110 protein-coding genes, 2 pseudogenes, 1 CRISPR repeat array and 2 riboswitches (1 of these 115 only partly in view) are annotated in these 113,775 nt (G+C 55.2%); of the genes and pseudogenes, 57 read left to right on the top strand and 55 right to left on the bottom strand.

Annotation, left to right across the window (positions count from 1 at the left end; translation table 11 throughout):
• Both FKN99_RS11115 and FKN99_RS11105 read left to right on the top strand, forming a co-directional pair.
• Positions 1 to 326 carry the 3' end of an ABC transporter substrate-binding protein gene (locus FKN99_RS11115; RefSeq protein WP_172117903.1) on the top strand. 523 nt of this gene lie to the left of the window's left edge, so the window shows 326 of its 849 coding nt (coding positions 524–849); the start codon falls outside the window, past its left edge; it ends in the stop codon at positions 324 to 326.
• 336 nt (positions 327 to 662) lie between these two features.
• Positions 663 to 828, top strand: a riboswitch (FMN riboswitch).
• 109 nt (positions 829 to 937) lie between these two features.
• Positions 938 to 1,435, top strand: coding sequence for a 6,7-dimethyl-8-ribityllumazine synthase (locus FKN99_RS11105; RefSeq protein WP_087110995.1), 498 nt, complete (start codon positions 938 to 940; stop codon positions 1,433 to 1,435).
• Positions 1,436 to 1,514: 79 nt separating this feature from the next.
• Here the strand turns inward: FKN99_RS11105 and FKN99_RS11100 are convergent, their stop codons facing one another.
• Positions 1,515 to 1,970, bottom strand: a complete 456-nt coding sequence (locus FKN99_RS11100) for a GNAT family N-acetyltransferase (protein ID WP_172117902.1) — start codon at positions 1,968 to 1,970, stop codon at positions 1,515 to 1,517.
• A gap of 93 nt (positions 1,971 to 2,063) precedes the next feature.
• On the opposite strand from FKN99_RS11100, the gene pdxR reads away from it, so the two are divergent.
• The 5 genes from pdxR (at position 2,064) to FKN99_RS11075 (ending at position 6,262) form a co-directional block, all read left to right on the top strand.
• On the top strand, positions 2,064 to 3,542 hold the full coding sequence (pdxR, locus tag FKN99_RS11095) for a MocR-like pyridoxine biosynthesis transcription factor PdxR (RefSeq protein WP_172117901.1): 1,479 nt from the start codon (positions 2,064 to 2,066) through the stop codon (positions 3,540 to 3,542).
• Between the two features lie 37 nt (positions 3,543 to 3,579).
• A complete protein-coding gene (locus tag FKN99_RS11090) occupies positions 3,580 to 4,188 on the top strand; it encodes a DNA-3-methyladenine glycosylase I (protein WP_172117900.1) in 609 nt (202 codons plus the stop codon).
• A gap of 181 nt (positions 4,189 to 4,369) precedes the next feature.
• Positions 4,370 to 5,095: a phosphatidylcholine synthase gene (gene pcsA / locus FKN99_RS11085; RefSeq protein ID WP_319941279.1), complete on the top strand. Its 726-nt coding sequence runs from the start codon at positions 4,370 to 4,372 to the stop codon at positions 5,093 to 5,095.
• Positions 5,096 to 5,126: 31 nt separating this feature from the next.
• A complete protein-coding gene (locus FKN99_RS11080) occupies positions 5,127 to 5,819 on the top strand; it encodes a uracil-DNA glycosylase family protein (RefSeq protein ID WP_172117899.1) in 693 nt (230 codons plus the stop codon).
• Between the two features lie 38 nt (positions 5,820 to 5,857).
• Positions 5,858 to 6,262: a VOC family protein gene (locus FKN99_RS11075; RefSeq protein WP_172117898.1), complete on the top strand. Its 405-nt coding sequence runs from the start codon at positions 5,858 to 5,860 to the stop codon at positions 6,260 to 6,262.
• 110 nt (positions 6,263 to 6,372) lie between these two features.
• Here the strand turns inward: FKN99_RS11075 and FKN99_RS11070 are convergent, their stop codons facing one another.
• The 3 genes from FKN99_RS11070 to FKN99_RS11060 form a co-directional block, all read right to left on the bottom strand.
• Positions 6,373 to 7,560, bottom strand: a complete 1,188-nt coding sequence (locus FKN99_RS11070; protein WP_172117897.1) for an amidohydrolase — start codon at positions 7,558 to 7,560, stop codon at positions 6,373 to 6,375.
• 91 nt (positions 7,561 to 7,651) lie between these two features.
• The gene (locus FKN99_RS11065) at positions 7,652 to 7,828 is read right to left on the bottom strand and encodes a tRNA-specific adenosine deaminase (RefSeq protein WP_172117896.1); all 177 of its coding nucleotides are present in this window, start codon (positions 7,826 to 7,828) and stop codon (positions 7,652 to 7,654) included.
• Positions 7,825 to 8,457: an ankyrin repeat domain-containing protein gene (locus FKN99_RS11060; protein WP_172117895.1), complete on the bottom strand. Its 633-nt coding sequence runs from the start codon at positions 8,455 to 8,457 to the stop codon at positions 7,825 to 7,827. The genes FKN99_RS11065 and FKN99_RS11060 overlap by 4 nt, the downstream gene beginning before the upstream one ends.
• 135 nt (positions 8,458 to 8,592) lie before the next feature.
• Between FKN99_RS11060 and FKN99_RS11055 the strand changes: the two genes are divergently transcribed.
• On the top strand, positions 8,593 to 9,453 hold the full coding sequence (locus FKN99_RS11055; protein WP_087110977.1) for a LysR family transcriptional regulator: 861 nt from the start codon (positions 8,593 to 8,595) through the stop codon (positions 9,451 to 9,453).
• Positions 9,454 to 9,542: 89 nt separating this feature from the next.
• Here the strand turns inward: FKN99_RS11055 and FKN99_RS11050 are convergent.
• Both FKN99_RS11050 and relB read right to left on the bottom strand, forming a co-directional pair.
• A pseudogene (locus tag FKN99_RS11050) lies at positions 9,543 to 9,791 on the bottom strand (IS3 family transposase); the annotation flags it as partial.
• Between the two features lie 103 nt (positions 9,792 to 9,894).
• Positions 9,895 to 10,119: a type II toxin-antitoxin system RelB family antitoxin gene (gene relB, locus FKN99_RS11045; protein ID WP_087110975.1), complete on the bottom strand. Its 225-nt coding sequence runs from the start codon at positions 10,117 to 10,119 to the stop codon at positions 9,895 to 9,897.
• Positions 10,120 to 10,289: 170 nt separating this feature from the next.
• Positions 10,290 to 10,563: a CRISPR direct-repeat array (repeat unit 29 nt; unit sequence CGGTTCATCCCCGCGCCTGCGGGGAACGG).
• Positions 10,564 to 10,818: 255 nt separating this feature from the next.
• Between relB and FKN99_RS18140 the strand changes: the two genes are divergently transcribed.
• Positions 10,819 to 10,983 (top strand): DUF1127 domain-containing protein, encoded by a 165-nt coding sequence (locus FKN99_RS18140; protein WP_172117894.1) that lies wholly within the window; start codon positions 10,819 to 10,821, stop codon positions 10,981 to 10,983.
• A 13-nt stretch (positions 10,984 to 10,996) separates the two neighbouring features.
• Positions 10,997 to 11,854: a PhzF family phenazine biosynthesis protein gene (locus FKN99_RS11035; protein WP_172117893.1), complete on the top strand. Its 858-nt coding sequence runs from the start codon at positions 10,997 to 10,999 to the stop codon at positions 11,852 to 11,854.
• Between the two features lie 122 nt (positions 11,855 to 11,976).
• Here the strand turns inward: FKN99_RS11035 and FKN99_RS11030 are convergent, their stop codons facing one another.
• From FKN99_RS11030 to frdA, 8 genes are all read right to left on the bottom strand, one after another.
• Positions 11,977 to 13,194 (bottom strand): MFS transporter, encoded by a 1,218-nt coding sequence (locus tag FKN99_RS11030; RefSeq protein WP_172117892.1) that lies wholly within the window; start codon positions 13,192 to 13,194, stop codon positions 11,977 to 11,979.
• Between the two features lie 91 nt (positions 13,195 to 13,285).
• Positions 13,286 to 14,689, bottom strand: a complete 1,404-nt coding sequence (gene menE, locus FKN99_RS11025) for an o-succinylbenzoate--CoA ligase (protein ID WP_172117996.1) — start codon at positions 14,687 to 14,689, stop codon at positions 13,286 to 13,288.
• Positions 14,690 to 14,707: 18 nt separating this feature from the next.
• Entirely contained in the window at positions 14,708 to 15,664 is a 957-nt protein-coding gene (gene menC / locus FKN99_RS11020) for an o-succinylbenzoate synthase (protein ID WP_172117891.1), read from the bottom strand.
• Positions 15,664 to 16,524 (bottom strand): 1,4-dihydroxy-2-naphthoyl-CoA synthase, encoded by an 861-nt coding sequence (gene menB / locus FKN99_RS11015; RefSeq protein WP_172117890.1) that lies wholly within the window; start codon positions 16,522 to 16,524, stop codon positions 15,664 to 15,666. Before menB ends, menC begins: the two co-directional genes overlap by 1 nt.
• A 41-nt stretch (positions 16,525 to 16,565) precedes the next feature.
• Positions 16,566 to 16,985, bottom strand: a complete 420-nt coding sequence (gene frdD, locus FKN99_RS11010) for a fumarate reductase subunit FrdD (RefSeq protein WP_172117889.1) — start codon at positions 16,983 to 16,985, stop codon at positions 16,566 to 16,568.
• Entirely contained in the window at positions 16,982 to 17,383 is a 402-nt protein-coding gene (locus tag FKN99_RS11005; protein WP_172117888.1) for a fumarate reductase subunit C, read from the bottom strand. Before FKN99_RS11005 ends, frdD begins: the two co-directional genes overlap by 4 nt.
• Positions 17,384 to 17,393: 10 nt before the next feature.
• The gene (locus tag FKN99_RS11000) at positions 17,394 to 18,146 is read right to left on the bottom strand and encodes a succinate dehydrogenase/fumarate reductase iron-sulfur subunit (protein ID WP_172117887.1); all 753 of its coding nucleotides are present in this window, start codon (positions 18,144 to 18,146) and stop codon (positions 17,394 to 17,396) included.
• Entirely contained in the window at positions 18,143 to 19,930 is a 1,788-nt protein-coding gene (frdA, locus tag FKN99_RS10995) for a fumarate reductase (quinol) flavoprotein subunit (RefSeq protein ID WP_172117886.1), read from the bottom strand. The genes FKN99_RS11000 and frdA overlap by 4 nt, the downstream gene beginning before the upstream one ends.
• Before the next feature lie 347 nt (positions 19,931 to 20,277).
• Between frdA and FKN99_RS10990 the strand changes: the two genes are divergently transcribed.
• Complete coding sequence (locus FKN99_RS10990) at positions 20,278 to 21,747, top strand: anion permease (protein ID WP_172117885.1); 1,470 nt, start codon at positions 20,278 to 20,280, stop codon at positions 21,745 to 21,747.
• A 19-nt stretch (positions 21,748 to 21,766) separates the two neighbouring features.
• On the opposite strand, the gene menH is transcribed toward FKN99_RS10990, so the two are convergent.
• From menH to FKN99_RS10970, 4 genes are read right to left on the bottom strand one after another with little or no spacing between them, the layout of a single operon-like run.
• Positions 21,767 to 22,534, bottom strand: coding sequence for a 2-succinyl-6-hydroxy-2,4-cyclohexadiene-1-carboxylate synthase (gene menH / locus FKN99_RS10985; RefSeq protein ID WP_172117884.1), 768 nt, complete (start codon positions 22,532 to 22,534; stop codon positions 21,767 to 21,769).
• The gene (gene menD / locus FKN99_RS10980; protein WP_172117883.1) at positions 22,524 to 24,266 is read right to left on the bottom strand and encodes a 2-succinyl-5-enolpyruvyl-6-hydroxy-3-cyclohexene-1-carboxylic-acid synthase; all 1,743 of its coding nucleotides are present in this window, start codon (positions 24,264 to 24,266) and stop codon (positions 22,524 to 22,526) included. Before menD ends, menH begins: the two co-directional genes overlap by 11 nt.
• A gap of 5 nt (positions 24,267 to 24,271) precedes the next feature.
• Positions 24,272 to 25,666 carry an isochorismate synthase gene (locus FKN99_RS10975; protein WP_253927029.1) on the bottom strand — a complete coding sequence of 465 codons (1,395 nt, stop codon included), beginning with the start codon at positions 25,664 to 25,666 and terminating at the stop codon, positions 24,272 to 24,274.
• Between the two features lie 16 nt (positions 25,667 to 25,682).
• The gene (locus FKN99_RS10970; RefSeq protein ID WP_172117882.1) at positions 25,683 to 26,183 is read right to left on the bottom strand and encodes a DoxX family protein; all 501 of its coding nucleotides are present in this window, start codon (positions 26,181 to 26,183) and stop codon (positions 25,683 to 25,685) included.
• A 152-nt stretch (positions 26,184 to 26,335) separates the two neighbouring features.
• Between FKN99_RS10970 and FKN99_RS10965 the strand changes: the two genes are divergently transcribed.
• Positions 26,336 to 27,262: a 1,4-dihydroxy-2-naphthoate polyprenyltransferase gene (locus tag FKN99_RS10965; RefSeq protein WP_172117881.1), complete on the top strand. Its 927-nt coding sequence runs from the start codon at positions 26,336 to 26,338 to the stop codon at positions 27,260 to 27,262.
• 26 nt (positions 27,263 to 27,288) lie between these two features.
• Here FKN99_RS10965 and FKN99_RS10960 read toward each other — a convergent pair whose 3' ends face one another.
• The gene (locus FKN99_RS10960) at positions 27,289 to 27,591 is read right to left on the bottom strand and encodes an antibiotic biosynthesis monooxygenase family protein (protein WP_172117880.1); all 303 of its coding nucleotides are present in this window, start codon (positions 27,589 to 27,591) and stop codon (positions 27,289 to 27,291) included.
• A 436-nt stretch (positions 27,592 to 28,027) separates the two neighbouring features.
• On the opposite strand from FKN99_RS10960, the gene FKN99_RS10955 reads away from it, so the two are divergent.
• From FKN99_RS10955 to FKN99_RS10935, 5 genes are all read left to right on the top strand, one after another.
• Complete coding sequence (locus tag FKN99_RS10955) at positions 28,028 to 28,708, top strand: transglycosylase SLT domain-containing protein (protein WP_216658050.1); 681 nt, start codon at positions 28,028 to 28,030, stop codon at positions 28,706 to 28,708.
• Positions 28,709 to 28,719: 11 nt separating this feature from the next.
• Positions 28,720 to 29,460 (top strand): sulfite exporter TauE/SafE family protein, encoded by a 741-nt coding sequence (locus tag FKN99_RS10950; RefSeq protein WP_172117879.1) that lies wholly within the window; start codon positions 28,720 to 28,722, stop codon positions 29,458 to 29,460.
• Between the two features lie 144 nt (positions 29,461 to 29,604).
• Positions 29,605 to 29,976, top strand: coding sequence for a hypothetical protein (locus tag FKN99_RS10945; protein ID WP_172117878.1), 372 nt, complete (start codon positions 29,605 to 29,607; stop codon positions 29,974 to 29,976).
• 228 nt (positions 29,977 to 30,204) lie between these two features.
• The gene (locus FKN99_RS10940; RefSeq protein ID WP_172117877.1) at positions 30,205 to 31,323 is read left to right on the top strand and encodes an alkene reductase; all 1,119 of its coding nucleotides are present in this window, start codon (positions 30,205 to 30,207) and stop codon (positions 31,321 to 31,323) included.
• A 167-nt stretch (positions 31,324 to 31,490) separates the two neighbouring features.
• The gene (locus tag FKN99_RS10935; protein WP_172117876.1) at positions 31,491 to 32,096 is read left to right on the top strand and encodes a cell division protein ZipA C-terminal FtsZ-binding domain-containing protein; all 606 of its coding nucleotides are present in this window, start codon (positions 31,491 to 31,493) and stop codon (positions 32,094 to 32,096) included.
• Between the two features lie 42 nt (positions 32,097 to 32,138).
• On the opposite strand, the gene FKN99_RS10930 is transcribed toward FKN99_RS10935, so the two are convergent.
• A complete protein-coding gene (locus FKN99_RS10930; RefSeq protein WP_172117875.1) occupies positions 32,139 to 33,728 on the bottom strand; it encodes an ABC-F family ATPase in 1,590 nt (529 codons plus the stop codon).
• A gap of 83 nt (positions 33,729 to 33,811) precedes the next feature.
• Positions 33,812 to 34,675 carry a sirohydrochlorin chelatase gene (locus FKN99_RS10925; protein WP_172117874.1) on the bottom strand — a complete coding sequence of 288 codons (864 nt, stop codon included), beginning with the start codon at positions 34,673 to 34,675 and terminating at the stop codon, positions 33,812 to 33,814.
• Between the two features lie 64 nt (positions 34,676 to 34,739).
• Here FKN99_RS10925 and FKN99_RS10920 point away from each other — a divergent pair, with 64 nt between their 5' ends.
• Entirely contained in the window at positions 34,740 to 35,339 is a 600-nt protein-coding gene (locus FKN99_RS10920; protein WP_172117873.1) for a gamma-glutamylcyclotransferase, read from the top strand.
• A gap of 23 nt (positions 35,340 to 35,362) precedes the next feature.
• Here the strand turns inward: FKN99_RS10920 and FKN99_RS10915 are convergent, their stop codons facing one another.
• Positions 35,363 to 35,890 (bottom strand): HPP family protein, encoded by a 528-nt coding sequence (locus FKN99_RS10915; protein ID WP_172117872.1) that lies wholly within the window; start codon positions 35,888 to 35,890, stop codon positions 35,363 to 35,365.
• A 174-nt stretch (positions 35,891 to 36,064) separates the two neighbouring features.
• Positions 36,065 to 36,358: a hypothetical protein gene (locus FKN99_RS10910; protein ID WP_172117871.1), complete on the bottom strand. Its 294-nt coding sequence runs from the start codon at positions 36,356 to 36,358 to the stop codon at positions 36,065 to 36,067.
• Between the two features lie 244 nt (positions 36,359 to 36,602).
• Between FKN99_RS10910 and FKN99_RS10905 the strand changes: the two genes are divergently transcribed.
• The 5 genes from FKN99_RS10905 to madM all read left to right on the top strand — a co-directional run bounded on the left by FKN99_RS10905 (position 36,603) and on the right by madM (position 41,926).
• Positions 36,603 to 37,364, top strand: a complete 762-nt coding sequence (locus FKN99_RS10905; RefSeq protein ID WP_172117870.1) for an SDR family NAD(P)-dependent oxidoreductase — start codon at positions 36,603 to 36,605, stop codon at positions 37,362 to 37,364.
• A 316-nt stretch (positions 37,365 to 37,680) separates the two neighbouring features.
• Complete coding sequence (locus tag FKN99_RS10900) at positions 37,681 to 39,018, top strand: malonyl-CoA decarboxylase (protein ID WP_172117869.1); 1,338 nt, start codon at positions 37,681 to 37,683, stop codon at positions 39,016 to 39,018.
• Positions 39,019 to 39,053: 35 nt separating this feature from the next.
• Positions 39,054 to 40,589: a malonate--CoA ligase gene (locus FKN99_RS10895; RefSeq protein ID WP_172117868.1), complete on the top strand. Its 1,536-nt coding sequence runs from the start codon at positions 39,054 to 39,056 to the stop codon at positions 40,587 to 40,589.
• Between the two features lie 89 nt (positions 40,590 to 40,678).
• Positions 40,679 to 41,149, top strand: coding sequence for a malonate transporter subunit MadL (gene madL, locus FKN99_RS10890; RefSeq protein WP_172117867.1), 471 nt, complete (start codon positions 40,679 to 40,681; stop codon positions 41,147 to 41,149).
• A 15-nt stretch (positions 41,150 to 41,164) separates the two neighbouring features.
• Positions 41,165 to 41,926, top strand: coding sequence for a malonate transporter subunit MadM (madM, locus tag FKN99_RS10885; protein ID WP_172117866.1), 762 nt, complete (start codon positions 41,165 to 41,167; stop codon positions 41,924 to 41,926).
• Between the two features lie 8 nt (positions 41,927 to 41,934).
• On the opposite strand, the gene FKN99_RS10880 is transcribed toward madM, so the two are convergent.
• The 4 genes from FKN99_RS10880 to FKN99_RS10865 all read right to left on the bottom strand — a co-directional run bounded on the left by FKN99_RS10880 (position 41,935) and on the right by FKN99_RS10865 (position 46,698).
• Positions 41,935 to 43,632 carry an ABC transporter permease gene (locus FKN99_RS10880; protein WP_172117865.1) on the bottom strand — a complete coding sequence of 566 codons (1,698 nt, stop codon included), beginning with the start codon at positions 43,630 to 43,632 and terminating at the stop codon, positions 41,935 to 41,937.
• Positions 43,632 to 44,615 (bottom strand): ABC transporter substrate-binding protein, encoded by a 984-nt coding sequence (locus FKN99_RS10875; RefSeq protein ID WP_172117864.1) that lies wholly within the window; start codon positions 44,613 to 44,615, stop codon positions 43,632 to 43,634. The genes FKN99_RS10880 and FKN99_RS10875 overlap by 1 nt, the downstream gene beginning before the upstream one ends.
• Before the next feature lie 29 nt (positions 44,616 to 44,644).
• Positions 44,645 to 45,736, bottom strand: coding sequence for an ABC transporter ATP-binding protein (locus tag FKN99_RS10870; protein ID WP_172117863.1), 1,092 nt, complete (start codon positions 45,734 to 45,736; stop codon positions 44,645 to 44,647).
• A gap of 74 nt (positions 45,737 to 45,810) precedes the next feature.
• Entirely contained in the window at positions 45,811 to 46,698 is an 888-nt protein-coding gene (locus tag FKN99_RS10865) for a LysR family transcriptional regulator ArgP (RefSeq protein ID WP_172117862.1), read from the bottom strand.
• Positions 46,699 to 46,816: 118 nt separating this feature from the next.
• Between FKN99_RS10865 and FKN99_RS10860 the strand changes: the two genes are divergently transcribed.
• From FKN99_RS10860 to FKN99_RS10820, 10 genes are all read left to right on the top strand, one after another.
• Positions 46,817 to 47,419 carry a LysE/ArgO family amino acid transporter gene (locus FKN99_RS10860; protein WP_172117861.1) on the top strand — a complete coding sequence of 201 codons (603 nt, stop codon included), beginning with the start codon at positions 46,817 to 46,819 and terminating at the stop codon, positions 47,417 to 47,419.
• 202 nt (positions 47,420 to 47,621) lie between these two features.
• Positions 47,622 to 48,113 carry a YciE/YciF ferroxidase family protein gene (locus tag FKN99_RS10855; RefSeq protein ID WP_172117860.1) on the top strand — a complete coding sequence of 164 codons (492 nt, stop codon included), beginning with the start codon at positions 47,622 to 47,624 and terminating at the stop codon, positions 48,111 to 48,113.
• 304 nt (positions 48,114 to 48,417) lie between these two features.
• On the top strand, positions 48,418 to 48,573 hold the full coding sequence (hemP, locus tag FKN99_RS10850) for a hemin uptake protein HemP (RefSeq protein ID WP_253927028.1): 156 nt from the start codon (positions 48,418 to 48,420) through the stop codon (positions 48,571 to 48,573).
• A 121-nt stretch (positions 48,574 to 48,694) separates the two neighbouring features.
• The gene (locus FKN99_RS10845) at positions 48,695 to 50,689 is read left to right on the top strand and encodes a TonB-dependent receptor domain-containing protein (protein WP_172117858.1); all 1,995 of its coding nucleotides are present in this window, start codon (positions 48,695 to 48,697) and stop codon (positions 50,687 to 50,689) included.
• A 32-nt stretch (positions 50,690 to 50,721) separates the two neighbouring features.
• On the top strand, positions 50,722 to 51,393 hold the full coding sequence (locus FKN99_RS17920) for a ChuX/HutX family heme-like substrate-binding protein (RefSeq protein WP_253927027.1): 672 nt from the start codon (positions 50,722 to 50,724) through the stop codon (positions 51,391 to 51,393).
• Positions 51,321 to 51,785, top strand: coding sequence for a ChuX/HutX family heme-like substrate-binding protein (locus tag FKN99_RS17915; protein WP_253927026.1), 465 nt, complete (start codon positions 51,321 to 51,323; stop codon positions 51,783 to 51,785). Before FKN99_RS17920 ends, FKN99_RS17915 begins: the two co-directional genes overlap by 73 nt.
• Positions 51,782 to 52,651, top strand: a complete 870-nt coding sequence (locus tag FKN99_RS10835) for a heme/hemin ABC transporter substrate-binding protein (RefSeq protein ID WP_172117857.1) — start codon at positions 51,782 to 51,784, stop codon at positions 52,649 to 52,651. The genes FKN99_RS17915 and FKN99_RS10835 overlap by 4 nt, the downstream gene beginning before the upstream one ends.
• Before the next feature lie 41 nt (positions 52,652 to 52,692).
• Positions 52,693 to 53,685, top strand: a complete 993-nt coding sequence (locus FKN99_RS10830) for a FecCD family ABC transporter permease (RefSeq protein ID WP_172117856.1) — start codon at positions 52,693 to 52,695, stop codon at positions 53,683 to 53,685.
• Complete coding sequence (locus tag FKN99_RS10825) at positions 53,679 to 54,440, top strand: ATP-binding cassette domain-containing protein (protein ID WP_172117855.1); 762 nt, start codon at positions 53,679 to 53,681, stop codon at positions 54,438 to 54,440. Before FKN99_RS10830 ends, FKN99_RS10825 begins: the two co-directional genes overlap by 7 nt.
• Before the next feature lie 126 nt (positions 54,441 to 54,566).
• Positions 54,567 to 54,989 (top strand): YbaN family protein, encoded by a 423-nt coding sequence (locus FKN99_RS10820; protein WP_172117854.1) that lies wholly within the window; start codon positions 54,567 to 54,569, stop codon positions 54,987 to 54,989.
• Between the two features lie 104 nt (positions 54,990 to 55,093).
• Here FKN99_RS10820 and FKN99_RS10815 read toward each other — a convergent pair whose 3' ends face one another.
• From FKN99_RS10815 to iolE (FKN99_RS10795), 5 genes are all read right to left on the bottom strand, one after another.
• Entirely contained in the window at positions 55,094 to 56,815 is a 1,722-nt protein-coding gene (locus FKN99_RS10815) for a purine-cytosine permease family protein (protein ID WP_172117853.1), read from the bottom strand.
• A 127-nt stretch (positions 56,816 to 56,942) separates the two neighbouring features.
• The gene (locus FKN99_RS10810) at positions 56,943 to 57,941 is read right to left on the bottom strand and encodes a Gfo/Idh/MocA family protein (RefSeq protein WP_172117852.1); all 999 of its coding nucleotides are present in this window, start codon (positions 57,939 to 57,941) and stop codon (positions 56,943 to 56,945) included.
• 56 nt (positions 57,942 to 57,997) lie between these two features.
• Positions 57,998 to 59,155 carry a Gfo/Idh/MocA family protein gene (locus tag FKN99_RS10805; RefSeq protein ID WP_172117851.1) on the bottom strand — a complete coding sequence of 386 codons (1,158 nt, stop codon included), beginning with the start codon at positions 59,153 to 59,155 and terminating at the stop codon, positions 57,998 to 58,000.
• Between the two features lie 201 nt (positions 59,156 to 59,356).
• Entirely contained in the window at positions 59,357 to 60,520 is a 1,164-nt protein-coding gene (locus FKN99_RS10800; RefSeq protein ID WP_172117850.1) for a Gfo/Idh/MocA family protein, read from the bottom strand.
• A gap of 71 nt (positions 60,521 to 60,591) precedes the next feature.
• The gene (iolE, locus tag FKN99_RS10795; protein ID WP_172117849.1) at positions 60,592 to 61,512 is read right to left on the bottom strand and encodes a myo-inosose-2 dehydratase; all 921 of its coding nucleotides are present in this window, start codon (positions 61,510 to 61,512) and stop codon (positions 60,592 to 60,594) included.
• 76 nt (positions 61,513 to 61,588) lie between these two features.
• Here iolE (FKN99_RS10795) and FKN99_RS10790 point away from each other — a divergent pair, with 76 nt between their 5' ends.
• The gene (locus FKN99_RS10790; RefSeq protein ID WP_172117848.1) at positions 61,589 to 62,638 is read left to right on the top strand and encodes a LacI family DNA-binding transcriptional regulator; all 1,050 of its coding nucleotides are present in this window, start codon (positions 61,589 to 61,591) and stop codon (positions 62,636 to 62,638) included.
• 97 nt (positions 62,639 to 62,735) lie between these two features.
• On the opposite strand, the gene FKN99_RS10785 is transcribed toward FKN99_RS10790, so the two are convergent.
• From FKN99_RS10785 to FKN99_RS10740, 10 genes are all read right to left on the bottom strand, one after another.
• The gene (locus FKN99_RS10785; RefSeq protein WP_172117847.1) at positions 62,736 to 63,584 is read right to left on the bottom strand and encodes an AraC family transcriptional regulator; all 849 of its coding nucleotides are present in this window, start codon (positions 63,582 to 63,584) and stop codon (positions 62,736 to 62,738) included.
• 72 nt (positions 63,585 to 63,656) lie between these two features.
• The gene (locus FKN99_RS10780; RefSeq protein ID WP_172117846.1) at positions 63,657 to 64,829 is read right to left on the bottom strand and encodes a Gfo/Idh/MocA family protein; all 1,173 of its coding nucleotides are present in this window, start codon (positions 64,827 to 64,829) and stop codon (positions 63,657 to 63,659) included.
• A gap of 17 nt (positions 64,830 to 64,846) precedes the next feature.
• Positions 64,847 to 65,782: a TIM barrel protein gene (locus FKN99_RS10775; RefSeq protein WP_172117845.1), complete on the bottom strand. Its 936-nt coding sequence runs from the start codon at positions 65,780 to 65,782 to the stop codon at positions 64,847 to 64,849.
• A 431-nt stretch (positions 65,783 to 66,213) separates the two neighbouring features.
• The gene (locus tag FKN99_RS10770; protein ID WP_172117844.1) at positions 66,214 to 67,716 is read right to left on the bottom strand and encodes a CoA-acylating methylmalonate-semialdehyde dehydrogenase; all 1,503 of its coding nucleotides are present in this window, start codon (positions 67,714 to 67,716) and stop codon (positions 66,214 to 66,216) included.
• Between the two features lie 25 nt (positions 67,717 to 67,741).
• A complete protein-coding gene (gene iolE / locus FKN99_RS10765; RefSeq protein WP_172117843.1) occupies positions 67,742 to 68,641 on the bottom strand; it encodes a myo-inosose-2 dehydratase in 900 nt (299 codons plus the stop codon).
• A 46-nt stretch (positions 68,642 to 68,687) separates the two neighbouring features.
• Positions 68,688 to 70,538: a 3D-(3,5/4)-trihydroxycyclohexane-1,2-dione acylhydrolase (decyclizing) gene (gene iolD, locus FKN99_RS10760; RefSeq protein ID WP_172117842.1), complete on the bottom strand. Its 1,851-nt coding sequence runs from the start codon at positions 70,536 to 70,538 to the stop codon at positions 68,688 to 68,690.
• Positions 70,539 to 70,566: 28 nt separating this feature from the next.
• Positions 70,567 to 72,486 (bottom strand): bifunctional 5-dehydro-2-deoxygluconokinase/5-dehydro-2-deoxyphosphogluconate aldolase, encoded by a 1,920-nt coding sequence (locus FKN99_RS10755; protein WP_172117841.1) that lies wholly within the window; start codon positions 72,484 to 72,486, stop codon positions 70,567 to 70,569.
• 356 nt (positions 72,487 to 72,842) lie between these two features.
• Positions 72,843 to 73,853 (bottom strand): Gfo/Idh/MocA family protein, encoded by a 1,011-nt coding sequence (locus FKN99_RS10750; protein ID WP_172117840.1) that lies wholly within the window; start codon positions 73,851 to 73,853, stop codon positions 72,843 to 72,845.
• Positions 73,854 to 73,867: 14 nt separating this feature from the next.
• The gene (locus FKN99_RS10745) at positions 73,868 to 74,764 is read right to left on the bottom strand and encodes a sugar phosphate isomerase/epimerase family protein (protein ID WP_172117839.1); all 897 of its coding nucleotides are present in this window, start codon (positions 74,762 to 74,764) and stop codon (positions 73,868 to 73,870) included.
• Positions 74,765 to 74,803: 39 nt separating this feature from the next.
• Positions 74,804 to 75,628, bottom strand: a complete 825-nt coding sequence (locus tag FKN99_RS10740) for a TIM barrel protein (protein WP_172117838.1) — start codon at positions 75,626 to 75,628, stop codon at positions 74,804 to 74,806.
• Positions 75,629 to 76,048: 420 nt separating this feature from the next.
• On the opposite strand from FKN99_RS10740, the gene FKN99_RS10735 reads away from it, so the two are divergent.
• The 6 genes from FKN99_RS10735 (at position 76,049) to FKN99_RS10710 (ending at position 82,470) form a co-directional block, all read left to right on the top strand.
• Positions 76,049 to 76,897: a MurR/RpiR family transcriptional regulator gene (locus FKN99_RS10735; protein ID WP_172117837.1), complete on the top strand. Its 849-nt coding sequence runs from the start codon at positions 76,049 to 76,051 to the stop codon at positions 76,895 to 76,897.
• A gap of 276 nt (positions 76,898 to 77,173) precedes the next feature.
• Positions 77,174 to 78,091, top strand: a complete 918-nt coding sequence (locus FKN99_RS10730) for a sugar ABC transporter substrate-binding protein (protein WP_172117836.1) — start codon at positions 77,174 to 77,176, stop codon at positions 78,089 to 78,091.
• 54 nt (positions 78,092 to 78,145) lie between these two features.
• Entirely contained in the window at positions 78,146 to 79,675 is a 1,530-nt protein-coding gene (locus tag FKN99_RS10725) for a sugar ABC transporter ATP-binding protein (RefSeq protein WP_172117835.1), read from the top strand.
• A 57-nt stretch (positions 79,676 to 79,732) separates the two neighbouring features.
• A complete protein-coding gene (locus FKN99_RS10720) occupies positions 79,733 to 80,761 on the top strand; it encodes an ABC transporter permease (protein WP_172117834.1) in 1,029 nt (342 codons plus the stop codon).
• Positions 80,762 to 80,809: 48 nt separating this feature from the next.
• Positions 80,810 to 81,613: a 5-deoxy-glucuronate isomerase gene (iolB, locus tag FKN99_RS10715; RefSeq protein ID WP_172117833.1), complete on the top strand. Its 804-nt coding sequence runs from the start codon at positions 80,810 to 80,812 to the stop codon at positions 81,611 to 81,613.
• Positions 81,614 to 81,723: 110 nt separating this feature from the next.
• A complete protein-coding gene (locus tag FKN99_RS10710) occupies positions 81,724 to 82,470 on the top strand; it encodes a sulfite exporter TauE/SafE family protein (protein WP_172117832.1) in 747 nt (248 codons plus the stop codon).
• Between the two features lie 237 nt (positions 82,471 to 82,707).
• Here FKN99_RS10710 and FKN99_RS10705 read toward each other — a convergent pair whose 3' ends face one another.
• Complete coding sequence (locus FKN99_RS10705; RefSeq protein WP_253927025.1) at positions 82,708 to 83,208, bottom strand: HAD family hydrolase; 501 nt, start codon at positions 83,206 to 83,208, stop codon at positions 82,708 to 82,710.
• A 217-nt stretch (positions 83,209 to 83,425) separates the two neighbouring features.
• Between FKN99_RS10705 and FKN99_RS10700 the strand changes: the two genes are divergently transcribed.
• Complete coding sequence (locus FKN99_RS10700) at positions 83,426 to 84,514, top strand: HDOD domain-containing protein (protein ID WP_172117831.1); 1,089 nt, start codon at positions 83,426 to 83,428, stop codon at positions 84,512 to 84,514.
• A gap of 208 nt (positions 84,515 to 84,722) precedes the next feature.
• On the opposite strand, the gene FKN99_RS10695 is transcribed toward FKN99_RS10700, so the two are convergent.
• Positions 84,723 to 85,253, bottom strand: coding sequence for a winged helix DNA-binding protein (locus FKN99_RS10695; RefSeq protein WP_172117830.1), 531 nt, complete (start codon positions 85,251 to 85,253; stop codon positions 84,723 to 84,725).
• 220 nt (positions 85,254 to 85,473) lie between these two features.
• On the opposite strand from FKN99_RS10695, the gene FKN99_RS10690 reads away from it, so the two are divergent.
• The 8 genes from FKN99_RS10690 to FKN99_RS10655 are packed head-to-tail and all read left to right on the top strand — an operon-like array spanning position 85,474 to position 94,912.
• A complete protein-coding gene (locus FKN99_RS10690) occupies positions 85,474 to 87,327 on the top strand; it encodes an ABC transporter ATP-binding protein (RefSeq protein WP_172117829.1) in 1,854 nt (617 codons plus the stop codon).
• 48 nt (positions 87,328 to 87,375) lie between these two features.
• A complete protein-coding gene (locus FKN99_RS10685; RefSeq protein WP_172117828.1) occupies positions 87,376 to 88,896 on the top strand; it encodes an ABC transporter substrate-binding protein in 1,521 nt (506 codons plus the stop codon).
• 57 nt (positions 88,897 to 88,953) lie between these two features.
• A complete protein-coding gene (locus tag FKN99_RS10680) occupies positions 88,954 to 89,877 on the top strand; it encodes an ABC transporter permease (RefSeq protein WP_172117827.1) in 924 nt (307 codons plus the stop codon).
• Positions 89,878 to 89,885: 8 nt separating this feature from the next.
• Positions 89,886 to 90,734, top strand: a complete 849-nt coding sequence (locus FKN99_RS10675; protein ID WP_172117826.1) for an ABC transporter permease — start codon at positions 89,886 to 89,888, stop codon at positions 90,732 to 90,734.
• Positions 90,731 to 92,497, top strand: a complete 1,767-nt coding sequence (locus FKN99_RS10670; protein ID WP_172117825.1) for a M14 family metallopeptidase — start codon at positions 90,731 to 90,733, stop codon at positions 92,495 to 92,497. The genes FKN99_RS10675 and FKN99_RS10670 overlap by 4 nt, the downstream gene beginning before the upstream one ends.
• Positions 92,498 to 92,523: 26 nt before the next feature.
• Complete coding sequence (locus FKN99_RS10665; RefSeq protein WP_172117824.1) at positions 92,524 to 93,285, top strand: 5-oxoprolinase subunit PxpA; 762 nt, start codon at positions 92,524 to 92,526, stop codon at positions 93,283 to 93,285.
• A complete protein-coding gene (gene pxpB / locus FKN99_RS10660) occupies positions 93,282 to 93,986 on the top strand; it encodes a 5-oxoprolinase subunit PxpB (protein ID WP_172117823.1) in 705 nt (234 codons plus the stop codon). Before FKN99_RS10665 ends, pxpB begins: the two co-directional genes overlap by 4 nt.
• Positions 93,983 to 94,912, top strand: coding sequence for a 5-oxoprolinase subunit C family protein (locus FKN99_RS10655; RefSeq protein ID WP_172117822.1), 930 nt, complete (start codon positions 93,983 to 93,985; stop codon positions 94,910 to 94,912). Before pxpB ends, FKN99_RS10655 begins: the two co-directional genes overlap by 4 nt.
• A 9-nt stretch (positions 94,913 to 94,921) precedes the next feature.
• Here FKN99_RS10655 and FKN99_RS10650 read toward each other — a convergent pair whose 3' ends face one another.
• From FKN99_RS10650 to FKN99_RS10625, 6 genes are all read right to left on the bottom strand, one after another.
• Complete coding sequence (locus tag FKN99_RS10650) at positions 94,922 to 96,418, bottom strand: sodium:solute symporter family protein (protein WP_172117821.1); 1,497 nt, start codon at positions 96,416 to 96,418, stop codon at positions 94,922 to 94,924.
• Positions 96,411 to 96,599: a hypothetical protein gene (locus FKN99_RS10645; RefSeq protein ID WP_087110851.1), complete on the bottom strand. Its 189-nt coding sequence runs from the start codon at positions 96,597 to 96,599 to the stop codon at positions 96,411 to 96,413. Before FKN99_RS10645 ends, FKN99_RS10650 begins: the two co-directional genes overlap by 8 nt.
• 249 nt (positions 96,600 to 96,848) lie before the next feature.
• On the bottom strand, positions 96,849 to 98,999 hold the full coding sequence (gene katG, locus FKN99_RS10640; RefSeq protein WP_172117820.1) for a catalase/peroxidase HPI: 2,151 nt from the start codon (positions 98,997 to 98,999) through the stop codon (positions 96,849 to 96,851).
• Between the two features lie 298 nt (positions 99,000 to 99,297).
• A complete protein-coding gene (locus FKN99_RS10635; RefSeq protein WP_172117819.1) occupies positions 99,298 to 100,740 on the bottom strand; it encodes an NAD(P)(+) transhydrogenase (Re/Si-specific) subunit beta in 1,443 nt (480 codons plus the stop codon).
• 16 nt (positions 100,741 to 100,756) lie between these two features.
• Entirely contained in the window at positions 100,757 to 102,346 is a 1,590-nt protein-coding gene (locus tag FKN99_RS10630; RefSeq protein ID WP_172117818.1) for a Re/Si-specific NAD(P)(+) transhydrogenase subunit alpha, read from the bottom strand.
• 233 nt (positions 102,347 to 102,579) lie between these two features.
• Positions 102,580 to 102,852: a DUF2798 domain-containing protein gene (locus FKN99_RS10625; RefSeq protein WP_172117817.1), complete on the bottom strand. Its 273-nt coding sequence runs from the start codon at positions 102,850 to 102,852 to the stop codon at positions 102,580 to 102,582.
• 171 nt (positions 102,853 to 103,023) lie between these two features.
• Between FKN99_RS10625 and FKN99_RS10620 the strand changes: the two genes are divergently transcribed.
• Positions 103,024 to 103,395: a LysR substrate-binding domain-containing protein gene (locus tag FKN99_RS10620; RefSeq protein ID WP_253927024.1), complete on the top strand. Its 372-nt coding sequence runs from the start codon at positions 103,024 to 103,026 to the stop codon at positions 103,393 to 103,395.
• Here the strand turns inward: FKN99_RS10620 and FKN99_RS10615 are convergent.
• Positions 103,392 to 104,042, bottom strand: a complete 651-nt coding sequence (locus FKN99_RS10615) for a TetR/AcrR family transcriptional regulator (RefSeq protein WP_172117816.1) — start codon at positions 104,040 to 104,042, stop codon at positions 103,392 to 103,394. The two genes, FKN99_RS10620 and FKN99_RS10615, sit on opposite strands and share 4 nt — an antisense overlap.
• A gap of 128 nt (positions 104,043 to 104,170) precedes the next feature.
• Between FKN99_RS10615 and fabF the strand changes: the two genes are divergently transcribed.
• Complete coding sequence (gene fabF / locus FKN99_RS10610; RefSeq protein ID WP_172117815.1) at positions 104,171 to 105,436, top strand: beta-ketoacyl-ACP synthase II; 1,266 nt, start codon at positions 104,171 to 104,173, stop codon at positions 105,434 to 105,436.
• A 67-nt stretch (positions 105,437 to 105,503) separates the two neighbouring features.
• Positions 105,504 to 106,925 carry a GntR family transcriptional regulator MpaR gene (gene mapR, locus FKN99_RS10605; protein WP_172117814.1) on the top strand — a complete coding sequence of 474 codons (1,422 nt, stop codon included), beginning with the start codon at positions 105,504 to 105,506 and terminating at the stop codon, positions 106,923 to 106,925.
• Between the two features lie 52 nt (positions 106,926 to 106,977).
• Here mapR and FKN99_RS10600 read toward each other — a convergent pair whose 3' ends face one another.
• On the bottom strand, positions 106,978 to 107,628 hold the full coding sequence (locus FKN99_RS10600; protein ID WP_172117813.1) for a hypothetical protein: 651 nt from the start codon (positions 107,626 to 107,628) through the stop codon (positions 106,978 to 106,980).
• Positions 107,629 to 108,126: 498 nt separating this feature from the next.
• Between FKN99_RS10600 and FKN99_RS10595 the strand changes: the two genes are divergently transcribed.
• Positions 108,127 to 109,446 carry an NRAMP family divalent metal transporter gene (locus FKN99_RS10595; protein WP_172117812.1) on the top strand — a complete coding sequence of 440 codons (1,320 nt, stop codon included), beginning with the start codon at positions 108,127 to 108,129 and terminating at the stop codon, positions 109,444 to 109,446.
• 4 nt (positions 109,447 to 109,450) lie between these two features.
• Here FKN99_RS10595 and FKN99_RS10590 read toward each other — a convergent pair whose 3' ends face one another.
• On the bottom strand, positions 109,451 to 109,522 hold the full coding sequence (locus FKN99_RS10590) for a LysR family transcriptional regulator (RefSeq protein ID WP_253927032.1): 72 nt from the start codon (positions 109,520 to 109,522) through the stop codon (positions 109,451 to 109,453).
• Between the two features lie 18 nt (positions 109,523 to 109,540).
• On the opposite strand from FKN99_RS10590, the pseudogene FKN99_RS10585 reads away from it, so the two are divergent.
• Positions 109,541 to 109,744 (top strand): annotated as a pseudogene (locus FKN99_RS10585) (arginase family protein); the annotation flags it as partial.
• 37 nt (positions 109,745 to 109,781) lie between these two features.
• Here the strand turns inward: FKN99_RS10585 and FKN99_RS10580 are convergent.
• Both FKN99_RS10580 and FKN99_RS10575 read right to left on the bottom strand, forming a co-directional pair.
• Entirely contained in the window at positions 109,782 to 110,591 is an 810-nt protein-coding gene (locus FKN99_RS10580) for a cytochrome c oxidase assembly protein (RefSeq protein WP_172117811.1), read from the bottom strand.
• Between the two features lie 2 nt (positions 110,592 to 110,593).
• The gene (locus FKN99_RS10575; protein ID WP_087110788.1) at positions 110,594 to 111,058 is read right to left on the bottom strand and encodes a DUF2243 domain-containing protein; all 465 of its coding nucleotides are present in this window, start codon (positions 111,056 to 111,058) and stop codon (positions 110,594 to 110,596) included.
• A 112-nt stretch (positions 111,059 to 111,170) separates the two neighbouring features.
• Positions 111,171 to 111,363, top strand: a riboswitch (cobalamin riboswitch).
• Positions 111,364 to 111,436: 73 nt separating this feature from the next.
• Between FKN99_RS10575 and FKN99_RS10570 the strand changes: the two genes are divergently transcribed.
• The 3 genes from FKN99_RS10570 to FKN99_RS10560 form a co-directional block, all read left to right on the top strand.
• The gene (locus FKN99_RS10570; RefSeq protein WP_172117810.1) at positions 111,437 to 112,450 is read left to right on the top strand and encodes an ABC transporter substrate-binding protein; all 1,014 of its coding nucleotides are present in this window, start codon (positions 111,437 to 111,439) and stop codon (positions 112,448 to 112,450) included.
• 72 nt (positions 112,451 to 112,522) lie between these two features.
• Positions 112,523 to 112,957, top strand: coding sequence for a pseudoazurin (locus FKN99_RS10565; RefSeq protein ID WP_172117809.1), 435 nt, complete (start codon positions 112,523 to 112,525; stop codon positions 112,955 to 112,957).
• Positions 112,958 to 113,520: 563 nt separating this feature from the next.
• Positions 113,521 to 113,775, top strand: a 255-nt coding sequence (locus FKN99_RS10560) for a nitrate- and nitrite sensing domain-containing protein (RefSeq protein WP_172117808.1), incomplete at its 3' end; no start/stop codon positions are given.

Genomic DNA, 113,775 nt, shown 5'->3' with positions numbered 1-113,775 from the left:
CTCATCCGGTCGTCCATGACGTACTGGGTATCAACACATTAGAAATGCCGGATAGTGTTACCAGCATAACGCGCGGTAGCCGCACCTTTACGCCGCTGACGATGGATGCCATCGGTGAGATCCAACCCGACGTATTGCTGGTGGTTGACCGCAGCGCCGCCATTGGTAACGAGGCCGCTGATTCCGATGCGTTAACGCAAGCGCTAGCAGATGCGGGCACGCCGGATACACGCCTGGTCGTACTGACCCCGGCCCTTTGGTACTTATCCGGCGGCGGTCTGCAGAGCCTGAAACTGCAAGTTGATGAGGTCGTTGAAGCGCTATAAGCGTCTACCACGATGCATGATCAAGCCCCCGTGTCGCTAGACCGGGGGCTTTTCATTAGGTATCAATGCTTAACGTATAAAATGGAGCTCACCAGTCACCCGGGCGGCGTATGTCCATTTAGTTTGGCGACCAACGTGCCCATTTATTGTGATGAGTCGTTTTGACGTATAACGAAGCACTGCCCGCCGCAGGCGCCTCCAATAGTGCCTGTCCCAAACGGCTTACCGAACTGGTAAATGCCGATTGGGTCGATTAAGCAGCACGCTCGACAAGGTTTTACTTGGCCTCTAGCTGCGCATTCACAATCGGCGTAAGATAGGTAGGCTGCTATGCAGCAATGTTCTCAGGGCGGGGTGAAAGTCCCCACCGGCGGTGATGGTGCCTTTCCTAACGAAAGCGGCCTAAGCCCGCGAGCGCTCTCACAGGTCTGCCCGTGAGAGGTCAGCAGATTCGGTGAGAAACCGAAGCCGACGGTGATAGTCCGGATGAAAGAGAACGGCATCCATTCAACGGCGTTATTCCACGGAGAAAGCCCCCTGGAGGCGTACGTTATGCCTATGGCGGATGCCGAATGCCCTGATTCTGGTACCACTTATCCAAGAGAATGACCATGAATCAGACCTTTCCTTTAACACTCTCCTCACATACCACGTCCCAGCGCATTGCGTTTATCCAGGGCCATTGGCACAACGATATCGTCGGCCAGGCCTACCAGGCATTTATTGAGGAAGTGGAGCGCAACGGTTTATCTGCGGACCAGGTGGATACATTTACCGTTTCAGGCGCCTATGAAATTCCGCTGCAAGCCAAGGTACTGGCCGAAAGCGGCCGCTATGGCGCGATTGTCGGTGCTGGCTTTGTGGTAGATGGCGGCATCTACCGCCACGATTTCGTCGCCCACGCGGTCATCGACGGCATGATGCGCGTCCAGCTCGACACCCAAGTGCCGGTCATTTCGGTGGTGCTCACGCCGCACCATTTCCATGAGCACAGCACCCATCACGACTTTTATTTCCAGCACTTCCTCGCCAAAGGTAAGGAAGCCGCCAGTGCGTGCCTGAACACCATGGAGAATCTGCACCGCGCCCGCAAGCTTAGCGACGCGTAAGCACTATCCTGGCCCGGCGAACGCCGGGCCAAGAGCCCCATCAGCGAACATGATTCTCTGCTTGATTCTCCTGCTCTACTCACGCCTCATTCACATCCAGCAGATAGCTATAAAACGCCGTGTTGCGCTGCCAGCCAAGCGTTTCATACAGGTGCTGCGCGTGCTTGTTCTCCACCTGCGTCATCAATACCAGCCTTGCGACACCGTGGTCTTGGGCCAAATCGGCGGCGGCGCTCATTAGCGCCCTACCTACGCCTTGGCGGCGATACTCAGGCAGTACGTAAAGATCGTTCAACGTCCATCGTGCATTCATGCCTACCGTCGATAAGCCGGGAAAAAGCTGCCCAAAACCGCTGATTGTTCCCTGCGCCTCTTCACTCACCAGAATGAACGAGTCGCCCAACCCAAAGCGCTGATTTAAAAAGTAGCGGGCGCCCTTTAGGTCGCTTTGTTGCTGATAAAACTGGCGATAGTCATCCAGCAGCACGCTAAGCGCGTCCAAGTCATCAAGTACGGCAGCCCGAACATTATTCACAGTGGCGCTCCTTAAAAAGAGGTGGGAATAGGCAAGTCTCTCGTTATAGTGGCTCTTGGTGAAGAACCAGTTTATTAAATAGCGAGGGAACCAGTGAAGCAGCGAACGCCGTCGAGTGAATGGCTTATTGATGCCTTGGCGCTACAGATTGGCACCCAAGAAACAACCACGCTGGTACATCAGCTTTACAGCGCGTTGCGCCGTTGGATTCAACACGGCGAACTGGCCGCCGGGAGTCATTTGCCCTCTTCGCGGCACCTGGCGCGCGGCTTGGGTATCAGCCGTAATACCGTGCTGGCAGCAATGGACCGCCTGCTAGCCGAGGGGCTGGTGGTTTCTCGGCGGGGCGCGGGCATGTATGTGGCCAACTTGCCTACGCTACCGACTCATCCCAAGCCACTTTTGGAAACGGCGTTTAGCTACTCAACACGCGGGCAGGCGCTGATTGACCGCTGCGGTACGCTAAGCCAACACTATCAGGCGTTTGCGCCGGGGGTGCCGGGGCTGGATCTGTTCCCCCACGCTCAGTGGCAGCGCCTTTTAAGGCGCCACTATCGCCAGGCCGATACGGCATGGCTTTCCTATCAAACGCATGGCGGCTTGCCCGCGCTGAAAGAGGCATTGGGTGATTACCTGACGCTTTCCCGCGCAGTGCGCTGTCGCCCTGAGCAGATTGTGATCACGCAAGGCGCGCAGCAGGCGTTCGAGCTGGTGGCCCAGCTGCTGACCGATAGCGGCGACACAGTGTGGATGGAAGAACCCGGCTACGGCGGCGCGCAAACCTGCTTTTTGGCAGCGGGACTGAACATTATCCCTGTCCCGGTGGATGAAGAGGGACTAAATCCGTTGCTTTGCCCAGCTAATACGCCTTCGCCGCGATTGATCTACGTGACGCCCTCCCACCAATACCCGAGCGGCGTTACCATGCCGGTTCCACGACGCTTGGCATTACTCGAACACGCCGCCAGGCACGGCGCTTGGGTCGTTGAGGATGACTACGACAGCGAGTTTCGCTACGGCACGCCGCCCACCCCGTCGCTTCAAGGTTTATCGGAACAGGCATCGGTCATCTATATCGGCACGTTCAGCAAGGTGCTCTACCCGGGGCTTAGGCTGGGTTATATCGTGCTGCCCGAGGCGTTGGCCGATACGTTCCGGTTGGCTCACGCCCGCCTGCACCGCGAAGGCAACTATCCCATTCAGTCGGCGCTTGCTGAGTTCATTGCCAAAGGTGACTTTTCACGCCATATCGCCCGAATGCGCATGGGCTATCGTCAGCGCCAGGCCTGCCTGCGCCGTGCACTGGCCCCTGCTATTGACGCCGGGTTAAAGCTCTCCTCAGGCCATGCGGGGATGCACCTGGTCGCCGAGTTGAATACTTTAAATCAGGAAACGCGCCTGGTTGAACTGGCCCAACAGGCACACATTACGCTCTCCCCACTCTCCCGGTACTATCTGGGGAAACCTCAGCGTGCGGGGCTTGTGCTGGGCTATGCGGGTGCGACGGAGGATGAGCTACTACGTGCGGGCCGCTGGCTCAGCCACGCATGGCTAAATCTAACATCGTTATAAATCCTGACATTTTTATAACTAAAACAGGGGAATCACTATGGCGAACGCATTTATCGCCCCCGATGGGCACGCCCGCTGCTACTGGTGCGGCGGTGCACCGGAGTTTCTGCCCTACCACGATAACGAGTGGGGCTTTCCGGTTGATAACGATCAGCGCCTGTTTGAAAAGCTCTGCCTAGAGAGCTTTCAGTCCGGCTTGAGCTGGCGGACGATTCTCAACAAGCGCGAGAACTTTCGCGCGGCCTTTCATCGCTTCGATTTTCATCAGGTCGCGCGTTTTGATGAGCGTGATGTGCAGCGATTACTGCAAGACGCGGGCATTATCCGCCATCGTGGGAAAATTGAGGCAGCGATCAATAACGCGCAACGGGCACAGGAATTAGTCGTACAGGAAGGTTCGCTGGCGGCGTTCTTCTGGCGCTTCGAGCCAGCGCATGATGCGTTAAAAACGCCGCAAACCCAGACCGTCTCGCCTGAATCCATCGCGCTCTCCAAAGCGCTGAAAAAACGCGGCTGGAAATTTATAGGCCCCACTACGGCCTTTGCGTTGATGCAGGCGATGGGGCTGCTCAATGACCATTCGCTGACCTGCGTAACACGTGAACGCGTAGAGCAGGCACGCTTGCAGTTTCAGCGGCCCGTTTAGGGCTTCTACATACGTTAGGACGCCAACAATCGCCTGGCGGACGGCGTCAGAAACGGCCATGCTTAGAGCAGTTCAACGGCCTGCGTATTCTCGGTACGCCTTCTTGTAGTAGTGTATCGACTGACACGCTTATCTATACACCAAACAGCAGCAGAACATAACGTTCTCAACGGGGTTTAATGTGGCTCAACCGCTCTCTTCGCAAGCAGACTCTCACGCATCGCGATGCAAAGCATGGAGCGTACATGCTCTCACCGCTAGCGGCGTACTACTGGGCGTCATGGCGCTATTCGCTTTGATCGACGACAATCCGGTGGCTTGTCTGCTCTGGCTGGGGGCGGCGATGATGGTAGATGGCTTCGACGGCACGTTGGCGCGCAAGTATGAAGTGAAGACCATCCTGCCGCACTTCGATGGCTCAACACTGGATATGGTCATTGATTATCTTACCTGGGCGTTTATTCCCGCCCTGTTTATCTACTACTTTATTGATTTGCCAGCCGGTTTTTCACTGCTGGCGGTGTTTATTATCCTGCTCTCGTCGATGTTCTGTTTCTGCAACACCAATATGAAAAGCCAGGATAACTACTTTGTTGGCTTTCCGGCCGCCTGGAATATCGCTGCGGCCTATTTCTACATTCTCGACTTCCCGCCTTGGCTTACCTTTGCCGCCATCATCGTCCTGGCCATTCTCACCGTGACCCGCATGAAGTTCCTGCACCCCTTCCGGGTGCGCAAATTTATGCCGCTTAATATCGCCGTTACGTTGTTGTGGTGCCTCTGTGCAACGCTTCTTATTCTCCCAAGCACTGAGCATGCTGTTTGGGCACTATGGGGATGGGGCGTCGCCTCGGTCTACTTTTTTGGCATGTGCTTATGGCGGACAGCCCAGGAGTGGTTCGTCTGAACCCGACATTGGTTAACAAGGAGGTAGCACGATGTCGCTAACGCCGACTCAGGAGAAGAAATTCAGAGCCCTGGCAGCAGACATCGAAGGAATCGATGTCGAGGCCTACAAACGCTTTGAGCGCGATCCATTGGCGCCGATCATCGGCTTGGGCAAACCGAACCTGCGCATCGGCTTTTTTGGCCGCGACCCAGGTCGCGACGAGGTGCGTCACGGCGAGCCGTTTATCGGTGCTGGTGGCCAGTTGGCCAGAAAAGCGCTTTATGAGCAGCTCTACGGCGAGACGATGCCGGATTTTGAGGCATCAAAAGCCGTGGGCGAGCACTTTTTCTGGATCAATACCGTGCCCTACAAGCCCGTAGGCAACAAGGCGTGGTCGATGAAGGTTAAGCGTCACTTTCACAGTTTAATGAACGAAGTGCTGATCTCGCGCTGGGAAGGACGAACGCTGATTACGCTGGGCCGAGAAGCGTTCCTGTGGTTCGGTATCGGCCGCTCAAAAGAGGAGCGTGCGCGCCTGGAAGCCTTCTGGAAGCAAGAGGACCGCTTTGAAAGTAGCATTGAGGTGACGCTAGAGGGTGATCATGGAAAAGAGCAAACCTTTACGCTCTACCCGCTGCCGCACCCCTCGCCGCTCAATCAGACCTGGTATGCGCGTTTTCCGGGCCTCTTGAAACAGCGCCTGGAACAGCTGGACGTGCGCCAAGACAACCTCACCCTGTGACAGCGGCCTATTTAAAACAACATCTAAAGGGCACCGCTATGAAACCCAAGATTAGCTTGATTACTCTCGGTGTGCATGACCTGAAGCGTGCCATCCAATTTTACCGGGATGGCCTGGGACTGCCAGAACACGAGACAGACAGCGACGAGGTGGCCTTTTTCAAGATGGAAGGCGCCTGGCTATCGCTGTTCCCCAGAACGGCATTGGCTCAAGACATTGGTATTAGCGATAACTTAACAGGCGGTTTCAGCGGTATCACGCTGGCCCACAACGTCGCCAGCCAAGAGGCCGTTGATCAAGTGCTTCAACAAGCGGTTGCCGCAGGCGCCGAGCTAATCAAACCAGCAGAAGAAGTGTTCTGGGGCGGTTACTCCGGTTATTTTCGCGACCCGGAAGGCCACTACTGGGAAGTCGCCTACAACCCCTTTATGGATCTGACGTGAGTTACTAGCCCAGAGGTTCATCCCCCGCGCCTGCGGGGAGTGGATAAAAGATAAATTCAACATTATTGTCTTTATCTTGAGCTTTCGCACGGGCAAACTCGTGTGTCATTTCAAAACAATCGCGAGCGAATCGACGGGCGAGTTGGTTGAACAATTTTGCCGTGTTGGACCAGCAGTCGCTCCGAGGGCGGTGATGCTACAGCGGCTGCAGCATTGAGTGCGTCCACAATCACGAAACTCGCCTCGTCACCGATCGCGAACCCCGGTAGCGCACGACCAATCGCCCTTGCGGAGTCCACCGAGATCATGTCAAGAGCGACACCCAGTTGTTCGTCGGTATAAAGACCGGAGCGGTAGCCGATCAGCATCGCGCGTTCAAGCAAATCACCATTGCCGTAAGGCCACCACGCATCGCGAATATTATCATTGCCCGCGAATACATGAACGCCTTCCGCGCGAAGTACATCGATCGGTGGGAAGGGATGATCTCCCGGCGCATTGGTTAGTATAGACACGCCCGCTTCGGCGAGGATCGTCGACACACGACGTGCCTCATCACGGCTCACATCGCCAAGTGCGTAAGCATGGCTAATGGTGACGAGGCCCGACATACCGGCTGCTGCCGCTCGTGCGGCAATACGCTCAATCTGCTTGATACCGCCTGCGCCGTGCTCATGCAAGTGGATGTCGATTTTCGCACCGTGGCGCTCGGCCGTGCCAAACACCACATCAAGATGCGCATCTGCGTCACCGTCAAACTCGGTAGGATCAAGCCCGCCCACCACTGTCGCGCCTTCACGCATGGCGGCATCGAGCAGATCCGCTGTACCGGGACTAGACACAATGCCAGCCTGCGGAAAAGCAACAAGTTCTACGTCGACCCGGCCCTTCCACATCTCGCAGGCGGCTACGACTGCATTCAGATTATCGAGTCCGAGCACTGGGTCGATATCAACGTGACTGCGCATTGCTACCGTGCCAAAAGAGTGAGCCTGCGCGAGCAGTGCCTCAGCGCGTTCAACAACCGGCAATGCGCTGGATAGAAGGCACTTTTCAACGTCAAGCCGCTCACGAAGGGAGCCAACCGGACGATGAGGAAACCAACCGTCGCCAACAAAGCTCTTATCGAGATGAATATGGCCCTCCACAAAAACGGGAAGGACAGTCAGTCCATCAAGATCGATTTTTTTGGCGTCGGTTGAGACAGTATCGATAGGAACGAAGCACCCATCGCGCGTGGCGAGATCACTTTTGTTGCCATCAGGGGTCAAAGCGTTGGCGTAAATGCATTCATTCATATCAGTGTGTTTCCAATTCTGGTTTTGGAGTCATACGACTAAGCTCTGCTCAGGAGGAACTGCTCGTGCCTCCGATAGAATCAGGACAGTGCTATTTTCCTCGAAGAGGTAAATCAACGATCCAATCGATAAAATGCCAAGCGGCTGCGACAGCTCGGCTGATCACTTTGCCATCCGTGACCAGCACGGCACCGAATGGACGCCCTCCATTGGCAACATTCTTGTGGGCAAGATTGATCGCCTCGTCCAGATACGCCTTGTCATTCATTTCGCACCCGCCTGTTCTAGCAAACTAGCGATGTCAGCATATCCGCGTTGTCGCGCATGTTGCAGCGGCGTGATCCCTTCCCTATCAGCCAGGTTCACGTCCGCGTTGGCGTCGACCAGCAGCCCCACAATCTCTCCGTATCGCGGTCCGCCATCGCCGAGGATGATAGCCTCCAGCAACGCCGTCCAGCCGAGGTTGTTGACATGATCAATATCCGTGCCGGCCTCTATTAGGGTTCGAACAGTCTCCACATGCCCCCGTTCCGCCGCAGGAATCAGCGCCGTACCTCCATAGCGGTTGACACTCGCCAAATCAGCGCCATGGGATAGCGTCATCTGCAGTATTTCCAGATGTCCGCGTGCGCCCGCATAGAGGTAGGGGCTATCTTCGATGTCGTCTTTAGCATTCACATCAGCCCCGGCGCTAATAAGTAGACGAGCGGTCTCAACTCGGTTCGCATGGGTTGCAGCGAGTAATGCTGTCCGCCCACGACTATCCCGCGCGTCGAGCGGTATATCGCTGGCGATCATTTCTCGAACACCAGCGATATCATCGTTTTCAGCAGCGGAGATCAGCAAAGGATTAGCCTGAGCGACAGGGACTCCGCCAAAAGCAACGGAATCGATCATGGTTATACATCCTACGAGGAGAGTGAAGGCGAAAGTGGCCTGTAAACGGCTGCGCATAAAAGTCCCTTCTTGCTGATAAAAATCATAGACAAAAATATAGTGGACAAAAAAGTCATTTGGAAATTAAATATCTGAATGAAAACCAGTGATAAATCGAATAAGCCGTTCAACTCCGACCTGTTGCGCAGTTTCGTGGCGGTAGTCGACACGCGCAGCTTTACAGCCGCAGCACGGCAATTGAACTCAACTCAATCAACGGTCAGCCAGAAGATAATGAGGCTGGAAGAGGTGGCAGGCGGGCTTTTGATTGATCGCGGACGCAATAGCATCACACCCACCGAGGCGGGCGAGCGACTGCTGGGTTATGCACGTCGTATCCTGGCACTGAATGCGGAAGCTGCCGCCGTCGTGTCTGGAGTAGCGCGTCATATCACCCTTCGGCTCGGTCTGCCCGAGGATTTCGCTTCGGGCCGGGTGACACAAGTACTTGCGGCGCTTGTCCGGCAGCATCCGAACTTGAAGCTGGAAGTTACCAGTGGTCTGAGCCGCAATCTATACGGTGCCTATAATCGAGGGGAGCTGGATCTAGTTCTGGTCAAACAGCATCGCGGCGAGGCCCGCGGAGTAATGCATTGGCCCGAGCCGCTGTCCTGGTATCAAAGCAAAAATCATGCGCTGGCCGATTGCGACCCGCTGCCACTTGTTGCTTTTCCTTCGGATGGATTGTATCGCGCCCAAATGATTACTGCCCTCGATAACGTCAGGCGCGGATGGCATCTTGTTTACACGAGTTCCAGCCTCGCCGGCCTGCTGAGCGCGGTCAATGCCGGTCTCGGGATTAGTCTTCTTCCAAGGCGCGTGGTCAATTCTGGCATGCAAGAAGTTCCGACCTTGCCTGCTGTTGACGCCATGGAAATCGCAATCCACCAAGCGGACCAGGACAGTCCTTTCGTATCCGAGATCATTCAGATACTTGCGGATGAGGTTGAGCGATAGGCCTCTTAGGGATGGTGGTGCCATCGGTCGTCGACAATATAGAAGACTCATTCATCTGAACTGACCCCAAAAACCTGGACAGTAAAACACTAAGCGGACAAGGCCTGAATTCGGTACTGCACCGGGCTCAGGCCTTTTAGTTTGGACTTGATGCGCTCGTGGTTATAGTAATGGATGTAGTGTCGGATGCCCGCCTGTAATTGCTCAATCGTGTCAAAGCGGTTCAGGTAAAAATATTCTGACTTCAGCGTTCCAAAGAAGCTCTCCATCGCGGCATTATCTAGACAATTCCCCTTGCGTGACATGCTCTGGGTCACGCCCTGCTCGGCGAGCTGTCGCGGATCCTCAAGCGGCTGTACCCGCTCGCGCAGGTAGCCACGGATGCGCTTGGCCTCAACATGACCCAACTTCTTCAGCTGCTTGTGGGCGGCCCCCGTCAGCTCAATTTTCCAGCCCAAGATCACGCTCCACGTCATCCAGGGAGTGCGTGGTTTCCTCGCCACGACGCAGACGCTCCAGGGTCTGCTCGGCCAGGTAAACGTCCTCAAGGTCATCGAGGTGCTTGAGAATAGCTTCACGGGCGTAATAGGTCTTGGTGCGGCCGGAGGCCTTGGCCAAGGCCTCCAGGCGCGCTTCGATGTCGCTGGGCAGTCGTATTGCCAACATGATGGTCTCTCCTGGAGATTTGATATACAGGTATAGCATACGCCGCGATCAGCGTTTCAATCAGCATCAAAACCCATCATTTTCAGTGATTTCCGTCTTATCTTGAGTTTGGTTCATCCCCACGCCAGTGAGGAACGTATCTCCATGAGCCATTAGGACGTTCAGGACTTGAGTTCATCCCCGCGCCTGCGGGGAACGGCCCTCCATGCGGGCAGGCAGCACGATATTAGGCGGTTCATCCCCGCGCCTGCGGGGAACGGGACACTGCGGCCATCCAGAATGCTTTTAGCTACGGTTCATCCCCGCGCCTGCGGGGAACGGTCAGGCTGCCCATATGGATATCATTAGTTACGCGGTTCATCCCCGCGCCTGCGGGGAACGGGGCACGTAGAGCTACAGCAGGAGACATGCCGTGCGGTTCATCCCCACGCCTGTGGGGAACGGTCTAATTGTAGATGACTGTTCTGCAAGATAAAAATAGGCAGTAGAAAATCCACCAGCGATTTAGGTCAATTTTTGATCAGAAAGATATTCTTAAAGAACAGTAAAATCAGAACGTTGCAGGAATCTATAAAAATCGCACCAAGCCTCGGTCAAAGGTATAAGTATGCATCGTTTTTATGAAGAGCGACCTCTCTTATGGCATATACATTCGCCAACGGCGGGTTACTCGTAGAGGGCACTCGTTAGTAGTGCGTATTGGATGATTCATTGGCTCAGCTACGCTCTCAAATATGCGCCCACCGCGAACGTAGCCGCCGCCAGTTGCTGACACATGATGACCGGCTGCTAAGAGATATTGGCATCACCCGTGCCCAGGCACAAAAGGAGGGCCGTAAATCCTTTTGGAAGCACACATTATGAGAAGGAGAACAGTATGAAAACCGCTGAATATTACCTGCTGGACGTATTTACCGATCAGCCTTTTTCGGGCAATCAGCTAGCCGTCTTTTTAAATGCCGACGGGCTGCCGACAGCTACCATGCAGGCAATCGCCAATGAGCTTAATCTTGCCGAAACGGTCTTCTTAAGTGCGCCTATTGAGCCAAACCACTACCCGATGCGGATCTTTACGCCCACCCAGGAACTACCATTTGCCGGACACCCAACCGTCGGCACCGCGCAGCTTCTAGCCGAGCTTGGCTTGATTAGCCGTGAGCAAACGCTGGTGCTTCACCCGCCGGTAGGAGAGCTAACCGTTCGCTACTCGGGTGAGAACGCAGTGTTTACGACCGCAAGGCCCGCCAGCATGACGCCAAGCACGCTGGACCAGACAACGGCGGCGGCATTACTCGGCTTACAATCCCATCAGGTCATCAGCACGCCGGTTATCTCATCCTGCGGGCTGGCTTTTCATCTGATCGAGCTGAGTGACTTGGCAGCCCTAAAAAACATACACATTTCAGCAAACATATGGGCAGAGGCCGTTGCCCCGAGCGGTGCGGAGCAAATATATCTTTACGCAACAGAAACGGCTGACCGCTCAAAAGCCACGCTTCGTAGTCGCATGTTCTCCAGGGAACATGGCCTTTGCGAAGACCCCGCAACCGGCAGTGCCGCAGCGGCATTAACCGGGTATTTGGCAACCCTGAACGAAACGACGCACTGGACAATTCATCAAGGCGTTGAAATGGGCCGCGCCAGCGTTATTGAAACCACTATGGATAACGGTCTGGTTCAGGTAGGCGGCAGTGCTGTGCTGGTGGGCAAGGGGGAGCTTTACTTGAGAGATTAACAAGCGGCTTGAAAGCCAACTAATCGTGCATTGATTAATCCAGGCATCATCATCCTGCCCAACCGCTTTTCGGCCAACGGGCAATAACAGCGCGCAGTATAAGTTTGACACATCAGTACCGCTCAACGGCCAGCGTCGCGAGTAGCACGGCCAGGACGGTGTGGCTTCAATAGCAGCACCAACGCCACGCAGCACAGCAGCGCTACGATGAGATCAAACGTTAGCGCGGTGATTTGTTGACCGGCGACTATCCCCAGCAGGCCGATACCGACGACGGGCAGCGAGATCGCTACATACGCAACAACGAAAAAAGACGATACCGTTGCTGCCTTGTGCTGAGGGGAACTGGCCGCCGATATCGCACCCATGCCCGCCCGGAAGGTAATGCCCTGACCAATGCCCGCAACGATGGCGCCCAGTATGAAGCCCAGCAGTTGCTCGAAAGCAATCCCCCACGCAATGATGAGAACACCGACAAGCAGCACAGCGCACCCAATCGATAATCTTCCAGGTTCCGGCAGCCGCCCCTGACACATTTGCCCAACAGTCGAGGCGATAAACGGCAGCCCTGCCACACACCCTATCAACGCATGATTGGTGTAGCCCATTTGCTGACCCAGGAAGGCGGGGGTTGCCGCGGTATAAAAACCGAACACCATAAAGCCAGCAAACGCTGCGATAGCCGCGGGTATAAAAACGCTGCGCACCTCGGGAGGGATTTTAGGTGTTTGAACGCGAAGCTTGATATTTGTTGGGCGCGTAACCGTTTCAGGCGCTCGCCAGATACACACCACCGCTACCAGCGCTAACGCGAAGTGAATAGCAAACGGCAGCACCAGCGGTGCCGCAAACAGCACGGCCAGTGCCCCCGCAAGTATCGGCCCGACACCTAACCCGACCATATTGGCGGCGGTAGCAACCAACGTGCTGGAGCGCCCCCAGGAACGGGGTGCCAGCTCCATGACAGCCACGGTGGCAGTACCCGTAAAGATACCCGCTGAAAGCCCCGAAAGTACGCGGCCGGTAAGCAACATGCCTAACCCATCGGCTTGCCAAAATACGATATCGCTTACCGCTGACAGGAAAAGCCCGGCAAGCAGCAGCGGCTTGCGCCCTAGCTGATCGGACCATTGCCCGGTAATCAATAACGCTGAAATGACCCCCACCGCATACGCCGCAAAGATGACGGTAATCATCAGATCCGAAAAACCAAATTCATGCTGATAGATCGGATAAAGCGGCGTGGGCAGCGTGGTGCCCACCATGGTGATCATGAAAGCGAGCGCCGCCCCTAAAAATACGCCTGCGCGCCGCGTATCCGGCGCTTGAGAAGAGCTCATAAATGTCCTTATCGAAAATACAGAGATCCATCTTCTCAGAAGGCGAGTCGAGAATGGGAACTCACATAGCCAACGAACGTTAATGGATGTGTTATGTCGCGGCCAACTGCTCTTGGGCCAGTTTTGCAAAGTGTGTGCGTGAGGGCTTTAGCCCTTTCATCGAGGGCCACGCCAACCATGCATCGGGCACCATAAAGCCCGGCAGCGCCTCGCGCACCCAACGGGCCAGAGCCTGATCTTCGCTGCTTTGCGCATGCCAATCAATAAAGGCAACGGGGCGCTCACCCCACTCGGGGTGTGGCACAGCAACCACCAGCGCTTGGGCGACGCCAGGGTGATCCACCAACCGCTGTTCGATGCTTTCCGGCTGAATGTTCTCACCGCCGGAGATAAAGCCGTTATCTAGCCGCCCTTCAACCACCAGCTCCCCCGCAGAATTGAAATACCCCTTGTCCCGGGTGGCAAACCAGCCCTCGTCATTTAGGGCTGAGTCCAGCGCACCGTTACTTAAATAGCCGCTAAACAGGGTATCGCCCCGCACCTGTATTTCATTGTCGATGATCCGAACATCGCGTCCCGGAAGTGGCTTGCCGACAACACCTGGTGCCGTAGGAGTCCCCGTACAGACCTGGCTTGCCATTTCAGATAGCCCATAACTAACGTTTGGCGTCAGCCCCAGCGAGGTTATGTGCTCAACCAAGGGAGCGGGGATTGCCGCGCCGCCCAGCAGCAGTTCGCGCAGCTGTGTCCTGGCGGGGTCAAAACCTGCTTGTAACAAGCGCCAGAGCTGAGTGGGTACCAGTGAAAGATGCGTAATAGGCTGTTGTTCCAGACGTGCAGCCAGCGGCGCACTCCCATCATCCAGAATGACCCGGCCACCTGCGAGAAATACGCGAAAGGGAATCGCGTAGCCGCCAATATGAAACAGCGGTAGCGACAACAGCCAGCCGCTTTGTTGATCAACCGGAATTAAGGTCGCCGAGCCTCTGGCCGAGGCCAAATGATTCCCCAGCCGGTGCAGTACCGCTTTAGGCACACCGCTGGAACCCGAGGTAAAAATCGTGTTACAGCGCTGATCGGTATCCAGTTGCACCGCTTGTTCGCTACTTAATTCCTCAGAAAAACCGAGGGTGATTGGCACTGGAGCAGATGATGTTACCTGCGCGTCACCCTGCTCGCCTTCCGTATAACAAATGCGGCTGGCCTGCAGGCGCTGGGCAAGCGCGTGCTGCTGGGTGCCTGGAAAGGCGGGGTTAAGCGGGCAGAAAACCACCCCGACACGCAGACAAGCCCAGGCCAATAATAACGAGGCCAATGCGCCTTTGGCCGGGGCCATTAATTTGTCCCCAGGCTGAAACCCCTTTTGCGCCAGCTGTCGCGCCAACGCGGCGATACGCCTATCGAGCGTTCGATAAGTAAGCGTCACTGAGCCACTATGTAGCGCAATATGCTGCGGGGTTTCAGTGGCCCAATAGTTAATGGGGCAAGGTTGCATCACACGGCACGCTCCTGGTTATTCCTGCATACCTTGATAGAGACACGTCAAGCGCCCGGCAACGACGTCGCCTGCCGTGGTGGTTACCCGCTCAGCCAGCCAGTTCCCGGTATCCAGCCCCGGTGGTTCTGTGGGCGCCCATTGGCAGGCCAGCCGAGCCAGCAGGCCCAAGCCAAGGTCAGACTCGAAACTTGAGGAAATAACCACCCGCAGATTATCTTCCCGTGCCCGTTGCACAAGTGCCTCGCAGGCGCTTAGCGCGCCTATCAACGTAGGCTTAATGACCAGGGCAGCAATATGAGGATGGGAATACCAAGGCGCGTTACGTGACAACGTTTCATCCAGCGCAATCTTCACACCCGCTGCATCGGCCACGGCAATGGCGTCAGCAAACGTGGAGCAGGGCTCTTCCAGGTAGTCGATCTGTTCACGCGGTAGCTGTCGACAAAATCGCGTGGCCTCCTCACGCGTCCAGCCGCCGTTGGCATCCAGAATCAGTTGGGTAGCGGGCAGCTTTTCAGACAGCCTGGCGACCAGCGCTAGCTCGTCGCTCATTGCGTAACGCGCTACCTTGAGTTTGAGGCGCGAAGGTGGCGGCTGCCCGCCCTTGCGTATGTTGTCTAACGCGCTATCCAGCATCGCAGTCAGCGATACGGGCTCGCCTTGTAATAGTGGGTAAGGCGCTAACGCGGCGGAACAGTGTGGGGGCCAAACGTGCTGTGCACAGTCGAACCCGAACTGTACCGAGGGGAGCGTGGGCACTGCTTCTTCACCGCGCTTCAAGGCGGTTAGGCAGGCCCTGCTTTCGGTCTCGGCATCGGTTAAGGTTTCTGCTGAAAAACCAGGCAGTGGCGCAATGTCACCCCACTGCCCGTTAATCGACACCAGCAGCCCTTCTCGCTGCGTGATCCGCTGGCCGTTAAACAGCAGCGGCTGGCGAAGTGGCAGCGCGTAGCGGTAAAGCGCTAATGGCATTAAGGGTTACGCGGATAACGTGAGAAATCCGGGGGCCGCTTCTCATTAAACGCGTTACGCCCCTCCTGGCCTTCATCGGTCATGTAATAGAGCATAGTGGCGTTACCCGCTAGCTCCTGCAGCCCGGCCTGGCCATCGCAGTCGGCATTCAGTGCCGCTTTCAAACAGCGTAACGCCATGGGGCTGTGCTGCAGCATCTCCCGACACCAGCGCACGCTCTCTTTTTCAAGCTCATCCAGCGGCACCACGTGGTTGACCAGGCCCATCTCCAGCGCTTGCGCAGCGCTGTACTGGCGGCACAAAAACCAGATTTCGCGGGCTTTTTTCTGGCCCACGATGCGCGCCATATACGAGGCACCGTAGCCGCCGTCGAAAGAGCCCACCTTGGGGCCGGTCTGGCCAAAAACCGCGTTATCCGCCGCAATGGTCAGGTCGCACATAAGATGCAACACATGCCCACCGCCAATCGCGTAGCCTGCCACCATGGCGACAACCGGCTTGGGGCAGGTCCGAATATCACGCTGAAAATCCAGCACGTTCAGGTGATGAGTGCCCTGCTCATCCTGGTAGCCGCCATAGTCACCGCGAATGCGCTGATCACCGCCGGAGCAGAATGCTTTATCGCCTGCGCCGGTGAGCAAAATCGCGCCGACGCGACTATCGTGACGTGCGCGACCAAGCGCCTGAATCATTTCGCTAACCGTCAACGGGCGAAAGGCGTTACGCACCTCTGGGCGGTTGATGGTAATGCGTGCAATGCCCTCTTTGGAGATATGATACCGAATATCCTGGTAGTCGCCGGAGTGGTCCTGCCACTCAACCGGTTGATAAAGTTCCGCTTCTGTAAGTCCGTGGATCATTCAAAGTTCCCTGATTCATTAGGTATTGGCGTCTTTCGGGCTTAGCGCAACATACCTGCCACGACCAACCCTAGCGCCAGAAGGCTTAACAGCGCCGCAGCGCCATACATCAGCTTTTTATTAGTGGTGTCGCGGCCCAAAATAAGGTCAAACATTCCGTGGCGCAGGCGATGGGCGGCATGAAAAAGCGGCAAACAGACCGCCGCACCAACAAATAGAAAGCCTGGCACGCTGAATAGCAGTGCCGATGCACGCTCATGGCTGAGTGCGTTGGCAGGTAGCCAGCCCAAGGGAAGCAGCACGGCAAAAAACAGGATGGCAGAGGGCAGTAGCACAGCAAAACAGACGCCACCTGCACTGAATAGCCCCCACCACAGCGACTCATCGTAGGCTTGGCGGTGGGGAGGCTGGTTCGTGCGCTGACTGTCCGTGCCTGACGCATTCATGGTTGGTTTAGTCATACGGATGCCCTCCCAAACAGCCAGATGAACAGCAGCAGTACGGCCAGCACGCCCGCCCACTGTCCCGCCACAATCGCCTTATCCGGTAGTTGGTAGTTACCGATGCGAAGCGGCATAACGCGAGGAAACAGCACAAAAAAGGTCGCCGCGTGAAACAGGCTGGCGGCTAGCGCCAAAAGGTTAAGCAGCAAAACGATGGGAGATCCCATAAAAGCGATCCATCGTTGCCAACTCTCTAGGCCCTGGAGCAGCGCGACCATGCCCGCCAGTAGGCAGAGCAGGAAAAAAACCAGCGGTAGCACCGTCGCTTCACGCAGCATATAGAGTTTAAAAAAGCGGAGTTTTAGCCACCAGTTACGTTTTAACGGCACAAAGCGTTGCGATGTCGACTTATCCATACCCTTTCTCCTAGCCCTTAAACAACGCAATTAGCGTGTGCTTAGCGGACGCCACCTTGCTCTGATTGATAGCCGCCGCTGGGTCAACGTGTTTGGGACACACCTTTGAGCAAAAGCCTACAAAGGTGCAGCTCCACACGCCTTCATGGCGGTTCAATTCGGCCATTCGCTGCGTGCTGCCATGGTCCCGGCTATCCAGGTTATAGCGGTGCCCCAGCGCAATGGCTCCTGGGCCAATAAACTCAGGATTAAGCCCAAACTGCGGGCAAGCGGAGTAACAAAGCCCACAGTTGATACAGTTAGCGAACTGCTTGTAACGGGCAAGCTGCCGGGGCGACTGGCGATAGGTTTCTGGCGCCTTCGGGTCAAAGGGCTTTACCGGGTTGTCGTCTATCAGGTAGGGCTTAACGGCGGCCAGGTGATCGAGGAATATCTCCATATCAACCACCAGGTCGCGCTGTATGGGGAAGTGCGCCAACGGTTCAATGCGGATCTCATCGTCGAAGTCGCGCAGGAAGGTCTTACAGCCAAGCTTGGGGACGCCATTCACCATAACGCCACAGGAGCCACAGATCGCCATGCGACACGACCAGCGGTAGCTCAGAGTGCTGTCGAGCTGCTCTTTGATGTGATTCAACGCATCCAACAATGAGGTGCTGTCGTCGACTGGCAGCTCATACTCCTGCCAATAGGGCTCGGTAGAGTTGTCGGGTAAATAGCGTTTGACGCTGATGCGCCGGGTAGATACCTGCTGAGTACTCATGCCTTGCCTCCCTTGGACGCATCCCCATAGGTACGTTCTGCGGGCGCGGAAAAACGCACGTCTACCTCCTGCCATGCCAACCGAGCGTGTGCATCGCCTTGATAAAACACCTGGCTGTGCTTGAGGTAATTAACGTCATCGCGCGTTTGCATACCGTCATCCAAGCGCTGGTGAGCGCCACGGGACTCACGCCGCTCCAGTGCACCAAGGCAAGATGCCTCGGCAATATCCAGCCCGTAGCCAAGCTCAATGCACTCAAGCAACTCTGTGTTGAATATTTTGCTGGTGTCGTTGACACGAATCTTCTGATAGCGCGCCCGCAGTTCACGAATCGTCTCCAACGACTGCCGCATACCCTCTTCGGTACGATAAATACCACAGCCACTCTCCATGGCCTGCACCATGGCATGCTTAAGCGTCACCCAAGTCTCGCCGCTGCCCTCACCATCACAAAGATGCGCTAGTTTTGCCTGCTGATGGGCAGCCTGGGTTTCCAGAAGGTGCATGTCTGCCCACTCGGTTTGCGCCGCGCGCTGGCTTGCCTGCTCCCCCGCTAAACGACCAAACACCAGTAGCTCAGTGAGCGAGTTGGAACCCAAGCGATTAGCACCATGTAGCCCAACAGAGGCGCATTCACCCGCCGCATAAAGCCCGGCAACCGACGTTTCACAGTAGGGATTGGTTTCGATACCGCCCATGGTGTAGTGCACCGCCGGGCGGATAGGGATCGGCTCTTTGACCGGGTCAACGTTAATGTAGGATTTAGCCAGCTCGCAGATAAAGGGCAGGCGCTCAAGAAGGTAGGCTTCGCCCAAGTGGCGCAGGTCAAGATAGACCACATCGCTATCGCCAAAGGTGCCAGTGCGGCCCGCCTGCTGCTCCTGCCAAAAGGCCTGTGAGAGCTTATCGCGAGGGCCCAGCTCCATGTACTTGTTTTCCGGCTTGCCCAGTGGGGTTTCCGGGCCCAGCCCGTAATCCTGAAGGTAGCGGTAGCCATCCTTGTTGAGCAAAATACCGCCTTCGCCACGACACGCTTCGGTAATTAAAATGCCGGAGCCGGGAAGACCCGTGGGGTGATACTGAACAAACTCCATGTCCCTAAGCGCCACACCGTGGCGATAGGCCATCGCCATCCCGTCGCCAGTCACGATCCCTGCGTTGGTATTAAAGCGAAACAGGCGCCCGGCACCTCCTGTTGCCAATATCACGGCTTTGGCGCGCAGCAGAATAAGCTCTCCGGTGGCCACTTGAAGGGCAATGACGCCGATGACAGCCCCTTCGTGCACGGCAAGATCAAGGACAAAATACTCATCGAAGCGCTCAATTTGGGAATATTTGAGCGAGGTTTGAAACAGGGTATGCAGCATGTGAAAGCCGGTTTTATCGGCGGCAAACCAGGTACGTGCGGTTTTCATGCCGCCAAAGCGGCGTACCTGCACATTGCCATCTTCCTTGCGGCTCCAGGGGCAGCCCCAGCGCTCCATCTGCACCAGTTCCTGGTAGGCATGATGCACAAAATAGTCCACCACGCCTTGCTCAACCAGCCAGTCGCCACCCGACACAGTGTCGTCAAAATGCGCCTGATGCGTATCCTCCTCGCTGGTTACCGCCGCCGCACCGCCCTCAGCGGCAACGGTATGCGAGCGCATAGGATAGACCTTGGAAATCAGAGCGATGCTTTGAGAAATGCCCTGTGCCTTAGCGCTTTCTGCCGCGGCGATAGCGGCACGCAAGCCTGCGCCGCCTCCACCCACAATCACGATATCGAAATCTCGATGCTGCATGATGCTCCCTTTCTGTAGCCAGGCCAAAGGCGGTAGTGGCGACACGCTTCGATGCGGTGTCTTTTGGTTGAACTTATCACACTCCAGGTACGTGCTATCCCCGCATGCCAGGCTCTATTGACGCATATCAAGAAATACACCTTTAAGACAGGCGATGCTTTAACAAGAGTAGTTACGTTTAATTTCTCATTTATTAATTTTAATAAAGAATTCCAACTACAATTTTTAACTATTAGTCGCTATCGCCATTCTCTGCAACGTATGTAACCGCAAGCAGATGAAAATCAACCGCGATAGCAGTGAAGAGATTCGGCTGCTTTCGCAGCCCAAAAGAGGGGCAGCTTGATATGAACAGTAGTGTGCAATCGGCATTTGACTGGAAGTTGTTGGCGCCGCTTGTAGTGGCCATTATCGTTGCGTTGATACCCACGCCTGAGGGGGTTTCCCCTCACGCTTGGTACTTCTTCGCTATTTTTCTGGGCTGTGTGGTGGGGCTGATTTTTGAACCCTTGCCAGGCGCGGTCATTGGGTTAATCGGCGTGACTCTGGTGGCGCTGCTCTCCCGCTGGGTGCTGTTTTCACCCGAACAGCTAGCGACCGAAGGCTTTAATGCTGCCAACCAGGCCTTTTCATGGGCAGTTTCGGGCTTCACCAACTCGACTGTATGGCTGATTTTTGGTGCGTTTATGTTCGCGCTGGGGTATGAAAAAACCGGGCTAGGCAGGCGCATATCACTTTGGCTGGTCAAGGCCATGGGCAAGCGCACATTAACGTTGGGCTACGCGGTAATGATCGCCGATGCGGTGCTAGCGCCTTTTACACCTTCCAACACGGCGCGTAGCGGGGGCACCATTTATCCGGTCATTCGCAATCTGCCGCCGCTTTACGACTCCCAGCCCAATGACCCCAGCATGAAGCGCATGGGCAGTTTTCTGATGTGGACAGCGATCACCTCTACCTGTGTGACCAGCTCGCTGTTTCTAACCGCGCTTGCCCCCAACCTGTTGGCCATTGCTCTGACAGAAAGCGCTACCGGTATTCATATTAACTGGGGGCAGTGGTTTATCGCCGTAGCGCCCGCTGGCATTCTGCTGCTGTTGCTGGTCCCTCTGCTCTGTTACTGGCTCTGCGCGCCAGAAGTGAAAGCCGGTGAAGAAGTGTCCAACTGGGCGCGGGATGAGCTGAACAAACTGGGGGCGCTTACTCGCAACGAGATACTGCTGGTCATCATGGTCGTCTCTGCGCTACTGCTGTGGATTTTTGCGGGCGATGTTGTGTCCGCCTCCCTGGTAGGCCTGGTGGTGATTTGCTGCATGTTGCTGACCGGCATCGTGAGCTGGAACGATATCCTCGACAATCGAGCCGCCTGGAATACCTTTGTGTGGTTTGCAACGCTGGTGGCGCTGGCAGGCGGGCTAAGCCAGGTCGGATTCGTCAACTGGTTTGGTGGCGTGGTGGGTGAACAAATCAGCCACTTTAATCCCGTCATGGCGATGGTGGCGCTCACGGTGATCTTCTATCTCCTGCACTACCTGTTTGCCAGCGTCACGGCCCACGTTACCGCCCTGTTGCCGGTGATGCTGGCGGCGGCTTCCGGTATTGCAGGGCTGGATATGCAGATGTTTATCCTCCTGCTGCTCCCCACGCTGGGCTTTATGGGCATTATCACCCCCTACGGCACCGGCCCAAGCCCGGTTTACTATGGCAGCGGCTATCTGCCAAGCGCCCTTTATTGGCGGCTTGGGGCTATTTTTGGTCTGCTGTTCTTAGTGGCCTGGCTGGCTATCGGTTTGCCGTGGCTGCTGTTGATTAACTGACTCCAGGTGAGCGAGCCGTTTAGCCGAGGCGTTGATACCATCGGCTAATCGGTTCGGCGATGCTTTTTGCTTGCTCTGTATGCAGGTTGTGCCCGCCTTCCAGCGCGATAGGGTGCACGCGAGGGGCTATGTTAGCCAAGCGGGCGGCAAGTGTGTGAAATTTAGTATCCTGCCGACCTGAAAAGTAACCAATGGGAAGTGACGTTTCAGCCAGCCACGGCCACTGAGAGGACTGCCTGCCGAGCGACGTGCTTCGCAGCATTGTCGCCACGGACGGGCCATGATTGGCCAACCGCCGTTCAATCTGCCGCGCTCGCTGCGTATATGTAAGATCAGCAAAGACGGGTTGCCGATACCAGTCGGTAAGCACGCGTTCAAGAGGTTCCAGCGCAAAGCGTTGTGCCCAGCGTGCATCATGGGCCATACGCTCATCGCGCTCGCTTTCGGGCAAGCCTGGATGAGCGCTCTCCAGCCAAAGCGCCTCAAGCCCCGCAGGTTGGCGGCGGGCGTGATCAAGCGCCAAACGCCCTCCCAGCGAGTAGCCCAGCAAGCAGTAGCGGTGAATATCCTGCGCGGCCAACGTATCGGTTAGCCAGTGGTGAAAAGCGGAGAAAGAGTCGACCGCCACTTGGTCATTTTGGCCGTGGCCCGGTAAATCCAACGCCAGGCACGGCACATCTTTCAACGCAGCGATGACCTCCGCCCAATCGTGGCGATCACCTAACAAGCCGTGCAGCATAACCAGCGTTGGGCGTGGCTGGGCGTGCGCTTCATATTCAGCCTTCATGGTTATCGCGCCTACCTAGCGTTGCTGCCAGCGCCACAAGATCGTCTGCAACCTGCTGATGTGGCACGTTAAGCTCTATCAGTGTAACGCCTCCTTCCAAGGCACGGGCATAGGCCGCATCGAAGCTCTCCAGCGAGCCAGGTGCGGCATAGGCAAGCCCAAACATTTGCGCCGCGTACTCAAAACTCAAACCATGTGGCTGACGGAAATAACGCTCAAGTAGCGCACCTTCCTTGGGCACTGGCAGCATATGAAAGATGCTGCCGCCATCATTATTGAGGATAATCACCACCAGCGGCTGAACGGCCTGCTTCAGCAGCGCCAGGCTATTAAGGTCATGCAGCGCGCTGGTATCGCCCACGATCAGCGTGGTGGGCTGGTCGCTAGTAGCACTGGCGCCGTAGGCCGTGGCAATCAGCCCATCGATACCGGAAGCTCCGCGGTTGGTGAATACCCGCAAAGGCGCTGTGCGGTACGCGCCCAGCATGTTCATCAGCCTTGCGGGCATACTGTTACCCACAAACAGCTGCCCGTTTGCCTGCTGCAACAACCGATGACAAATGCCCAGCTCTGAAAAGGTATTACAGCGTTGATTCACGATATCGCTGATGCGCTGTTGGCACTGGTTAAGCCGGTGCCAAGGGGTGCGCTCGGTCTCACGTTCAAGCGCGGCCACCACTGCCTCGGGCGGGCAAATGAAGCGGCGCTTAACGCTGTAATCAGGGTCGAGCCGCTGGGGGCGCGAGTCCACCAGCCAAACATCCTGCCAGGAATGACGAGCAATAAACTGCGTCAGGCGCTTGGAGATAAGACGCCCGCCAAATTGCAGCAACACATCGGCCCGCTCCAACTCCTCGACAAAATGAGGATCGTGCAGCGCCAGGTCAAAATGGATCACGTTTTGGCGGTCAAAACGTACCTGGCTTTGTAGATCCGCCAACAGAGGCCAGCCTAATCGACGGGATAACGTCACCACCTGCTGCGCCTGGTGCGGGTCATCTATACATCCCGCCACGATAACGCCTCGCTGACACGAAAAATCCGCCCACTCGGTAGAAAACGCGGGCGCTTGCGTACTGGATACCCACTGGCTCCACGGCACTGAAGAGGTCAGCCAGCTTCCGAGAGGCGCCAGATAATCCGTGGCATCCTCTCTCTGGTCGCCAGGGTAAAGAGGCTCACGGTAGCGGCAGTTAAAATGCACAGGGCCTGGCGTACGCTGCTGTTGATCAATAGTTTGATCAACGGTGCTGAGTAGAAACGCGGCGCTCAGTTCAGGGCCAGGGGGCGGAAGATCGTGATGCATCACGGTATGACGAGCGAAGATGTCGCGCTGGTCGATGGCCTGGTTACTGCCGTTATCCAGTAATTCAATAGGGCGGTCGGCTGAGAGCACTACCAGCGGCACCCCCATTAGCTTGGCTTCTACGACGGCAGGATATAGATTGGCAACCGCCGTGCCCGAGGTGGTGATAACCGCTACCGGGCGGCCGCTTCCGCGCGCAAGACCCAGTGCCATAAAGGCCAGGCCACGCTCGTCAAAATGGCAGTGGCAGCGAAGCCCGGCATGCTCGCTGGCCGCCATGGTGAGCGGCGACGAGCGTGAGCCCGGCGCCAGCACAACGTCGCGCATGCCCAAGCGGTAAAGCTCCTCAAGCAGCAGTGCGGCCCACACATGGTTAAAGGTAGCGTGCTGAAGCGGAAAGCCGCGCGGCATGGCGTTCGCGGTCATTGGTATTACCCCATGTTGAGCAGCGACATAATGTCGGCAATTTTGTTGTCCAGCTCACGCCACTCTGCATCAGGCTGAGAGCCCGCGACAATGCCCGCACCGGCATAAAGGCGAATTTCATTAGCGCCGATATGAGCACACCGGATAGCCACCGCAAGCTCCGTACTGGCCAGGCTCACCCGGCCAAACACACCCGCATACCAGCCCCGCTGGTGGCGTTCATGCTGGCGGATAAACGCTAGCGCCGATGCGCGGGGAACACCACCTACCGCTGGGGTAGGCGGCAAACTGGCAAGCAGCGCCTGGTCCGTCACCGTGTGATGCAGCTCAGCATGAATAAGGCGGCGGATATGCTGCACAGAGCGCAGCTTGAGAACATGGGCCTCCCCGGCTTGAACAACGCGAGACAAAGGCTCAAGCCGGGCAAGAATATCCTCATAAACGCACTGGTTCTCCAGGCTGTTTTTGGTATCCGCCAACAGTGCCTCGGCAAGGTATTGGTCCTTTTGTGCATCAGCGCCACGATGAGTGGTGCCCGCTAGCGACTCGGTTAGCAGCTGCGTACCTTCTCGCTGATAAAGGCGCTCCGGTGGGCAACCGATAAAGGCGGTCTCTGCATCCCACTGAATGCCTAATTGAAAGCACGCCGTCGCCTCTGCCTGCCAGCGGTCCAGCAGTGCCCAGGGCGATGGCGTTTTCGATGCATCGTCCGCGATAACCAAACGCGTCTCTCGCGATAACACCACTTTGGGCGTATGGCACAGCTGATCAGCGTGGGTCACCTGGGATACCCACGCTGACCACGCCTGCTGGGCAGGGGCGTCATAACGTAAATAGGCATGCGGACGCAGAGGGGGTAGCGGTTGTTCTTGCTGGAGACTGGCTAAAAAGGCGCGGGCTTCGGCTATTTCAAGGTCGCCGCAGCGGTCGTCAAAGCGCAAATTGAGCGTCAGTAGCGCCCCCTGTTGTGAGCGCTTAAGTTCCACACGCGGCAATATGAAACAGCAATTTTTGAAATTTTCCCAGCCGGGCGATGTAGCATCAAACACCATGCCGCCGAAATAGTCCGGCTGCTCACCAGGCAAGGTTGCGAGTTTGGCAAGGTCGGCCTGCAGCATCTCAAGCGAATCGACCGCGCTGACCATGCCTAGCGTCGCGTACTCAGGTGCACCGGCGTCACGCGCTTTCCAGTAGCCGCGCGGAAAAACCGTTTGCGCGTCCAACCATCCCATCAGGCTATCAACGCGGCAAGGCACGCTCAGGCGTATAACCCCTTGGATGGACGGCACAGACAATGTATCAAGCCGGTCCATAAGCTCAGCGACAGCGCTCTGGCTGTTCATATGCGCCAACCCGTAAGCGACGCTGCTGCCTGTTACCCAGCGCATGTGTTCAGACAATCAGTGGCCCCGCGTCTCAGATAAATCGGGTGCGGCGCGTAATGCCCAGCCTCTGCTTGATATAGGGTAAGACCCAGCGGTCTCCCCCAAAATGGCCAGCGTTCGCGCCCGCTACCAGTAAGAAAAAGGTTAACGCAATCATCCACGGGTTAGTGGAGACCGTACCCGCCATTAGAAACGACATATTCATTACAATAGCGAAGAAGCCTGCAAAGGAGGTCAGCACCCCCACGATCAAGCCCAACCCCACGAGTATCTCCCCCAGCGGGATCACCACATTAAACATACCCGCATAGGGCAGCGCAAAATGCTCCAAAAAAGCAACGTAGTTGGGATACACCATGCTCCCTTCCCGCATTACAGGGTTCGCTACCGCGTTACTCAGGAACCCTTGCGCATCAAAACCGCCCGTCAGTTTGCCGATTCCCAAACTGAGCCAAGTAATCCCAAGATAAAGCCGGAAGGCTAGCCAAACAAGCGCTGCATATTTGCTTTGTCTAAATAAGTCGCCGATCATCGAATTAACTCCTGTTAAGAGGGATTAACAATAGTTTGCGATAAGACACTGCTGCTTCTTTTGACGCAGGTCTACTTTTTAGCACTTAATAATACATAGCTACGCACGCCCTTTTAGTCATTTAACGTCATCACGACCAGGACACCAAAGCAATGGATCAACCCGACAAGCACCGCCCGTTCCAGGTTTGGTTATTAGCGGCCCGGCCTCGTACGCTGCCTTTGGCATGTGCCTCTATCCTGCTTGGCTCAGGCCTTGCGGCGCACGCACAAGGGTTTAATCCGAGCGTGCTACTCCTTGCCCTGCTAACGGCGATTGCCCTGCAAGTGCTTTCAAACCTGGCCAATGATTACGGCGATGCGGCGACGGGGGCGGATGATCACCAGCGCATAGGCCCGGTTCGCGCTGTCTCTTCAGGGTTACTGAGCCCTCGCGCTATGCGCGGTGGAATGGTGGTGATGGCGGTCGTTGCCGCCCTGTGTGGGCTGTTGCTACTGCTGACGGCTTTTGGCAATCAGTGGACGTCCATTCTCATCTTTATTCTTCTGGGGGCTGCCGCGCTGCTGGCCGCGGTCACGTATACCGTAGGGCTGGGCGGCACGCCGTATGGCTACCGGGGGCTGGGAGATATTGCGGTCTTTATCTTCTTCGGCTTGTTAGGGGTGCTCGGCACGTACTACCTGCATGCACAACAACTGGACGGGCTTACACTACTGCCCGCCGCCGCTTGCGGGTTACTGGCAACCGCTGTATTGAACGTGAATAACGTGCGCGATATCGAAAGCGACACGCGCAACGGCAAGATCACCCTGGCGGTGCGCTTAGGCCGCGCTAACGCCATTACCTACCACTGGATATTGCTGGCAATGGCGCTACTGCTCACCGTGATTTATCTGGTCGCACTGCCCGCCCCCTGGCTTAGCTGGAGCTGCCTGCTGGTTGCCAAACCGTTAGCAGACGCTGCCAGAACGCTACACCACACTACCGACGGTGAAACGCTTACCGGCATGCTGAAAAAAACCGCGCTATCGACACTGATTTACAGTGTACTGCTCTCACTCGGCCTGGCGCTCTATTAAGAGAGGCCAAGCCGCTTGCCCCGTGCTTAAAGCACGACCTCATACCCTTCAAATTTGGGCGGGCCCAGGTAGATACCTTCCGGTGACTTGGCGCCCGCATGGGCCTTACGAAACGCCTCTGACTGGGTCCAGGCGCGGAAAGCCGCTTCCGACTCCCATACGCTGTGGGAAATAAACACGGTGTGCTCTTCCTGGCTTGCGCCCTGCAACATGTTGAACTGCTTGAAACCGGGCACGTCGCTCAAGTGCGAATCACGCTTACGCCACACCTCCAGAAAATCCTCTTCGCGGCCTGGGGCAATCTGAAAACGGTTCATTGCGATATACATGACAACTCTCCTGCTGGGTTGGTCCTGCCAAGTTAGTTACGCGGCGATAACTAGATGGTAACGTCACCGTTAAGTAACGAACAGCTTAGGCTTTAGAAGAAAGCTGCTTGCGCTGCTGGTCGTGCCCACGCTCTATTATCTGCCAACATCAGCAAATGCCAACAAGCCTGAAGTGCTGGATTAACCTCCTTGTTGCCTGGGCGGCAGGCGGCTGGCAGCAGCCAGGGTCGCTCAACGGGCAGGAGATCAAAAGCTCCAACCCCATCGGGAAAAAACATCCCGTTTAGAATTTTCGTCACTCATTTCACAACTTACGCTAACGACCAATAACAATCTGATTTTAGTACGTATAAACTCTAGCCCTTAAACAGTATTAATGCTGGCGGCTATCAATAGCCCTGTTATCAATGACGCTGTTATCCACAAGGAATTCTGCATGCTCCGCCCTGTTGATAATTTTAACGCTGCGCTTTCATCTTCACTGCTAACACTGCGCAGTTGGGCAGGATTAGCGTGTGTGTTGTTGCTCTCTGGCTGTGCGACCTTTGCCCCCAACCCACCACAAGACCAGAGCAATATTTGCGAAATTTTCCGCGAACAGCCCACTTGGTACGACTATGCACGCGACTCTCAGGAGAAGTGGGGAACGCCCATTGCGACACAAATGGCGTTTATTCAGCAGGAGTCTTCCTTTAAAAGCCACATTCGTCCTGACCGCAAGTATTACCTGGGCTTTATCCCCGGCCCCCGCCCCTCTTCGGCAAAAGGCTATGCCCAAGCGCAGGACCCGGTATGGGGAGAGTACCGAGAGCAGGCAGGTAGCCTGTTTGCGCGGCGCACCAGCATGAAACACGCCACCGACTTCATTGGCTGGTATAACCACCGCTCCCAACAGCAGGCGGGAATTTCATTAACCAACCCTGAGCATCTTTATTACGCCTACCACGAGGGCACAGGCGGGTATCGTCGTGGCACGTACCAGAACAAGCCTCAGGTAATCAATGCAGCACGGCAGATCGTCGCTCGCACAAACCGTTATCAATCCCAGCTCAATGCCTGTGAAGCCGAATTTCAATGCCGCCGTTTTTATCAGATCTGGCCCTTTTGCCGTAGCTAAGAAGTTTTAACATGTCCCTACTCATCGGTTCGTTCTTTGTTTTTGTAGTTTTTTTCACCTCGATGTTATCGGGTATCTTCGGCATGGCGGGCGGGCTGGTACTGATGTGGTTTCTGCTGCTCGCGTTCCCGGCGGCCAGCGCCATGGCCGTTCATGGGGCCATTCAGCTTACCGCTAACGGGTCGCGGGCATGGTTATCGCGACGCTTTATTGTCTGGCGAACGGTCGCGTTTATGACGCTAGGCGTAATAAGCGCCGCCGGGCTACTGGTGTTGCTTGGCTATAGCGCCAATGCCGCCACGGTGTCACTGTTAATTGGCTTGATGCCCCTTCTGGTGTGGATGCCCAAACGCTGGTTCCACCTCAACGCCAACCGAACGAGCCACGCGCTGCTTTGCGGCATGGCATCGGGTGGGTTAACCATTGCCGCCGGAGTGTCCGGGCCGCTGATCGATATTTTCTTTGTACGCTCTCGAATGGATCGTCGTGAAGTGGTGGCCACTAAAGCAATGATTCAGGTGGTCGCGCATAGTATTAAAATTCTCTTCTACCTGAGTGCTGCGCTGGCACTAGGTGCTGGGGATTGGGGCATGGTACTGCTGGCTGCGCCGCTGGCTATCCTGGGCACCCAAGTAGGTACACATGTGTTACATCGCCTTACCGATGCCAACTTCCGTACATGGACACGCTGGATTGTGACCGGTATTGGCATTTTCTATTTTGCCCAGGGGGCATATTTGCTGAGTCAGTAAATTGACCGTTCCGGCGTGCGTACATTAAGGCACATACCATTTATTGACACCTTCATTAACTGGCGCTATCGTCTCGATAGATGAAAATGAGAAACACTCTCTTTCTCTTATCGACGACTTGTTGACGAAGTGCAGGCAAATGACATGACCAGTGAGCAGCGACAGCTTCGCCAAACCCTTGGGTTCTTACGAACCTCGTTCGAGGCGATTCAGCACTCAATTGCAGGACGGTTGGACGACCCGCTGCCCTGCTGGCTGGATACTGGAATGCTTTCGATGCTGGCCGGAGAACTTAACCGCTGCTGCAAAGAGGCCAAACCGCTATTTGCCCCTCAAGTAGTCGAGCAAATTTTTCTCGCCGCTCAACAGTGCGAGCTACTGCTGAAACAGTGCCCCGGTGTACTCAATAGCGCTATCTGTCACCGGCAGTTAGCCGCGATTATGCTGCCGCTCAACAATGCCCTTCAGCTAATCGTCATACCTCCTAAACGGCGCTGGCCTTGGCAGCGAGATTGAGTTCATCGCGCTCAGGTACATCGTTACTTAGGCACGTCACTACCCGGTACGCTGTTAATCAACGGCGCCATCAATGAGTCCTCCAAGCCCCATCTTTATCAAGGTGGGGTTTTGTTTTATGCCTGGCGACCTCATAACAAACCACAAGGAAGAGTGGTTGGCGCTTACTAGTAAACTGGTCTATTGTGTCATCACTTTAAAGCAGTGCACGTAACAGGAGTTAGCTGAATGGCATTTGAAGCACTTTTTAACCCGACCCAACTTGGTAGTCTGTCGATTCCTAACCGCGTCATCATGGCACCGCTCACACGCGCACGCACACCGGATAGCGTGCCTGGCAAACGGCAGCAAGCCTACTATGGGCAGCGGGCCGGTTCTGGCCTGATTATCAGTGAAGCAACCAATATCTCTCCCACTGCCCGTGGTTACGTCTACACCCCAGGCATTTGGACCGATGAGCAGGAAGCGGGCTGGAAGGAGGTCGTCAATACGGTGCATGCCAAAGGCGGTCGAATTGCGCTGCAACTTTGGCACGTTGGGCGTGTTTCCCACGAGATGGTGCAACCCAATGGCGAACAGCCGGTCGCGCCCAGTGCGCTTAAAGGTGAAGGCGCCCAGTGTTTTGTTGAATTTGAAGACGGTAGCGCAGGCCAGCACCCCACCAGCACACCGCGCGCGCTGGAAACCGGCGAGATCCCCGGCATTGTGGATGACTACCGCCAGGCGGCGGTGCGTGCCAAGCGTGCGGGTTTCGACATGGTTGAAGTGCACGCGGCCAACGCCTATTTGTTGAATCAGTTCTTGGCCACCGGCACTAACCAGCGTACCGACCAATACGGTGGCTCGCTGGAAAACCGTGCACGCTTCCCGCTGGAAGTGGTCGATGCCGTTGTTGACGTATTTGGCGCTGACCGGGTTGGCATTCGCATGACGCCGTTTATCGAGCTGTTTGGATTAACCGACGATGAGCCTGAAGCGATGGCGTTCTATATGGCGGATCAGCTTTCCAAACGTGGCCTTGCCTATTTGCATCTTAACGAGCCCAACTGGGCCGGTGGCGACATTCAGTTCCCAGACGGTTTTCGCGAGCAGATGCGTGAGCGCTTTAGCGGCAGCCTGATCTACTGCGGTAACTATAACGCCGAACGTGCCGAGGCCCTGCTCGGTTCAGGCAACGCGGAAGCCGCCGCCTTTGGCCGTCCGTATATCGCCAATCCCGACCTGGCAGAGCGCTTTTATCAGAACGCTCCATTGAATGAGCCTGATCACGCCACCTTCTACGGTGGCGACGAGAAAGGCTATACCGATTACCCATTTATGGATAACGGTTATGATCGTATTGGTTAATACGCCGACGTAAATTGCGTGTTCATAACAGCAAAAAGCACCACTTGTGTGGTGCTTTTTGCATATATATTCATGTTAGAACGCTGTTACTATAAAAGTTCTGATTACCAGGTCACGTCTTTTAAACGCTATAACTGCCGCTGCTTTTTAAACTGGGTTGAATGCCGATGGATAATAATAACACCACTGTATTACTACTTTCTGTGGCCTCATTGCTACTGGCTGGCATTGCTACCGCTATTTTTATCTACATTGTGGTGCCTTGGCATAAGCGTCGGCGCGCCCGCGCTATTGCACGCAAAATAGCGGCTAAAGCCGCCGCAGCCCCGCCAACACCTGAACCTGCCGTTGAACCAGAACCAGCGGCCAAGCCTGCCCAAACGTTTAAACAGCATTCGCTGTTTATTCTTTTTGATCAGCCGGGAGAGAGCACTGACCAGCGTTTGGCCGAGTGGCTGAAAAGCCATAATGCCCAGTATGATTCGCTCAAGCACGTATTTTTGATTAGCGGCCAACAGCCTGCCAACCCCATCACCGTCACGAATGCTTTTTTGCCTGGTGAGCTGCCCGACTTGTACCGGGATGAGCAAGGCACTGAAGCGGTTCGGGGTATCAGCTTGATCGTTAAACCACCGCTGCACAAACGCCGCAATCAGCAGATGTACGTGTATGTGGAGCTGGCCAAAGAAGTAGGCAGCCTTTTAAACGCGGATGTATTGGATATCCACCACCAGCCGGTAACGGAAGCGACCTACGCCTCCATTATCGGCTGATAAGTTCACGCTCAGTGCCTTAGCCGTTGATGATGGCGCTGTTTACACCACGCCCTGGCTGCGCAGGTAATCGTCATAGCTGCCGCTGAAGTCGACAATGCCGTCGGGCTGCATATCGATAATGCGTGTGGCGAGTGACGACACGAACTCACGGTCGTGGCTGACAAACACCAGCGTACCGGGATAGTTTTCCAGTGCCAGGTTTAGCGCCTCAATGGATTCCATATCCAGGTGGTTGGTCGGCTCATCCATCAGCAGTACGTTAGGGTTAGTCAGGGTTAACTTGCCAAACAGCATGCGCCCCTGTTCACCGCCGGAAATGACCTTGATGGACTTTCCAATATCGTCGCTTGAGAACAGCATGCGCCCCAGCGCACCGCGTACGACTTGCTCGCCCCCCTGGGTCCACTGTCCCATCCACTCGAAGAGCGTCATATCGACGGCAAAGTCATCGGCATGATCCTGGGCAAAGATGCCGACTTCGGCCGCATCAGTCCACTTCACTTCGCCTTTATCGGGGCGCAAATCGCCCGCCAAGGTTTTCAGCAGGGTCGTTTTGCCGATACCGTTGGGGCCGATGATCGCAATACGCTCACCCGCTTCGACGGACATGGAGAAGCGCTCAAACAGCGGCGCACCGTCATCGTAGCCTTTGGTAATTGCGTCAACGTTGACCGCATTACGGTGAATCTTCTTGTTCTGGTCAAAACGGATAAACGGACTTACCCGGCTGGAAGGCTTGATGTCTTCGAGCTTGATTTTATCGATCTGGCGCGCCCGCGAGGTGGCCTGTTTGGCTTTCGAGGCGTTCGCCGAAAAGCGGCTAACAAACTGTTGAAGCTCAGCAATTTGGGCTTTTTTCTTGGCGTTATCCGAGTGCTGACGCTCACGCGCAGCAGTTGCTGCCGTCATGTAGTCGTCATAGTTACCCGGGAACAGGGTAATCTCACCGTAATCCAGGTCCGCCATATGCGTACATACGCTGTTCAGGAAGTGGCGGTCGTGAGAGATGATAATCATGGTGCTGTTACGCGCCGTCAGAATATCCTCCAACCAACGGATCGTGTTGATATCCAGGTGGTTGGTAGGCTCGTCGAGCAGCAGTACATCAGGGTCAGAAAACAGTGCCTGGGCAAGCAGCACGCGCAGCTTCCAACCGGGAGCCACTTCACTCATTGGGCCGGTATGCTGCTCAATGGGAATCCCCAGGCCCAGAAGCAGTTCACCGGCGCGGGATTCGGCAGTGTAGCCATCCAGCTCAGCGAAGCGCACTTCCAGGTCGGCCACGGCCATACCGTCTTCTTCGCTCATTTCCGGCAGGCTGTAGATGCGTTCGCGTTCCGCTGCAACCTTCCAAAGCTCGGTATTGCCCATGATCACAGTGTCGATGACCCGCTCATTCTCATAGGCGAACTGGTCCTGGCGCAGCTTGCCCAGCCGCGTGCTGTTATCCAGCATGACCTGGCCGGAGGTTGGCTCAAGCTCGCCACCCAGAATCTTCATAAAGGTCGACTTGCCGCAACCGTTAGCGCCAATCAGCCCGTAGCGATTGCCGTTGTTGAATTTGACGGAGACGTTCTCGAACAGAGGCTTGGCCCCGAACTGCATGGTGATATTGGCGGTTGCGATCAAGATGGTGACCCTGGTTAGCGGAGTAATTGCGCGTACAAAGGCTCGCGATTCTACGCGCTCTTGGACAACGTTACACCCTTCGCCTAACGCAGTGTGCTATCGGGGGCGGGCAGCTCCAGCAGAAAGCGTTGCCCATCAATCGCTTGGCATAGCCGAGAGTGCAAAATATCGACAATACCGGAATGTTCACCGACCAGCCTTGTGGTCGCAACATTAAGCGTAGGGTGACGCTGTTGAGCGGCCTGGCAAATCTCGGCAATATCACCCTCTTCCCCTGCATGCCTGCCCGGCGAGAGAAACAGCATCGCCAGAACGACCGGCCCATCGTGAAAATCGGGGTTATCCAGCAGGTTTTCCAACAGCGGTTCGTTAAAGCGATACGCCTCCCCTTCACGCCGTTCCATGGATGCCGCGGCCACGCAAGCAACCTCATCCGCTAACAGCACGCTCAACTGCCCGGCCAGCCGATTGCGCACGGCCGTAACTTCAGGAATAGGGCTGCCATGGTCGACAAGCGCAACCCGGGGGCGCGTGCCATTAAGATGCTCGCGTACGTTGTCAGCCAACAGCCTGGCCAGCCGCAGATCGTTATCCCCCCGTTCGTCCACCAACGGCTGGGCGACTCGCACACTCACGTGAGGAAAGCGCGCTTGTAGGGTCGCCATACGTTCGGGTAGATAGTCGGTCAAGGCCTTGCTTGGCCCAAAAAAGAACGGCAAAACGATGATCTCGGTAGCCCCTTGCTCCGCGCTGCGCTCGGCGGCAGGCCCAAGGATAAGGGCGGGAGTGCCCTCCAGTTCATCAGCCGGGATTTTATGGGAGTGGAGCAGTGACGCGGCGCACACCGTCTCGCCTGTTTGTTGGCTGAGCAAGGCCGCTATACGGCGTAAATTGCGGGTGGCGGCCGGGCGTAATGAGCCATTATCGACCAGAAAAATAGCGCGCATGAGTGCTCCAGGGGAGAGTGCCCGGTCATGTTACCATGGCATTTTAAACCACGTGACGGGGCCCATGTTGATCGATACTACTGCCATCAACCAGCAGCGCCACTGCTTCGATGCAGATGCGGAAATCTGGATTTTCGGGTACGGATCGCTGATCTGGAAAGCGGACTTTCCCTTCCTGGAAAAACGCAGTGCTTATATTACCGGTTGGGAGCGCCGCTTCTGGCAGGGTTCCCATGATCATCGTGGCACGCTGGAAGCGCCTGGTCGCGTGGTCACTCTCACGCCTGTCCCAGGGGCTATTTGCCACGGCATGGCCTACCGCATTACTCCCGAGACGTTAGCGCCGTTGGATCACCGTGAGAAAAATGGCTACTTGCGCGAGTTAACGCCCCTGTTTTTTACGGACAATGTTACGGACAGTGACTCAAGCACTAACGAGGGTGATCAAGCGCAAACGCAAGGGCTGGTGTATCTGGCAACCGACGATAACCCCGCCTTTCTGGGCCCAGCGCCGCTTGATGATATGGCCCGCCAGATTGCTCACGCGTCTGGCCCTAGCGGCCCCAACCGTGACTACCTGGTTAACCTGGCCCAGGCACTGCGGCATTTAAACGTCGATGATGCGCATATTTTCGCGTTGGAGCAGCAGTTAAACCGCCTTTAGTTGCACTATCAATCGTACGGACACTACCAATAGCGCGGATAGCGGCGATGGCGTGCCAGGTTATTAACCAAAATTGCGATCGCCAGCATCACCACGCTGCCCATACCAATAGGAAGCAGCGGGTACCACCAGCCCAGATTATGCACACTGGCACCGCCACCTACCGCAATAAGCGCCGCAGCAGCGCCGGGCGGATGCACCGTATGGGTTAATTGCATAATCAGAATGGAAAGCGATACCGAAAGCGCCATGGAAAGAGGCGTTGCCCCCAAAAGCTGGTAACAGCCCACCCCAATACACGCTGACAGGACACTGCCAAACAGCACATGGCTGGGCTGCGCAAACGGACTTTCCGGTGCGGCATAGATCAGTACCGACGTTGCCCCAAACGAACCCACAATCAGCAACTGCTGGGAAAGCCATGCCGAGCTTAACCAGCAAATCACCGCCATACCGGTAAATGCGCCCAACCATGACCATACAGCATCCTGCCAACCTACCCGATTGCGCTGAATACGTTCGCCCCGCATTTTGCCAAGATACGTTTTCATCTCGCTCTCATTGCACTAAAGAAGTGCGAAATGATGGCAAATTGCACCAAATAGGCAAATGATAAATGGTCATAGCGTTATGAATACGTTTCAAAACATTAACGAGTGAAACGATTAACGCCATTAATACAGATACTTAGCAAGCTTACTTAAGCATCTTAATACTGAGACTGATTACATAATGAGCCAAGAAAGAATAAATAGCGCCAACAAAATCCGTACAATGGCGCCAAACAGTGACCCGCGCAGCAGCGCTCGTACACCACCCCACAATAGATAAAGCCCTATGATTAACACCAGAAGGCTAAAAAATGACGCGTTGATCCCCAGCGAACGACTGAGCCCATCGACAAACTCTTCAAGGGCACCGAAGAAATTGGTAAAAATAGCCAATAGGAACTCAACCACCGTACGAATTGCATCGCCGATGGTTTCCCCCACCCTGTCAAAAAAACCATTTGCCTGCATGCAATATCCCCAAACGTAACCATCGTGTTGGTTGGCATTGTCAGCTAAAACCCAGCAACGGGCAAAATAATGCGCTCGGCACATGCACATACCAACGACGTTGAGTCGCTGGCTGTGCTCTTATCTAGCCAGGCTGGCCGCGAAGATACAGAGTCAAATAGCCATTAAGCCTTCAAGAAGCCAAGCGAAACAGGCTACATTAGGACTGAATCTATTGTGTCCGCCCAATAAAGGAGTCTTCGCAATGCCCAGCGTTTTAATTACCGGTGCAACATCCGGCTTTGGTAAGGCCGCCGCCCAGCGTTTTGCAAAAGCAGGCTGGTCATTGATTTTGACAGGCCGCCGGGAAGAGCGCTTGAAAGCGCTTGAGAGCGAGCTTTCACAGCAGGTGCCGGTATTAACCCTGACACTTGATGTACGCGATAGCGACGCGGTCACCAACGCTATCAGCAATTTACCCGAGCGCTTTTTGCCGCTCACCTGCTTGATCAATAATGCAGGCCTGGCACTGGCGCCCGAGCCTGCGCAGCAGGTCGACCTCAACGACTGGCATACCATGATTGATACCAACATCACCGGGCTGGTCAACGTCACTCACGCCGCGATGCCATTGCTACTGGCGCATGGTAAAGGTGCCAGCATCTTGAATCTTGGTTCTGTAGCAGGCCAGTGGCCTTACCCTGGCGGCCATGTATACGGCGCCTCCAAAGCGTTTGTTCAACAGTTTAGCTACAACCTGCGCTGCGATTTATTAGGCACTGGCGTACGGGTTACCGACCTTGCCCCGGGCCTGGCGGAAACCGAATTCACCCTGGTGCGCACGAAAGGCAATCAGGAAGCCTCCGATGCTCTGTATCGCGGTACTACACCGCTTCAGGCCGAAGACATTGCCGAGCAGCTCTACTATCTCGCCACGCTGCCCGCGCATATTAATATTAACCGCCTGGAAATCATGCCCGTGCGCCAGGCATGGTCGCCGCTTAATGTTGACCGCGACCCTGTATAACATCGCAATCCACTAACACGCGTCTGCTTTTTATGCTGCTGCACGGGTGATACAACGCTTCTCCTTCACCAGTATTCACTCGTACAGCAGCCCTTTATTAGGCTTCTCTGCCTGTCCTTTTTTGCTGGCTAACCCGCTATTCTCACGCGCTTTTCTCCAAGCCTTCACCTTATGTCTACCCCTGCCACGCTTGACCTAAATATTTTAAACCTCTATTTGTTATATATAACAAGGCGCCTAATAAATTTCTCTACGCCGTCAAGCGTGCCCTGCCAAGGGACCGCCCATCCAGAGGTCGATGTGCATGAATGTGAACATGACGTTTCTTCAAGGGCTACTCTCCAATATCAGTACGCGTACACGTCTCTTGGGTAACGCGTCTAACACCGCACAAAGCAGTGGTGCGCACTTGCAAGCTCTCTCATCAGCCTGTGCAACGCTGATGGAGCGTGGCGGTGAAGCCTCCCAGATAATGACCGCCCAGCGTGCGCTCACTCATTATCAGCAGTTGGCGCCTGAAGAGAGACTGGCGTTCTTTTCGCTGCTGGCCAGCGACTATTCCGCTGAGCCTAGCGCCATCCATAGCGCCTACAAAGCGTACTGTGCGTCGGAGGATAACGCCGCGCTGGAACAACTGTTTAACGCTTGTGAACCGCGTCGTCAGGATTTATTGCGCCGTTTGAACCTTTGCCCAGGCGGCACCTTCGAGCTGGTCAAGATGCGTGCCGACTTGCTCAAGCAATTGCGCCATATGCCAGAGCTTGCCGCGCTCAACAGCGACTTCTCGCATCTGTTTAATTCCTGGTTTAACCGGGGGTTTCTGGTGCTGGAAAGCATCGACTGGAATACGCCCGCCGCCGTGTTGGAAAAGCTCATTCAATACGAGGCGGTGCATGCCATCAGCGACTGGCGCGACCTGCGCCGCCGCCTTGATCCAGATGATCGCCGCTGTTACGCCTTTTTCCACCCGGCCACCGGCGACGAGCCGCTTATTTTTGTGGAAGTGGCGCTTTGTAAAGGTATCCCCGACAACGTTCAGCGTATTTTGGAACATGGCGAAGAAGTGCCGCTGGAGGTAGCCGACACTGCGGTGTTCTACAGCATCAGCAACTGTCAGGCAGGACTTAAAGGGGTGTCGTTCGGCAACTTTTTGATCAAGCAAGTCGTACAGGAGCTTAGCCGCGAGCTGCCGCAGTTGAAGAACTTTGTCACGCTTTCGCCGGTACCCGGTTTCGCCGACTGGCTCGCCGAGCAGCGTGCCTCGCAGTCACTGGTACTGTCAGAGACGCTAGGCACCTTTTTACAGGACCATGAAGCAACCGAGCTGCCCGCCGCCGCGCATAAAGAGTTCATGCGCCTGGCCGCCTATTACTTAACCGAGGCCAAGCACCGTAGTGGCCAACCGCTCAATCCGGTCGCGCGTTTTCATTTAGGCAATGGCGCCAGCCTTCATCGGCTGAATTGGCTGGGTGACACCTCATCCAAAGGGCTGCAACAGGCCCACGGCCTGATGGTTAACTACCTCTATCAGTTGGAGCGTATTGAGCAAAACCACGAAGCCTATACTCGCAACCATAGCGTGGTATGTGCCAATGACATTCGCCGTTTAGCCAATCAGGCAGGCCAGTATTTCAACAGTGAAGCGAACGCCTAACAGCGAGCGCTTTGGATAATAAAAAGGACCCTTTCATGAACCACAATCTTTATCTCAAGTTCTATCCGCATTTTGAACGTCAGTCCAATAAGGTGCTGATGGATACGCTCAACGGCAAGCGCTACCGGTACAGCGATGTTCTCGCTACCAGTCGAAAAATGGCCAGCACCCTGCTTGAGCTGGGCGTTTCACCGGGCGACCGAGTGGCCGTACAGGTCGACAAAAGCCCTGAGATCGTGATGCTGTATCTTGCCTGCCTTCAGGTCGGCGCGGTGTATTTGCCACTGAATACCGCCTATACCGACAGCGAAATCGCCTACTTTCTGGAAGATGCCGAGCCACACGTTTATGTTTGCCGCCCAGAGGTGCTGCAACATGCCCGCGCTATCGCCAGCGGCGTTGCCCATGTAGAAAGCCTGGGCACCAACGCCGACGGCAGCCTGATGGAGAAGGTCGACAAGGCCTCCGAAACCGAACAGGTGTGCGAGGTGTCGGCCGACGACCTGGCGGCCATCCTGTACACCTCGGGGACCACCGGGCGCTCCAAGGGCGCCATGCTAAGCCACCAGAACCTGGCCTCCAACAGCCAGGCGTTGAGCGAGGCGTGGCACTATTCCGAACACGATCATCTGATCCATGCCCTACCGATTTTCCATACCCATGGGCTTTTTGTAGCGTGCAACATTACGCTAATCAACGGCGCGTCAATGACGTTCCTACCCAAGCTGGACGTGGATGAGCTGCTTGATCTGATGCCCCATGCCAGCGTGCTAATGGGCGTACCCACTTTCTATACCCGCCTGCTCGCTTCGCCGCGTTTAAACCGCGATATCGTTGCCAATATGCGCCTGTTTATTTCGGGCTCGGCGCCGCTGCTGGCGGAAACCCATGAAGCGTTTGCAGCACGTACCGGCCACGCCATTCTTGAGCGTTACGGCATGACCGAAACCAACATGAACACCTCCAACCCCTACAATGGCAAGCGTCGGCCCGGCACCGTGGGCAAGCCCTTGCCAGGCGTAGAAGTACGGATTGCCGACCGTGAAAGTGGCGCCGCACTTGCCCAAGGGGAAACCGGCATGGTTGAGCTACGCGGGCCTAACATTTTTCAGGGCTATTGGCGCATGCCCGAAAAGACCAAGGCGGAGTTTCGTGATGACGGCTTTTTCATTACCGGCGATTTAGGCCTGATGGATGACCAAGGCTACCTGAATATCGTGGGCCGCGATAAGGACCTGGTGATCTCCGGCGGCTACAACGTCTACCCGAAAGAGATTGAGCAGTTGATTGATGACCTGCCCGGCGTAATGGAGTCGGCCGTTATTGGTGTGCCTCATAGCGACCTGGGCGAAGGGGTCGTCGCCGTGGTGGTCCCCAGTGCTTCAGACGCCGTTAGCGAAGCACTGGTACTGGCCGCGCTGAAGGACCAGGTAGCACGCTACAAACAGCCCAAGCGGGTTTTCTTTGCCGATGCGCTCCCTCGCAACGTTATGGGCAAAGTGCAGAAGAATCAGTTGCGTGACACCTACGCTGACACCTTTAAAAAGGAGCACACCGCCGCTAACGCTTGATGCTGGATCCCGCGCCGCAGGGGAAGGGCTAAGCCCTGACTGCGGTTAAAGATAGCTCCATACAACAACGATAAAACAGGAAGATTGCCATGGTGATTTACGGAGTTGCCCTGCTCGCAGGGTGTATGTTGGTTGGCCTATGGGCAGGTGATGTGCTGGGCATGCTGCTGGGCGTCAATTCCAACGTAGGCGGCGTCGGCATTGCCATGCTGATGCTGATTTTTCTGGGCGGCTACCTGATGGACAAGGGAAAAATGCCCAGCGGTACCGAAAGCGGCATCACCTTCTGGAACGGCATGTATATCCCCATTGTGGTGGCCATGGCGGCGAGCCAAGATGTTGCCGCTGCCTTTGATGGTGGGATGATCGCGCTCCTGGCAAGCCTGGTGGCCGTTGCCGCAAGCTTTGCATTGGTGCCCTTTCTCACTCGCCTCGGTCATCCGAAATCTTCATCCACGACAGCGGTTGTGTCTGCTTCAAGCGCCAGCAAGGCCAGTAAGTCTCGGGTCAAAACCTCTTCATCTTCTCCGGCGTCTGCGCGCACGCGCACGGCCCGCTAACCTGAGGCTATCGTTATGATTGAATCGTTCGTCACTCAGCTCGAAAAACAGCATCTAATCGCCGCCTTTGCGCTGGTAGGCGGTGCAATGTATATCTCTTATCTGGTCAGCGACAAGCTGACCAAGGGCCGCGTTCACGGCTCAGCCATTGCGATTATGGTGGGCTTGGCGCTCGCTTATTTTGGCGGCGTTCATACCGGCGGTAGCCGTGGGCTTGCCGATATCAGCCTGTTTGCAGGGCTTGGGCTAATGGGTGGCGGGATGCTGCGCGACCTGGCCATCATCGCCACAGCTTACGGGGTGCGCTTTCAGGAAATTCGTGCAGCGGGAATCAGCGGTATCATCGCGCTGTTTTTGGGCGTCATTGTGTCCTTCGTGGCGGGTGTGGCCGTGGCTTACGCATTTGGCTATCGGGACCCGGTCTCGCTCACCACCATTGGTGCCGGTACCGTCACCTACATTGTTGGCCCCATTGCCGGCGCCTCCATTGGCGCCTCTTCCGACATTATTGCGCTTTCGATTGCAGCAGGCCTTTTCAAATCGATTCTGGTGATGGTGCTGACCCCCATCGCTGCCCGCCATATCGGTCTGGACAACCCGCGCTCTGCGATGATCTTCGGTGGCTTGATGGGCACCACTAGTGGCGTGGCGGCAGGCCTTGCTGCCACCGACCCGAAACTGGTGCCTTATGGTGCCATGACGGCCACTTTCTATACCGGGCTGGGCGCACTGCTTGCCCCTTCAGTGCTGTACCTTGCTGTGCGCGCCGTTTTTTAAAGGCGTATCTAGCTGGCGATGGGCAACCGTTTGCGGCTGAAGGCCGTTAGCCCGACCAATAGTGCCGTGGTGGTAAAAATCGCCACGGCGCTCATCGCCATTCCCACTCCCGGTGAGCCCTGCTCGAATTGTCCAAATACGAATGTCGATACGGTGCTCATGCCTGCCGGCGCCACCATCAGTGATGCCACCAGCTCTCTAGAAGCGATGGCAAACACCAGCAGCATGGATACCAGAAGACTCGGCGCCAGCGCCGGCAGCAAGATACGCCGAAACGTCGTGACAAACCCGGCACCACACACTCTGGCAGCCGCCTCCAGACTTTCACCCATCTGCCGGAAAGCCGCACTGGCATAGCGCACAGGGTAAGGAAGCAGCAGGCACGCATACGCCAGCAGCAGCATCGCCCCGGTGTTGTACACCTGAATGGGCCAATGGCTCTGGTTCCACGCCAGAATCAAACCTACTGCGACAACGACCCCAGGCAGGGTGTTGGGCAGCAACGACAGTAAATCGAGCATCCCTTTGCCACGTACTTGAGCGCGCACCACCATATAGCCAACCAGGGCTCCCAACACACCTGTGAGCAAAGCGGTACCAACGGCCAGGCTCAAGCTCGTTCCCAATGCCTGCATGGCACCGCCACGATTGGCAAACAGCGCCTCGAAGTGGCGTAGCGACAGGTTATCCAGCGTAAGCCCGCCCGACAGCGTTCCCGTCAGCGCTGTCGCCAATACGGCCAGCAGGGGAACGGCAACCGAGATAAACGCCACGGCTGAAAAAAGCACTAAGGTCGGCCATTTCCATTTTCCAAGCTCGGCGCGCTCCCCCGTCGCTGGCTTGCCGGTCTGGCTGATAAACGAACGCCGCGTTACCAGCCAGTGCTGGACGTAGAAGGCGGCCATCGCCAGCATCACAAGCAACAGTGACAGCACGGCAGCGCCGGGGATATCGATTGGCCAGTCGGAAAAGCGCTGATGAATCCCGGTCACCAAAACGTGATAGCCCGCCTGAGCGCCCAGCGTGGCTGGCGTGCCGAACTCCTCAATCGTGAGTGCAAAAACCAGCAGTAGGCTGGCCGCAATACCGGGCGTCGAGAGTGGCAGCGTGACGCGCCAAAGCGCCTGCCACTTGCCTGCCCCACAAACGCGGGCGGCCGACGCGTAGCGCCCACCCACACTCATCATAGTGCGCGAAACGGCAAAATAGACCACGGGAAAGACGTTCAGAACCATCACGAACACAATGCCGTAGAAAGAGAATAGAAAATGGCTCGCTTCGATACCCATTAACTGCTGCGCATAGCCACGCGGCTGAAGCGTCAACATCCAGGAGAGCGCTGCGATATACGGTGGAATCATAAACGGAATCAGAAAAATCAGATCCCAAATAGCGCCGCCCGGCACACGGGTAAGCGCCCGCAGCGCGCCAAGCGGTATGGCCAGCACGGCACAGGCCAAGACCACGGCAAGGCCCAGCCGCAGCGTATTGCCCAGCAGTTTAAGCAGTGCAGGGTCGACAAGCGTTGGCACGAACAGTGTAAAAGCACCAGAGAGATCACCGCGCGACCATAGCGGAAAAATGGCCTGCAAAACGATATACAGTAGCGGCAAGCCCACCAATAAAAGCAGTATCAGCACCGTGAGCAACAGCACGATGCCTGCCCCGTCCAAACGGGGCAGGTTGAGGGCTTTGATCGACTTCATCACCCGCCCGTCAGCCCACGAAAGCGTTCCAGAATGACGTCACGCTGCTCGTTCATTGCTTCGCTATCGATATCAATCAGCGTCAGCTCATTCAGCGTCGGGCGCTGTGCTTCGATATCGTTACGTGCTGGCATCAGGTAGCTTTCAGCAACCCGCTGCTGGCCTTGATCAGAGAGCACAAAATCGATGAACTGCTCGGCCTCATGTTGCATAGCGCTGGACTCGAGAATCATCATCGGGCGCGGTGCGATAACCGTACCACTTTCGGGGAAAATGACCTCAATCGCCTCACCGCTTTCCTGTTGGGTAAGCGCAATATAGTCGACGGCGCCAAACACAACAGACTTGGCGCCCTGCAATACGGGGTTAAGCGCGCGCGCATTAGGCCCGGGCACCACCATACCGTTGTCCATCAGTGCTTCCAGCAACGACCACGTTGCGTCTTCTCCCGTCGCTGTCAAAAGGCCGGCCACCAGCTCAAAAGCGGCCCCCGACTGAGCGGGATCAGGCATAGTTACCTGGTCGGCGTAAACCGGGTCAGCCAGATCAGACCAGTCGCTGGGTGGCGGCGTATCACTATTTTGGTTCCAGACCAGCGACAGCGCCGAAACGCCCTGGGCGACGTAGTCATCCGCCTGCAGGAAATCAGGCACAGTGGCCGCATTAGAAGATCGATAAGCGTGCAAGAGACCATCTTCCGAAAGCGACGTGGCGCTATCCCAAGAGGCGGAAATGACGACATCCGCCAACGGATTGGCACGCTCGGCTTCCAACCGGGCCATTACCTGGCCTGTCGTACTTTGAAACACATTCACATCGATATTGGTTTGCTCGGTAAAATCGGCCGCCAGACGTTCAATCAGCGAGTTCGGCCCTGCCGAGTAGACCGTCAACGCCTGAGCATGAGCTTGACTACCCAGACTAAAAATTGCGGCGCCCGTAAGCGACACCAGCGCAGAGCGGGAAAGCAATCGAGAAAGCATGCGACATTCCTTATAGTGGGATAAATGTGTTAGCAAAGCTCCGCAGCATGCAGAGGGGAACAGGAAAGCGCCTCGCCAGTGGGTAGCCAGGCGCGTAGTGATGCGACGTCTACCGTCAGGCCAACGGATTCCGGTGGCGCCAGCGTGCCATGTACGCGCAGTTTTATATGGGTATGTTGATTAAGCGACAGCGTTAGTGCGGTGTGGTCGCCCTGAAACAGCCGACCTTTTACCTTGGCAATCACGTCAGCCTGAGTTGGCGACGTCAGTGTAAGTGCCCGACGAGGTAGCAGAAGGCGTGCCGGGCCGGTGTAATCACGGTGAGCCATGACGCGTAACGTTTGGCCAGCAACATGAAATCCATCTGCATCGAAGTGTCCATCAAGCACCGCACCGGCATCGATAAACGCGGCAATCGAGGGGGTAGCGGGCGCTTGATAAAGTGCTTCCGGGGAGGCCACCTGTTGCAAACACCCCGCTTGCAACACTGCCACCTCATCAGCCAAGGCAAAGGCTTCGTGCTGGTCGTGGGTGACAAACACGGCCGTCAGGGCGAGCTCTTCAATCAGGGCTCGGATTTCCAGCGCCAGATTGTCGCGAAGCCCTTTATCCAGATTGGAGAGCGGCTCATCCATTAGCAAAAGCCTGGGCTTGGCCACGATGGCGCGTGCCAGCGCAACGCGCTGCTGCTGCCCGCCGGAGAGCGACCCCGGCTGGCGGTCGGCATAGTCGCCAAGGCCGACCAGCGACAGCGCCCAGGCTACCTGTTCTTCGCGCGCTTTGGGGTTAACGCCTTGCATTTCCAAAGGAAACGCTACATTTTGCGCCACGCTCATATGCGGCCAGAGTGCATAATCCTGAAAGACCATGCCGAGCTTTCGATCGTTGGGGCTCAAATGACGCTGAGGCTGAGCCACAAGCTGCCCATTCAGGGAAATATGCCCGCTATCGATGCCGGTTAGCCCAGCGATACAGCGCAGTAATGTCGTTTTACCACAGCCGGAGGGACCTAGTAGGGCCAGCACTTTGCCGCTCGATAGGTGAAGGTCGATACCATCCAGCGCTTTTTTATCACCAAACGATTTATGCAAACCTTCAATAGCAAGCGCAGGAATGGGCATAGGGTTAGCACCGTCATCAAAGGAAACTATCCTAACCAAAAATGATGACAGTCGTTTGACAGCGGCAATGACCGTTAAAGCGGCACCAATGCCTCTTTTGCTTCACGGCAAAGGTGCTGCGTTAACTCGGTTAGCAGGCGGCCCCCGCTGCGCCAATAGTGCCAGTAAAGAGGCACATCAATAGCGCGCCCCGGCATCAACTCCACCAGCGTGCCTTTAATCAATTCATCTCGCACTTGAAGCTCTGGCACCATCCCCCAGCCAAGCCCGCTTTCCATTAGTCGTACAAAGCCCTCTGAAGAGGGGCATAGGTGATAATCAAACCCTCCCGTTGCGCCAAGTTCCGCCAAAAAACGATGCTGTAGCTGATCATCGGTTCCAAACACGATTGCCGGTGCGCGGGCCAACGCCTGGGCATTGATGCCTTCTGCCAAGTAGCGGTGGACAAAGGCCGGGCTTGCCACGGCAAGATAAGGCATGGCACCTAACGCTACGCTGTTGGCACCCGCAACCGGACGCTCGGCAGCACAGACACATCCTGCTACTTCACCAGCACGCATGCGCTTTAGTCCTACCTCTTGGTCCTCCACCACCAGCTCCAGCAACACGTTCTGGTTGGCACAAAAATCCCCCACCGCTGATGCCCACCACGTCGCCAGGCTATCGGCATTAATTGCCAAGCGCAGGCGTTCCGGTACGGCCTCGCTTAATACCGGCACCTGCCCCTTTAAGTCGCGTTCAAGTAAGCGCACCTGCTGCACATGGTTAAGCAGTTGGCGTCCTACCTCGGTGGGCGCAGGCGGTGTGGCACGCACCAGAACGGGCTGACCAATACGCGCTTCAAGCAGTTTGATCCGCTGGGAGATAGCTGACTGCGATAACCCCAGCACCTGCGCGCCTCGCTCAAAACCACCCTGCTCTATGACGGCGGCCAACGCCGCCAATAATTTGTAATCCAGCAATCACTTTTCCTAATGAGACATCAGCATTATTCGTTTTTCTTATACAGGTAATCTCCGCACACTGGCCAGCGATATTCACTGCAATATTCATAACGCACTTCATAACAGGAAAGAGAGCATGTGGCAGAGTTACAGCAATGGCCTGCTGGTTGGGATGGGGTTAATCATGGCGATTGGCGCTCAAAATGCGTTTGTGCTTTCGCAAAGCCTGCGCCGCGAACATCATATTCCGGTCGCTCTGCTGTGCATTGTTTGCGATGCCGTGCTGGTGACTGCTGGCGTGTTTGGTTTGGCGAACCTGCTGGCTCAGAACCCCCTTCTATTGGCCATTGCTCGCTGGGGCGGGACTGCGTTTCTGCTTTGGTACGCAAGCCAGGCACTACGCCGTGCCTGGCGCCCTAACGCGCTTGAGGCAGGCGGTACGCCGCCACGCTCTCTTACTGCGGTCATACTGGCGACACTCGCGGTAACACTGCTCAACCCGCATGTTTATATTGATACCGTATTGCTGATCGGCTCACTCGGTGCTCAGCAATCTATTCCCGGCGCCTATGCCATGGGGGCTGCCAGTGGCTCAGCACTCTGGTTTACTGCCCTGGCACTAGGCGCTGCCTGGCTGGCGCCTTGGCTATCACGCCCCTTTACTTGGCGGCTAATCGATATTGGGGTTGCGATGATGATGTTGACGATTGCCATCCAACTGATGATGGGTGGGTTGTAACCCATCCATAGTATGAGAGTTTTAAACTTTTAACGTAGATTAATACCACTTTCTAAAATAAAACGTTTCACCACGCGCCCACTGACATTCAATTTAAAGCTTAACTTTTATAAACACTTGAGTGCCTAAATCCCTGCTAGCTTTAAATGGCTTCCGTCTTTCATTACGGACAATGCTGTATTAACCGAGAAGGAGCCGACTGATGGTTATTAAAAATGCCAAGGAACTTTTCATTCATCTGCTTTCCGATACGAACAGTGCTGAAAAGCAGATCACCAAGGCGCTACCCAAGATGGCCCGCGCAGCTGACGACCCTCAATTAGCCGACGCTTTCAAACACCATCTTGAAGAAACCCAAGGCCAGTTGGAGCGGCTTGAGAAGGTCGCGGATAGCCTGCCGGATATCCGTATCAAGCGAATCAAGTGCCACGCGATGGAAGGCTTGATTGATGAAGGCCAGGAACTCATTGAAGCCACAGAGAAAGGCCCTGTACGAGATGCAGGCTTAATTGGCGCCGCGCAAAAAGTAGAGCATTACGAGATTGCGACGTATGGCACTCTTTGCGCCCTTGCCGAGCAGTTAGGCTATACAGACGCTAAAAACATCCTGGCCGAAACACTTAAAGAAGAGAAATCGACAGACGACAAGCTAAGCAAACTGGCAGAAGCCAACGTTAACAAAAAAGCGGGTTAACGGCTGCTTGGCAAACGGGTCTCAATAGCTGGCTCACACCCATTATTACGACTATCAGATATTATTCGTAGCAGGGGGAGCCAGCTATTAACGGAACTGCCCTGATGCTATTGATCGCCTATTGTGGGCGTATTACGTCGTAACGGCTCGCTCACATTCTCTCCTCACGATTCCCATTTTGATCTCTGCCTGCCCTGGTTTGGCCTTAGCCAACCGATATCCGATGCTTGAGTTAACGCAAACAGGCTGATATCTTATCGATAATAACTATCATTAGCATAGGGAATTTCATCTCATGTGCGGCATGGAAAAAAGTACCTCGCGGGAGAAAACACCGCCACCACGTGAAGTGGAAAGTCGAGAGTTACTGGGGTCAGAAGGTCAATTGGTGATTCATCACGAAAACCGGCGCTATCTGCTACGTTTTACCAAAAGCGGAAAACTTATTTTAACGGCTTAACAACTGACCGTTACGACCCCTTAGCATTTGCTATTAATACGTCCCAAGCTTAATGCCAGCCAGGTAGCCGACGCACCCAGCCAGCACCTATTACCTTCTTATTGTTGGAATGGTCTGGCCCATGAAACGCGCTTACTCGCTTTGCCCGCTTTATCTTACGTTTTGCCCTCTATTGGTAGCACCTGCCTTGGCGCAACCAGAGATTGAGCCTCACTCCTTTGATCCTGTCACTGTCACCGGTACACGAGTGCCCACGGATCTTTCCCGTGCCCCACTCATCATCGATATTATTGAGCGTGATGATGCGGTGTTGGCCACCGCGAGCCGAGTGGAAGACGTACTAAGCCGTCAGCCTGGCCTACACGTTGCAGGACAAGGGCGCCGCAACGGCCAAACGCTGAGCCTGCGTGGCTTTGGCCGCGAGGGCGTACTGGTCCGCCTGGATGGTGTTCGGCAAGATATTTCCACGGGTCATATCGGTAACTTTTTCCTTGATCCCGCCTTGATTCAACATGTCCAGATTGCCCGCGGAGCGCTCTCTAGCCTTTACGGTAGTAACGCGATGGGCGGTGTGGTTAGTTTTAACAGCGTAGATGCCGAGGACCTACTTGCGCCCGACGAGGAAAGCGGTGTACGGCTTTCTGTCGGTGGCGCAAGCGCCAGTGACGAGTTACGTGGCAGCCTTACCGCTTTTGGTCGTCGTGATACGTCAAATGGCCGAGTCGATGGTCTTCTCTCAATAGGCCGTAGCAAGTCCGGTGATATTCGTCGCGCCGGTGGCGAGATGGCCGATGAAGATGCCTCGCTCAACAGCCTGTTGCTAAAAGGTGGCTGGCAGCCAGATGACGATCAGCGGGTATTTGTTAGCTGGCAACATTACGACGAGCACACCACCCAACCCGCTAATCCGCAACAGCGTTCTACAGATGCCAGCAACCCACTGCGCGACCGCGACGTTCAGAGCAACAATGTGCAGCTCGGCCACCGCTGGCAGCCAGGTGCGGCTACCGAGATCACCTCACGACTCACCTTTAGCCAGCAAGATATTGATGAGCCAAGGGCCAGCCGCACTCTGGAGCGTGCGGGGCTGCAAAGCGACGGCTATCACCGAATGGAGCATGGCTGGCTTTCTCAAACGCTGGTATTTGGTGCTGAACTGGAGCAGGCCCGCCAACGTCCTGAAGGCGATGCGAATGGTTTCCCACGTGCCAACATTGATACGCAAGCAGCCTACCTGGATACAACGCTCACCGCCGGCCGTTACCTGACGGAGGGCGGCGCGGGAGCATTCGACATTGGATTAGGCGCCCGCTATGACCGTTACGATGCCACCGGCCAAGGCGAGGCCAACAGCGTACATGACCAGATTTCCCCACGTTTTCGCGTTGCCTGGCGGCCCGACGACGCATTGATGCTATTTACCGGATACGCCGAGGCTTTCCGCGCTCCGAGTCTTTCTGAGCTATATGCTAATGAACGCCACTTTGCGGGGTTCTGTGCCGGGCCGTTCTTCTGTACGCCCGACAACTACTGGATACCCAACCCGGACCTTGTCCCTGAAACCAGTCATACCTGGGAGAGCGGCGTGGTTTGGCATCAGGGAGATTGGCAAGTGCGTGCCAGCTACTTTGATACCCGTGCCAATGACTTTATCGATACTCAGGTCGATATTATGGCAGGCACCACTCAAGCCGTGAACGTTCAGCGCGCCCAGCTGTGGGGCTATGATGCCCGCGTTTTCTGGCAGCCCAGCGCTTTTTCTTTCCTTACCAGTTTTGCAGGCCTTTCCGAAGTCTCCGGCAAAGACCGCGACACCGGCGCGCCGCTAGGCAATCAAACACCGCTGGAAGCGACCTTAGGCAGTGATATTGCACTGTACAACGGTAATGTGCGCCTGGGCTGGCAAGGTCGGTTTGCCCGTGATTTCGACAAACAGGGCGATGACGAGCGCTTGCCAGGCTACGGGCTACACGATGTACACCTGGCCTGGCGCCTTACCCCCGCCATTGATACCTCGCTACGCCTGGCCAACTTGGGCGATAAAGTGTGGTACCGCCCCGATGGCAGCTTAGGCGATGGGCGCAGCCTGTTCGCCACCCTCAACTGGCAGTGGTAATGCCACACCATGCACCCGATGGAGGTGAGCTCATGACGCAATCCCAACAAATCGCTATTCTGGAAGCCTTTGATGCTGCGCGTGAAGCACAGCCGCGCCTGCCCGCTATTGATATTGCCGAGCGCTTGGCCATTAGCGAAGGCGAGTTACAGGCGGCTCGCCTGGGGCGTGATGTATGGACACTGCCCCTGCCACCCAGTGAGATCGCAAGCTATCTGCCCACGCTTGGCCGCGTAAAATCACTGACCCGCTCGCGCCTGGCCGTTCTTGAACAAACCGGGGGCTATCCTGAATTGCGCGGCGGAGCCCAAACGGGACTACTGCTCGACCCCGGCGGTTTGGATCTTCGCTTGCTGTATTCCCACTGGCACTGGGTGTGCCTGATTCGCGATGCCATGCCTTCACAAGATGGCTCGGAGGAGTGGCGCTGGAGCCTGCAAATATTTAACCAGCATGGCTGCGCCGTGCACAAATGCTTTGCGCTGGAAACACCGCTTCCCAGCGCCTGGGACGCGTTAGCAGCACTCGGCACCCAGGACACTCCGGCATTCACCCAGAGTGCACCACGCCTTAAACGCCCGCTTCCCAACGCCCCCGACCTTGCGAGCGAATGGGGAGCGAATGGGGAGCGATGCAGGACGTACATCAATTCTTCGCTCTGCTGCAGCGCCATCGCCTGGAGCGTATTGAGGCCAACCAACTGATGGAGGGCCACTATACCCGGGCGCTACCGGCTAACATACTGGAAAACCTGCTCCATCAGGCAAGCCAACACGCCTTGCCGCTCATGCTGTTTGTCGCCAGCCCCGGCTGCGTGCAAATCCGCACGGGGACGCTGCCCATGCCCCAGCGCGCACGGGGTTGGCTGAACCTGTTTGGCGATAGCTTTACCCTGCACCTGGACGACACCGCTATTGATCAGGTATGGCAAGTGTCTAAACCCAATCGTGGTGGAGGCGTCACCAGCATTGAAGCGTTTGACGCACAAGGCGCATTAGTCCTGCAAATATATGCCGAGCGCCGCGAGGGCAATCCCGAATCCAGCGCCTGGCGGCAGCTATTGAATGAGCTTAATCAGCGTGAGGCCGTGGCATGAAGCAGCCTGTTCGACTGCTCTCCGGCGTTTTGCTTGCGCTGCTGTTCAGCCTGGAAACGAGCGCCAGCGAACGCTGGGTTGTGCTGGGCGGCGATATTGCTGAAACGCTTTCGGCCTTGAAGGCTGACATTAACCTGGTCGCCCGTGACGATACGGTTCTCTATCCTGAGACCCTGACAGCGCTGCCCTCTGTGGGTTATTTACGCCAGCTCTCGGCCGAAAGCGTACTGTCGGTTCAGCCTGACCGTATCCTTGCCAATCAGCATGCCGGCCCTAAAGAAGTGCTTGAACAGCTGGACGCTGTCGGCGTTACGCTGGATGTAGTTAGCGCACCCGCGACGCTAGCGGCCATTGCTGAAAAGGTTCGCGCGGTGGGTAGCTACACTGACCGGCATGAACAAGCCAACGCTTTAGCGCAAACCTTGACTGACAAGCTTGAATACCTGGCCGACTTGCCCCCCTTACCTTCAACCCGGGCGATGTTTATTCTCCAGCATAGCGGCTTAACGCCGCGCGCCGCTGGTCGCCAAACTGCGGCGCATACGGCACTTGAAGCCGTCGGGCTGGAAAACGCCTTTGCAGCGATGGAGGGCTACCACAGTGTTGGCGCCGAGGCGTTGGTGCGCGAGGTGCCTGAGCTGATCATTATGTCAGCGCGCGGTTTAGACGCCATGGGCGGCCCAACGGCCTTATGGCAATTACCCGGTATGGCACTTACTCCGGCAGGCCAAGCGCAGCGGTTAATCGTTATCGATGATCAGGCACTGCTGGGCTTTGGGCCACGGGCGCCCGACCTGCTGTTAGCCTTACGCCAGGATGTTGAAGCGCTGCTCAACGCCTCGCCCACAGCACTGGCTGCGCCGTAATGGTCAGCTTAACGGCTTATCGTCAGCGTACGATGCGACCGATGGGGCGCGCTCCACGAGTCCTTATCGGCTTAACGCTTGCGCTGTTACTTGCCTTGGCGTGGGGCGCGGCGTCGGGCGCATTAGGGCTCTCCCCATGGGCACTGCTAAACGGCAATGCCGATACGCTCAGCACACAGGTTTGGTGGCAGCTGCGCTTACCGCGCTTGCTGCTGGGGGTTGTCGTAGGCGCCATGCTTGCGGGCAGCGGCGCTGCCATGCAGGGGCTATTTCGTAATCCCTTGGCCGACCCAACGCTGCTCGGCCTTGCCAGCGGTGCTGGGCTATTTGTGGCGCTATGGATCGTTATTTTTCAGGATAGCGCCGTCAACAGCCTTTACGGCCAGTTTGCTGCTGGCTTTTTGGGCGCGCTGAGCGTATGTGTCATCGTGTTTGGCTTGGCCAAACGTCAGGGTGGGAGTGCCGCCGTTATGACCCTGCTGCTAGCGGGCCTGGCGATTAACACTCTGGCCGGCGCTGCGGGTGGCGTCCTTGCGTTTATCGCCAGCGATGAACAGCTGCGCCAACTGAGCCTGTGGGGCATGGGCACGCTAACCCATGCCTTATGGCGAACCACCGCTATCGCCTTGGTACTGATTAGCCTGGCACTGTGGATGCTAATGCGCAGTGCCAGCGAGCTTGACCTGCTTCAGCTAGGCGAAACCACGGCCCATGCGGCGGGGCTGGACGCCAACCGCCTCAAACGCCGCATTGTCGTGGCCACCTCACTTGGCGTCGGGCTTTGCGTAGCGCTCACCGGTGTCATTGGCTTTCTTGGCCTGCTGGTTCCCCACTGCCTACGGCTTTGGCTAGGGCCCGGACACAGGTTACTCCTGCCTGCCTCAATGCTGGGCGGGGCGCTGCTGTTAGTGGTCGCCGATACCCTGGCACGTACGCTAGGTGCACCTGCCGAGATCCCGGTCGGGCTGCTAACAAGCCTTTTGGGCGGGCCCTACTTCCTGTATCTGCTTATGCGCCGGAGCCCGTCATGCTGACTCTGCATCAAGCGGGGCTAACCTCAACTCCCGCACTAGCGCCTATGAATGGTGAGATCCATCCAGGCGAACTGCTCGCGATTGTAGGGCCTAATGGCGCAGGCAAGAGCACGCTGCTCAGCATGCTGTCAGGCTATCGCCGCTGCGAACAGGGCACCGTACAGCTAGATGGTCGCTTGCTTGATGAGTGGGAGATCACCGCGCTCGCCAGCCGACGTGCGCTTGTCGCTCAGCAGGAGCCTGTCGGCTTCGATTGGCGAGTGGAAGAATTGGTGTGTCTGGGGAGCAACCCCGATAAAGCACTCATCGCCGAACTGCTCGATGACCTGGACCTCGTCCCGCTCGCCAAGCGCAGCGTGCTCTCGCTTTCGGGCGGCGAGCGCCAGCGAGTGATGATCGCCCGCGGCGCCTGCCAACTGCTCTCGCGGCGCTCGGACGCTGCCAGGGATGGCGGCCTACTTCTGCTGGATGAACCTACCAGCGCCTTGGATATCGGCCAGCAGCAGCGACTAATGCGTCAACTACGCACCTGGGCCACACGGCATCATATGGCCATCGTATGCGTCCTACATGACCTGAACCTGGCCGGCACTTACGCCGACTACGTTTGGTTACTGCAAAAGGGACAGCGTATAGCGCATGGTAAACCACATGACGTTCTCGTCCCCGCCAGCATTGCTGATGTGTACGAGGCAGAACTCCAGGCACTCACGAGCCAGACGACCTCTACCCCGCTACTGGCACTAATGCGTTAATGCGCGCTTGAAGAGCGTTAACCCGTTCTTAATACGGCGTAGTATGCTTAGCGTATCCACCTATTAGTGGGTCATCGCCTGACCTGGCGCATCGCCAAGCCCTGTTATCCATGAGAAACTGGATAAATGAACGAGAAACCACCCGTAAGCTCACCGCCAAAGCGCCCATCAAAAGAGCCCCTAACGCTAGTACGCGCCTTATGGGTAGGCCTTGCTGCGCTGAGTTTTGGGATTGGTGTTATCGGTATCTTCCTGCCCTTGCTGCCCACGACCGAGTTTATGCTGGGCGCCATATATTGCGCTTCCAAAGGCTCACCACGCTTTGAAGCGTGGATCCGTTCGCGGCGTTATGTTGGGCCTTTGATTAAAAACTGGGAGCGTGAGCGCGCTATTTCCAGACGCGCTAAATACATCGCGGTAAGCAGTATTTTTGCCAGCGCAATGATCCTGCTCTGGCATTTAGGCGAAGGCTGGTTACGCTGGGCTATCGTTGCGCTGCTGGCGTGCATCGCCTGCTGGCTCGCGACGCGACCTGAACCAACCAATTGAGCTTAGGGTTGGTACGAAAAGTCACTAAGCAAGCCATTCGATGCACAACTGTTCAAACGCAAACCGGCTCCTCTGGGAGCCGATTTTTTAATTAGCCATCGGTACTACGCACTACGCGGCGACCGCCGATTTTTCATCCACAGTGTAGCGGCCACAAAGTAGATGATCGTAGGTACGATAATCAACAGCTGGAATGTACTCAGGTAAGCGGATGAATCCATTCCCTGAAACCATGCCCAACCGGCGCTCCCAACGATCACCAGCAGACATCCCAGCGCCGTAAAGTACCATGGGTCGCGGCGGTGTACCGGCAGGTGCATGGGCACATCGTCACCCTCGTGGTCAGGCGGATTCAGCGGGCCATACGCCTCCTGATAAAAATCGACACCCTGTTCACTGGAAGCACCGTGGAGACGACACAGTAAAGGATAGGCGAAAAAACTTGAGAACCAGACCGGGATAAACAGCGTAAAGAGATGCAGCGAGCCCTCAGCTAGGCAGGCCATACCCACGGCAATACCCACCCCCCAGGCAATGAAGGCAGGCCGATTACCAGCAAGCCCCTGGTGCTCACGCCAGAACGGGCGGATATTCATGCTCGGCAGCAAGAAGTGCTCGGCGGCGATAATCGCGCCCACCGGTGCCATCAGCATAATGAAGTAGGAAAGCACGTTCAGCCACTGCGTAAACACGAAGGGAAAACAGGCAATAATGGTGGTAGCAACGCCCGTGATCGCCGTGACGCGGATACGCGAATGTTTAGGAAAAACGGACTGAAAAGCGAGGCCCGCTCGATACAGGCATGGGATGGAAGTCGTCCAACCAGCAATCACCACGGCGATCAGGCCCATGGCGCCCAACACGCGGAAGGCCACGCCACCAGGATCCATCTCGGTAAGCTGTGAGCCTGCCAGCAGTGCTGCCGTGGCGCCCATCAACCCAGCACACACCCATGCCATATAGTGGCCAATATACATACCTGCCGCGGAAAAATAGCCATAGGACGACTTACGTGCAAAACGCATGATGGTCATATCGCTCATTCCCAAGTGCTGAGGCAGGTTAGCCCCCCACGCCCAGGCCGCAATAATCCATACCGAAATACCGGGGCCTCCGCCGGGAGTGACGCCTGTCCATACAAACGTATCCACAACGCCAGAGAGCGAGGTAATACCCTCCAACTCGCCCATATTAAGTAGGATCGGTACGGTAACAACCCCGCTGACCAGAAACATCGTTGCCATCCAGGGAGCACAGACGGTTGAGAAGTTAGCAATTAGCTTGAAGCCCTTGGTAGTCAACCACACGGTGATCGCGCCTACAAACAGCACCAGTGCTACAAAGCTTATGCTCTGCGGGTACCAGGCGGTCTGCGGCGGTATATCGGTAACGACTCGGAAGGCCGAGGCGGAAACAGTAATCATCGCCCCCGATATCACCGCAAAGACAATGCCATTCAATAAGTTATAAACAAGTGAGAAGCGCTTTCCCGCGAGCCTTTCCAGATACCAATAGATGGTCATGCGCGAACGAACAGCGACCGGACTGCATATCCAGGCCCAGGAAAGCACCGCAAAGAGGTTACCAATCAGCAATCCCCATAAAAGGTCGCTGGTGCTGACACCCAATGCCACTAACGAGGCCCCAATCACAAACTCGGTCCCCGCAACGTGCTCGCCGGCAAAGGAGCCTAAAAAGTACTTGCCGCTAAGCTGGTGGCTGTCAGGAATGCGCTGGTGTTCGAACTCTCCAGTCCGAGATGTTTCTTTTATGGGGGTCGCGCTAACGCTACCCGTAGACGGTAACGCTGACGTATGAGTGCTCATGCGCATCTCCTATTGTTGTTGGGCTATAAGCACTGAAAGTTTGAGGAAAATAAACTATCAGATAACATGGAATTTATATTCTATATTTTTTAATATCAAACATTTCGTTCCATACTTTGGTCGACACTCACTCCCGCTTAAGCGCTAAGGCAACCGGCATACGGGTTTGAAGCGACCGTGTAGCGGCATCTGCAATATGTTGCGCAAGCAGAGCGTCACTGGCATCGGGATAGTCAACCGGCTCGCCCTCAAGGCCGCGCACAAAGGTATCCAGCGCGGCATAAAAGGTGGGCTCGATACGGTTAAGCCAGTCGCTGTGTAGCCCATCAAGGACTTGCTCGCCCCCCTTGTGAAGAGCCAAGTGCCGATGCGGCTGCCGCCGGGACTCAGCCATCCCCTCCGATCCCGAAAGCTCAATACGTTCGTCGTAGCCATAGCCCGTACGCCGTGCGCTATCGATTTGCACCAACGCACCAGAGGCCATACGTAGTGTGGCGATGGAGGTATCCACATCGCCCAGCTCGCCAACACGCGCATCGGCCAGCGCGCCACCGATCACATGCACTTCCACGGGCAAGTCATCCGTCAACCAGCAAAGCAGATCAAAAAAGTGAATGGTTTGATCGCGCATCTGCCCGCCCGAGGCTTCGATGTACGTTATGGGCGGCATTTGCTGGGTGCGGCAGGTCATCTGCACAAGCTCAAGGCTGCCCAGCTCCCCCCCCGCTACCACCTCTTTAAGGGCCGCGTGGCTGGCGTCAAAACGGCGCGTAAAGCCAATCATCAGCGGCACACCTGCTAGGCGAACCGCAGCGACGGCCCGCTCGGCACGCGGCGTATCAAGATCAATGGGCTTTTCACAGTAGATCGCTTTACCCGCCTGGGCTGCGCGCTCCACATAATCGGCATGTGTCGGCGTTGATGAAGCGATCAATACAGCGTCAATATCGGCCGTAAATACGTCCTCAATGGCGATAGGCTGGGCGCCATACTCTGACGCCAGCGTGGCTGCCCTTGCCGGGTCAATGTCCGCCACAAACTCAAGCGAGGCCCGTGGGTGAAGAGACAAGTTTTGGGCATGCAGGGCACCGATAAAGCCTGCCCCGATAAGTGCAAAACGTTGCATAGGCGCACCTCATTTTTAAATACGGATGGTTTAATTACTGATGGTTTAATTACTGGTTAAAGCGCGATTTTTACCCAGCGGCCTGCCGACTCGTGGGATTCATCGACAGCTTTAACAAAGCGTACGCCCAGTAAACCATCTCGGCTATTGGGTAGAGGTACATCGTCGTATGCAGTTTTGCCCGTTTGCTGATAACGTTGGATAACGTCGGCAACATCGCTGTACAGGTTGGCAAACGACTCAATAAAGCCTTCAGGGTGACCAAGCCCTACCCGCGTTAAGCGGGCCTGAGCGTCACTCTGGCTATCATGCCCTTGCACGCGGGTTTCGCTATGGCCATCCGGATATTTCAGAGTGAGATAGTGCGGATCCATCTGGTTCCACTCCATGGACGCCTTATCGCCATACAGGCGAAAGCGTAGGCCATGTTCGCTGCCCGTTGCGGCCATGCTGACCCACATAGACCCGCGCGCCCCGTTCTTCAAGCGTACTTGCAGCTGGGCGTCGTCAAACACGCGTCGCCCTGGCACGCAGGTGCCTAACTCTGCCGAGACTTCTGTCACTTCTTGGCCGCTGACAAAGCGCAGCATTTGATGAGCATGAGTGCCTAGGTCAGAGATAACGCTGGTGGTACCGGCTCGCGCTGGGTCAAGGCGCCAGGCGGCCTGCTTATTGTTAGGGTCATCTTCTTCCTTGGCGGCGGCCCAGCCGGAGGCGTGCTCGACCATGGCAATACGCAGCTCACCAATCGCGCCGGTACGTACAAGGTGAGCGGCTTCGCGAACCATGGCGTAAGCGCTGTAGTTATGCGTTAACGCGAACACCATCCCCCGCGCCTCGGCCAACGCATGCAGGCTCTCGGCCTCGTCCAGGCTCCCCGTCATGGGCTTATCGCAGATCACATGGATGCCCTCTTCTAGAAACGCGCTGGATACCGGGTAGTGGCTGTCGTTGGGCGTGACAATGACCACTGCCTCTATACCGTCATCGCGAGCGCTCTCCACAAGCGCCATCTGCGTGTAGCTTTCATAGACGCGTGAAGGATCAATGCCCAGCTCTTCAGCGGCCTGCTGCGACTTCTCAAGCGAACGCGAAAAGGCCCCCGCGACAAGATTAAAGCGGTCATCCAGCCGCATTCCCATTCGGTGGGCCTTAGCGATCCCCGCCCCCGGGCCGCCACCGACCATACCTACGCGAATTTTCTTATGGGACATGATGCTCTCCTGCGTTTAACTGTTCATTTGAGCTGCCCTTCCAGGCGCTATAAGCTACCAGCAAAGGCCACATAAATACTGGCGACGATGCCGACAAGAAGCAGGCGAACTCGCCCCCCAGAGCAAACACCTACCGACCAATAACCTCTTCAGCCTGATCAAACGGGCACGCCCTCAAAAGAGGGCGCGGTAGTACATAACTTAGACATGAACCCACTGACCGCTTTGGGAAGATTCGTCCATCGCGGTAATGATGCGCTGGTTGGCGCGTCCAAACGCGAAGTTGGGGTAGCAATCATTCTGATTGGCAATGCCCTGAATCAGGTCATAGATTTCAATTACTTTTACGTCGAAGAAACCCAAGCCGCCGCCGGCAAAGTCAAACCCGAAGAAGGCGCTGTACTGCGGCACCTGGGAGCCGGCCAGCAGGGTCTTGAAGCCCCGGTCGCGCTTGTCGTCATTAAAGCGGTACACCTGTAATTCGTTAAAGCGCTCGCCGTCCATATAGAGCGTGCCTTCGGTGCCTGAAATTTCCCAATACACGCCAAATACGCGGCCTGCGGCCACCCGGGAGCTTTCAATCACACCGCCCGCGCCGGAGGTGAACTTGACCAGTGCCTGAGTCTGGTCGTCGTTCTCGACCCGACGACGCTCTGCATTCTCATCCACTTTGCTGGCGTAGCCTGCATCGCTTGACGGCATGGGGCGTTCGGTAATCTGGGTCTGGGTCTGGCAGTTGACCTGTTCAAAGTCACCCATCAAAAATTGCGCCACGCTAATAATGTGCGCGCCCAGATCCCCCAGCGCCCCAGTACCTGCGCCTTCACGAGAACAGCGCCAGGACCAGGGTAGATCCGGGTCGTTAAAGAATCCTTGGTCGAAGGTGCCGCGAAAGCGAATTGGGCGGCCGATTTCACCCGCATCGATCAGCTGCTTTGCCAGCAAGGCAGCGGGGGTTTTGGTGTTATTGAAGGCCACCATGGTTTTTACGCCAGCCCGCTCAGCGGCTTCATGCATTTCGCGGGCCTGCTCATCGCTCATGGCCAGCGGCTTTTCACAGTAAACATGCTTACCTGCGGCAATCGCGGCCAGCGCCATTTCGTGGTGCAGCGCATTGGGCGAGGTAATATCGACAACATCAACCTTGGGATCATCAATCAGTTGGCGCCAGTCGCCATAGCTCTTTTCAAAGCCCAACCGGCTGCGCGCCGTTTCTGCCGCCTCATCACCCTGATCGGCAATCGCATAAAGATGCGGAATGAGCGGCAGGTCGTGGTAAAGCATCCGCGCGCGGTGGTAAGCATCCGCATGCGCCTGTCCCATAAAACCGCTGCCGATCAATCCAATATTGAGTGTTTTAGACATGCTGCTGCCTCCTTTAACTGACGTAGAGCGCCACCTGACGCTGTATAAACAAAGTGGTTTGCATGATGTGCTCAGCGGTTTTCAAGCAGATGCGTCATATGGCGATAAGCGATTTCGGCCATTTCTTTGGGCGGCGCCTTACCGGGGTCTTGCTCGGCTTCAACGATCAGCCAGCCTTGGTAATCGGTGTTGGTGGCAAAATCGATCAGCGGCGAAAAATCTAGATAACCGTCGCCCGGTACGGTGAACATACCGTTACGCACGCCCTGGTTGAAGCTAATGTCGTCTTGGCGGACGTTCGCCATTACGTCACGACGAATATCTTTAAAGTGGAGATGATTGATACGCTTGCCGTGGCGGGCCAACAGAGCTTTTAAGTCACCGCCTCCCGCCACCACGTGCCCCACATCAAATAAAAGACCAACGGCATCGCCGGTATTGGCCATCAGTGAATCGATCTCGGCTTCACTTTCCACTACCATCATCAAGTGGGCGTGGTAGGCAAGCGCAATACCGTGACGGGCCTTGAGGGTTTCTGAGAAGCGCGTCATGCGTTCGCCATACGCCTGCCAGTTGGCTTGAGACACCACCGGCGTCTGTGACAGCGGCACATTCAGCGGGTCATCGCCCGGCATCAGGCCGCACTCGCCATATACCATCACTTTGGCGCCACAGCTGGCCAGCAGATCAGCATGAGCGGCGACGTCTTCAAGCTCGGCTTCAACATCGCGCTCAGCCAGAAACCCGGAGTACCAGCCGCTAGCCAGCGACAGGCTGTAGCCAGCCAGCAAGGGTTTGAGTGCGGCGGCGTCTCGCGGAAACTTGCGTCCCATTTCTACCCCTTGGTAGCCACACTCAGCGGCTTCACGCAGAAAGGTCTCGACCGGGGTATCGTCACCAAACTCGGTGATAACATCGTTGGTCCAACTGAGAGGATTAATCCCCAGTTTCAACTGATGGGGGGTTAACAGATCGGCTATCTTTTGGGTCATGTTGATCTCGTCATCTTTGTTATTTGATATATTTGTGATAGATTTACGATAGAAAAATCATTAAGAGCGATAATCCATGACCAGAAAGCCATCGTCGACCCCTACAATGGTCGATATCGCAAACGTTGCCGGGGTCGGGGTGGCGACGGTTGATCGTGTTTTCAGCGGCCGAGCAAGTGTCCGAAAGGAAACCGCTGAAAAGGTTTTAATAGCGGCAAAATCACTAGGTTACATAGAAAAACCAGAGAAAATAGAACATAGTCGAAAGCGCTCTCACGCGTCGGTCATCAAGCTTGGCTTCCTGCTTCAGAAGCGGCGCTCCCCGGTTTATCGCATTATTGCCGACGCCTTGATAGACGCATCAAAAAACTATCAAACGGCCACGCTATCGCCTGTTATTGAGTACTGCGACACTCTGGACCCAGGCCAGGTCTCTGCTGCGCTGGCGCGGCTGGGTCAAAAGGTAGAGGTGATCGGTATAGTGGCAACCGACCATCCTGAGGTGTCGCACACCATTGCCCGGTTACGCCAGCGAGGTGTTCCTGTCTTTGCCCTGCTTTCAGAGCTTCCGGCGGGCGGCCAGAGCGCCGGATTTATCGGACAGGATGCACGCAAAATGGGTCGCACGGCTGCGTGGGCGATGAGCCGCATGACCCGCCCAGGCCCTGTGGGCATTATCACGGGCAGTCACCGCTATGTTTGCCAAGAGCTTTACGAGATTGGATTTCGCGGCTACTTCCGCGAGAAGGCCCCCGACTTTAGCGTGGTAGAGCCCATGTTTAGCCTTGAAGATCCCGCCGTGGCAGCCCAGGCTACCCAAGCGTTGCTGCACGCAGAGCCTGACCTGAAGGGGCTGTATATAGCCGGTGGTGGCATTGAGGGCGTTGTGACGACGCTGCGTCAAAACAACCGGCAGGATCTTTTTGTATTAGGCCACGACTTGACCGCAACGACGCGGGCCGCCTTGATAGACGGTACGGTAGACATGCTGCTTTCACTCCCCCGCCGCGAACTGGCCGAGCGCACCATCGCCGCCATGGTGGACTGGCTCGCTGAAGAGCACAGGCCAGAAGGAACACGGCAATTTATCTTGCCCATTGATATCTATACACCCGAGAGCGTATAGCGCATTTGCGCTGAAAACTGCCAGACCCAAGTGCTCAAGCATTTGTCTCCGGTTCAAGCAGCCTTCCATAGCGTTGTACGCTGAACTTGAGGCCTTGCTACTTGCCAAGATAATATTTTCTGTAGGTACCTGGAGGCACACCCACAACCTTCTTGAAAGCAGAATTAAAGTAGCCAGGATAATGATAACCAACCTGCTCGGCAACGTCGGTAATACTCAGCGCCGTATTAATAAGCAGTGTTTGCGCCTCTCCCATTCGGCGGCGAATCATATATTGGATAGGTGAGCAGCCGACTGAGGCTTTAAAACAGTGAGCAAGATGATAGCGACTTACTTTAAAACGCTTAGCGAGTGCCTGAAGGTCGAGCTCGTCGGCATACCGTTCATCAATAAAGCGTCTCACTTCCTGCCCAAGGTCGTAATCTATAATATTCAGCTGCACATCAGGCTGAACCGTCATTCGGTTTACTAACTGAATCAACGCTTGCAGCAAATGATGACAAATATCAGCGTTCTTATTAACGTTGATCTGGTCATATAGTAACTGCATCAAACCCTTCACCGAATTGTAATGTTCGCCACTGCCAAACACCGGTTGACTCTGTGCGGAAACAAGATGATTGGCAGGCAGACCTCTAAGCTTAACCCCTTGAAAACCACAACAATAGGCGACAATACCTGCGTTTGGCTGAGCAGCCTCATCATGCAATGTACCGCTGTTATAAATCAGAACATCACCGTTTTGAGTAGCGTACGTCTGGCCGCCAATGATGTGGGTCCCCTGCCCTTCGCTGATAAAAACGATTTCTGTGCAGTCAGGGTGGCGATGCATGGTTCGCGGCATCTCGCTCTGCTTGCCTTCAACCATACACATATAGAGCAGCTCACCCGGCTGTTCAACCACTGGAGCGCCACTACGGTCAGGTTTCATAAAGCGCTGAATCACGGCGTGAGCCTTATTCTTAACGGTATTAATAGATGACCTGGTAACTCGAGCTAGCGTCAAACGCTCGCCACGTCAGAGGTAATCAACCCACGTCGCACCAGCATCGGCAGAACGTACACAGTTCTCTACCCAACGCACGCCTTCTAAGCCGGCATCAATACCCGGCACCTTTAGCTCTTCAGCACCCGCCACATCGCCACGATCCATCGCCTCCATAGCGAATGCAAAGCGATAGTACAGGTTAGCCCACGCCTCAAATAAGCCTTCTGGGTGACCGGCGCCAATGCGATCATCCTCCCGTGCTTGAGGATATAAATACTCCATGCCCCGTTCGAGAATACGTACAGGTTCATCTTGCACTTCGTAACGCAGTTGGTTTGGATGCTCATCCCACCATTCGATACTTGCCCTAGAGCCAACTACCCGTATTTTTTGCCCATGCATCGAACCAGCGTTGACGGCGGAAGCCCATAAATGCCCCATGGCACCACACTTATATTCCATAAGTACGTAAGCGTTATCCTCAAGCGGTGCCCGGCTGGCGACAAAACTTTGCCGAGAACACAGCAATCTTTTGATGCGAAGCTTGGGCAACATCATTTCTGCAATGTAATACGGATGAGTTGCCAAATCGCCAAGCACATAACTGGGCCCAGCGTAGCGAGGGTCGACCCGCCAACGGGTACTGGGGTTGGCATTTTCAACGGCTTCGCTGTGAAAGCCATGCGCAAACTGCATGTGTACCATGCGAATCTCACCGAGATCCCCGTTGGCGATCATCTCGCGGGCCTGGCGCACCAACTGGTGGCCCGCATAGCCATACGTAATACCTACGCTGCAGTGGTTCTCTATCGCCAATGCCCTAAGTGCTTCGGCCTCTGCCACAGTGAAGCATAGCGGCTTCTCACAAATTACGTGCAAGCCAGCCTCTAGCGCCGCCTTACAGATAGCGAAGTGGGTGTTATTAGGCGTTGTGATGGACACGGCCTGAATACCATCCTCTCGTTTAGCCTCCTCGGTAAACATCGTCTGGTAGTCTGAGTAACAACGCTCGAGTGCAACCCTTAACGACACGCCAAACTCACGCCCCCTGACGGGATCGATGTCGAAGGCACCTGCCACCAGTTGAAAGCTATTGTCGCGCAGCGCCGCGCAACGATGGATATAACCGATCTGACTTCCTTGGCCGCCGCCCACCATCGCCCAACGCACTGGCGCAGCCACTTTTGTATTACCCTGAATCATGATGTTTTATCCTCTCATCAAAGCGTGTGGTGGAAGCCACGGTGTTTCAAATACGCTAAGCTGGCTGTAACGTCGGCGAGACTGCCGCCGGCATCGCGAGGGTCTCGCTCCTGTTCAATCGTGATATAGCCTTTATAACCAACCTCTTGAAGAAGTTGATAGATGGCATCGTAGTCGATAGCTCCCTCTCCAATGGGACACATAACGCCACGTGCGCAGGCATCAAAAAAGTCCACTTGGCTGGCCATGACATGTTCAAAGACGGTTGGCTGAATATCTTTGAAATGCAGATAATCTACTCGGTCAGCATGGTCGCGAATCCAGGTGACCGGGTCCATGCCCGAATAGTAGAGATGGCCAGTATCCAGGCACAGTCCAGCGGTGTCATAAGAGATGTCTGCCATCAATTGCAATATCTCGTCCTCAAACTCAATATACCCTCCCGCATGGGGATGGATGACGGCGCGGATACCATATTCGCGACTAGCTAGCTCAGCAATGGTACGAATATGCTCCATGAGGGTGTTCCAATGCACATCGTTCAGGCGCGGCGCTTTTTCGGAGTGCCCCGCATATAGGCTGCGCTCATCGTGAACATGGTCAATCAATACCAAATAGGGTGCAGGGTGGTCTTGGTCTGGTTGATTGGGTAGTGCGGGCAACTGCTTTAAGAAGGTACAAATTTCATGCGCCTGACGAATAAGATTATCCCGGTTGGCGGGGTCAACTAGGTCATCAAAAATAGTGCCCGCGACCACTTTCAAGCCACACTGTTCAAGCTTTTTGCTAAGACGCCCTTGCGTTAATGGCAAGTAGCCGTAAGGCCCGAGCTCCAGCCCCTGATAGCCCGCCTGTGCGGCCTCATCCAACACTTTCTGCCAGGGTGGCAAATTCGGATTATTCACGTCGTCAACACCCCAACAACAAGGCGCGCTAGCAATTTGGATGTTCATTAAGCACCTCCTGTATAATTATTTTTACCTAACGGTTCTGGCTCAACGGTTATTAAATCAATTATCAAAAGAGCCCATTGTCACTTTCTTGCTATTCTTCAACTTTATGGCGAATATTTTATATATTAAAATCAATTTCTTAATAGACAAACGACAACATTAACTATACTTTATAAACATTCTTGTGACTTTAAAACATGCCCACTCGTGGCCCTTTCGTATAAACCCATAATGATGTGGCAGTAAGACCCACAACGCTCACGATATATTACGTTTCAGAAGTGCGACGACGGCAAGCGACGCTTTCTGCAATCGAGCAGCTTGCTATTTTCCTGGAATCCTTGGCAATGTATAAACTCCATGCCCAACGACCAAAATCCAAAAAAAATGCCGTGCCCGAGGGCACGGCGTGAAACAGCAGTAGTTAAAAACTAAAGCGTCGGCATGGTGAAGTGGTTGGTCTCTTCACGAATACCGCTCGGCCAGCGTTGGGTGATGGTTTTCATGCGCGTATTGAAGCGTACGCCGTCCGGGCCGTGCATGTGCAGCGGACCAAACAGCGAGCGCTTCCAGCCGCCGAAGCTGTGGAACGCCATGGGCACCGGGATCGGTACGTTGACGCCCACCATGCCCACCTGGATCTGCTCGCAGTACTGGCGCGCGGCGTCGCCGTCGCGGGTGAAGATAGCGGTGCCGTTGCCGTACTCGTGAGCGTTGATCATCGCGACGGCGTCATCAAAGCTCTCCGCACGGCTGATCGCCAGCACCGGGCCAAAGATCTCTTCTGCATGAATACGCATACCAGGCTTCACATGATCAAACAGCGTACCGCCGACAAAGTAGCCCTCACCGGCGCCTTCGATACGGGTTTCGCGGCCGTCGACCACGAGCTCGGCCCCTTCATCCACGCCGGTCTGGATATAATCCTTCACTTTTTGCAGGTGCTCGCGGGTAATCAGCGGGCCCATATCGTTGTCCGGGCCGTCGACCAGGCCGGGGCCTACCCGCAGCCTGGCAAGCTCGGCTTCGATCTTTTCACGCAGCCGGTTGGCGGTCTCTTCACCCACCGGTACGGCCACCGAGATCGCCATGCAGCGCTCGCCCGCCGAGCCATAAGCGGCGCCCATCAAGGCACCCACCGTCTGATCAAGGTCCGCATCGGGCATAATCACCATATGGTTTTTAGCCCCACCCAGCGCCTGAACGCGCTTGCCATGGGCCGATGCGGTCGCGTAAATGTACTCGGCAATCGGTGTAGAGCCGACAAAACTGACCGCCTGGACACGCTCATCGGTGAGCAGCACATCGACCGACTCTTTGTCGCCGTTGACGACATTGAACACGCCATCGGGCAGGCCCGCTTCGGTCAAAAGCTCTGCCAGGCGCATCGGCGTGGAGGGGTCTTTCTCGGACGGCTTCATGACAAAGGTGTTGCCGCAGGCAAGCGCGATGGGGAACATCCACATCGGCACCATCGCCGGGAAGTTGAACGGCGAGATACCGGCGCACACACCCAGCGGCTGCATCATCGAGTAGCTGTCCACTCCGGTGCCCACGTTCATGGAGTGCTCGCCCTTTTGCAGGTGCGGAATACCGCAGGCAAACTCGACCACCTCAAGCCCTCGGGTCACTTCGCCTTTGGCATCCGAAAACACCTTGCCGTGTTCGCTGGAAATCATCCGGGCCAGCTCATCGGTGTGCTCTTCAACCAATGCCTTGAACCTGAACAGAATGCGTGAGCGCTTGAGTGGCGTCATTTTGGCCCAGGCCGGGAAGGCGTCAGCGGCGACGCGTACCGCGTCCGCTGTTTCAGCAGCCGACGAGAGCGCTACCTGAAGCGACTGCTCACCGGTGGCGGGGTTGTAAACCGGTGCCGTACGGCCGCTTTGGCTGGCAACGGCTTGGCCGTTAATGTAATTACCTAAAATGCTCATTATTTGATTCCTTCTGGTGGTCGGTTTACTGATCCACGGTTAAGCGAGCGTCAGCACAGAAACGGCGTAAATTGTCATACCCCAAGCGTGCGTACATCAGCGGATGCGCTACCGCAGGATCCTGCTCTGCTTCAACGACCACCCAGCCGGAATAGTCGCTTGCCCTGAGCCCTTCAAACAGCGTGGTGTAATCGATATAACCATCGCCGGGTACGGTGAACATGCCGTTCAACACGCCATCGAGAAAGCTGAGATCCCGATTACGCACATCGGCCAGAATGTCTTTACGAATATCCTTGCAGTGCACATGGTTAATGCGTGCGGCATATTTTTTCTGTAAGACGACGGGGTCACCACCTGCCGCGACCAAGTGGCCAGTGTCCAACAGTAGTCCAACGGAGGGGACCGACTCGGCCATCAGCCGATCAATCTCATCAGGCGTTTCAATGACGGTGCCAAGATGGTAGTGATAGGCGATCTGCACGCCCTGCGCCTGGCAGTAGTCAGCGACCTGATTAAGACGTGGAATAAAGGTTTTCCAGCCCTCTTCGCTCATACGCGGCGAGTGGGAGAGCGGGATTTCACGCTCTCCATGCACGCAGTGCGTCACTTCACAAAACACCATGACCTTGGCACCCAGCGACTTGAGCAGGTGCAGGTGCGGCTTAAGCGCATCAATCTCTTCCTCAGCGCTACGCGTTAGCAGTGAGCTGCTGTACCAGCCAGAGACCAGCGAAAGGCCCTGCTTATCTAAAATAGGGCCCAGCTCATTGGGGTCGCGGGGGAATTTATGGCCTAGCTCGAAGCCCGAGTAACCGGCCTGCTTGCCCTCAGAAAGACAGCTATCCAGTGGCGTGTCACCGCCCAGCGCTGGCATGTCGTCGTTCGTCCAGGTAAGTGGGTTAATACCAATTCTTACGCTCATGGCGGTCTCCGTTACGTTTGTTATTGAGTGGGCAGTGACAATTGCCCTACATGTTCTGGAATTGGCGTGCCTTGTAGGCTTCGTAACGATCACGCGCCGTGTTCACTTCTGCGCGCTCGGACACCTCGGGCACTGCAACATCCCACCAGGCGCCGCCTTCTTGAGTATCTGCTAGGGCGTCGGTATCAATGGCAATCACATAGCTGGTGTCAGATGCCTTGGCACGCTTAAGCGCCACTTCAAGCTCCTGAATATTGCCTACCTGTTCACTAAGCGCACCGAGAGCAGCAGCGTGGGCAGCAAAATCGGTTTTAGGCGCTCCGGGTTCAATGCTCAGGCAATCTCCCAGCATATTGTTAAAACCCGGGCCACCGCAGAACAGCTGAAGGCGATGAATACATCCATAGCCACGGTTATCCAGCACCACCGCAATAATCTTGTGGCCCAGCATTACCGACGTGGCAATTTCGGAGTTAAGCATCAGATAAGAGCCGTCGCCGACCATGACAAAGACGTCTGAGTCTGGCTTGGCCATTTTGACGCCCAGCCCCCCGGCCAGCTCATAGCCCATGCACGAGTAGCCGTACTCCATGTGATAGCCACGATCAAAGCGCGTACGCCAAAGTTTTTGCAGCTCACCAGGCAGACCACCGGCGGCGCAGACTACGATGTCTTGCTCGCCGGCGGCACGGTTAACGGCGCCAACGACTTCGGCATCGCAAGGCAGGTTGGTGCCGCGATCAGCGGTGACCTTGTCGATCGTGCTGTTCCAGTCAGCGCGCAGTTCAGCGGCCTGTTCAATCCAGATACCTTCGGGCTGCCAGCCTGAAAGCCCCGATGAAAGCTCTGACAGCGTAAGTTTGGCGTCGCCTACCAGTGCCTGGCCCTTGTGTTTCACCGCATCGAACGAGGCAACGTTAATGCTCAGCAGTTTGGCATCAGGGTTGATCATGGCGCGGGAGCCGGAGGCAAAATCCCCCAAACGCGTGCCTACGGCGATAATCAAATCGGCTTCCGCCGCCAGAGCGTTGGCCGCTGCGCCGCCTGTAACGCCGATACTGCCGGTGTTTTGCGCATGATCCCAGGGCAGCGCACCTTTGCCTGCCTGGGTTTCACCTACCGGCAATTGGTAGTTGGAAACCAGCGCATCAAGCTCAGGCAATGCACCTGAGTAGTGCGCACCACCGCCGGCTATGACCAGCGGCTTTTTAGCCTGACGAATCAGTTGCAGCGCACTTTCAAGCTCATGACGGTCAGCCGCCTGGCGACGCAGACGGTGCACTTTTTCTGCAAAGAAATGCTCGGGATAATCGAAGGCGAACGTCTGAATATCCTGGGGCAGCGCCAAGGTGACCGGTCCACACTCAACAGGGTCGGTGAGTACCCGAACCGCCTGAGGTAGCGACGTCAGCAACTGCTCGGGGCGCGTTATGCGGTCAAAAAAGCGGCTGACCGGCTTGAAGCAGTCGTTAGTTGTCAGCGTATGATCGCCAAAGTTTTCCAACTGTTGAAGCACTGGGTCTGGCGTGCGTGTGGCAAAGGTGTCACCCGGCAAAAATAGTACCGGCAGGCGGTTAACATGGGCGACTGCCGCAGCGGTTACCATATTGGTGGCGCCCGGACCCGCAGAGGCGGTACACGCCATAACCTGCTGGCGATTTAGCGTTTTGGCATAGGCGATCGCGGCGTGCGCCATGCCCTGTTCGTTATGCGCGCGATAGGTAGGCAACGTTTCACGCGCTTGGTATAACGCCTCACCCAAGCCTGCAACATTGCCATGTCCAAAAATGGCCCATACGCCAGGGAAAAGCGGCTTGATTTCGCCATCAATTTCTACTTTCTGGGCCGTCATGTAGCGTACAACGGCCTGCGCCATGGTGAGTCGAATGGTATTCATAGCCTTTCACTCTTGTAATAAGAAGTCGTTAGATCACTTGCTGACGCATCTGCCAGGCACCAACGAGCGCCAAGTAGTTGTCCAAAACGGCCTGGATGAGCTGTTCATCATCGTAGTCACCGCGTAACCACCGGCGACTCGGCTCACCAAAGATAGTACGCCCAACAGCAAATCCTTTGCAGACATCGACACCGGCACTATCCATAAGGCCTTTTTTCAGCTCATCGACGGGTGCGTCGAGGCCTAACATCACGACCCCACGACAATATGGTGCTCGAATATTGAGTAACGTGCTTATACGTTGCCAGGTAGCCGGCGTTTGTGGTGGAAGCTTCCACCAATCAGGCTGAACGCCCAGGTTATAAAAACGCTGCATGGCATTGATAAATACATCCCCATCGGCGGCCATGTCCTTGGGCGGAATAATTTCCACCAGCAGCTCATTGCCCGACTCGGCGCACGCATGATAAAGCTCAATAACCTGCCGCTCCTGCGCTTGGCGCAGCGCAACCTTGTCCTCGGGATGATAGAAGACAAGGCATTTAACAATGTGCTCTTTGGGCCACTGCTGTAGCCGAGAGCCGATGCTGCGACCGCCTTCAAGCTCAATAGGACGAGAACTTGGTAACTCTACCGGCCGAGCAATCCACCAGTCGCGTCCGGTCACATCATTGAGCGCTTCTTGACCGTAGGTATCGTCGATCAGCACGCCCACTTGGCTGTTACCCAGTTGCTGGCTACCGCGCTCGGTGGCTTTAACCAATAAACGCTTCAAGTAAGGAATTCTTGCTATCTCGGCGCCCTCTTCGCGCGCCATATCAAAAAGCTGCTTGCGATGGTCAAAGGCCAGAATGCATAGGTCGTCCCACTGCTTTGGACTGCGCTGGGTTGTCACGCGGTGCAGATAATTCAACCGGGTGTCCAAATCAGGGCGAGCTATGGATTCAGCCCTGGAGAGGTAGTCGTCAAGCTCTTCAGCACTGGGAATAGCAGGTGCACAACCGTGGCGTGATACCACTAATGCGCCACAGGCATTTGCATACGCACAGCTCTGTGCGTGAGTTTCCTCGCGCAGCCAGCCGCGCAGGAAGCCGCTCATGAATGCATCCCCAGCCCCCAGTACATTGAGCACATCGACCTGCACCCCCGTATGCAGCTCGAACCCAGCTTCGCTAGCGGGGATTTCTCCATCCAATACGGTGCAACCCTGAGCACCCAACTTGAGTACGATGGTTGCATCGGTAAGCTCGCGAATCGTTTTCAGCGCGGTAATAGTATCCGTGCTCCCCCCCGCAATATGCACCTCTTCTTCGGTGCCCACTACCAAGTCCAGATCGGGCAAAATGCTCTGTAAATGTCGGCTAACCCCCTCGTTGGAAACAAAGCGGGTTTCGCCATCGCCCAGAGTGGTTAACCCCCACAGTACGGGGCGATAATCAATATCCAGCACCACTTTGGTGCCTGCCGCCTTGGCGTATTCAATGGCCGTTTTGCTGGTCCGGTAGGTCTGCTCGGTGGAGAAGTGGGTGCCGGTAATCAGCAGCGCTTTACTGGAGGCAATAAACTCAGGCTCGAAGTCACCGCTGTCCACCGCCATATCGGCACAATCATGGCGATAAAAAATCAGCGGAAAGGTTTCACGATCTTTAATGCCCAGGATAACCAGTGCCGTAAGCCGCTCTTTATCGGTCACGACATGGCTGGTATCAACACCTGCCCGGGCAAGCTCTTCACGTACAAAGCGGCCCATGTGCTCATCGCCTACCCGCGTCAGCATCGCTGACTTGAGCCCCATGCGAGCAGTGCCGTAAGCAATATTGCCTGAGGATCCGCCCAGGTACTTGGCAAAGCTGCTCATATCTTCCAAACGGCTGCCTACCTGGTTGCCGTATAGATCGACCGCCGCTCGGCCGAGGCAAATTAGATCCAGTGTCTTGGTCTCATTCATGACATCACATCCTACGCGCCGCCAGTCCCTAACCCAGCGTTACTCGTAAAGAGAAACGGTGTTACCTTGGCTATTCAGGAGTGGACATTGTTATTAGTTTGTCTTCAACTCAATATAGAATTTATATTCCAACTATTCAATAAATGAAACTTACAATCCTTTTATGCTTTGGTTGTACATGAAGCCGCGCTGCTGTCCTTACGAATTATTCTTAACAACCATTTTTAAGAACTATCCTTACGAACCGCCCTTAAGAACCGCCCTTAAGAACTGTCTTTATGGACTGTCTTTAAAAGCTGCTAAAAAAACGGCCCCGTGCCAAGGGCAGCGGAGCCGTCGATCAACGTTTTCTACCGTTAGGCGTAGAAGGCCGGGCGTTCGGGCATTTCAATGGGCTCGATGGCGCCACTTTCCTGCGCCTTCACACATACATCGCCGGTAATGGCAGCAGCGTAACCGTCCCATGAGGAGGGACCACTCAGCTCACCCGACGCGGCGCCGTCGATAAAGGCTTGAAGCTCGACATCAAACGCTTCACCGAAACGTTTTTTCCAATCCATCAAAATCTCACTGGAGAGCTGACCCGCCTGACGGAATTTGAGCGACTGAGGCTCCGGCAAACGCGCAACGCCCTCTTCACCCACCACATCGCACTGAATGTCGTAGCCGTACTTGCAGTTCACGAACACTTCAACGTCGATACGCACGCCTTTGACGGTTTCCAGCAAGACGATTTGCGGATCGGCCACTTCGCTGTGGGCGTGGCGTGTTTTACGCGGGAAAACGACCTGCGCGCTCTTGTAGTCGTCATCCAGCAGCCAACGAAAGGTATCCAGCTCATGAATAAGCGTGTCATGGATCGCCATAGGTGTGATGTAGCGCTCGGGCACCTCCGGGTTGCGGTGGGCGGCGTGAATCATGAGCGGCTCGCCCAAGCGGTTGCCGTCAATCGCTTCTTTCATCATCCGATAGCCGCTATCGTAACGGCGCATAAAGCCCACTTGTACCAAGCGGCGCCCCGCCTTGATTTCGGCGTCGATAATATGCCGACAGCCTTCTGCGGTGGTAGCCAGTGGCTTCTCGCAGAAGACCGGCTTGCCCGCTTTAATAGCGGCCAATACATACTCTTCGTGGGTAGGGCCCCATGAAGTCACCATGATGGCATCGACGTTGTCGGCATCAATCAGTGACTGGCCATCTTCATAAACATGCGCGTCAATGCCCAGACGCTTTACAACCGCTTTGGCCTGTTCCAGATTAACGTCAGTCACGGCCACAATGTGGCTACCGGTTAGCTGCTGGGTAATGCGCCGGGCATGCTCTTCACCGATCATACCGGTGCCGATAATTCCAATATTAACGGTCATGATTATTTTCCTTATTATTTCCAGTACTTGTCGACGTAGCGCTGAATTTCGCCGCGCATAAAACGGTTCGAGGCTTCCGCCCGATCTTCCCAGCCAAATACGCAACTGGAGAGTACGCCATCAAAGCCCATTTCGTGCAGCGTCTTGAAGAAGATGTCCCAATCGATTTCTCCTTCCCCCATATCCAAGTGCTGGTGGACACGGACGTTGGCACCCGGAGGGTTGACGATATAGCGCAGCTCTGACGAGGCCTTGTGGTTAAACGTATCCGCTATGCGGGCATGAACAAGCTCGCCCTGGGTGGCGCGCAGGGTGGTTTCCAGGTCATCGCCATAAAAGAAGCAGTGCGGGGCAATGTAGGAGGTTTTAATCGCCGGTGAGTTAATCGTTTTGATAATCTCGATGGCAGGCTCCATGGTTTCAATCCAGTCTTCGGGATGCGGTTCCAAGCTGAGCGTTAACCCTTCGCGCTCAAGAATGGGCACCAGCACATCCATGGAGCGCCAGAAGGCGTTTTCACACGCTTCTGGAGTATGAATACCCGCGCGATCTGCCTGGGAGCGCTCGACCGAACCGCCACGACCAAACTCGGAAACCAGCAGCGGGTTATCAAGCTCTACCGCCACTTCGATAATCCGCTTCCAGTTGTCCATGGCCATTTCCCACTCATCACGGTAGGGGCTTGACCAGCGGTACATGGGCTGCATGCTGGCAAGGCCAACATCGTGCTCCTTCATGGCCTTTTTAAACTCACGCACCACGCTTGGATAAGCGCGTGGCCGCGTCCACCACACCATAAAATCAGGGCGAGGGGAGAGCTCGATGTAGTCATACCCAAGCTCTTTGGTCAGCCGACAGGTTTCTGGCAGCGAAAGATGCCGGTGCATATGGGGGTCGAGGGCGATTTTCATCGAATTCTCCTTGTCTTTATCGTTGGGTCGCCGTGCGGTTTAAGCCAGCTGGCGCTGCACAAAGGTCATGCTCTCACGTAGTGCTGCGACGGTATCAGGATGTTGATGTACGGATTTTGCAAACGGCTCAAACGAGACATAGCCGCTATAACCACTGCTTAGTAAACGCTGAAGCTGCTCGACATTAGCAAGACGATCATCTGCGCTGACCAGCACCCGGTGTGAATCCAGCATGTCGTCTGTGGTCACAGAGGCATCTTCAAGTCCTGAGATATGTACAAGCCCCGTGCTTTCAGCAAACAGGTCCACCTCACCCGCACCCTGATGATGGAAGGTGTCGTGTACCAGAGAGAAGCGCGATGCCAGGTTAAGCGCTTTGATCGTTGCTACAGCATCGGCTTTAAAGCGCAGTGAGGAGATAGGGAAGCCCAACGGCTCAACGAAGCCCTTAAGGTCGTAATGGGCCAATATTTTATCCAACGCTATTAGCGCTTCTTCCAGGCTGGCCTGGCGCTCTTCATCGCTCGCAGCGTAGTCGGCATCAACCAAAGGACACAGCACCAGCCCGCGGCTACCTGCTGCACTGGCCCACTGGGCCAGTGTTTCCGCTTGGGCTTGACGCTCGGCGTTCCAGATATTGAAGGGGTAGAGGGCATTGATGCTTAACACTTCAATACCGAGCGTGCGCGCCTGCTCACCGGCGCGCATGGCGGTGGCGACGTCGCTAATACTGTTGTCGCCCACGTCATTACGCAGTTCAACGGCCCCAATGCCCATGTCGGCGGCTGTTTCAATCAGTTCTTGAACTGACCAGCGGGGATTAACCATGTGATTAAGCGCGAATTTTAGGTTAGCTTGCGCCATAGTGGGCTCCAGTATTCATGCCTGATTGTTGTGCTGTAAGTGCCAGTGTCGGCAGCAAATAGGGGTATACTCAATAGCGGTGCACCCTGAGGTAAAACGAGACTAGAACATATATTCCATTCTATCAATATGCTGAATATTCAATTTTATATACCTTAAAGCAGCCTTGGCTCGGTTAAGAATAAAAATCAATAACTTATTGTTTTTAATAATCAAAACAAACAGATTGCGTTAGACCAAAGCAGTATGAAAATAGTGCCGGGAACTCTCTGAAAAAGGGGCCTGAAAAAACGGCGGGAGCGAGTGACAACGGTGCTAACGATAACCATATATAGAATTTATATTCCCACTTCACTACGCTATGGCGTACTGACTTATTGATACGACGACAATATAACCGTGACCAGCAGGGCAACCACCATGAGCCAAATACCCCAAAGCTTTGCAACGCTTGAGGAGCGCATCACCGCTGATTACCCCTCATTAAGCCGTCGTCTACAGCAAACCGCGCGGTTTCTGTTGGATAATCCTCAGGAAGTCGCCTTTTCGACCGTTGCCCAGTTAGCCAAGCAGGCGGGCGTCACGCCTTCGACGCTGATCCGCTTCTCTAACAGCTTTGGTTTTTCGGGCTTCTCGGAGATGCAGCAACTGTTTCGCGCCCGCTTGTTTGATGAACTGCCCAACTACAACGAACGTATTCGTGCAGTGCGCACCGCAACCGGCGAAACACCGGACAGCACTCAGTTGCTATGGGAATTCGCTAGCGCTAATGAGGAGGTACTGCGCCAACTTCCTGATCGCGTCAATTCACTTAACCTAGAGCAGGCGCTGGATATTTTTGAAAAGGCTAGCGCCATTCATATTATGGGCGCGCGACGCAGCTTTATGGTCGCAAGCTATATGGCCTACGCACTACACCATATCGAGAAGCCAGCGTTTTTGGTGAACGGTATTGGCGGGATGTATAAAGAACAGGTTAAAGCCGTCAATCAGCAAGATGCATTGATGGTGATCAGTTTTTCCCCGTATGCTCAAGAGTCGCGCGACGTGGCGGAAGAAGCCCATATACGCGGCATCCCCTTGGTCGTATTAACGGATTCAAACCTGAGCCCATTGGTTCGCTTGGCAGACGTCACTCTGTTAGTCCATGAGGCCGAGGTGAAAAGCTTTCGCGGGCTAACAGCTTCGCTTTGCCTTACGCAAACATTAGCGATTGCATTAGGTGTGCGTCAGGACAAGGCACTGGATCGCCATAGCAACGACGCCTGAAGCACATCACTAAAAAAGTGACGCTTTCCAGAACTTTTCCCGGCTTTTTAGCCGGGTATTTTTTATTAAAAACATAAGCATGGAGGATTATTCAGCGATAAAAAACCAATCAATAAAACGCTATTCATACCAAAGTATAGAACAATAATTTTGCATTTATTTAAAATGGAACCTAAATTCCATTCATGGGTTTTACAACACTGCTTGTGTAAAAGCCAAACTAGCAACAATCAAAACAACAAAGCTTAAAAACAACAAAGCTTAGGAGATATCCCCATGAAGCGCCTTTTACTCGGTGCCGCTATGCTCGCAACCTGTTCATCTGCCATGGCTCAGTCTATCGGTGTCTCGGTTGCTTGGTTTGATGACAACTTCCTCACTTCCATGCGCCAAGCAATGGCAGCCGAAGCAGAAACACAGGGTTACGATATCCAGTTTCTCGATGCTCAGGGAGATATCGGCCGTCAGCTCAGCCAGGTGCAAAGTCTTGCCGCGCAAGGCGTGGACGCCATCATCATTAACCCTGTCGATACTGCCGCCACCTCGCGTATGACAGGTGAAGCCGTGCTACAGAGCATTCCGTTAGTATATGTGAACCGCGAGCCTGAAGGGGACGACCTGGATAACGAGGGGGTGGTTTTCGTGGGTTCTGATCAGAAGGTTTCCGGCGAAATGCAGATGAGGGCATTGGCCGAGCTGCTCGGAGGCGAAGGTAACGTTGCGATCATGCTGGGCGAGCTTTCCTCAGGGGCCACGCACCAACGCACCGAAGGCGTGAAGGAAGTCGCGGCCGAATATCCGGGCATTACGATTGTCGCCGAGCAACCTGCCGACTATCAACGCACGCAAGCTATCGACCTGATGACTAACTGGATCGTGGGCGGTCAGGAAATTAATGCGATTGCCGCGAACAATGATGAAATGGCAATTGGCGCACTCAACGCCATGCGTCAATTAGGTATTAGTCCTGAAGACACTATCGTAGGTGGCATTGATGCTACGCGTGACGCACTCGATTCCATGCAGAGCGGCGAACTGGCCGTGACGGTCTTCCAGGATCCGGTCGGCCAGGGCGGCGGAGCAGTAAAGGCTGCGATTGCATTAGCTGAAGGCAATGAAGTTGAGAAAAGCACCATGGTGCCTTTCCAGCTGGTCACTCCTGAAACGCTTGAAGAATTTCTTGCCAATCAATGAGGCATTCGGCTCGCCAGATGGCGAGCCGACCTTGATGTTTCAGGAGAAACCCGTATGGCGCCAATGACTGCAGAAATTCTGACTCCCGATACCGCCGAGTTCATTCTTGAGGTCGCTAATGTCCGCAAAACCTTTCCCGGCGTCGTCGCACTGGACAATGTCCAACTAAAAATTCGCCCAGGCACCGTTCATGCGTTGATGGGTGAGAACGGTGCAGGAAAGTCGACCCTGATGAAGATCATCGCTGGCGTCTATATTCCCGATAAAGGCGAGGTTCGCTTAAAAGGCCAGCCACTGGATCTGCAGGGCCCGCTGGACGCACTGGAAGCCGGGATTGCCATGATTCATCAGGAACTAAACCTGATGCCATTTATGACCATTGCCGAGAATATCTGGATACGCCGGGAGCCGCTAAATGCTTTTGGCATGATTAACCACGACAAAATGAACCAGATGACTGAGGCGCTGTTTGAACGGCTGGGCATCGACATGGACCCCGAAATGGAGGTTCGGAAACTCACCGTTGCTGGTCGTCAAATGATCGAGATTGCAAAAGCGGTTTCCTATGAGTCCGAAGTGCTCATTATGGACGAGCCTACCTCTTCGCTGGCGGATCGCGAAGTAGAGCATCTATTCAGAATTATCAATGACTTGAGATCACAAGGAAAAGGCATTATCTACATCACGCACAAAATGGATGAAGTGTTTGAGATCGCTGACGATATTTCCGTGTTCCGTGACGGCCAGTTCATCTATTCCGCTGCAGCAAGCGAGATGACATCCAACGATATTATCAAGTTGATGGTAGGGCGCGAAGTCACTCAAATGTTCCCCAAAGAGGAGGTACCTATCGGGGACATCGTGTTATCAGTGCAAGATCTCAGCCTGGAAGGCGTTTTTGAGAATGTCGGCTTTAATGTTCGTGCAGGAGAGATCCTTGGTCTAGCGGGGCTGGTAGGGTCGGGACGCACTAATATCGCAGAAACGCTGTTCGGCGTAACGCCGCCCACATCAGGCAGTATCTGCATTGATGGCAAGGAAGAATCCATCGGCTCGCCACACCAAGCCATGCTGCGCGGCTTAGCGCTACTTACCGAAGACCGAAAAGAGACAGGCTTGTTTCTAGGCCTTTCGGTCGAAGAGAACATGGAAATGGCCGTGCTGCGCGATGGCTATACACGCGGCACTTTCGTCGAACAGAACCGGCTCGATCAAGAGTGCGACTCAATGAAGGAGCGCTTGCGCGTTAAAACGCCTTCGATGGAAGAGCGTATCGGCAATCTTTCTGGGGGCAACCAGCAGAAAGTGCTGATAGGCCGTTGGCTATTGACCAAACCACGTATCTTGATACTCGATGAACCCACACGCGGTGTCGACGTAGGCGCCAAGGCTGAAATTCACAAGCTGATTACTGAACTCGTCAAACAGGGCGTGGCAGTGATCATGATCTCTTCCGAACTACCCGAAGTTCTGGGTATGAGTGACCGCATTATGGTGATGCACCAAGGCAGAGTCACTGGCTTCCTAAACCGCAGTGAAGCCAATCAAGTCAATATCATGGAGCTTGCCTCATCGCCGGTGTAAATATCGACCGCAGAGGACTGACCTTCCCGAATACGGGTAATAATGAGGTAGAAAACAATGAACAATACAGTGGACACCGCTGATCACCTGGAAGTGGTCAAAAAACGTAAGAAAAAGATTCCCACTGAAGTGAGCATCTTTCTCGTTCTGGTTGGCATTGCCCTGTTATTCGAGGCACTTGGCTGGATTGTACGTGGCGACTCTTTCCTGATGAATCCGCAGCGTTTGCTGATCATGATTCTTCAGATGTCGATCATCGGTATCATTGCCATTGGGGTGACTCAGGTCATTATCACCGGCGGCATTGATCTTTCATCAGGGTCCGTGCTCGCTCTAACGGCAATGGTCACTGCGAGTTTCGCTCAGCAGTCGGATTATCTTCGTGCTGTTTACCCGGCACTCACCGATCTGCCATGGGTATTGCCGTTGCTGGCCGGGCTTTTGATTGGCGCCTTGGCAGGCCTGATTAATGGTGCCTTGATCGCTTTTGCCATGATACCGCCCTTCATTGCGACCCTGGGCATGATGGTCAGCGCGCGCGGCATGGCTCGCGCTTATACAGATGGCCAGCCCGTGAGCATGCTAACAGATCAGTTCACCTGGATCGGCTCTGGCGCCAATCCGGTTATTATTTTCCTGGCAGTGGCTGTGCTCTTCCATATCGCCCTCAAGTATACGCGCTACGGCAAGTACACCTACGCCATTGGCGCCAACCCTCAAGCGGCGCGTGTCTCCGGCATTAATGTACGTCGTCACTTGATCATGGTGTACGCCATTGCGGGCCTACTCGCTGGCTTGGCAGGTGTTGTGGCTTCTGCGCGCGCCGGCACCGGTCAGGCGGGCATGGGGCTAATGTATGAGCTTGACGCTATCGCCGCCGCCGTCATCGGTGGGACAAGTTTGGCAGGGGGCGTTGGCCGTATTGCCGGTACCGTGATCGGGGCACTTATTCTTGGTGTCATGCTGAGCGGCTTCACCTTTCTGGGGGTCGACGCTTACTACCAGGATATTGTCAAAGGCATCATTATCGTGACTGCGGTTGTCGTCGACCAGTATCGCCAGCGTCGTCGTTTAAAAGCCGCTTGATCCGTTAACCAGCGAAACATCCATACACTTAACACGATTGGAGAAACGATGTCATCGCTACTCGTTCGCCCCACCGCCCCTGACGAACAGGGTACTATCATCGACGTAACTCCGGCCTCAGCGGGCTGGGAACACGTTGGCTTTCGGGTCCACACGCTTGCCAAGGGGGCACGAATTGAAGCCAGCACAGGTGACCAGGAGGTCTGCTTGGTACTGCTAACCGGGCGTGCCAATGTCGTCAGCGGCGAGCACCACTTTGAAGATATCGGCGAGCGGATGGATATCTTTGAACAGATTCCACCCTACGCCGTTTATTTGCCCAATGGCGCAAACTACCAGGTAGAAGCCACTACCGACCTGGAGCTTGCGGTATGTGCAGCCCCCGGGCAGGGCAACCATGCACCGCGCTTGATCGCTCCGGATAGCATCAAAAAAAGCACCCGTGGGCAGGGCAGCAACGTTCGTCATGTGCACGATATTTTGCCGGAAAACGAACCCGCTGATAGCCTACTGGTGGTGGAGGTGTTTACGCCTGAGGGTAACTGGTCGAGCTATCCGCCACACAAACACGATGTGGATAACTTGCCTCACGAATCATTATTGGAAGAGACTTACTATCACCGCATCAATCCTTCCCAGGGCTTTGCCTTTCAGCGTGTGTATACCGACGACCGCTCGCTTGATGAAACCATGGCCGTGGAAAACGGCTGCTGTGTGCTGGTACCCAAAGGCTATCATCCAGTGGGCGCGCCTCATGGCTACTCGCTCTACTATTTGAACGTGATGGCAGGGCCTAAACGCGCCTGGCAATTTCACAATGACCCCGACCATGAGTGGTTGATTAACCGCTAAATCGGCCTGCTCTGTGCCTGGCAACGCTCACCAGATGCTATCCTTCCATGCCCCGCCTGCGCGGGGTTTTCACGTTAAGCGTTTCAACTTCGGGCTTTTTAGGAATTGCCATGCTGCCGGACTACTCCATTATCGCTTGGCTATTGATTGGATTTTCGGTGTATCTGACGGGCGTCTCAAAAGGCGGCTTTGCTGGTGGTTTTGGCACGCTTTCGGTGCCGCTGATGGCACTGGTGATTAGTCCCACGCAGGCCGCAGGCCTATTGCTGCCGCTACTGCTGGTAATGGACGTATTGGCAGTGAAAGCATGGTGGGGCAAGCATGACATGGCCGAAGTATGGCGATTTTTGCCAGGGCTCTTCGTCGGTGTTGCGGTGGGCACGCTGCTCTTTGGCAGCCTGAGCGAACAGGGCGTTCGCTTGGTATTGGGTGCGATCTCAGTGGTGTTTGCTGCGTATATGCTGTTAAAGCCATTGGCCGCCAAGCCTATTTCAACGCGTTGGGCGCTGCCTGCCGCCAGCGTGTGTGGCTTCACAAGCTTTATTGCCCATGCAGGCGCCCCACCACTCAATCTTTACCTACTGCCTCGAAAACTGCCTAAAGAGACCTTTATCGCCACCTGCGTTGTCACCTTTACAGCGGTTAACGTGATTAAACTGGGCCCGTACCTGTGGCTTGGTGAAATCAATATGACCAGCGCCTGGGCATCGCTACTCTTGGTGCCGGTCGCTTGGGTAGGCGTGCGCAGCGGCCTTTGGCTACAAAGCCGGGTTAATGAGCAGTTGTTTTATCGCTTGGTCATACTGGCCATGTTCCTGGTGGGTGTTAATTTGATTTGGCAGGCGTTGGCGCCTTAAGAGGTGAACGTCTCCCCATACAATTGTTTGCGTAGGGTGTCTTTACAACTGACAACCTGGTAGCGGCCAGGTTCGCCAGTCAAGCCTCTGCCACCCTTCAAGGCTCGCGACCTCAGCCAGCACAGGGTCGGGATTAACCACCACGGGGCAATCGACATATTGCAGAAGCGGTAAATCGTTGCGGGAGTCTGAGTAGAACATAGTGTGGCTGGGGGTAATCTGGTGCTCCGTTAGCCACTACTGCAAACGCAACACTTTACCGCCGCGGTAAGAGAAAATGCCCTCACTCTCGCCGGTATAACGCGCTTTTTCTGCCTCTTTATCAATGCTTAGGTCCACCGCCAGCACGTGGGCGATACCCAGCATGTTGGCAATGGGCGCGACCAGGTGACGCGACGAGGCAGAAATCAACACTAACGTATCGCCCGCCTGACGATGAGCCGCCAGGCAGGCCAAGGCTTGAGCGAATATACGCGGCTGAATATGCGTCGCAACAAAACGCTCTACTTCTTTTTCGACGTCAGTCACGAGCCTGTTCTTAAGCGGCGCCAGCGTCATCGTCAGGTACTCTTCCAGCTTTAGTTGACCCGCATGATAAGCCTGCTGCATCTGCTCAGCCCGGGCGAGAAAGGTCTCGGCGTTGCTGATCCAACCCTGCTCGAACATCCATAAATTCCAGCGGTCGCTACAATCTCCATCCAAGAGAGTATCATCAAGGTCAAACAAGGCCAGCCGCATAAAGCACTCCTATCGTCGCGGATTGACGGCGCGTAGGATATGCCACGAATCATGGCAAAAAGATGACAACCGCAAGCCATTCGTTGTTACTCACCCGCTGTACAAGCGCTGTTCATTGCATCAGCATGGAAGACGTCGACGCCTGCGGGGTATATGATTGACGAAAGTACTGACAGCCGCTGCCCGCTACGCTGACAACACACAAGGAGATTATCCCATGACGGGCCCTTTAGTATCAGTCGATACGCTCTACATAACACTGACTGATGAACTGCCAGCGTTTTTGAGCCAATCACTTTTACAGTGCAAGAGCCTACCAACGCTACCGTCTGTAGCGCTTAAGGTACTTGATATAGCCCGTTCATCAAGTTCAACCTTGAGTGATTACGCCAAAGCGATTGAACACGATCCAGCGTTAACACTGCGCCTCATTGCGCTCGCTAATAGCGCCTATTACACGCGTTCAGCGCCACCTATTCAAACCTGTATTGAAGCCATGCAGCGTCTTGGTATAAACGCAACGCTGCCCGTTATATTAGGGTTTAGTTTGTTTCAAGAAGCGCCTAATCGTCATCAGGCTTGGCAACGCACCATCACTGCTGCCCTGGTAGCCCGCTATTTGGCTGAGCAGCTATGTCCTGACGAAAGTGGCAGCGTATTTACACAGGCGCTACTACAGGATATTGGCATATTAGCGTTACAGGCAGCCTACCCTGAAGAAGCCGACAGGCTCTATACCGATACTTCCTTATCACATGCTGAAATAACGCAAGCAGAGCAACGCTGCTTTGGCTGCGACCATACACTGGTTGGCGCTTGGCTAGCCTCTAAATGGGGAATGTCCAATCACGCGGCAATGGCTATACGCCAAAGCCATGAAAGCTTTTTAGTCAGTGATAAAGCACTCCTTTGCCTTCGCTTGTCAGGGCCCATTGCCGATGCCTGGCTATCTAATAATCCAGCGTCTCAACTGGCAGCCTTGTTATATCAACTCAAGACCGTTAGCTATGCCGACACGCTGCAGCTAGACGAAGTGCTTTATAATGTTCAACATCAGGCTAACCTGATTGCCAATGTGATGAACATGAATACGCCCATAGAGGTCGATAGCACGGCCCTGTTGGCGGAAGCTCATCAACTGCTCTTTCAGCACACGCTGACACTTGGCTCTCAACTAGAAGCCCAAAAACAAGCGTTAATCTCATTGCGCTACCCCAATGACAACACCAGTCCCAAAGAGCGTATCCGACGGGATGCTTCTCTTGATGCCAAGCGATCAGGGCTAGTACGCAAGCATAAAAAATAGATAAACCGCATTTTGACCCATGCTAAAAAAACAGGCCGTGATTAAGCGACCTGTTTTTTAAGTATATTGTTATTTTCACCCTTATCTTTTCTCGTCGACGAAACATTTCAAATAAACAGCAATAAAATAAAGCATTAGATATCAGCGATCGATAAAAGTGGGCCTAATTGAAGTTGATTTTAACCGCTACGTGATCATAAAAGTGTATTCATAAAGAAGCAGCGGCTCGCGCGGCCTGATCATAAAGACCTGACATGGCGCGCAAAATACCTGCCACGCGGCTGATTTCGGCCCGTTCAATTCCCATGGAAGCGAGTGAGTCAATCAAGCATGTTTCTCGTATTTCAGCATAACGGCTACACACACCGCCTCCTTGTTCAGTTGTACTGAAATACGTCTCTTTACCCTGCTTTTCGCCTATCACCAAGCCAAGTTTGGTTAGCTTTTTAAGCGCGTAAGTAACGGTATGCGTATCTTCCACGTTAAGTACCAGGCAGATATCAGATTGGCGCTTGGCTCTCCCTCGATGGTTCACCCGATGCAACACCAGGACATCCAGAGCGCTCAATTCAGGGTATCCGGTCGCCGCCATGCAACGCACCATCCAACGATTAAACGCATGGCTCGAAATAATAACGCCAAATTCAAATTCCGAGAGTTCGTGAGCCTTATGAGATAAGTGCTCCGAAGAGACGATCGGCTCTCGACTACTGACTACTGTCTGGCTTGATTCTGTCATCGCTAACATATCCATTGTCTTTGTTCGTAAACATATATTTACGCTGCTTGATCGCTCGCTAGGGAACCATACTCTACGTAGTTTCGGATGTTTGGCAACTTGTTATCAATGCCGGGGTTGCTTACAGAATAGGAAAGGGATAAACACTGCACGATTGACACGCAGACATCTTACGGATAATTTCTATATAAATTACATAAAAAATACAGGTAAACACTCTGTGCCATCACAACCGCCCTACCCGCTGCTATCCGTTAATTCGTTAGATATCGCCTTCGGCTCAAACCGAGTCGTCAAGAACCTATCTTTCGATCTCTACCCCGGTCAAACGCTTGCGATCGTAGGAGAGTCCGGGTCAGGTAAATCCATGACCTCACTGGCTATCATGGGTCTGGTTCACTATCTCAATGCCACCATTGCCAACGGCAGTATTCTTTTTCAAAAAAACGTCGATAGCACACCTGTCGACCTGACCCAGTTATCTGATCGCCAGATGCGCAAGATCCGTGGGAAGGATATTTCCATGATCTTTCAAGAGCCGATGACATCGCTTAATCCGGTTTACACGATTGGTGATCAAATCACCGAAGTTTTGCTACTTCACGGTGATTACACGCGAGCATCAGCACAAGAAGAAGCACTGCGACTATTACGCTTAGTGCGATTGGCCGATGCCGAGTCCTTGCTAAAGCGCTACCCCCACCAACTATCTGGCGGCATGCGGCAACGCGTTATGATTGCAATGGCACTCGCTTGTAAGCCCAAGGTACTGGTCGCCGATGAACCGACGACAGCACTGGATGTCACGATCCAAGCACAAATTCTAACGATTATTCGCGACCTGCAAAAAGAACTGGGCATGGCAGTGATTTTCATCACCCATGACATGGGCGTGGTCGCTGAAATTGCCGATCATGTAGTTGTCATGCGTGATGGAGAAAAGGTTGAAGAAGCGGATGTTGAACCTCTTTTTAAGCATCCTCAAGAAGCCTACACCCGCGCCCTTCTAGCGGCTGTGCCTACGCTGGGCAGCATGAAAGGACAAGCGCTCCCGTGCGCTGACCCACTCGTTATCTTTGACGGCACAGAGATCGTTACCCACGGTGAACCTACCGTTCAGGATACGGTTCGTGTTCAGGAGGAACCGATAGTACGCGTCGAAAATCTGGTAACGCGCTTCGATATCAATAAGGGCTTTTTTGGAGGCGTTAGCCATCGCGTCCATGCCGTAGAGAACGTTAGCTTCGCTATCTCTCCAGGCGAAACACTGGCGCTGGTAGGTGAGTCTGGCTCAGGAAAGTCGACCATTGGCCGCACTATCCAGCAGTTACAAAAGAGCAACAGTGGTGACATTATTTTCTCTGGGAAGCCTGTCTCACAGATGTCCCGCAGCGAGAAAATGACGCTTCGTCAGCAAGTGCAGTATATTTTCCAAGACCCCTTTGCATCGCTAGATCCGCGCAAAACGGCAGGCTTCTCCATTGCTGAACCCATCCACACCCACTATTTAATAAGTGATAGCAAACGTATTAAGCAACGGGTGAGTGAGCTTCTCGAACGGGTTGGCCTTAAGCCAGAGCATGCCAAGCGCTATCCGCATGAGTTTTCCGGCGGCCAGCGCCAGCGCATCTGTATCGCTAGGGCGCTAGCGTCTAAACCCAAGCTTATTATTGCCGATGAAGCGCTCTCAGCACTGGACGTCTCTATCCAGGCACAAATTATTCATCTCATGATGCAACTACAGCGTGAAGAGGGGTTGGCATATCTCTTTATCAGCCATGATATGGCCGTAGTAGAAAAGATGAGTCATCGCGTTGCCGTACTACACCTGGGCCAAATTGTTGAAATGGGGTCACGCCAACAGGTGTTTGACTCCCCCAAGCATACTTATACCCAAAAATTACTTTCTGCCGTCCCGGTAGCGGATCCACTTCACCACCGTAAGCATCTATTATTGGAGGGTGATATCCCAAGTCCCATCCGTAAAGTAGGCGACGAGCCCGCCATTTACCCGTTGGATGAAGTAGCGGCAGGACATTTTGTGTCGCGTAGCGGCACGTCGTCCCGCCTGTAATTGCTCGTTTTGTTAACACAAATAACAAGCCCTTGGAGAATGATACTAATGAAAAAGACAAAACTGTTCCAAGCATGCACCCTGGCTGCTGCCATGGCTGCTGCAAGCACCAGCTACGCGGGCTCAATCACTATAGCCTCACCGCAGGATCCGGGCAGTTGGGATCCGATTGACACCTTTTTGGTGAACTGGGCCTCAGTGGCCACTAACATCTTCGATGGTCTGACCTACCGAGGCCCCGACCTTGAGTTAGTACCAGGCTTGGCCACCAGTTGGGAAGAGCTGGATGATGGTAAGCGCATCCGCTTTACGCTGCGTGAAGGCGTGGTCTTCCATAATGATGAACCGTTCAATGCTGAATCGGTTAAGTTCACCTTCGACCGTCTGCTCGGAGAAGAGGGCTCACGCGGGCCACAACGCTCTAACTACACGGCTATTTCTCATGTAGAGATCATTGACGACTATACCGTTGATTTCTTCTTATATAATGCGGATCCCGTGCTGCTCACCAAGTTGGCCGGGTATGGCGCGATGATCGTACCGCCTGGCTATATTGAAGAGCATGGTGACGACCACTTTAATACTCATCCTGTCGGTACCGGTCCTTTTAAATTAGTCGACTACACACCACGCTCTGATGTGAAGCTGGAAGCGTTTGCGGATCACTGGGGTGGCGCACCCAAGCTCGACAGTGTGACTTACCGTTTTATCTCTGAGCCTTCCACTGCCGTTGCCGAGCTACAGTCCGGCCGAGTCGACTTGGTACTACCGCCCACTATTCCGATCGGCATGATCGAATCCATCAATAATCATCCTAATGCGGAGATTGTCAGCGTCGCTTCTCCTACGGTAGAAGCTCTGCGTTTTAATACCCAGTCAGGCATTACCGCCGATGAGCGAGTACGTCAGGCGATTATCATGGCGGTTGACCGTCAGGCGATCGTCGACGCCGTACTCGCAGGTGAAGGCAATGTTATCGCCAGCTTCCAAGGCAGCCAGTCGTTTGGCTTTGATCCCTCGCTTGACCCCTACCCCTTCGATCCGCAGCGCGCCCAGCAACTGCTCGCCGAAGCGGGTGTTGAACCTGGCACCTCACTGCAGATTGATGTACGCGGAAACGACTCTACCTTTTCCGAAGTCGCTCAAGTAGTAGCTTCCTACCTGCAAGGCGTTGGGCTTAATGTCTCTATCCAACCTTACGAAACCAACGTATTGCTTAATGACATTATTCCAGCGGGACGTACCGGCGCAATGTTCCAGCAAAAGTGGGGAGGCTGGACGTTTGACTTCGATAACACTGCGTATTTGATGTACCACACTGGCGAACGTTGGAACCCCTACGACAGCGATGCCCAGTTGGATGAGATGCTGAACACTCAACGCGGCATTACTAACCGCGAAGAGCGCGAAACCCTGCTTCAGTTCATCGCACGTTATACCAAAGAGCGTGCCTTGGAGATGCCTCTGTATAGCCAAAATGCGCTGTACGGCGTGGGTAGCCGTGTGACGAACTTTGAGCCAGCCCCTGACAACCGGATACGTCTCACTAACGTCGACGTCAGCGAGTAAGCCTAATTCGCCGTCGTCCTTGTGGGCGGCGGTGCCTATTTTGAGTGGGGAGGCCACGTGGCCAAGTTTCTTTTCTACCGACTGCTACAGGCGCTGTTTGTGCTTGTAGCCGTCACGTTGATCGTGTCGTTTGCGATTCGCCTCACCGGCGACCCGGCCGTTATGCTCGCCCAAGGTGCAGGCAGCATTACCGAAGCAGACCTGGAGCGTATTCGCGAGGCTCTTGGACTCAACCAACCGTTTTTAGTGCAGTACCTGGAATTTTTAAAAGGTTTGTTTACAGGTGACATGGGACGCAGCTTTATGGGCGGCACATCCGTAAGCGAGCTGATTAGCCGCGCCCTACCAGCCACCCTGGCGCTGGCCTTTGCATCCCTTTTCATCTCAATTGCGCTGTCGATTCCTTTAGGAGTAAAGGCCGCTGTTTCACGCGGTAAATGGCCCGATCAGGTCATTCGGATTGTTTCGCTGGTGGGGCTCTCCTTCCCCAACTTTTGGCTAGCTATCATGCTGGTATTAGTGTTCTCCATTACCTTTAATCTGCTGCCCCCCAGCGGTATGGAGGGCTGGCAGAGTTTCATTATGCCGGCGGCGACCATGGGCATTATTCTTACCGCAACCAACGTGCGTCTGGTCAGAACAACCATGCTGGAAACCCTACGCTCTCAGTACATCATGGTGGCGCGTGCTAAAGGCCTATCCAATTCTGTAGTGCTCTATAAGCACGCACTGCGCAACTGCTCTATTCCATTGATTACCTACTTCGGCCTGCAATTCGGCGGCCTACTGGGCGGTATTGTTGTGGTTGAGCGTGTTTTCAACTGGCCTGGGCTGGGTACGCTGGCCTTTGATGCTGTTGCTGCCCGCGACTACCCCGTACTGCAGGGCGTTATCACCGTCCTCTCGCTGATGATTATCTCAATCAACCTGCTGGTCGATATCGCCTATGGCTTTGTTGATCCCCGCGTGCGCAAGAGCTAGGTATCATTATGTCGGCAAACTCTCTGGATCTAAGACATTTTAAAAGTATTGAATTTATCATGGGCGCCCTGTTGGTGGGCGGCATCACCTTGGCCGTTCTGCTATCAGGCTGGCTATTTCCAGACGGCGGCAGCGGTATCAATCTCGCCATGCGCCTCACGCCTCCCTTGGTCGACGGTAGCTTTCCGTTAGGTACTGACCCACTGGGACGCGATGTATTAGCACGCGTGGTCATCGGTGGTGAAATATCGCTTAAGGTCGGCTTTTACTCCGCGTTAGGTGCTGTAGTGCTGGGTATTATTATGGGGCTTTTATCGGGCTATTATGGCGGCATTGTCGATATGCTCGTGATGCGCTTTGCCGATGTGCAGCTTGCGCTGCCCTTTATTCTGCTCGCCATTACGTTCATCGCCGTCATCGGTGGTGGGCTGACCAACATGATCATTCTGCTCATCATCTCACAGTGGGTGCAGTACGCTCGTTTGGTACGCGGCTCGGTGCTATCACTTAAAGATCGCGAATTTATTCTCTCGGCACAGGCCATTGGTGTGCGTGACTGGCGAATTCTCTTTCAGCACTTGCTGCCGAACTTGCTTGGCCCGGTTGTTGTACTGATGACACTTAACGTCGCCAACAACATTCTTCTGGAGAGCAGCCTAACCTTCCTGGGCTTGGGAGTTGACCCCGTTATTCCTAGCTGGGGTGGCATGCTGGCAGAGGGCCGTACTTATCTGCAAACCGCGTGGTGGGTCAGCGTATTTCCTGGTGTGGCGATTTTGCTCACCGTGCTGGGTCTCAATCTATTGGGAGACTGGCTACGCGATACCCTTGATCCTACTGGGCGGACATCACGATGATCACATTACTGGAGACTTCGTTTGAGCGCAGCGTAGATGCCATCGTTTCACAATACCAGACAGTGCTGTCGTCTGGCGATACGCTTAACGCTTGGGTATTTGATGACCTCGCCGCACGTCAGCAGGCTGAGCAAACACTTGCACAACATGGCATTAAGGCGCACTTCTACAGCGCCTATAAGCCCTTGGTGCACTATGTTATTGAGGTACTGCCCGAGCGGTCGCTACGGGCTATTCATATCCGCTACCCAGCACCTTTGGAAACGCCCCAGCGTTTTTTGTTGGAAGCCTACCCGCTGGCAGGACTGCTTGATGCCAACGTAGCACTCAGCTGGGAACCCGTAGCATGTGACACGCAAACCCGACGTTACCACTACGAACTGACACTTACCGATAGCGATGGCGCACAAGAGCAGGTCCGTGTCGCGGCCCCTAACCGCCACCATCTGGACCACATCAATACCTGGCAACTCTCTCCTTGCGGCTGGGTCGAGTGGAGCACTGGCGATGGCAACACCGAAAGCGCTTTTTACGCCTGTGATTACGCCAAGCTGTTTGAGGCGGCGATAGAAGCTGTCACCCGAACTGATTGGCCCACCGAGCAGCCGTACTTTGAAGAGCTAAATATCAGCGTTACGCTGCCAAGCCAGGATACATGCTTACCCTTTGGGCTAGAGCACATCAGCTTGGCCGAGGCCCTGCATGAAGAATTATACTTTTCGCTTTTGGAGTATTATCAGCACCTTGCAGGCTTACCGCTCGGCGATCGTTCGATTCAGCCAGGCCAAATTGTGCCTGAAATCAAGACTCGCCCGGACGCATCTCCTTCCCTGAACATTACCCTGCGTCCGCTGAATACCACAGAGGCACCCGCCAAGGCAGAGGTTGAGCTCGATACGGCCTCCCACCCGCTGAGCGTTGGCCAAATCAGCACGCAGTTGGAGGCATTAGGCGGCGAAGCAATCCACACTAAAAGCCGCAGCGGACGACAACTCTCCGCACGCTACCGTCCAGGCAGCGATCGTGCCGTGATGATTAGCGCAGCGCAGCACGCCAATGAGCCGTCTGGTATCGTTGGCGCACTTCGGGCCGGGCGCGACTTGGCGCAGCAGGCTGAGGCACACTTTGTACTTTCACCCCTTGAGAATCCTGATGGCTATCGCCTGCAACAGCGCTTGGTCGCCGAGCAGCCGACCCATATGCATCACGCTGCACGCTATACCGCATTTGGCAACGACCTCCAGGCACAGCCCGCCAACGGCGAGTTTGAGCTAGCTATCCGCGAGCGTGCCAAAGCATTAAGTGATGCTTACCTACACATTAACCTGCACGGCTATCCCGCCCACGAGTGGACTCGTCCATTGACCGGCTACGTGCCGCGTAACTTTGAGCTATGGTCCATTCCGAAGGGGTTCTTCCTGGTCATTCGCTATCATCAAGAGTGGGAAACTCAAGCCAACGCATTGCTTGAGAGCGTAACCGCTCACTTGGCAAACGTGCCGGGTCTTGTCGCCTATAACCAGCGACAGATTAAAGCGTTTGAAGCCCATGCTGGCCGTCTGGAGTTTTCCTCGCGTCACCACATTCCTTATTTACTGACACGTGATGATCAGCAGTTAACCCCTTTGCAACTGATTACCGAGTATCCGGACGAAACGATTTATGGCGACGACTTCGTAATGGCACATCAAGTGCAATACGAAACTATTTTAAGCGCTTATCAGTGCTACCAAACGATGGCCCTGCCCAACACGCCATGCTGATCGACCGCTCACCAGGAGAGTCAATAATGACCGATAAAAAGCTCCCCGCGCTCAACTGCGACATGGGTGAAAGCTTCGGTAACTGGACGCTTGGGCTGGACGCTGAGGTCATGCCTTTTGTTGACTGCGCCAATATCGCCTGTGGCTACCACGCCTCCGATCCTCACGTCATGCGTCGTACCGTGGCACTGGCTGTTCAGCATGGGGTACAGATCGGCGCTCACCCAGGCTATCCGGATTTAATCGGCTTTGGGCGGCGCTCCCTGGCCTGCTCGGCGGCTGAAGTCGAAGATATGATTCTTTATCAGGCGGGCGCGCTTGCCGGTATTTGCCGCGCCGAGGGTAGCGAACTTAGCTATATCAAGCCGCACGGCGCCATGTATAACGATATGGCTGCCAACCTTGAGCTGCTGGAAGGCGCGATGCGTGCCGTTCGAGCGTTTGATGCAAGCCTTCCGCTGATGGTAATGGCCACCGCCAATACCGAGCCGCATCGCGAACTGGCTGCTAAAATGGGCATCACGCTCTGGTTTGAGGCCTTTGCTGACCGCGCCTATGAGCCCAACGGCCACTTGGCATCGCGTCGCTTGGCGGGTGCCGTTCACCACGACCAATCGACTATCGTGGCCCAGGCCATTGCGCTGGCCAAGGGCGACGCCCTGACCGCCCGCGACGGCTCAGCGCTGCGACTTCCTTGCGACACGCTCTGTGTTCATGGTGACAACCCTGAGTCGATTGCCGCCGTACGTGCGATCCGTGAAGCTTTCAAGGTGTTGGAGTCCGCGTGAAACTGCGTCTTGAAACTGCTGCCATGGACGCCCTCACGGTGCGTCTTTTTGATGAGATCAATGAGCGCAATATGGGCTGGATCATGGCCGCAGACACTGCCCTGCGCCACGCCTTTAGCGATGCGCTGATCGATCTTATTCCTTCTTATACGACCCTGCTCGTTCACTACGACTGCCAACGCATGACCTTCGTTGAGGCAACGTCACGCATCCGCGAGGCTCTCAAGGGTCTTCAGCCTGCCGATACACAGCAGGGTCAACTGCATGAAATCCCGGTGTGGTACGACGCAAGCGTGGGGCCTGAACTACCGGCAGTGGCCCAAGGCGCCGGGTTAAGTATTGAGCAGTTGATTGCGCGCCATTGCGGTCACGACTACTGCGTTTTTGCGCTTGGTTTTGCGCCGGGTTATGGCTTTATGGGGCTGGTGGATGAAGACCTGGCCACTCCTCGCCTGAAAACCCCACGATGCCGGGTGACAGCCGGGAGCGTAGGCATCGCCGAGCGCCAAACGGCGATTTACCCGCTGCTTTCGCCTGGCGGCTGGAATATTCTCGGCCGCACGGCGGTGCCGCTTTTTGAGTACGCAAAACGTGGCGAACCACTGTTGCGACCCGGCGATAAGGTACGCTTCAAGGCCATCTCTCAAGCCGAATTTGAAGCTGCCGGAGGTGATACAACCCCGCTGGAGGAGCGCGCATGAGCCAGGCCAGCATCACCGTAAAGCAGGCAGGTCCCCTTGCGCTTATTCAGGATGCCGGGCGCTTCGGCGTCGGCCACCTGGGCGTTACCCAAAGCGGCGCCGCCGACTGGATCTCGTTTCGCTGGGCCAACTGGCTGCTGGGCAATCCACTTGAGAGCGCCGCGCTAGAGATTGTGATGGGCGGCAACCTGACATTGGAAACCGACGCAAGCGTGTGCCTAGCGTTGGCCGGGGCCGACCTTGAGGCGCGCCTTGATGATAAGCCGCTGGCGGTTAACGCGCCCTTCACCTTACGCCCGGGGCAAGCACTCACTTTTCGCCAGCCACGTGCCGGGCTACGTGCCTACCTCGCCTTTCCCGGTGGGCTTGAGGCGCCAGTGGTATTGGGTAGCCGCGCCTGCACGACCCGTGAGCAGCTTGGCGGGCTTTATGAGAATGGCAAACCCTTACAGCTCAACGACCGCCTGTACTGGCAGGGCGCGTCAGTGACGCCACGCCGGCTTCCAGCAAGCACTCAACTGCCTATCCCTAACGGTCGCTGTCTGCTGCCAATGGTATTAGGTGCCCAGGCGGCCCACTTTGCGGGCCGCAGCCTCTATCAATTATTTAATCAACCCTGGCGCGTTGATCAGCGCGCTGACCGGATGGGCATTCGACTTACTGGGCAAGCGCTTGAAAGTAATGTAAGCGGGGTAATCTCAGAGGGCATTCCGCTGGGAGCTGTACAGGTGCCGCCCGATGGCCAGCCAATCATTTTGATGAATGATCGCCAGACCATTGGTGGCTACCCACGCATGGGCGCGATTACCCCCAGCGCCTGTGCCCTGCTCTCCCAGTGCCTGCCCGGCACCGAGGTGTGGCTACAGCCGGTTAGCGCTACTCAGGCTCAGGTGAGCCATCGCCTGCAGTTGGCAGAATGGCGTTAATTACCGGGCTTATACCGAGGGCGCGTCAACCTTCACACGCTTGTTGCGCCCCAGCACTTCCGTTACGGCCTCAAGGAAAGCATCCCTTGAAGCGGCATGAGGTGTGGTGGTGAGGCTTACGCTAACAAAAAGCGCCGCCGCTACCACGATGCCCCAAATACCGGCCGGCAAACCCAGCAGCGAATTACCGGTGGCATACATCACCAGCACGAACACACTGGTCCCCACGATACTTGCCAACGCCCCCGCCGCAGTGCCTCGCTTCCAGTAAAAAGCACCGATAATCGCGGGCACCATGGCGACCAGACCAGATGAAGCTGCCACGGAAAGCACAGCAATCAAGTCCAGTTGCAGCTCAGCAAACCCAAGCGCCAGCAGGGCAATAACCGGCACAACGATCTTTCCCACCAGTAGTTGGCGCTGTTCATTTACGCCTGGCTTGGCGTTGGCGTAGACATCCCGAGAGAACATGGCGGCCAGAGTTAACATGATTGAATCAATCGTTGAGACCGCTGCCGCCATAATACCCACCATCACGATCACTCCCAGCACGGGGGGTACAAAGCCAGAGGCCAGCAGTGTGGGTGTAGCGAGATCAGCCCGCGCAAGATCAGGAAACGCTGCCAATGCCGAGAACCCCCACAGCACGGACACCAGCGTATAGATAAAGCCAAACACCAAAAAGCCAATCAGCATTTGGCGCATGGCGCGCAACGATGCCGGCATAAACAGACGTTGGCTGACCTGTGGGTTGGAAAGGCTAAAAAAGAACCAGGGAATACTCAGCCCCAAAAAGGTCACCAGGCTAAAAAGCCCCGTGCCAGGAACAGTGAGGGCCGCAGGATGCTCCGCCTCAAGCGTGCCAAACAGGCCGCTGAAACCACCCAGCCCCTGGATCACCAGCAATGCGACCAGCGTTGAGGCAACAATCATCATCAGCGCCTGTAACGAGTCGGTCCACATCACCGAACGAATACCGGCAATATAGGAAAAGAAAACGGCGATTAACGTCGCCATTACCACCCCGGTGGTAAACGTGATGGCGCCATCCGTCATGCCTTCCAGCAGATATCCCACGCCGGCCAGTTGCACAGCAGAGTAAGGGATCAGAAAGATACAGCTGGTGATAGCAACGGCCATGGCGACAGGCTTACTGTTATAACGATGTCCCAGCATCTCGCTGGGAGTAACAAAACCAAATTTTTTGCCGACAGCCCAAAAACGCGGACCGAAAATAGCCACCAAAGAAACACCCGCAAAGTAGATAATTTCAAAGCCCAGCGCACCGACGCCGCCAGCATAGGTAAGCCCGGCCAGACCCACCATCATAAAAGCACTATAGGTGGTTGCGCTGTAGCTTAGCGCCGAGACAAACCCATTCATCTGCCGGTTACCCAGAAAATAGCCCGACATACTGTTCGCAGCCCCCTGCCGCGAGAGAACTGCAATCCCGACCGCTACCAGTAGATAAAGGGCAATAGCCCCCCAGATCATCGCCTCAGTCACGATCGTGTTCCTTAAAATCCTGGGTAATAAAGATATTAAGTGCAATCACCACGAGTCCAGCGCAAGTCCAGAAAAGAAAGCTGCCGTACCAAGCGGCGGTATTTGTCAGAAGGGTGTAAGGCACTACGCAGCTGAGCAGCACCACTAGCCAAACGGCCACTATCCACTTGCCTCGTTTCACGGTTCACCTTGGGTTGTCAAAGCTGGGAGAAGGCGTATGCAGTGCCACTATGGTTTCTAAACCACACCAACGCGCTGCCCGGGTTTGCCAGAGTAGCGATTTGCCTGCGTCTTGTGTACGTCTACTGAAGATTAATTGCATCGCTAATGCTTTCTCAGGCAATAAAAAAGCCCGCATCTTTCGATGCGGGCAAGACTGGGTACACCAATAACAGTGACTGCTCACGCGCCCCTTATGGGGCGCGTGGCATTACGCTAAATCAAACCGATCAGCGTTCATCACTTTTGTCCAAGCGGCAATAAAGTCGCTGACAAACTTCTCGACGTAATCATCCTGAGCGTAGATTTCGGCATAGGCGCGCAGAATCGAGTTGGAGCCAAACACCAGATCAACGCGGCTGGCTGTCCACTTCACTTGACCCGTTTGACGATCACGAATCTCATAATGGTCGCCCGCCGGATGCCAGGTATTGGTCATATCCACCAGGTTCACGAAGAAATCGTTAGTCAATGCGCCTTCGCGCTCGGTGAACACGCCATGTTGGGTGCCTGCGTGGTTGGTGCCTAATACGCGCATGCCGCCGATCAGTACGGTCATTTCAGCAGCCGTTAGGCCGAGCAGCTGCGTGCGGTCCAGCAGCATCTCTTCGGGGCTGACCACGTAGGCGTCTTTCTGCCAGTTGCGGAAGCCATCCGCCAAAGGCTCAAGCGCCTCAAACGACTCGGCATCGGTCATTTCATCCGTTGCATCACCACGGCCGGGGGCAAAGGGCACCGTAGCGCGTAAGCCAGCGGCTTTTATTGCCTGTTCGATACCTACGTTACCCGCCAGTACGATGGTATCAGCAAGGCTTGCGCCGCTTTCCTGGGCAATGGGTTCAAGCACTGCCAGCACGCGGGCCAAGCGCTCGGGCTCATTACCTTCCCACTGGTTTTGCGGTGCCAGGCGGATACGTGCGCCGTTGGCGCCACCGCGCATGTCAGAGCCACGATAAGTGCGTGCGCTGTCCCAGGCGGTGTTAACCATGTCGCTGATACTCAAACCGCTAGCGGCGATACGCGCTTTCAGGGCGTCAACGTCGTAATCGGCCGGCCCAGCGGGCACCGGGTCTTGCCAGATCAGGTCTTCTTGAGGCACATCTGGGCCTGCGTAGCGCACTTTCGGACCCATGTCACGGTGGGTCAGCTTGAACCAGGCGCGGGCGAAGACATCATCAAAGTACGCCGGATCCGCCATGAAGCGCTGGCAGATCTCGTTGTAAATTGGGTCGACCTTCATGGCCATATCGGCATCGGTCATGATCGGCATGCAGCGGATGGAAGGATCTTCCACGTCTACCGGCATGTCCTCTTCCTTAATGTCGACAGGCTCCCACTGCCAAGCCCCGGCGGGGGATTTCTTCAACTCCCATTCGTGACCAAACAGCATCTCGAAGTAGCCCATGTCCCACTGCGTCGGGTTCTTGGTCCAGGCGCCCTCAATACCGCTTACCAAGGTGTCACGGCCAATGCCACGGCCCTTGGTTTTCATCCAGCCAAGACCCTGAAGCTCAGGCCCAGCCGCTTCGGGCTCCGGGCTTAGATCGCTGGGCGTGCCGTTACCATGGCACTTGCCGATAGTGTGGCCACCCGCCGTCAGGGCCACTGTCTCTTCATCATTCATCGCCATGCGTTTGAAGGTTTCACGCACCTGGGCGGCCGTCTTGAATGGGTCAGGCTGGCCGTTCACGCCTTCCGGGTTCACGTAGATCAGGCCCATCTGCACGGCGGCCAGCGGGTTATGCATGGTGTCGGGCTTTGCCACGTCGCCATAGCGGCCGTCGGACGGTGCCAGCCACTCTTTTTCAGCGCCCCAGTAGGTGTCCTTTTCCGGGTGCCAGATATCCTCGCGACCAAACGCGAAGCCGAAGGTTTTCAAACCCGCGACTTCATAGGCCATGGTGCCGGAGAGAATCATCAAATCGGCCCAGGAAATCTTGTTGCCGTACTTCTTCTTGATCGGCCACAGCAGGCGGCGGCCTTTATCGGTATTGGCGTTATCCGGCCAGGAGTTCAGCGGTGCAAAACGCTGGTTGCCGGTACCGCCGCCGCCACGGCCGTCCGCGAGGCGATAAGAACCTGCTGCATGCCAGGCCACCCGGGCAAACATGCCTACGTAGCTGCCCCAGTCCGCTGGCCACCACTCCTGGCTCTGGGTAATCAGTTCGCGAAGGTCCGCTTTCAGTGCCTCTACATCCAGCGTTTCCAGCGCTTCGCGATAGTTAAACTCTTCACCCAGCGGGTTCGTTTTTGTATCGTGCTGGTGCAGGATGTCCAGGTTCAGGGCGTTAGGCCACCAGTCGGTGTTGGACTTGCTGGCGGCTGTGTTACCGCCGTGCATTACCGGGCATTTACCACTCATGCGTTCATCTCCCCTTATTGCTCTTACCCCTGGCGTAGCCAGAGGAACACCCAATGACGTCTCTCGGCATAACGCTTCCAAAACGCGCGAGCGGGTGACTCATTGACATGAGACTGTTTTAAAGCACATTAGCTATAGCTACAACTTGCATTTAGCAAACAACGTGATAGTAATTTTTAATCCACAAGCAACAAGACCATTTCCCGGTAACCATGACAGTGATCGAGACGTGCCGATTAAACGCGAACAGGGCGCCCTTGGGCGCCCTGTTCATTGGGTTGCACTGCGTTGTGGAGCGTTAATCGACCAGCGGTAGCAATGCGGTCAGGCTATCGCGGGCATCGCCGTAGAACATCCGGCTGTTCTCCTTGAAGAACAACGGGTTTTCGATGCCCGAGTAGCCGGTGCCCTGGCCACGCTTGGAGATAAACACCTGCTTGGCCTCCCAGACCTTCAAGACCGGCATACCGGCAATGGGGCGGTTCGGATCTTCTTCAGCGGCCGGATTGACGATATCGTTGGAGCCAATCACGATCACCACATCGGTGCTGGCGAAATCATCATTGATTTCATCCATCTCCAATACAATGTCGTAAGGCACCTTGGCCTCGGCCAGCAACACATTCATGTGCCCCGGCAAACGGCCCGCCACCGGGTGAATGCCAAAGCGTACGTTCTTACCTGCCGCGCGCAGCTTGCGCACCAGGTCGCTGACCGCACCTTGAGCTTGCGCGACAGCCATACCGTACCCCGGCACGATCACCACGCTATCGGCATCGTTTAGGGCACTGGCCACGCCGCCAGCATCAATCGCCACCTGTTCGCCTTCGATCTCTGCCGCTGGCCCAGTACTTCCGCCAAAGCCGCCCAGAATCACGTTAACGAAGTTGCGGTTCATCGCTTTACACATGATGTAAGAGAGAATCGCCCCGGAGGAGCCGACCAGCGCGCCGGTCACGATCAACAGATCATTAGAGAGCGTGAAACCGATAGCCGCCGCCGCCCAGCCGGAATAGCTGTTGAGCATCGACACCACCACCGGCATGTCCGCACCGCCAATCCCCATGATCAGGTGATAACCGATGAAGAAAGCCAGTGCGGCCAGCAAAATCAACGTCCAGAAGCCTGCACCGTTGAGATAAAGCACCGCCAACAACAGTGAAAGCACTGCCGCCCCAGCATTCAGCAGATGCCCGCCTGGCAGTTGGCGCGGCTTGCCATCCACCTTGCCCGCCAGCTTGCCAAAGGCGATCACGGAGCCTGTAAAGGTGATCGCACCGATAAAGATGCCCAGCACGACCTCAATCTGCAAAAACGTCAGTTCATCGGGGGCCTTGGTAGCCACCAGCGCGGCAAACGCCGAAAACTCTTGCATGGCACCATCAGCCGCACGGGCAGCCAGCACTCGGCGGCGCTCCAGGTCCGCACTCCATGCCACAAACACGGCAGCCAAACCCACAAAGCTGTGCAGGGCGGCAACCAGCTGGGGCATTTCGGTCATTTCGACCTTACCCGCCATATAGGTACCGATGCCTGCACCGATAATCATCATCGGGATCAACCACCAGTAGCCGCCAATGCCCGGCCCAAAGGCGGTGAAAAACACCGCAACGGCCATCCCTACAATGCCGTACCACACAGCGCGCTTGGCTTTTTCCTGATTACTAAGCCCACCCAGCGATAAAATAAACAGTACGCTTGCCGCAATCGCCGCGGCAGATACGAATCCTTGACCTAACATATCGTCTCTCCGCCGCTCAGGATTTTTGGAACATGGCCAGCATCCGGCGTGTCACCAGGAAGCCACCCACAATATTGATCGTTGCGATGAGTACCGAAATAGCCGCCAGCACGCTAACCACCGCGCTGCCTGAGCCAATCTGCAAAATCGCCCCCAAAATAATGATGCCGGAGATCGCATTGGTCACCGCCATCAGCGGCGTATGCAGCGAGTGGCTAACTTTCCATATCACCTGGAAGCCGATAAAGCACGCCAGCACGAAGACAATAAAGTGCTGCATAAAAGAGGCGGGCGCGACCTGACCGAGCAACAGCATCAGCGCACCACCGATCGCCAATATGCCGACCTGGCGTTTGGTCTGGGACTTAAACGCCGCCGCTTCTGTGGCTTTTTTCTCTTCAGGCGTCGGCTCTTTTTCTTTCTTCTTCGGTTTGGCCGCAGCAATCGCTTTTACTTTGGGCGGAGGCGGCGGAAAGGTCACTTCGTTCTGGTAAGTCACCGTCGCGCCACGAATCACGTCATCATCCATATTGTGATTGATCACGCCATCTTTCTCAGGCGTTAAATCGGTCAGCATATGGCGAATATTAGTGGCATACAGCAAGGACGACTGGGTCGCCATGCGTGAGGGGAAGTCGGTATAGCCGACCACAATCACGCCGTTATCGGAGACGATACGCTCATCGGGCTGGGTTAAATCGCAGTTGCCGCCTTTTTCAGCCGCAAGATCGACAATCACCGAGCCGGGCTTCATGGCCGCGACCATATCTTCAAGCCACAGCTTGGGCGCCGGGCGCCCGGGGATCAGCGCAGTGGTAATAACGATGTCCACATCAGGCGCCTGTTCGCGGAAACAAGCCAGCTGTTTTTCGCGAAACTCGGGGCTTGAGGGCGAGGCATAACCGCCGCTTGCCGAGCCATCCTGGCTGTCTTCGCTGTCTTCGCTGTTTTCAAAATCCAGGAACAGGAACTCAGCTCCCATCGACTCGATCTGCTCGGAGACTTCCGGACGCACATCAAAGGCACGCACCACAGCACCCAGGCTGGTGGCGGTACCAATGGCCGCAAGCCCGGCAACGCCTGCACCAATTACCAGCACCTTAGCCGGAGGCACTTTACCGGCGGCCGTTACCTGGCCGGTAAAGAAGCGGCCAAAGTTATTACCTGCCTCTATTACCGCGCGGTAACCGGCGATATTGGCCATCGACGAGAGTGCATCCATCTTCTGGGCCCGCGAGATACGCGGCACCATGTCCATGGCGATCACGGTGGCACCTTGGGCACGGCACTTCTCAAGCAGCGCTTCGTTTTGAGCGGGCCAGAAAAACGCTATCAGCGTTTGTCCTTCTCGTAGTCGTGCCGCTTCTTCATCAGAAGGCTCGCGGACTTTAATGACCACCTCAGCGCCCTGCCAAAGAGCGTCAGCACTATCCACTACGGTAACGCCCGCATCACGATAAGCGTTGTCATTAAAGCCCGCCGCAAGACCAGCGCCTGTTTCAATCAGACACTCGTGGCCCAGCTTTTGGATCTGCTTTGCGCTTTCAGGGGTAAGCGCCACACGTGCTTCTCCCCGACTCGTTTCCTTAGGTGCGCCTATTCTCACACGGGTACTCCCTACGGTTTGAAAGCCGACAATAAGCTGTCATGGTTTGTTTTGATGCCAAGTACAGCCCGCTTGACGGCAGTTGATTTCGACCACCACATCTTTATAAAACGTTACAGACTCTCATGTTGCGTTTTAATAAAGCCATTCAACCTTTGATGCATGACATGAGCTTTTCCAAACATCGTCACCGGCAGGAGCAGTATGCGCAAAAATCAAGCGGCATAATTACCTCAATGCGACCTGATCGTAAGCTGTACAAGACGGGCGACCAGTGGCCGTACTACCAAAATGCACACAAAGGCGCTGGGCATGGCTACCCGATAGGCGTGCCATACCTGGCTGAAATAGTGATCACTCACTCCCGCATTAACGGCGGTAATAATCAGGGTCATTAAGAACGCCATAATCGTCGACATGTATAATGCAAATATGACCGGCGTAAAACGTGGGTGCAGCTTGCGCGCTGCAAGCAGGCGCTGTTCTGGGTAGCGGCGGGTTGTCATGGGTGAATTACCTTATCTATCAAACGTGTTTGTGCACTCTACAGTGGCTTGGAAAAATTCAGAAGCACGCTCACGATAAGTACAGCCGTAAGTTAATGTTACGAATATCGCTAAAGATTAAGGTATGGCTTATGGTTGCGTTACGTGGCATCGAGAGCTTTGTGAAAGGAGTTGGAGCACGGCTGCCTGATATTTCGGTTTCCTTTGGATGGGCGCTATCTCGGCTGGGGCGCGGTACGCAACGGCATACGTTTCGATGTGCCGGTGAAGGCACGTATGATCAGCGACGACATTGATGCGCTGGCCCAGATGGCCATTGAAGGTGGTGGCATCACACGGTTAGCGGCGTTTATTGCAGAACCGTTAATTGCGCAGGGCAAGCTCGTCGCACTGTTTACGCCGCCGTTTGCGGCTGATGAGCCCCTGGAGGTTGACCCACTAGAGTTTTATCTTTGTGTCCGGCATCGGCGTGAATTAACGCCCAAGGTCCTGGCGTTTCAGCAGTTTCTCACCGATACTCTCCCTGCCCACTGGCGGGCCTAGGCCGACATAACGCGTTGCAGCATCCCTTCTGCTTCCGTTTCGCTCACCCCCAGCATTAACAAAATCTGGCGCTGGGTCGCCAATAACACATGCTGACGCTCTTCCTCACCGGGTAGGCTTTTGGCAATGGCTACAGCCCCCACCAGCGCGGCCAGAATAACCCGCGACTTATCGGCAATCACCTCGCGGTCGTGGGCAAAGGGGAGTTTTTTTAGCTTACTCAAGGCAAGCAAGCGCATTTCAAGCATCTTTTTCATCCGCAGGTAAGACGCCTCAAACATGGTACGAATCTCGGCTTTCTCGCTGCCTATTTCATTAAACAGCACCGCTTCCGGCCCTGGCTGTTGCTTACGCTCAAGCTCCTGGAGATTCCAGTAGTTAGAGACCAGCTCCGTTAGGTGCTGCAAGGAGAGCGGCCCTTTTACCAAACGTGCCGCCCGGCTGCCATCCAACGCTTTACGCACAGAGGCATCATACAACGCCTCTTTGGAGGCGAAGTGGGAATAAAAAGCCCCGTGGGTCATTCTGGCCAGCTTCATGACCTGACCGATGGAGACTTTATTAAAGCCGTATCGGCTGAACAGTTCAGTGGCTGACGCCAGGATACGCTCTCGGGTTTTCGCCTTATGGCTTTTGGGATAAGGCATGTTGACCTCGTTATGTACTGCTAAATCGTTCGGCTAAATTGTTTGGCTAAATAATCCTGCTAAATATTATCTTGATCATATAATGCGTACTGCTAGCGTAGCCGTATTTAAAGCACTGAGGAGCCGCTATGCACTCACCTATTGTTATCACCGGCATGGGCATGGTCAGCCCGCTGGGATGCAACGTCAAGACAAGTTGGGACACTCTGCTGCAAGGCCGTTCAGGGATTCGCCAGATTACCCGCTTTGATACCGCTCAAACGCCTATCAAAATTGCCGGTGCGGTTGCCCACTCAACTGATGACCCGCAGGCAGGGCTTTGTCTGGATGGTATCGCAGATGCCAAAGAGCGCCGCAAGCTGGACCTGTTCAGCCTTTACGCCATGGCAGCGGCAAAAGAGGCGCTTGAGCAGGCTGGCTGGCAGCCAACGGACGAAGCACAACGCCGCGCCACGGCGACCATTATCGGTTCCGGCATTGGCGGGTTCCCCACGATTACCGAGGCCCAGCAAACGCTACAGCAGAAAGGTTACCGTCGGGTGTCGCCGTTTACCGTACCGGCGTTTCTGGCCAATATGGCGGCGGGCAATCTGTCGATTCGCTATGGCTTTCAAGGGCCTTTGGGCTGCCCGGTGACGGCGTGTGCGGCGGGCCTGCAAGCAATTGGCGACGGCATGCGTCTAATCCGTAGCGGTGAAGCCGACGTGGCGTTAGTAGGCGGCGCCGAGGCGTGTATTGATCCACTATCATTAGCGAGCTTCAACGCGCTCAAAGCGCTTTCCACCGAGCATGAGCAGCCTGAAAGTGCATCGCGCCCCTTCGACAGCACCCGTAACGGTTTTGTGATGGGCGAAGGTGCGGGCCTGCTGGTGATTGAAACACTTGAACATGCACAAGCGCGCGGCGCCACGCCGCTGGCCGTCATTAGCGGCTACGGTACCAGTGCTGATGCCTACCATATTACTGCCGGGCCAGAGGATGGTAACGGTGCTGCCGCCGCTATTCATTCGGCGCTGAAAATGGCGGGGCTTAACGCGGATGAGATTGGCTATATCAATGCCCACGCCACCTCAACCCCAGTGGGCGACCGGGCAGAAATTGCCGCCTTACGGCGCGTGTTTGGTAGCACTCTGCCACACATTCCGATCTCTTCCACCAAATCGGCAACGGGCCATTTATTGGGGGCTGCGGGCGGTGTTGAGAGCATCTTTTCAGCGCTTTCTGCCACGACGGGCCAACTGCCGCCCACGCTTAACCTGACGCACTGCGATGAAGATATGCAGGATCTGGACTTTATCCCGCTAACAACGCGCACCCAGCCCACTCAACACGTGCTGTGCAACGGGTTTGGGTTTGGTGGCGTCAACGCGGCGCTGATTATCAGCCAGATGTAGCGCTTGGCCATCGGTTTTTTACCGCCGTTCGCGTATCCTCTTGGCCTGCTTTTAGCGGCGGAAGAACATGAAACGCTACGAACGCTTTGCCGAGGAAATATCCGAACTTATCCGCAGTGGTGTGCTGGCGCCGGGGGAACGCGTGCCCTCAGTTCGCCAGGCCAGCCGCCACTACGCCATTAGCCCATCGACGGTGTTTCAAGCGTACTACCTAATGGAGAAGCAGGGGCTAATCGTGTCGCGGCCACGCTCGGGCTACTTTGTCCGCGAACAGGCGCAGCAGTTTCTCAACGAGCCCGAAATGACCTTGGGCCACCCTGAAACGGCCGACATTGCGGTAAGTGAACTGGTTTTTTCAGTGCTGGGGTCGCTTCAAAATGTCGATACGGTGCCTTTTGGCTCGGCCTTTCCAAGCCCTGAGCTGTTTCCGCTTCCCCGCCTGGCGCGCAGCATGGCCAAAGGGCTGCGCGAGCTTTCTCCCAACGCCATCATCACCGATATGACTGCAGGCGATACGGCACTGCGCCGCCAGATCGCCCTGCGTTATCGGCTGGCAGGCGTACACCTACCGCCTCAGGAATTGGTGATTACCAATGGCGCCATGGAAGCCCTCAACCTGGGGTTTCAGTGCGTGACCGAACCTGGTGACCTTGTCGCCATCGAGTCCCCGGCCTTTTACGCAAGCCTTCAGGTATTGGAGCGCTTGAAGTTACGGGCGGTCGAGATCCCTGTTCATCCACGGGAAGGAATCGACCTGGACAAGCTGGCAGACAGCCTTGCCAAGTACCCAATTAAAGCCTGCTGGCTGATGAGCCATTTGCAAAACCCGCTTGGGGCGAGCTTGAGTACGGCCAAAAAGCAGGCGCTGTATGGGCTGTTGAAGCAGCATCAGGTACCGCTGATCGAAGATGATGTGTATGCCGAGCTCTATTTTGGCGCCAAGCCCCCCGTGCCGGTTAAGCACTTTGATGATGAAGGGCTGGTGATTCACTGCGGGTCGTTTTCAAAGTGCCTGGCGCCCGGCTATCGGGTCGGCTGGGTAGCCGGAGGGCGCTACGCCGAAAGCATTTCCCGGCTGAAACTGATGACGACAATTTCACCCTCGGTGCCCGCTCAGGTAGCCATTGCAGATTACCTTCAGCACGGCGGCTACGACCGCCATTTGCGCAAGCTGCGCCTGGCGCTGGAATTTCAGCAAGCCCGTATGCTCTCGGCGGCGGCACGCTACTTTCCCGAGGATACCCGCGCAACACGCCCTGCGGGCGGATACTTTCTGTGGTTTGAATTTCCCAAGCCGGTGGACTCACTGCGCCTGTTTCAAATAGCCCTGGCAAACGGGATCAGCATTGCACCTGGGCCTATTTTCTCTGCCACGCAGGGGTATCAGAACTGCGCCCGCTTAAGCTATGGCCACCCGTGGACACCGCGCAGCGAAGAGGCCATGGCGTTTTTGGGCGAACAGCTAAGAGCAATGCTGGCATCTTGTTAGGCGCTGCTTGTCAGGTGTCAGATGCCCATTTTCAGACGCTCGTTTTAGCGACTTACGCTTTTTGGCTATGCAGATGACGATTGTCTGCCGATGTTAACCGGGCCAGCTTTCCAATTTGATACAGGTCGTGCAGATACATATCAAGCCGGGAAATGCCGTGAGAGATGGCGATCAGCACGAAAGTTAATAGCATCAGCACCACAGGTTCATTCAGCCAGGTAAAGGCGGGCGATGCAACAGGGTATAACAGCGTATAGATACTCATTCCCCCCAGGAACTGCGCCAGCATGCTGTTCACAATCACCAGTGAAATCATCAGTACGCGGGCATCCCATGTGGGCAGCCGGGTTTTACACAATGATAAATGCCGCACACGTAACTCGCCGCTGACATCAAGCTGCTCCCTGCGGCGCAGAAGTGGAATGGCATAGGTGCCCGCTTTTTCCTCAGTAAACGCCAGGAGCGCCATGTGATGATCCATCTGAGGCCCAAATGTTTGAGCGACCGCCTGGTCAAAGTCGGCTGACCCGCCTGCTTGTTTCGCCAACAATGCTTTATGCGAAAGCTCGCTTAAGCGCTCTTTATCGCCGCTTGAAAGCTTCAAGTCATTGGCAAAATTAATATTATAGTTAACCTCATACACTTGGTATAAAGCGGCCGTGACACCTATAAAAATCATAAAATAAATGAAAACAGTCAGCATAGTAGCGCGCCTCTTAAACGTTTTATTACCCTAGGGTTTGCACGAAAAGTCGCTGAGCGAAGATCAGGCAAGGCAAAAATCAGCGAAAAAACGGAGTTTACATGGGTAAATGAGTATTTTGAGCTGGTTTTTAACGCCGTATGGTCGAGCGCAAGCAGTTTTCGTACAAAGCCTAACAGCCTGACGCCTAGTTAACGAATGTCCTGCTCGCCATCTGTGCGTTTTTGAATTCTGCCTTGCACTGCCGTTTCAGTACAGACTCAGAACGTTACGATAAATACATATCAGCTTAAAGGCTGACCCAGCGCAAGCAAACCCGACTAGCGTAACACCGTCGCCATTTAGCCAGCCTTAATGATTTTGCTATACGTGAGTAGCGTCATACAGCGCATAGCGCATGAAAGCCATCAAAGACTGAGCTAACATAGCGGCCCGCGATCAGAATCGCTTAAAACAATAATGACATTTCAATAAAATCTTGCTCACAAGGAGCCCACCATGCCCCCTCAAGAATCCAGCACGCTGACGGCTTCTCCCCCGGTCACATCCATGTATGCCAAATACCTGGCCGCGCTTGGCCCCGGCTTTTTATTTGCGGGTGCGGCCATTGGCACGTCTCACGTTGTTCAATCAACGCGTGCTGGGGCGGAGTATGGCATCGGCTTACTGGTCTTTATTTTACTTGCCATACTGCTTAAGTATCCGTCTTTTTTCTTCGGGCCATTTTATGTCAGCGTCACAGGCAAGTCGCTGGTTGAAGGCTACCGCCAGACCTTTGGTAAATCTGTAGTGGCGCTGTTTGCGCTGGTCCAAATACCTGTCTCGGCGATTATTATTGCCGCCATTGCGATTACCACGGCAGGTCTTGCCGGCAGTATCGTGCCTATGACGTTAAGCCCACCAACCATCGCCGTGATACTGATTGCCCTGTGCTGCGTGCTGACATTTGCAGGCGGTTACAAGCTACTTGATTGGGTCAATAAAGTCTTTATTGTCATCTTAAGCGTCACCACCCTGTTGGCTGCCCTGGTGGCCGTGCCCCTGGTCGACTGGACCTTCTACCCCGCGACAGCCGTCTCTCCTCTTTTTAGTACAGCCACCTTTATTACCCTGGTAGCGGTGCTTGGCTTGATGCCGTCTGATATTACGCTCGCGGTGATGAACTCACTGTGGTCAGAGGCGCGTAATAAAAATCAGGGCGTGCGCAGCGGCACTGCCGCCGAAAAAATCGACTTCAATATCGGCTATATCGGCGCGGCCGTCCTGGCGGCCTGTTTTGTCGTAATGGGCGCTGGCGTGATGCACAGCCAGGCAATAACGCCCGCCGATGGTGCCGTCGCTTTTGCGAGCCAAGTGATTGGCCTTTATACCAACACCTTGGGCGAGTGGAGCGGCGTGGTCGTGGGTATTTCCGCGTTTACCGTCATGCTCACCACACTGCTGACCGTGCTGGATGGCTTTCCACGCATGATCACGGCCTCTTACTATACGTTTACACGCCCGGAAGGCGCCACGGAAGAGAGCCGTACGATTGAGGGCAGCCGCGCATTTTTTGTATGCATGGTGGGCTTATCACTACTGGCCGTGGTGATTCTGTATACCTTGATGGGCAACTTCCGGCTGTTTATGGACTTTGTCATGGTCGTGGCGTTTTTGATAAGCCCGGTGCTGGCTACCCTCAACCACCTGACGGCAAACGGCTCAACCGTGCCGGTGTCCCAGCGCCCTTCACGCCTGATTAATGCCTGGAGCTGGCTAGCAATCGCTACCCTGGCGCTTCTGTCACTGGGCTATATTTACGTTCGCTTTATTCACTAACTAGTCAGTACTCGCTAGTCAGCGCCTCGCGAAGCCGCTTTAGTGCATGGCTGAGCGCTGGCTGGCTTAAGTGCAGTTTTTCGGCCGCGCAGGTATTGATGAGTTCGACCCTGCATTTGCACCGGGCACCGGCACACCGGTATGTGGCGGTATGTTGCTAAAAGTTATTCGCGGCCTAGTGGGCATGGATGCCGTAGAGGTCAACCCGGCTTACGATCACGGCGACATTACCTCGCTTGCCACGGCTACTCTAGGGCTTGAGTTTTTGTATGTCCTAGCGGCGTCCAAGCGTACTTAACATCATGACACCTACCTAAATACTCATCGAACGCGGCTTATACGGCGTTCGTCTTTTTAAATAACCCCTCACGCCGCTCAACGGGCTTGCGCAACCAAAGCGTTAACAACACCACGGCCAACAGCACTTCCGCCAGGTCGCCGCCGTAATACATCCATTGGGCGGCGGCCTGTACTTCCTCAAGCGAATGGCCAGTACCACGAGGCCAACCGTAGCCGTACATCAGCTTGCCCAACAGGCTATGAGTGGCAATAGACGCAAACAGCACGCCCAGCCGAAAACGCAGGCTCAGCCGATGGGGCGACACATCGGGCTCGGCCAGAATCGCCCAGCAGAACAGGTAACCGGCCAAAAGAAAGTGCAGGTGTATGACAACATGCACTATCGGGTGATGGAGAGATAGCGCATAAAGCGGTGTTAAATAGAGCACGTACATACCGCCGATATTGAGCACAAGAGCGCTAACCGGGTGTGAAACAAAGCGCACAAACCGGCTGTGTAGCAAAGCGACGACTTGTCTTCCGCCCGCCTGAGGCAAAGTGCGTAGCAGTAACGTAACCGGGGCGGCCAGTACCCAAGCGAGCGGTGCAAACATACCAATTAATAGATGCAAAACCATGTGGCCCACTAGATCATGGTGCGCCCAAGCCATTAAAGGGGGCGCCACGGCGATAGCTATCAGCAGACTACCCAGGCTAAAAAAGATACTTCGCCAAACGCTCCATCCGGCTGTTTGTTGCCGCTGGGCATAAGCGGCCAGAAGATACGCCAGCGTAAGTAGAACGATCAGTGCCACGGGCAGCCAATCAAGCATCGACCCATGAGCGGCGTGATCGTGAGCCTGCATGCTTAACGACGCGCCAAATGCTTGGCGCGAAAAAGCAGCCAGACGCCTACCAACAATAATCCTATCGCCGCGCCATTCCACACCACGTCATACATCAGCGGATCAACCCCATAGCGAATCTGGTGCAGGCGTAAAATCTTGTGGTTAATAACACCATCGAAAAGCTGAAACCCGCCCATCCCCAGAAAGAAGCCCGCTTGAGCCCATGGGATCGACAACCGTTTGCGCTGGGAAAGATCAAGCAGCATAAACACCCCAACCACGATGGCAAGGAGTTCAAAGGCATGCAGCAAACCGTCCGAGAGAATCCCAAACGCAGGTGTGGAGAAATCGAAAAAATGGTGCCATTGAAGCAGTTGGTGGAAGACGATTTCATCGACAGCGGCCATGACACCAATTCCCATCAGAATGGCTGCCCACAGCGAGCGTTGGGTATCAAATACTGATGAGGCGGGGTAGCTAGCCATGGCATCCTTGCTCCTGGAAGTTTCCCCTCAAGTTAGGTACGCCACGCGCTTATCGCAACCAGAAAGAGGTGATCCCAGGCTAATTTTAACCATGTTAAGCCTCATCGTTACCCCCTAGAATAGCCACGTCGGTGTTCTTTCGAGAACCTAATAGAGAATCCGCCGTGGCCTGGCCGCGAAACGGAACTGCCCCCGCAACTGTAGGCGGCGAGCGATGCTCGACAATGCCACTGGACGCTATGTCTGGGAAGGTGAGCTAGCGACGACCCGTCAGTCAGGAGACCTGCCGACACCCTAACCTTCATCGAGCGGGTCGGCTCGGCTGGCTACTTAGCCAGCTACACGCCAGCGGCCTGCTCATCATGCACGGGAGTGTACATGATGTTGAGATTAACCACGGCGGCTGTCGCCAGCCTTTGGCTTGGGCAAACCGCCTATGCCGCCACCGATTACCCCTTGACGCTTGAAAGCTGCGGGCACGAGATCACACTAGAATCGCCCCCTGAGCGGGTAGTGAGTATCGGCCAAGCGCCCACCGAGATCCTTTACATGCTGGGCCTTGAAGATACGGTTGCTGGCACCGCACTCTGGATTAACCCGGTACTGGCGGAGTTTGCTGACATTGACGCCAATATAGAACGGTTGGCTGACGATGCACCAAGCTACGAAAGCGTGGTGGCTACCAAGCCTGACCTAGTGATATCTGCCTATGAGTGGATGATTGGACCCTCAGGTGTGGTCGGTACGCCTGAGATGTTTGCCGATGTGGGCATTCCCAGCTGGACCATGCCAACGGAGTGTATTGGCAAAAGCAACCACCAGAGCATGGACGGCGCCCGCACGACACTGTTTGATACCGAACTGCTTTACAACAGCATCGCGACGCTTGCGCAGATGTTTGATGTTGCCGAGCGCGGTGACAAGCTGATTACCGAACTGAAGACGCGTGAAGATGCCGCCATCGAAAAGGCAGCGGCTCTTGATTTACCGGACGATATCACCGGCGTGTTTTGGTACTCCTCCGCCGACTTGGGAATCGACCCTTATGTGGCAGGTGTTAACAGCGTGCCCGGTTGGATGATGTCGAAGCTGGACATTGTTAACGTCGTGACATCAGAAGAGGAGTGGCCCACCGTCGGTTGGGAAACCATTGTTAGAAGCGATCCCACGTTTATTGCTGCCGCCAGAATGGATCGCCGCCGGTTTCCAGCCGACGACATTGCCGCCAAGCGGGCGTATCTTGCGTCAGACCCTGTCACCAGCATGACCGAAGCCGTGCAACAAGGCCGCATTATTGAGATTGATGCCCATGCGATGGACCCCTCGGTTCGAGCTATTTTTGCGCTGGAAGCACTCGCCAACCAGTTAGCGGAATTTGACCTATCACCGTGAGGCATTGCGCCGCCACATTGAGCGTGCCCCAAGGGCGCGCTTCTTACTCATTAATGCACGGGCTTACTCACTATGAAAATGATGCGACGACTTGTTGTTCTGCTTGGCCTGCTACCGTTGGTGGCTCTGGCCGACACACATACTGTTGAGATGTTGAACCGCAACGCTACCGGGTCCATGCCTTTCGCACCGGACTATCTTGTTGTTCAACCTGGCGATACGGTGAAATTTCTAGCCACCGCGCCCGGGCATAATGCGGCCACTATTGACGGCATGATCCCCGAAGGCGGCGAGGCATTTGTAGGCAATATTAACGAAGAGATTGAGGTAACGCTGGATGCCGAGGGCATTTGGGGCATTAAGTGCTCGCCACATTACACCATGGGCATGGTGATGCTAATTCAGGTCGGCGACACCACCGCAACGGAAGACGATCTGCCCGACAACCTGCCTGCACCGGCACGCCAGCGTTTTGTTGAAATCCTGTCACGGCAGGCAAACAATTAACTATATTACTTTATCTATTCGGGCGGTTTGTCACATCAAACCGCCTTTAAAGATCGGCATTTAGTGATACCTCGTGAGCCTGGTCACTTTTGATATGAAAAAGCGCTCTGGGCGCACTATCTAACATGTAATGTTGATCTTCTTTGCTCTCGATCCTCTCAGACAACCCAGTGAGCAGACATTAAACATACGACTTTAACACCACCAGTACGCCATCTAGATCACACACCTTCCCATCATCGCCTTTGCGACATCTTGCTATCTAACAGCGCCGCCACCATTAAAAAAACAACTTATAAGAAAAAATCAAACGCACTTTAAACACATCAACTATAGACTTAAAAAAGCATCATAAAGACTTACCGTCAAGATAGACAAGTCTGATTTTTAATTAAATTTGACTTAGATCAAACCTGGAATCATCTTCTCCCCTCATGGCTTCAGCTATAACGCTCATTGCCGATAAAAGTAAGCAAGCCATTAATGCACAGGCACACGCGCAGTTTATGGTCAGCTTTTCAACGTCGTTGTCATAAATTATCCTTTTCATGTGAGAAAACATAATGCTGCAGGTATTACACCGTATTACTATAGGCCGTAAGTTTATTCTGGTTCTCGCCTTGCCATTGCTAGCCATGACCTGGCTAGCAGTGTCAGGTATTTTAGAACGTAAAGCGATTGTGTCTGAAATGAATCATCTTCAGGAGATGACCGTACTGAGCCAGTATGCCGGTGACCTGGTTCATGAACTTCAGCGCGAGCGTGGTATGACAGCCGCCTTTTTAGGCAGCCACGGGAAAAACTTTCGCACTGAGCTG

Source organism: Halomonas hibernica, assembly GCF_013183775.1.
Taxonomy (GTDB): domain Bacteria; phylum Pseudomonadota; class Gammaproteobacteria; order Pseudomonadales; family Halomonadaceae; genus Vreelandella; species Vreelandella citrativorans.
This window is presented reverse-complemented; position numbering and strand designations above follow the sequence as displayed.

Bases quoted from the DNA above. Each gene is read 5' to 3' on its own strand.
- FKN99_RS11105 (WP_087110995.1), top strand. From the start codon at position 938: ATGAATCAGACCTTTCCTTTAACACTCTCCTCACATACCACGTCCCAG.
- FKN99_RS11090 (WP_172117900.1), top strand. From the start codon at position 3,580: ATGGCGAACGCATTTATCGCCCCCGATGGGCACGCCCGCTGCTACTGG.
- FKN99_RS11080 (WP_172117899.1), top strand. From the start codon at position 5,127: ATGTCGCTAACGCCGACTCAGGAGAAGAAATTCAGAGCCCTGGCAGCA.
- FKN99_RS11075 (WP_172117898.1), top strand. From the start codon at position 5,858: ATGAAACCCAAGATTAGCTTGATTACTCTCGGTGTGCATGACCTGAAG.
- FKN99_RS11070 (WP_172117897.1), bottom strand. From the start codon at position 7,560: ATGAATGAATGCATTTACGCCAACGCTTTGACCCCTGATGGCAACAAA.
- FKN99_RS11065 (WP_172117896.1), bottom strand. From the start codon at position 7,828: ATGAATGACAAGGCGTATCTGGACGAGGCGATCAATCTTGCCCACAAG.
- FKN99_RS11060 (WP_172117895.1), bottom strand. From the start codon at position 8,457: ATGATCGATTCCGTTGCTTTTGGCGGAGTCCCTGTCGCTCAGGCTAAT.
- FKN99_RS11055 (WP_087110977.1), top strand. From the start codon at position 8,593: ATGAAAACCAGTGATAAATCGAATAAGCCGTTCAACTCCGACCTGTTG.
- relB (WP_087110975.1), bottom strand. From the start codon at position 10,119: ATGTTGGCAATACGACTGCCCAGCGACATCGAAGCGCGCCTGGAGGCC.
- FKN99_RS11035 (WP_172117893.1), top strand. From the start codon at position 10,997: ATGAAAACCGCTGAATATTACCTGCTGGACGTATTTACCGATCAGCCT.
- FKN99_RS11030 (WP_172117892.1), bottom strand. From the start codon at position 13,194: ATGAGCTCTTCTCAAGCGCCGGATACGCGGCGCGCAGGCGTATTTTTA.
- menE (WP_172117996.1), bottom strand. From the start codon at position 14,689: ATGCAACCTTGCCCCATTAACTATTGGGCCACTGAAACCCCGCAGCAT.
- menC (WP_172117891.1), bottom strand. From the start codon at position 15,664: ATGCCATTAGCGCTTTACCGCTACGCGCTGCCACTTCGCCAGCCGCTG.
- menB (WP_172117890.1), bottom strand. From the start codon at position 16,524: ATGATCCACGGACTTACAGAAGCGGAACTTTATCAACCGGTTGAGTGG.
- frdD (WP_172117889.1), bottom strand. From the start codon at position 16,985: ATGACTAAACCAACCATGAATGCGTCAGGCACGGACAGTCAGCGCACG.
- FKN99_RS11005 (WP_172117888.1), bottom strand. From the start codon at position 17,383: ATGGATAAGTCGACATCGCAACGCTTTGTGCCGTTAAAACGTAACTGG.
- FKN99_RS11000 (WP_172117887.1), bottom strand. From the start codon at position 18,146: ATGAGTACTCAGCAGGTATCTACCCGGCGCATCAGCGTCAAACGCTAT.
- frdA (WP_172117886.1), bottom strand. From the start codon at position 19,930: ATGCAGCATCGAGATTTCGATATCGTGATTGTGGGTGGAGGCGGCGCA.
- FKN99_RS10990 (WP_172117885.1), top strand. From the start codon at position 20,278: ATGAACAGTAGTGTGCAATCGGCATTTGACTGGAAGTTGTTGGCGCCG.
- menH (WP_172117884.1), bottom strand. From the start codon at position 22,534: ATGAAGGCTGAATATGAAGCGCACGCCCAGCCACGCCCAACGCTGGTT.
- menD (WP_172117883.1), bottom strand. From the start codon at position 24,266: ATGACCGCGAACGCCATGCCGCGCGGCTTTCCGCTTCAGCACGCTACC.
- FKN99_RS10970 (WP_172117882.1), bottom strand. From the start codon at position 26,183: ATGATCGGCGACTTATTTAGACAAAGCAAATATGCAGCGCTTGTTTGG.
- FKN99_RS10965 (WP_172117881.1), top strand. From the start codon at position 26,336: ATGGATCAACCCGACAAGCACCGCCCGTTCCAGGTTTGGTTATTAGCG.
- FKN99_RS10960 (WP_172117880.1), bottom strand. From the start codon at position 27,591: ATGTATATCGCAATGAACCGTTTTCAGATTGCCCCAGGCCGCGAAGAG.
- FKN99_RS10955 (WP_216658050.1), top strand. From the start codon at position 28,028: ATGCTCCGCCCTGTTGATAATTTTAACGCTGCGCTTTCATCTTCACTG.
- FKN99_RS10950 (WP_172117879.1), top strand. From the start codon at position 28,720: ATGTCCCTACTCATCGGTTCGTTCTTTGTTTTTGTAGTTTTTTTCACC.
- FKN99_RS10945 (WP_172117878.1), top strand. From the start codon at position 29,605: ATGACCAGTGAGCAGCGACAGCTTCGCCAAACCCTTGGGTTCTTACGA.
- FKN99_RS10940 (WP_172117877.1), top strand. From the start codon at position 30,205: ATGGCATTTGAAGCACTTTTTAACCCGACCCAACTTGGTAGTCTGTCG.
- FKN99_RS10935 (WP_172117876.1), top strand. From the start codon at position 31,491: ATGGATAATAATAACACCACTGTATTACTACTTTCTGTGGCCTCATTG.
- FKN99_RS10925 (WP_172117874.1), bottom strand. From the start codon at position 34,675: ATGCGCGCTATTTTTCTGGTCGATAATGGCTCATTACGCCCGGCCGCC.
- FKN99_RS10920 (WP_172117873.1), top strand. From the start codon at position 34,740: ATGTTGATCGATACTACTGCCATCAACCAGCAGCGCCACTGCTTCGAT.
- FKN99_RS10915 (WP_172117872.1), bottom strand. From the start codon at position 35,890: ATGAAAACGTATCTTGGCAAAATGCGGGGCGAACGTATTCAGCGCAAT.
- FKN99_RS10910 (WP_172117871.1), bottom strand. From the start codon at position 36,358: ATGCAGGCAAATGGTTTTTTTGACAGGGTGGGGGAAACCATCGGCGAT.
- FKN99_RS10905 (WP_172117870.1), top strand. From the start codon at position 36,603: ATGCCCAGCGTTTTAATTACCGGTGCAACATCCGGCTTTGGTAAGGCC.
- FKN99_RS10900 (WP_172117869.1), top strand. From the start codon at position 37,681: ATGACGTTTCTTCAAGGGCTACTCTCCAATATCAGTACGCGTACACGT.
- FKN99_RS10895 (WP_172117868.1), top strand. From the start codon at position 39,054: ATGAACCACAATCTTTATCTCAAGTTCTATCCGCATTTTGAACGTCAG.
- madL (WP_172117867.1), top strand. From the start codon at position 40,679: ATGGTGATTTACGGAGTTGCCCTGCTCGCAGGGTGTATGTTGGTTGGC.
- madM (WP_172117866.1), top strand. From the start codon at position 41,165: ATGATTGAATCGTTCGTCACTCAGCTCGAAAAACAGCATCTAATCGCC.
- FKN99_RS10880 (WP_172117865.1), bottom strand. From the start codon at position 43,632: ATGAAGTCGATCAAAGCCCTCAACCTGCCCCGTTTGGACGGGGCAGGC.
- FKN99_RS10875 (WP_172117864.1), bottom strand. From the start codon at position 44,615: ATGCTTTCTCGATTGCTTTCCCGCTCTGCGCTGGTGTCGCTTACGGGC.
- FKN99_RS10870 (WP_172117863.1), bottom strand. From the start codon at position 45,736: ATGCCCATTCCTGCGCTTGCTATTGAAGGTTTGCATAAATCGTTTGGT.
- FKN99_RS10860 (WP_172117861.1), top strand. From the start codon at position 46,817: ATGTGGCAGAGTTACAGCAATGGCCTGCTGGTTGGGATGGGGTTAATC.
- FKN99_RS10855 (WP_172117860.1), top strand. From the start codon at position 47,622: ATGGTTATTAAAAATGCCAAGGAACTTTTCATTCATCTGCTTTCCGAT.
- hemP (WP_253927028.1), top strand. From the start codon at position 48,418: ATGGAAAAAAGTACCTCGCGGGAGAAAACACCGCCACCACGTGAAGTG.
- FKN99_RS10845 (WP_172117858.1), top strand. From the start codon at position 48,695: ATGAAACGCGCTTACTCGCTTTGCCCGCTTTATCTTACGTTTTGCCCT.
- FKN99_RS17920 (WP_253927027.1), top strand. From the start codon at position 50,722: ATGACGCAATCCCAACAAATCGCTATTCTGGAAGCCTTTGATGCTGCG.
- FKN99_RS17915 (WP_253927026.1), top strand. From the start codon at position 51,321: ATGCAGGACGTACATCAATTCTTCGCTCTGCTGCAGCGCCATCGCCTG.
- FKN99_RS10835 (WP_172117857.1), top strand. From the start codon at position 51,782: ATGAAGCAGCCTGTTCGACTGCTCTCCGGCGTTTTGCTTGCGCTGCTG.
- FKN99_RS10830 (WP_172117856.1), top strand. From the start codon at position 52,693: ATGGGGCGCGCTCCACGAGTCCTTATCGGCTTAACGCTTGCGCTGTTA.
- FKN99_RS10825 (WP_172117855.1), top strand. From the start codon at position 53,679: ATGCTGACTCTGCATCAAGCGGGGCTAACCTCAACTCCCGCACTAGCG.
- FKN99_RS10820 (WP_172117854.1), top strand. From the start codon at position 54,567: ATGAACGAGAAACCACCCGTAAGCTCACCGCCAAAGCGCCCATCAAAA.
- FKN99_RS10815 (WP_172117853.1), bottom strand. From the start codon at position 56,815: ATGAGCACTCATACGTCAGCGTTACCGTCTACGGGTAGCGTTAGCGCG.
- FKN99_RS10810 (WP_172117852.1), bottom strand. From the start codon at position 57,941: ATGCAACGTTTTGCACTTATCGGGGCAGGCTTTATCGGTGCCCTGCAT.
- FKN99_RS10805 (WP_172117851.1), bottom strand. From the start codon at position 59,155: ATGTCCCATAAGAAAATTCGCGTAGGTATGGTCGGTGGCGGCCCGGGG.
- FKN99_RS10800 (WP_172117850.1), bottom strand. From the start codon at position 60,520: ATGTCTAAAACACTCAATATTGGATTGATCGGCAGCGGTTTTATGGGA.
- iolE (WP_172117849.1), bottom strand. From the start codon at position 61,512: ATGACCCAAAAGATAGCCGATCTGTTAACCCCCCATCAGTTGAAACTG.
- FKN99_RS10790 (WP_172117848.1), top strand. From the start codon at position 61,589: ATGACCAGAAAGCCATCGTCGACCCCTACAATGGTCGATATCGCAAAC.
- FKN99_RS10780 (WP_172117846.1), bottom strand. From the start codon at position 64,829: ATGATTCAGGGTAATACAAAAGTGGCTGCGCCAGTGCGTTGGGCGATG.
- FKN99_RS10775 (WP_172117845.1), bottom strand. From the start codon at position 65,782: ATGAACATCCAAATTGCTAGCGCGCCTTGTTGTTGGGGTGTTGACGAC.
- FKN99_RS10770 (WP_172117844.1), bottom strand. From the start codon at position 67,716: ATGAGCATTTTAGGTAATTACATTAACGGCCAAGCCGTTGCCAGCCAA.
- iolE (WP_172117843.1), bottom strand. From the start codon at position 68,641: ATGAGCGTAAGAATTGGTATTAACCCACTTACCTGGACGAACGACGAC.
- iolD (WP_172117842.1), bottom strand. From the start codon at position 70,538: ATGAATACCATTCGACTCACCATGGCGCAGGCCGTTGTACGCTACATG.
- FKN99_RS10755 (WP_172117841.1), bottom strand. From the start codon at position 72,486: ATGAATGAGACCAAGACACTGGATCTAATTTGCCTCGGCCGAGCGGCG.
- FKN99_RS10750 (WP_172117840.1), bottom strand. From the start codon at position 73,853: ATGACCGTTAATATTGGAATTATCGGCACCGGTATGATCGGTGAAGAG.
- FKN99_RS10745 (WP_172117839.1), bottom strand. From the start codon at position 74,764: ATGAAAATCGCCCTCGACCCCCATATGCACCGGCATCTTTCGCTGCCA.
- FKN99_RS10740 (WP_172117838.1), bottom strand. From the start codon at position 75,628: ATGGCGCAAGCTAACCTAAAATTCGCGCTTAATCACATGGTTAATCCC.
- FKN99_RS10735 (WP_172117837.1), top strand. From the start codon at position 76,049: ATGAGCCAAATACCCCAAAGCTTTGCAACGCTTGAGGAGCGCATCACC.
- FKN99_RS10730 (WP_172117836.1), top strand. From the start codon at position 77,174: ATGAAGCGCCTTTTACTCGGTGCCGCTATGCTCGCAACCTGTTCATCT.
- FKN99_RS10725 (WP_172117835.1), top strand. From the start codon at position 78,146: ATGGCGCCAATGACTGCAGAAATTCTGACTCCCGATACCGCCGAGTTC.
- FKN99_RS10720 (WP_172117834.1), top strand. From the start codon at position 79,733: ATGAACAATACAGTGGACACCGCTGATCACCTGGAAGTGGTCAAAAAA.
- iolB (WP_172117833.1), top strand. From the start codon at position 80,810: ATGTCATCGCTACTCGTTCGCCCCACCGCCCCTGACGAACAGGGTACT.
- FKN99_RS10710 (WP_172117832.1), top strand. From the start codon at position 81,724: ATGCTGCCGGACTACTCCATTATCGCTTGGCTATTGATTGGATTTTCG.
- FKN99_RS10705 (WP_253927025.1), bottom strand. From the start codon at position 83,208: ATGCGGCTGGCCTTGTTTGACCTTGATGATACTCTCTTGGATGGAGAT.
- FKN99_RS10700 (WP_172117831.1), top strand. From the start codon at position 83,426: ATGACGGGCCCTTTAGTATCAGTCGATACGCTCTACATAACACTGACT.
- FKN99_RS10695 (WP_172117830.1), bottom strand. From the start codon at position 85,253: ATGACAGAATCAAGCCAGACAGTAGTCAGTAGTCGAGAGCCGATCGTC.
- FKN99_RS10685 (WP_172117828.1), top strand. From the start codon at position 87,376: ATGAAAAAGACAAAACTGTTCCAAGCATGCACCCTGGCTGCTGCCATG.
- FKN99_RS10675 (WP_172117826.1), top strand. From the start codon at position 89,886: ATGTCGGCAAACTCTCTGGATCTAAGACATTTTAAAAGTATTGAATTT.
- FKN99_RS10670 (WP_172117825.1), top strand. From the start codon at position 90,731: ATGATCACATTACTGGAGACTTCGTTTGAGCGCAGCGTAGATGCCATC.
- FKN99_RS10665 (WP_172117824.1), top strand. From the start codon at position 92,524: ATGACCGATAAAAAGCTCCCCGCGCTCAACTGCGACATGGGTGAAAGC.
- FKN99_RS10655 (WP_172117822.1), top strand. From the start codon at position 93,983: ATGAGCCAGGCCAGCATCACCGTAAAGCAGGCAGGTCCCCTTGCGCTT.
- katG (WP_172117820.1), bottom strand. From the start codon at position 98,999: ATGAGTGGTAAATGCCCGGTAATGCACGGCGGTAACACAGCCGCCAGC.
- FKN99_RS10635 (WP_172117819.1), bottom strand. From the start codon at position 100,740: ATGTTAGGTCAAGGATTCGTATCTGCCGCGGCGATTGCGGCAAGCGTA.
- FKN99_RS10625 (WP_172117817.1), bottom strand. From the start codon at position 102,852: ATGACAACCCGCCGCTACCCAGAACAGCGCCTGCTTGCAGCGCGCAAG.
- FKN99_RS10615 (WP_172117816.1), bottom strand. From the start codon at position 104,042: ATGCCTTATCCCAAAAGCCATAAGGCGAAAACCCGAGAGCGTATCCTG.
- fabF (WP_172117815.1), top strand. From the start codon at position 104,171: ATGCACTCACCTATTGTTATCACCGGCATGGGCATGGTCAGCCCGCTG.
- mapR (WP_172117814.1), top strand. From the start codon at position 105,504: ATGAAACGCTACGAACGCTTTGCCGAGGAAATATCCGAACTTATCCGC.
- FKN99_RS10600 (WP_172117813.1), bottom strand. From the start codon at position 107,628: ATGCTGACTGTTTTCATTTATTTTATGATTTTTATAGGTGTCACGGCC.
- FKN99_RS10595 (WP_172117812.1), top strand. From the start codon at position 108,127: ATGCCCCCTCAAGAATCCAGCACGCTGACGGCTTCTCCCCCGGTCACA.
- FKN99_RS10580 (WP_172117811.1), bottom strand. From the start codon at position 110,591: ATGCAGGCTCACGATCACGCCGCTCATGGGTCGATGCTTGATTGGCTG.
- FKN99_RS10575 (WP_087110788.1), bottom strand. From the start codon at position 111,058: ATGGCTAGCTACCCCGCCTCATCAGTATTTGATACCCAACGCTCGCTG.
- FKN99_RS10570 (WP_172117810.1), top strand. From the start codon at position 111,437: ATGATGTTGAGATTAACCACGGCGGCTGTCGCCAGCCTTTGGCTTGGG.
- FKN99_RS10565 (WP_172117809.1), top strand. From the start codon at position 112,523: ATGAAAATGATGCGACGACTTGTTGTTCTGCTTGGCCTGCTACCGTTG.